Below are 110,312 nucleotides of genomic sequence, written 5' to 3' on the forward strand. Positions count from 1 at the left end.
GAGCTCGTGCTGAAGCATCCGGTCGGGCATTCAGATATCAGGACCATCGTCAGCACGATCGGCGGTCCCTTGCTGTTCCTGGTCGGCACCATCCTGTTCAAGCACGCGATCCGCGGCTTCCTCCAGCTCTCGCACGGGATCGGCATCATCGCGCTCGCGGCGCTGTCGTGGTTTGCCGCCGAGCTGTCCCCGCTATGGCTGTCGGTCGCCGCGACGGTGATCATGATCGTTGTTGCGGTGTGGGAGTCGGTCTCGCTGGGATCGACGCCGGAAGAAGCCGAGGAGCATCAGAGCACGGACCGCGGTAGCGCCTGACTTGAACGCCTCGTCCTTCGAGACGACCGCTCCGCGGTCTCCTCAGGATGAGGCTAATCAGCGCCGGTGCCCGTCGAAACTGCTGCCACGGATACCGTCCTCATCCTGAGGAGCCCGCCTAAGGCGGGCGTCTCGAAGGATGCGCCGCAGGAAACGGAGGAATTTCTACTCCGCCGCCTCCAGCGCGTGCACCGAGAACATCTTCGCGGCATCGGTCCAGCTCTCACGCACACGCCAGCCCGCGCCCTGCGCCAGCGCGGCAAAACGCTCGAGGCTGTATTTGTAGCTGTTCTCGGTGTGGATGCTCTCGCCCGCGCGGAACGAAAAGCTGGTGCCGAGCAGGCGCACGGTCTGGCTCTTCTTGCTGATCAGGTGCATCTCGATGCGGTGCCGCTCGCGATTGTAGATCGCGCGATGGGTGAAGGCGGAGAGGTCGAAATTGCCGCCGAGCTCGCGGTTGATCCGCACCAGCACATTGAGGTTGAAGCGCGCGGTGACGCCGGCGGCATCGTTATAGGCGTCGTGGAGCAGACGCTCCTCCTTCTCGAGGTCGGCGCCGATGATCATCTGCGCACCCCCGCCCAGGATGGCGCGCGCGCTCTTCAGGAAGGCCTGCGCTTCATGCGGCTCGAAATTGCCGATCGTCGAGCCCGGGAAGAACCCGACCTTGGGCATCGTCGCCACCGCCTTGGGCAGCTCAAACGGCGTGGTGAAGTCGGCTGCCACCGGGTAGATGCCGAGTGACGAAAAATCCCGCTTCAGGCCGTTTGCCTGCGCCGTCAGGAAGTCGCCGGAGATGTCGACGGGCACATAGGCCGCGAACTTGCAGTGATTGAGCAGCAGGCGGACCTTTGTGGTCGCGCCCGCGCCGAATTCGACGAGGGCCGCGTGCTCCGGAATGAGCTTTGCGATCTCGCTGCCGCGCTCCTTCAGGATCGCAAGCTCCGTGCGCGTCGGGTAATATTCCGGCAGCCGTGTGATCGCTTCGAACAGTTCAGATCCGGCCGCATCGTAGAAATATTTCGGCGACAGCTTTTTAGGCTGCTGCGAGAGGTCCTCGATGGCCTCGCGGGCAAAGGCGGTGGTCTGCTCGTCGGGAAGATGGGCTTCGGCCAAAGCGCTAGCGTGCACATTCATGATACTCTCCTGAACGCGCTGTCCGGCGCGCATTTGTCGTCGGATGAGACTTTTACTCGTAGTCGGCGAGCCGCAGTCCCGTGAATTGCCAGCGGTGGTGCGGATAAAAGAAGTTGCGATAGGTAATACGGCTGTGCCCCTCCGGGGTTGCAAGCGAAGAGCCGCGCAGCACCAGCTGGTTGACCATGAACTTGCCGTTGTATTCGCCGAGCGCGCCTTCGATGGCGCGATAGCCGGGGTAAGGCGAGTAGGACGATCGCGTCCACTGCCAGACGATGCCGAAGGCATCGTTGAACTGGCCCGCGCGGGCCGCGACCTCCCACTCCATCTCGGTCGGCAGATGTTTTCCGGCCCAGCGCGCAAAGGCGTCAGCCTCGTAATAGCTGACGTGGCAGACGGGCGCGTCAGGCTCGACCGGCTTGAGGCCGGCCAGCGTCATCACATGCCATTGGCCGTCGATCTCGCGCCAATGGCCGGGGGCGTCCCAGCCCTCGTTGTTGACGGCTGCAAAACCGTCCATCAGCCACAGCGTTGCGGTCCGGTAGCCGCCGTCGCGCATGAAGGCGAGCCATTCGCCATTGGTGACGAGATTGCGTGCGAGCTTGACCGGGCCGACGAGGGCGCGATGCGCCGGCTTCTCGTTGTCGAAATGAAAACTGTCATCCACGTGACCGACGGTGTGGATGCCTTCGTTCAGCGTCAGCCAATCCTCACTGGCCGGCGTCGCGGCCGGGAAGCGCCAGTCCGGATCATAGGCCGGCGGGATCGGGTTCTGCGCGAAAGCGTGCAGGATGTCAGTGACCATCAATTCCTGATGCTGCTGCTCGTGATTGAGGCCGACCTCGACCAGCGGCGCGATCTCGCGAAGCTTGTCCTCGCCGGCGTCGCGGAAGAATTTCACGACGGCAGCGTCGACGTATTTTCGATAGGCGCCGACCTGATCGGCGCTCGGGCGGGTGATGTCGCCGCGGTGATTGCGGGAATGGCGCGGACCGGCGCTGACGTAATAGGAATTGAACAGGAAAGCGAAGTCAGGGTGAAAGGGCTGGTAGCCCGCACAGTGCTCGCCGAGCACGAACTGCTCCCAGAACCAGGTGGTGTGCGCCCGGTGCCATTTCGTCGGGCTCGCGTCCGGCATGGACTGGATCTGCTGGTCCTCCGGCGACAGCGGCGCGGCCCTGCGCTCGGTCTCGTCGCGGACGGTGAGAAACGCGTCCTCCAGCCTCTGGGCAAGGCCGCCCAAATCGGCCGACGGTGACGGGGCGGGGGCCGTAGCGGAGGCTTGTTTCGTCACGTTTTTCTCCAGACAGGACAAGAGAACGTTGTTGGCGTTGCCGGGTTCCAAAACGCCGGGTTCGTCCTAGATAGGGGCTCCGTGACGGTATGAAAGTCCTCCCTGGCGATGATATTCGTGGCATCATGCAATGGGCCGGTGGTGCCGAGAGCGGTCCCTCAGGGGCCGCTCGCCGCCATTTTACTTTGGATGCACAACGGTTTGGGCTACATATATACCCAGGTATCGGGTTAGATCGGTGGAGCCAGCCCGAAGCGATTGGAGTGGGCTCCGCCCCATAAGGACACGGATATGAGCATCGAGGAATTCATCGCCAACGAAGTGAAGTCGAACGACGTGGTTCTGTTCATGAAGGGCACACCGCAATTTCCGCAATGCGGGTTCTCCGGCCAGGTCGTCCAGATTCTCGACCACATCGGCGTCGGCTATAAGGGCCTCAACGTTCTCGAATCCGCCGAACTGCGCAACGGCATCAAGGACTATTCGAACTGGCCGACCATTCCGCAGCTCTATGTGAAGGGCGAGTTCGTCGGCGGCTGCGACATTGTCCGCGAGATGTTCCAGGCTGGTGAATTGCAGCAGCTCTTCTCCGAAAAGGGCGTCGCTGTCGCGGCCTGATACATGACCCAGCTGACGCGCCGGATCGGCGGCGCGGAGCTCAAGGTCATCGTTGCTGACATCACCACGCTGAGCGTTGACGCCATCGTCAACGCGGCCAACACGTCGCTCCTGGGTGGGGGCGGCGTGGATGGCGCGATCCATCGGGCGGCCGGGCCCGAGCTTCTCGCCGAGTGCCGGAAGCTCGGAGGATGCCCGACCGGCGATGCCAAGATCACCAAGGGCTACCTTCTCCCTGCGCGCCATGTGATCCATGCGGTCGGCCCGGTCTGGCACGGGGGCACTCGCGGCGAGGCAGAGGCGCTGGGCTCCTGTTATCGCCGTGCGCTCGAGCTCTGTGAGGCCAATCAGCTGACGTCCGTGGCGTTCTCCGCGATTTCGACCGGGGTTTACGGCTTTCCGGCCGACCAGGCCGCGAAGATTGCGGTCCATGCGACCATTGAAGCCCTGCAGGCCGCGCCGCTGGTCGTCGACGTCATATTTTGTTGTTTCTCGGAAAAGAGCGCGGCTCTGCACGCGGACGTTTTGGCGCGGTATGGCGGCCCTTGTGCCTGATGACGCGGTCGGTACACTCCGCCGGGCCATGTTCCGGGGAGGGGATATGATTTCACAGTCTGGACTGCGCGCGCTGGTCTGCGCCGCGCTTGTATCGTTGGGTACGATGTCGTTCGCGCGGGCGGAGGGCACCTACGAGATTCCGGCCGGCGCGCATTTCAACCAGGACAAGCTCGCCAAAGTCACCGAGTTCTTCAAGAACGAGGTCGCGACCGGCAAGATCGCCGGCGCAAATGTGCTCATCAAGCAACATGGCAAGCCGGTCTACCACGAAGTCTTCGGCGTGCAGGACGCGGTCAGCAAGGCGCCGATCACCGACAAGACGATCTTCCGCCTGTTCTCGATGAGCAAGGCGATCACGTCCGTCGTCGCAGTGAAGTTGATCGAGGAAGGTACGATCAAGCTCGACGATCCCGTCTCGAAATACATTCCGTCCTTTGCCAATGTGAAAGTCGGCGTCGAGAAGAAAGCCGAGGACGGCACCAAGTCGCTCGAGCTCGTGCCGCCGAACCGGCCGATGACGGTGCACGATTTGATGACGCACACCTCGGGCGTCACCTACGGCTTCTACGGCGACAGCCTGGTCCGCAAGGCCTATCGCGAAGCCAACATCTATGCCGGCGATTTCGACCTCGCCGAGTTCGCCGAGCGCATCGCAAAACTTCCGCTGCACAACCAGCCGGGCGCGCTGTGGCAATACGGCCATTCCACCGACATCCTGGCGCGGGTCATGGAAGTCGCGGCCGGCAAGCCGCTCATCGAGATCGAGCGGGAGAAGCTGCTCGACCCCCTCGGCATGGTCGACACCGGCTTCTTCGTCACCGATCCCGAGAAGCAGAAGCTGCTGGCGCAGCCGGTGCCGAACGACAGTGATTTCCGGGTCGGGCGGATCAATGATCCGACGGTCGTCAAGAAGATCCAGTTCGCCAGCGGCGGTATGGTTACGACCATGGCGGATTATGAGCGCTTTACTCAGATGTTGCTCAACGGCGGCAGCCTCGACGGCAAGACCATTCTCAAACCCGAGACGTTCAAGCTGATGACCACCGACCAGATCGGCCCCAAGTCGGGCGTCGATCGCGATTATTTCTACTTCCCCGGCGATGGCTTCGGCTTCGGTCTCGGACTTGCGGTCCGCACCGATCCCGGCAACGCAAAACCGCCGCCGCCCGGCGATCTCGGCGAATTGAAATGGGACGGCGCCTCCGGCTGCTATTTCGTGATCGATCCCAAGCAGGACATGTTCTTCGTGCTGCTGGAGCAGACCCCGACCGAGCGCCAGCGTGTGCAGCGGACATTGAAGCAGCTGGTCTATGAAGCGATGGAGAATTGACATGTTCGGGCGCCGCGCATTGATCGCGGCGCTCGTTCTTCTCGCCGGCGGCATCGTTGCGAAGGCGGGTTCCGAGAGACCTGCGGTCCGGACGCTCTCGCCCGCGGGGCTGGCGAAGGTTTCCGACTACATCCGCAACGAGGTCGCCACCGGCAAGATCCCCGGCGCCATCCTGCTGCTTCAGCAGCACGGCAAGCCGGTCTATTATCAGAATTTCGGCGTCCGCGACTTCGCGACCGAACTCTCGATGAGCGCGGACACGATCTTCCGCCTCTACTCGATGTCGAAGCCGGTCACCTCAGTCATGGCGATGATGCTGGTTGAGGAGGGCAAGCTGTCGCTCGACGATCCCGTCTCGAAATACATTCCGGCCTTCGCCGGCATGAAGGTCGGCATCGAGAAGAAGGCCGAGGACGGCAAAGTCGCCCTGGCGATGGAGCCGCTGGAGCGACCCATCACAATCACGGATCTGCTGCGCCACACCTCAGGGCTGCCTTACGGCTATTACGGCGGCGGTATGGTGCGCGAGCTCTACGCGGACGCCAATCTCTTCAACAGCAATCTGACCAACGCCGAATTCGCCGCCAAGGTCGCCACGCTGCCGCTGGTCGAGCAGCCCGGCACGGTGTGGGACTATGGCTATTCCACCGACGTGCTCGGCCGCGTCGTCGAAATCATTGCCGGAAAGTCGCTGCTGCAGTTCGAGAAGGAGCGGCTGCTCGATCCGCTCGGCATGACCGAGACGGCTTTCTTCGTCGCAGATCCCGCCAAATTCCCGCGCATCGCCGAGCCGATGCCGGGGGATCGCAACATCAATCCGACGACGCAGGTCCGCGACATCAGGCGGCCCGCGACCTGGGAATCGGGCGGTGGCGGCATGGTCGGCACGGTAGGCGACTACGCCCGCTTCGCCCAGATGCTGCTCAACGGCGGCACTTATGAGGGCCGACGCTATCTCAAGCCGGAGACCATCGCGCTGATGGCCTCGGATCATATCGGGCCGGAGACGAAGATCGCGCGCGACCAGAACTATTATCCGGGTGGATCTTCCGGCTTTGGTCTCGGCTTCGCCGTGCGCACCTCGGTGCCCCCTGGGACGGCGTGGCCGCTCGGCGAATATCGCTGGGACGGCGTCGGCGGCACGTTCTTCTTCATCGATCCCGAGGACGACCTGTTCGGGATCTTCATGGTGCAGACCCCGACGCAGCGCGGCCGGATTCAGCTGGCGCTGAAGACGCTGATCTACCAGGCGATGGGGCGGTGAACCGCCGTTGTTTTGCTGTCGGATAAGAGCAGTAGCCCGGATGAGCGCAGCGACATCCGGGGTCTCTGCGAGTGAAGTCCCGGGTATCGCTTCGCTCACCCGGGCTACAGGACTGCTCGGCTTACACCCCGCGCACGATCTCGCGGATATATCCGATCGTCTCCTCGATCTGACTCGCATTGACGTCGAGATGGGTGCAGGCGCGGATGCGGCCGTCCATCATCGCAAGCGTCACGCCGCGCTGGCGCAATGCCGCGACCATCTTGTCGCCGGGAATGCCGGCACCATCGGGCTTGAAGAACACCAGGTTGGTTTCGGGCTCCTGCACCTCGACGCCTGCGATCTGCGACAACCCGCGGGCGAGAGCGCGCGCATTGGCGTGATCGTCGGCAAGCCGCTCGACGTGATGGTCGAGCGCGTAGATGCAGGCCGCGGCACAGATTCCGGCCTGTCGCATCGAGCCGCCGAGCCGCTGCTTCCACTGCCAGACCGCATCGATGAAGGCGCGCGAGCCCGCCAGCACGCCGCCGATCGGCGCGCCCAAGCCTTTCGAGAAGTCGATCCAGGCCGAATCCCAGCCCGCGGTCATGTCGCGCGGCGAGATGCCGCTCGCGACAGTGGCGTTGAGCAGGCGCGCGCCGTCCATGTGGGTGACGAGGCCATGTTGTTTCGCGATCGCGACGATCTCGTCGAGCGCGGCCTTCTTCCAGATCGTGCCGCCGCCGATATTGGCGGTCTGCTCGACGCTGACCACGATCTGCGGCGGTTGGTAGCGGGTGCGCGGATGCAGCGCTTTGCGGAACGTCTCCGGCGTGAACTGGCCGTCGGGTCCCTTCAATTGCGTGACCTGGAAGCCGCCGATCGCGGCATGCGCCCCGCCTTCGCGCGCGATGATGTGCGCGCTTTCATGCGCGAGGATCTCGTCGCCGGGGCGGCAATGCACCAGCGTCGCGGTGACGTTGCACATCGTGCCTGACGGCATGTACACCGCGGCTTCCTTGCCGAGCAGCTCGGCGACGCGCGCGCACAGGGCGTTCACGGTCGGATCGTCGCCGACCTGCTCGTCGCCGACCTCCGCCCGCGCCATCGCCTCGCGCATCGCAGGTGTCGGCTTGGTCTGTGTGTCCGAGAGCAAATTGATGCGCACCGGCGGCGCCTTGGGATCGATCGGGGAAGGGGTGTAGAGCATGGCTGGTCTCGTCATTTCACCTAGTCGAATCGTTGCGACGTATTGCGTGCGTTTCTCAAGGACCTGAACTAGCCACGAGAACGTTGAGTGACGCGCTGCCGCGCGGCGAGAAGGATTTCGTCTGGCGTGTCGGCCGTAAAGATATTGCAATCAGGCAGAGCGAGCAGCCCCTGATATCGGCAGATCTGCTCGTCGCGGGAGAGGGCCTCCCATGCTCGAAGCGCCGCTTTAGTCGGCGCTGCCGAAGGCAGAGTGTTGGCGAACTGGTCGGCCGTGCGAGACATCGAAGGCATGCTATCAAACAAAAAGGCCCCGGAGAACCGGGGCCTTTGAGCGATTGATCTGCCGACTATCAGCGCGAATAGAATTCGACGACCAGATGCGGCTCCATCTGCACCGGGAACGGCACGTCGGAGAGGTGCGGGATGCGAATGTATTTCGCGGTCATCTTGCCATGGTCGACTTCGAGATAGTCGGGGGTGTCACGCTCGGAGAGCTGGCTGGCTTCGAGGACGTGCGCGAGCTGTTTCGAGGATTCCTTGACCTCGATCACGTCGCCGAGCTTGACCAGATAGCTCGAGATGTTGACCTTGCGGCCGTTCACCTTGACGTGGCCGTGATTGATGAACTGGCGCGCGGCGAAGATCGTCGAGACGAACTTGGCGCGGTACACGACCGCGTCGAGACGGCGCTCGAGCAGGCCGATCAGGTTCTCGCCGGTATCACCCTTGAGGCGGCTGGCTTCGACATAGATGCTGTGGAACTGACGCTCGGAGATGTTGGCGTAGTAACCCTTCAGCTTCTGCTTGGCGCGCAGCTGCACGCCGAAGTCGGAGAGCTTGCCCTTGCGGCGCTGGCCGTGCTGGCCGGGGCCGTATTCGCGGCGGTTCACGGGGCTCTTCGGGCGGCCCCAGATGTTCTGGCCCATACGGCGATCGAGTTTGTACTTCGCCTCACTGCGCTTAGTCATCGCGTCCTCTTCAGGTACTTGGTTTGAGGAAACGCGCCCTCCTGTGTGACGGGCTAGCCCGGCACTGACAGGTCCGATCCCCAAAGCTTAAGGGACAGGACCACGGGTCGCGAAACGCTTCGCGGGCCGAAATCGGCCCGCGAGCAAGCGGCTTTTAGGGGGATTTGGGGCTCGCTGTCAATGCGAATGGCCTGGAATCACGTTCCGACCGCCCGGATCGGCTTTGACCCGGCCGCCCGCAATTCGGCAGCGATTTCAGTGTTCAGGACCTGTTCCAGCCGCGTCAGGACCCGGGCGATGGGGGCGGCGTCGGTGACCCGGTGATCCCAACGAATCACGACATGGATGGTCTGGTCAGGCCCGACCACCCCATAGCTGACGATGAAGGGTCCGGGCGTGATGGGGTGAAGCTCGCCACCGCCATAGGCGGCCACCGAGCTCACCGCGAAGCTGCCGAACCAGTTGCCGCGCTGCCGGCCGAAATTCAGTCCTATCGCCCAGGACAGCCGCCGCAGCGGCAGCGGCAGGCGGGTCGCCCGCATGATCTTGCAGAACATGGGAATTTCGTCGATCGGGGCGGTCTTGGCGTGCCGGATCTCGGCATCGACCGCAGCCAGCGTCATGGCCTCGGGAGTGACGATTCGCTGCGGGATCACGCATTCCTCGCCGCCCTCGACCCGGGCAATGGCCACCGACGCCACGCTCTTCGGCAGTTCGTAAAGCGACGGCCAGGGCCATTTGGCATAGACGGTACGCAGGACCGGCTCGTCCCTGGCGACCAGGGCAAAAGCCTTGACGAACATAGCGGCCCAGCCGGCTGGCGCCATCGCGCCCGTGCGGGCCTCCAGCAGAGGGCCGATATCAAGCGAACGGGACAGGGACACGAAGGGCACGCCCATCGAGGCGTGCATGAGGTCGACAATCAGGCGACGCGGCAGCGAAATGGTCTTGGGCGTCCCGCGCATCGCTCTTTGGTTTCCCCTGATTAAAGTTTGTGCAGCGAGCGGGCTTCCCGCTCGCCGCCTGCTCTAGCACGAACCAACCCGCGTGGGGCCGGTCGGTTCGCCGCATCAGGGTGCCGGCGAGGCCAGCGGCTTGGTCTTATCGACGATGTAAACCCCAAGCACTTTCATAGCCTTATCGCCGTGGGCTTTGGCGTCATGCACGACGCCTGCCGGGATCTGGTAGGAATCGCCAGCTTTCAGCGTCTTTTCCGGCTGCCCGTCGATAAGGAGATTGAGTTCGCCTTCGAGCACGTAACCGGTCTCGATGCCCGGATGGGTATGGCGACCGGCCGCGCCGCCCGCCGGGACCTCCGCGATGGCCGTGATGGTGTTGTAGCCATCCGGAAATTCGACCTTCTGGAGCGGGGTGCGTTTGATGCCGGGCTGCTGGGCGAAGGCCGCAACAGCGAGGCCGGTAAAAGCGAGAGCGAGCAAAGTCTTTTTGAACATGGTTTTTTCCTCCCTGGAACGACTGAGCCTAGCAGCGCAGCAGTTCCCGGCAAGGTGGCAATCGGCTTTGCCGTCAGCGCTTGATCCCCTCGAACGCCGCCATGATGCCGCGCTGGAATAGCGACCAGTCGAAGCCGAGCGCGATCGCGCGGTAGCCGCGGTCGACCAAGGCGTTGGCCTGGTCTGCGGTGCGCGCCACGCCGCCGATCGGCACGCCGCTTCTGAGGATGCCGGCCTCGGCCCGCGCCACCAGCTCCAGCAATTCCGGATCGTCCATCTGGCCGCGCTTGTTGATGGAGGTGGCGAGATCGCCGGGGCCGATCACGGCGACGTCGATGCCGGGCGTGGCCATGATCTCGTCGATGCGGTTGACGGCGTCGACGTGCTCGATGGTGATCATGCAGATCATCTCGTCGTCGGCACTGGCCATGTAGTCCGGCATCGACTGGCCCCAGCGGAATGGCGCATGGAACGGACCCCAGAGCCGATCGCCGCGTGGCGGATAGCGCACGCTGCGCACCGCTTTCTCGGCTTCAGTGCGATTGGTAATCATCGGGAAATTGATGCCGAAGGCGCCGATGTCCATCGGTGCCTTCGCAAGCCATGGCTCGTTCGCCGCGATCCGCACCAGCGGTGTGCACGGTGTGCCGGTGGTGGCCGCGATCATCGCATGTGCTTCGGTCAGTCCGATCGGCCCATGCTCGAGATCGACGATGATCCAGTCGAGTGAGCGCGCCATGATCTGCACGGTCTGCACGCTCGGGATCGTCGCGATCGCGCCGAAGGCGGGACGACCCTCGCGCCAGAGCTGGCGGAGACGGTTGAGCGCAGTTGCGGGGACCGACATGTTTTGGCCTGCGAAGGGATGACGACGGAGCCTAGCAGCGCGTCGCCGAGGCGCAAGGTCAGGCTGGAATGCGGCCGCCGAAGAACGGCGTCAGCACGGCCGAAAGGCCATGCACGCGATTCGAGGTGAAGATCATCTCGGCGCCGGATTGCGCGATGCCACCGGTGTGCGGGCCGAGCAGATCCGAGACGCGGCGGGCGATCGCGGGCGCCGGATCGATCCAGTCGACCGGCCAGGGGGCGAGCTGTTTCAGCCGGTCGAGCAGCAGCGGGTAATGGGTGCAGGCGAGCACCACCGTGTCGGTGCGTGCGCCTGCGTCCCCGGCATCGCCGACGAAGCACGGGGCGAGCTCGGCGAGGATGGCGCCGTCGCTGACGGGAGAGCCGCTGAGCTCTGCTTCGGCCAGCGCGGCCAGCTCCGGCGAGCCGACCAGCGTCACCTCGCAGCCTTGTGCGAAATCGCGGATCAGTGCCTTGGTGTATTCGCGCTTCACCGTGCCCTTCGTGCCGAGCACCGACACCCGCCGGCTTCTCGACTGCGCGCAGGCCGGCTTGATCGCCGGCACCGTGCCGACGAAGGGCAAGGAATAAGCGGCGCGTAAGTGCGATAGGACCAGGGTAGACGCCGTGTTGCAGGCGATGACGACGAGGTCAGGATCGTGCGTGCCGATCAGTTCCCCCATCAACGGCACCACGCGGGCGATGATCGCGTCCTCGCTGTGGTGGCCATAGGGGAAGAAGGCGTCGTCCGCGACGTAGACGTAATGCGCGTCGGAGCGCGCGGCCACGACCTCACGCAGGACCGTGAGCCCGCCAAGGCCGGAATCGAACACCAGAATCGTCGGAGAATTGGTCACGTGATCACTCTAGCCGGACATGGTTACCATTCGGTTTTTGGGGCGGTTTTGCGGCAGGGGCGCTGAGGGCTAACCTGGAACGATTCAATTTCGCGATTGCCGCATGGTCCCGGTATCAGCTGCCGTACTGCGGTGCGGATAGGGACAGGCCCGCAAAACTCCGGAGAGCCGACATGATCAGAAATACCAGTAACGGCTGGGGCAGCATTTCCCGATGGCTGCACTGGAGTCTGGCGCTGACCATCATCGGCATGATTGGCTTCGGGTGGTGGATGAACCACGTCCCGGCGCGTCCCGACCGCTTCTTCTACCGCTCGATCCACGCCGATATCGGCTATGTGATCCTGCTGCTCACGGTGCTGCGGCTGGTCTGGCGCCTCGTCAACCCGACGCCCGCCATGCCGGCCGAGACCTCGCGCTGGCAGAAGGTCGCGGCCCATGTCAGTCACGGCGCGCTCTACCTCGCCGTCATCGTCGTCACCATACTCGGTTGGGCGCATTCCGGTGCGCACGCACCTGATTATTCGGACTTCTTCGGCCTGTTTCACGTGCCGCAATTCACCGCTCCCGACCGCGCGGCGGCGGGCGCCTATGAGGACCGCCACATCCTCTTTGCCTATGTGCTGCTCGCCTTGATCGCGGTTCACGTGATCGCCGCCCTGTGGCACCATTTCATCCGCCGCGACCGCGTGGTCGCGCGGATGGTGACGGACGAGGCGGCGTAGGGCGGTCTCTCCACATCGTCATTGCGAGCGCAGCGAAGCAATCCAGAGTGCCTCCGCGGAAAGATTCTGGATTGCTTCGCTGCGCTCGCAATGACGGAGTATGATGCAGCATCGCGACAAGCACATGCCGGCGCAATCGCCGAAATCATCTGTCCAGGAGGCCTCATGCTCACCGTCCATCATCTCGGCAAGTCGCAGTCCGAGCGAATCGTCTGGCTGTGCGAGGAGCTGGGGATTCCCTACGAGTTGAAGCGCTATGCGCGCGATCCCGTCACCATGCTGGCTCCGGCCGAGTACAAGGCACTGCATCCGGCTGGCACGGCGCCTGTGATCACCGACGGCGAGCTGGTGCTGGCGGAATCCGGCGCCGTCGTCGACTACATCGTTGCAAAATATGGCGACGGCCGACTCGTGCTCGGTCCCACTGACCCCGCCTTCGCGCAGTTTTTGTATTGGCTTCATTTCGCCAATGGCACCCTGCAACCCGGCATGGGACGCATGATGATCCTGAGCCGGCTGGATCTCGCCAAGGACAATCCGACCCTGCTCGCGATGAAGGGGCGTCTCGATCGGGCCTATGATCTTCTCGACGCAAGGCTTCGCGAGGCCGAGTACCTTGCGGGCAGTGCCTTCACGACCGCCGACATCATGACGGTGTTCTCACTCACCACCATGCGCTACTTCCAGCCCTATGACCTCCAGCGCTGTCCGAACCTGGTCGAATATCTCGGCCGCATCAGCGCGCGGGCGGGCTATCGGCGCGCAATGGAGAAGGGCGATCCGGGCATGGTGTTGCTCTTGAACTGAGCGGCCGCCCAATCGATCACGCGATCCTGTTCGTGGTGGCCGCCCGCTCCGTCGCCAGCTGATTCTGCAACCGATCGATGTTTTGCAGCAGGCGCTGGCTGGTCAGTACCAGGAAGTAATAGCCGAACTGCGGATCCTGGAAGTAGATCTCGAGCAACCGGTCATAGGTAATCGTCAGCACCTGCCCGTCTTCGATGCACTCGATCGTTCCGGTGCGCCGGTTGCCCGGCGTGAGGAAGCCGAGCTCGCCCATCAGCGCGCCCGGCATGATCTCGATATTGATCTCCTTGACCAGGAACTTGCCGGTGACTGTGAGGAGCATCTCCTTGGCTGGATCGCCGAGTTTGAACAGCGTGTCGCCGCGGCGATATTTGCGTTCGGTCATGAACGGCTTGAGCCATTCGATCGACATGTCGCCTTCGGCCGCATGGCGCGCCTTCTTGACGAGTTTGAGCATCTGCCGCAGGCGCAAGGCGTTGATCGGTAGCAGCAGGAGATAGAGCAGGAAGGTCGAGACGTTGGCGGAGAGCGCGCCGAACACGGCGAAGAGCGCGCAGCCGACCATGTTGGCGACGCGCAGCGGCACCATCGTTCGCATCAGGAGGGTGGCGACGAAGAAGCCGGCGCCGACCGCGGCGAACATATTGGCCAGCGTGATGTTCTGGACGAAGATCTCCAGCATCCGATTGAAGATCGAGTCATAGGTCACGTTGTTCGGATCGAGGCCCATCTGGACCAGGATCTTCGCGATCCTGAGATTATCCGTTGCCGCCTCGAGAATGCGATCGAGGATCGACGAAATGTCTGCGCTGCCGGACGGCATGGTACTATCCCCGTGTAAGGCCTTCAGTCACGGTCGTATTCTCGACACCTATAGCCGAAATCGAACGACGACCGCTTGAATGAAGCTTTGGGCCGCCGTGCCGCAAGAGGCAAATTTTAGCCTGATCGGGCGTTTCGGCAATTGCCTGTTTGGCGGTGCGTATGGCCGTGGCGCGCCCGCGATTCGGGTACCACCGGGTCCGAGCCTCGGCGTGGTGGACCTCGGCGTCCGGCCGGGCGGGGCGGGACCAGGCGTGCGTGGGGGCGATCCCCGCCTTAGGGCTTGGCGGGCGGCACGACCTGTTGCTCGACCAGGCCGAGATGCCCCGGCAGCGAACCGGCGCGCAGCAGCATGGCGACGCTGTTTGCTTCCTCCAGGGTGAAATTGCCGGAGATCTGGCCCGAGCCGCCGGTGATGGGCTCGCGGATCACGGGAGCGGAGATCACCTTGCCGTCGAGCACGATGGCGAAGGGCTTTGCGATATTCTCCTCGGTGATGTGGGCAAAGCGCCGCGTGCCGCGGCCGTTGAAGCGGAACGAGGCGATCGGCTCTTTCGTGGCGCTCGCAAACCCCGGGCCCGCATAGCTGATGTCGTCGCCGTCGAGCACGCTGTCCTTGGCGACCAGATAAAGGGTCTTGTCCTTGAAGCCGGGCAGGACTTCCGTGCCTGTCGGCGGCGTGCCGGATTGCGCCTGCTCCGCCGGCATCGAGAGGTCGATCAGGCGGAAGCCGACCTTGACCCTTCGGGCGAAGACCGCGGTGACGCGCTCGGGCTCCATCACACCGGGCAGGAAGATTCGGATGCGGTCGGAGCCATCGGGCTGGACGCTGGCGAGCTGGACGCCGGCCTCCTTCAGACGCTGCTCGATCATGGCGATGGCATCTTCGACGAGTTCGTGCAACCGCGCGGCGGATGCCGCATTGGTCGGCGCGAGCCTGACCAGTCCGTCGCCGCCGTCGGTCACGGCGAGTGCATGCGACGGCAATCCTTCCGCTGCCGACGCGAGCTTGCGTGCGAGTTGCTCGCGGCCCTTGACGTCGGCAATCTTCAACTCGACGCCGCCGTCGCGGATCGCAAGACCGGAGAAGGCGATCTTGCCCTCGCGCAGGGTCTTGTAGACGTCGTCGCGCAAATCCGTGACGACGCTCTCGCGCAGGCCATCGGTGTCCACCTTGTAGACGATGCGAGACCCGCCGAGCTTCTCCATCTTGTCGCCGATGAAGGCCGAGATCTTGGCGCGCATCTTGTCGAGCTGGCCGTCCTCGGCGAGTGCCGCGCGGGGCAGGGCGATCACCGAAGTCAACATCCCCGTTGTGACGGCGAACGCGATGAACAGCCGGGTGGCGCAATCCCGCGGGGGCGTAGTCATGATCACCTCAAGTCTTGCGGCAGGGCGCTGGCAAGGGCGCTGCAATGTGAGTCCGATGCCAGTTCTTGGTCCCCGGATCGGGCGCGCAGGTTCAAAGGCCTGTGCCAGAGCCCATTGTCGCGGACGTTAGATCATGGACGAACGCCAAATCATCCATCATTCTGCCCATGCTCGGCCGGCCAATCGGTCGAGGCCCCGCCAGCCCCAAAAGTCAAAAGACAGGGCGCGGGGACATGCATCTGAGGGAGGACGGAATTCCATGGCGGGCATCCACGCGCTCGATCGGCTCATCGGCAGCGACTATCCGGACCTGGCGACGGACGCCGAAGTTCGGGCCTTCGAGCAGGTCGCTTACGCCGATCGCGTCGCGGCCGAGAGCACTTACGACGCCATCAGGCTCGGGGCGACCCGCAACCCCGACGGACCGGCGATCCAGTTCCTGCAAAATGCCGATCCCGCCGACACGCCGGTCGTGGTCACGTACCGCGACTTCATCGCGCGCGTCACGCAGGCCGCCAACATGTTTCACGCGCTTGGCGTGGAGAAGAGCGACGTCGTCAGCTTCATGCTGCCGCTGCTGCCGGACGCCTTCGTAACGCTGTTCGGCGCGGAGGCCGCCGGTATCGCCAATCCCGTCAACCCCCTGCTGGAGCCGCACCAGATCGCGGAGATTCTGGAAGCGGCGAACACAAAAGTCCTGGTGGCGCTCGGGCCGATGCCGGGCACAGACATCTGGCAGAAAGTCGAGCAGATCAGGCCGCAACTCAAGCATCTCAAGGCGATCGTACAGGTGTTCGGTGGCGGTGACCCGGGGGAAGGGAGTCTTTGCCTTCAGCGACCTGATCAAGCAGCAGCCTTCGGACCGCCTTATCAGCGGACGCAAGATTTTAGGCAGCGACATCGCCGCCTATTTCCACACCGGCGGCACCACCGGCACGCCAAAGCTGGTGCGGCACACGCATGTCAACCAAGTCTATCAGGCCTGGGCGCTCAATCTGCTGCTGAAGTCGAAGCCGGGCGCCAACATGCTGTTCGGCATGCCGCTGTTTCACGTCGGGGGCTCGTTGACGCAGGTGCTGACGACGCTGTCGGCCGGCGGCTCGCTGGTCGTGCTGTCGCCGAGCGGATGGCGCAATCCGAATGCGGTCAAGAACATCTGGCAACTGGTCGAGCGCTTCAAGCCGGAGGCGCTGTCGAGCGTCCCGACGGTGCTCGCCGCAACGCTCGCGGTGCCGCCTGGCAATACCGACATCTCCAGCCTGAAATATGCAGCTGGTGGCGGCTCGGCGATCCCGGTCGCGGTGGGGTCTGCGATCCAGGACAAGCTCAAGCTACCGGTCGTCGAGGTCTACGGCATGACCGAGACCTCGAGCGTGCACACGCTGGCCTATCGGTCGCGGCCGATCCGGCTCGGTTCGGTCGGCCTTCCCATGCCTTACGCGCGGGTCCGCATCGTCCAGCTCGATGCCGAGGGCAAGCTGATCCGCGACTGCGCGCCGGACGAGATCGGCGTCGTCATCATGGCCGGTCCAGGCGTGTTCGGCGGCTATCTCAACAACGAGCACAACAAGGGTGCCTTCGTCGATGAGGTCTGGGTCAATTCCGGCGATCTTGGCCGGCTCGATGCCGACGGCTATCTCTGGATCACCGGCCGCGCCAAGGATCTCGTGATCCGCGGCGGCCACAACATCGATCCGGCGCCGATCGAGGAGATCATGTTCCGCCATCCCGCCGTCGGCTTCGCCGCGGTGGTCGGCCAGCCCGACGCCTATGCCGGCGAACTGCCGGTGGGCTACGTGCAGCTGAAGCCGGGCGCGACCGTCGAGCCGGGCGAACTCGAGACATGGGTGCGCGAGCGCACGCCGGAGCGCGCGGCTATCCCGGTGCAGGTCATCCCGATCGATCCGATGCCGGTGACGGGCGTCGGCAAAGTGTTCAAGCCGCAGCTGCGCTGGGACGCAGCCCAGCGCGTGTTCACGAAGGTGCTGACACCGCTCACTGAGCGCGGCATCGACTGCAAGGTCAGGGTCGGCGCTCACGGCAGCCACGGTTCGATCGCCACCGTGACGCTGGCGGGGCTGCCGGCGGATCAGCGCGAGGGGGTTGCGAGCGAGGTGCACGCACTGCTTGCACCGTTCGTGATGCGCCACGAGGTGGTGCAAACGTAACGGACTTAACGGGGGGCTTTGGCGTAAGCTCGAAAGCAGGGCGACGCTTCGCCGCATTAGTCATACCCCCGATAGAGCCCCCTATGTGACAAATATCACATAGGAAGAATTGGCAATTGAGCGATGGTCCGAATAGTCTCGTGGAATTGCATCCGGGGGGACGCAAGTGATTCCGTTTCGGATATTTGCTTTGTTGATTTTGGCCATTGGCCTCGCCTGCGGACCGGCCCATGCGGACCGGCGGGTGGCGCTTGTCATCGGCAATTCCGCCTACAAGAGCGCGCCCAAGCTCGGCAACCCCGTCAACGATGCCACTCTGGTCGGCGGCATGTTCAAGAAGGCGGGATTTGATTCCGTCGACGTCAGGCTGGATCTCAGTGCGAGCGAGATGCGGCGCATGTTGCGTGAGTTCGCCGGCAGGACGCGCGATGCGGACATGGCGGTGATCTATTACGCCGGCCACGGCATCGAGCTGGAAGGCACCAACTATCTCATTCCGATCGACGCGACGCTGGAGACCGATGGCGACGTGCTCGACGAAACCATCCCGGTCGAGCGCGCGCTGTTCGCGGTCGAGCCGGCCAAGCAACTGCGCCTGATCATCCTGGACGCGTGCCGTGACAATCCGTTTTCCAAGACCATGAAGCGGACGCTGGCCTCGCGCGCGATCGGACGCGGGCTTGCCAAGGTCGAGCCGACCAGCCCGAACACCATGATTGCTTTCGCCGCGAAGGCCGGTTCGACCGCGTCTGACGGCGATTCCAAGAACAGCCCGTTCGCCGTCGCTTTGGTCGAGCACTTGCCGAAGCCGGGCCTCGATTTGCGCAAGGCGTTCGGCTTCGTGCGCGACGACGTGCTCAAGAGCACCGGCTACAAGCAGGAGCCCTATGTCTACGGCTCGCTCGGCGGCGACGATGTGCCGCTGGTCGCGACCAAGCCGGCAGCGACCGGTCCGCAGGCCAATCCGCAGGATTCTATTCGCAGGGATTACGAGCTCGCGCTGCAGCTTGCCACGCGCGACGGTTGGGAAGCATTTCTGGCGCAATATCCCGAGGGGTTCTATGCGAATCTCGCCAAGGGCCAATTGAACAAGATCGGCGCCGAGGAGACGCGCGCGTCGGCCGAGCAAAAAGCGAATGCGGCCGAGCAGCAGAAGGCAAGGCTCATTGCCGAACGTGCCCAGAAGGCCGAGCAGGACAAGGCGGCTGCGGCGGCCAAAGCCGCCGAAGAGGCGCGGACCGCGGCGGAGAAACAGAAGCAGATCGAGCAGGCGAGAGCGGACGCGGCCGAGCAGCAGCGCAAGCTGGCCGAAGCTGCCGCGGCAAAAGCACAGGCCGAGAAGCAGGCGGCGGAGAAGGCCAAGGCCGAGCTTGCCGCCAGGCAGGCCGCCGAGAAGGCGGAGCAGGCCGCAAAGCCTGTGGCCGATCGGCAGATGCCTGAGGCCGAGCAAAAAGTTGCAGCCCTTGCGCCAGCGCCGGCATCCACATTGTCGGCGGCCGATCTGACAAAATCCGTGCAGAGTGAATTGCGCCGCGTCGGCTGTCTGTCCGCCACCGCGGACGGCGACTGGAGCGCCGCCTCGCAGCGCTCGCTGATACTGTTCAACAAATATGCCGGCACCCAGTTCGACGCCAAGCTCGCCAGCGTCGACGCGCTCGATGCGCTGAAAGCGAAGCCAGGCCGGGTTTGTCCGCTGGTTTGCAATTTCGGCTCCAAGGCCGACGGCGACCAATGCGTGAAGATTACATGCCGCGCCGGCTATCGCGTCGGTGACGATAACGAGTGCGAGAAGATTCAGGAGAAGAAGCCAGCGCCTACCGCCCGCGACGAGCCGAGAAGGCGCGACCAAGACCGGAAGGACGCAGAATCTGCGGCACCGAAATCGCAAGCGTCCGGGCAGATGATCTGCAACAACGCAGGATGCAGGCCGATTGCTAAGGGATGTCGGCTCGCGTTGGTTCCCCATCCCAGCAACGCCAGCGTCAAGATCACCGGTGAGGTGTGTAACTGATGGCGATGCCTGCCCTCCGAGATTGCGCCCTCGGGCTCAAAGTTCTTGTTCTGATTGTTCTGGCGAGCTGCAGCCCGGCCCTCGCCGACAAGCGCGTTGCGCTCGTCATCGGCAATTCTGCCTACAAGAACGCGCCGCGGCTCGCGAACCCGGTGAACGACGCCGGGCTGGTCGGCGGCATGTTCAGGAATGCGGGCTTCGATACGGTCGAGATCAGGCTGGACCTCAATGCCAGCGAAATGCGGCGATCGCTACGCGAGTTCGCGGCCAGGACGCGCGATGCCGACATGGCGGTGATCTACTATGCGGGCCACGGCATCGAGCTGGACGGCAACAACTACCTCGTTCCAACCGATGCCATGCTGGAAACCGACGGCGACGTCCTCGACGAGACCGTCGCGCTGGATCGCGCGCTCTATGCGGTCGAACCGGCCAAACAACTCCGTCTCGTCATCCTCGATGCCTGTCGTGACAATCCTTTTGCCAAGACGATGAAGCGCACCCTGGCCTCGCGCGCGATTGGTGGCGGACTTGCCAAGGTCGAGCCAACCAGTCCGAACACGATGATCGCGTTTGCGGCCAAGGCGGGATCGACGGCGTCGGATGGCGACTCCCGCAATAGCCCGTTCGCGGTCGCGTTGACCGATCATCTGCCGAAGCCCGGGCTCGATTTGCGCAAGGCGTTCGGGTTTGTCCGTGACGACGTCTTGAAGAAAACCGGCAACAAGCAGGAGCCGTATGTCTATGGCTCTCTGGGTGGCAGCGATGTGCCGCTGGTGCCGGCAAGGCCGGCCGCCGCAGCCGGTCCGCAGGCAAATCCGCAGGATGGTGTGCGCAAAGACTACGAGCTTGCCCTTCAGGCCGGCCTGCGCGAGGCCTGGGAAGCATTCCTCCAGACCTATCCGGACGGCTTTTACGCCAACCTCGCCCGCGTGCAGTTGAAGAAGATTGCCGCCGAGGAGGATCGCACGGCGGCGACGGAGAAGGCGCGTCTGGCCGAACAGGAGAAGGCGAGGCTCGCGACCGAACGAGCCCAGAAGGCCGAGCAGGAGAAAGCGGCCGCTGCTGCGAAAGCCGCGGAAGAGGCGCGGATCGCGGCCGAGAAAGCCAAGCAGGTCGAGCAGGCCAAGGCGGAGGCGGCCGAACGAGATCGCAAGGCGGCGGAAGCTGCCGCGGCCAAGTCGCTCGCAGAGAAGCGGGCGATGGAGAAGGCAGCAGCTGAGGCGGCAGCGAAGCAGGCAGCGGACAAGCAGGCGGCTGATGCCGAAAGCAGGAAGGTCGCGGCGCTGTCGCCGCCGTCAAGCTCCCCGCCGTCCGGCGATCTCACGAAGTCTGTTCAGAACGAACTGCGCCGCGTCGGCTGTCTGTCGGCCGCCGCCGACGGCGACTGGAACGCCGCAACGCAGCGCTCGCTGACGCTGTTCAACAAATATGCTGGCACCCAGTTCGACGCGAAGCTTGCGAGTGTCGACGCGCTCGATGCGCTGAAGGCAAAGCCGGGACGGGTCTGCCCGCTCGTATGCAATTTCGGCTTCAAAGCCGACGGCGATCAATGCGCGAAGATCACCTGCCGGGCCGGCTATCATGTCGGCGACGACAATGAATGCGAGAAGGTACCGGAGAAGAAGCCGGTGGCGACGCGCGAGGATTCGAAGCGGCGGGACACGGATCGGAAAGAAGCGGAATCTGCTGCCCCAAAGTCGCAAGCCTCAGGACAGATAATTTGCACGAGTGCTGGATGCAGGCCGGTTGCGAAAGGGTGTCGCATTGTGCGAGATCCAAGGCCGGGTAGCGCGGGCATGTCACAAGCGGAAGTGTGCAATTAGTCGTGCATCGCTGAGCACTGCATCCTCGTCTCGAGCTCTTGCAAATTGCTCGAGTGCTTGGACCATCCGGCGCATTCAATGCGCGCCGGGAAGGTGAGCATGCACTGATGCCCTCGGCGCTCATCAGGGGCGTGAACTTCTCAGCTTGCATGCCTTGCCGCGAGCGAGCATCATCCTCCAAAAAGGGGGAAACCGATGCCACAACTCTCTCGCCGCAGCCACCTTCAGCAAATGTCGGCCGTGCTCGGATCCGCCGCGCTGCCTGGGTGGTCGAGGTCCGCATCGGCTTCGGAGGCAGACATTCCCCCCGAGGGCATCGGCAAGGGCATCAAGCACATCTCCTATAGCGACATCGGCGGACGCCCCGACAGTGTGCAGGTGATGTTCAACCGGCAGCACGTCTATGTCGGACACATGTTCAGCGACGGCGTGACGATCCTGGACGCATCCGATCCGCGTGCGCTGAAGCCGGTCAATTTCTTCACCGCAGGGCAATACACCCGCACCCATCATTTACAGGTGGCGGAAGATTTGCTGCTGCTTGCGAACGGCGCCAACATCGTCGCGATACAGTCCTACGACAACATGCGCGGTTATTTCGAGAACACGCTGGTCGACAGCATCACCAAGGCCAAGAAATTCCGCTGCGGCCTCTCGATCCACGACATATCAAAACCGAACGAGATGCGCGAGATCGTGTTCCTTGAAATGCCCGGCTTCGGCATCAACCGTCTGTGGTGGCCGGGCGGCCGCTATGCCTATGTGTCGGCGCATCTCGACGGCTTCACCGACCACATCCTCTGCGTGGTCGATCTCAAGACCATCACCAAGCCTGAGATCGTCGCGAAATGGTGGCTGCCGGGCATGAACCGTGCGGCCGGCGAGCCGGCGACGCCGAAGGGCAAGCGCTTTGCGCTCCATCACATGATCACGGCGGGTGATCGCGGCTATGCTGCGTGGCGCGATGGCGGCTTCACCATTCATGACATCAGCGATCCCATGAATCCGAAGCTGCTGTCCCACATCAACTGGTCGCCGCCCTTCGCGGGCGGAACGCATACGCCGCTGCCGCTGCCCAAGCGACAGCTTGCGATCGTCGCGGACGAAGCCAATGCTGATCAATGCGCCAAGGGCCTGTTCCATACATTCGTTCTTGACGTGCGCGCGCCTGGAAACCCGGTGCCGATCGCGACGCTGCCGACCCCGCGCGACCGCGATTTCTGCACGAACGGCACGTTCGGTCCGCATAATCTGCACGAGAACCGCCCGGGCTCGTTCCAGAGCGAGGAGACGATCTTCGCGACCTACAACAATGCCGGCGTCAGGGTGTTCGACATCAGGGACGCCTTCGCACCGAAGGAGATCGCGTATTGGGTGCCGCCGACACCGAAAAAGCTCATCGACCCGCGCCCGAACGTCGCGCTCGCGGCCAAGACCTGTGATGCGTATGTCCGGCCGGACGGGCTGATGTTCGTCTCCGACTGGAACGCCGGCATGCACGTGCTGCAATATCAGGGATGAGCGTGCAGGTTGTAGGGTGGGCAAAAGCGCGAAGCGCCGTGCCCACCATTCGCAGAGGAGAAGGCTCTGGTGGGCACGCTTTCGCTTTGCCCACCCTACGAGACCTGCGCTAACCCGCGGGCATCCGCGTCTCCACCAGGCGCGCCCAATAGGATGCGCCGTGGCCGAGAATGTTGTCGTTGAAGACGTAGGCCGGGTGGTGGCACTCGTTGCCGTCGCCCATGCCGACCAGAATCATCGCGCCGGGGCGCGCTTCCAGCATGAAGGAAAAGTCTTCGGCGCCCATCATCGGAATGAACTTGTCGTTGACGCGCTCGGCACCCACGATGTCGCGGGCGACGTCGGCGGCAAGGCGCGCCTCGCGCGCATGGTTCATCGTCACCGGATACATGCGCGTGTATTTGGTCTCGGCCGAGCCGCCATAGGCGCGCGCGACGCTGTCGGCGACTTCGCCGATGCGGCGCTCGACCAGATCGCGCACCTCAGGGTCGAGCGTGCGCACGGTGCCGCCGAGCTCGGCGATCTCCGGAATAATGTTGAAGGCCGTGCCGGAGTGAAATTGCGTGATCGAGATGACGGCGGACTTCAGCGGATCGACATTGCGCGCGACGATCGATTGCAGCGCGTTGACGATCTGGGCGCCGATCAGCACGCTGTCGATGGACTTGTGCGGACCCGCGCCGGCGTGGCCGCCCTTGCCGTGGACCGTGATCTGGATGTTGTCGGAGGAGGCGAGCATCGCGCCGGGCGTGGTCGCGAAATGTCCTTCGGGCAGGCCCGGCATGTTGTGCATGCCGTAGACTTCCTGGATGTTCCAGCGTGTCATCAGCCCGTCCTCGACCATCGCCTTGCCACCGCCGCCGCCTTCTTCCGCGGGCTGGAAGATCACCACGGCCGTGCCGTCGAAGTTGCGCGTCTCGGCGAGATATTTGGCGGCGCCGAGCAGCATGGCGGTGTGGCCGTCATGGCCGCAGGCGTGCATCTTGCCGGGGACCTTGGAGGCATAGGGCACGCCCGACGTCTCCATGATCGGCAGCGCGTCCATGTCGGCGCGCAGGCCAATGGTCTTGCCGGAGGCGGATTTGCGGCCGCGGATCACGCCGACGACGCCGGTGCGGCCGATGCCCGCCACCACCTCGTCGCAACCGAACTCGCGCAAGCGATCGGCGACGATGCCGGCAGTGCGGTGGACGTCGTATTGCAGTTCCGGGTTCTCGTGGAAGTCATGGCGCCAGGCGGCCATTTCGTCGGAGAGGGCGGCAACGCGGTTGACGATGGGCATGAGGAAGGTCCGCCTTGATTTGTAGCCCGGATGAGCGAAGCGAAATCCGGGATCTTTGTGGGAGAAGTCCCGGGTGTCGCTGCGCTCACCCGGGCCACCAATGACGCTCAGCTCTCGCCGAACACGCGCTTGAAGATCGTGTCGACGTGCTTGAAGTGATAGCCGAGGTCGAACTGCTCCTCGATCTCGGCGTCGGTGAGATACTTCTTCACGTCAGCGTCCTTCTTCAGGAGTTGGAGGAAGTCGCCTTCGCCGCGCCAGACCGGCATGGCGTTGCGCTGCACGAGCTTGTAGGCGTCTTCGCGGCTTGCGCCCTTCTGGGTGAGCGCCAGCAGAACGCGCTGCGAATGCACGAGGCCGCCGAGGCGGTCGAGGTTCTTCTGCATGTTGGCGGGGTACACGAGCAGCTTGTCGATCAGGCCGGCGAGGCGCACCAGCGCGAAGTCGAGCGTCACGGTCGCGTCGGGGCCCATCATGCGCTCGGCAGAGGAGTGAGAGATGTCGCGCTCGTGCCAGAGCACGACGTTCTCCAGCGCCGGCGTCACATAGGCGCGCACCATGCGCGACAGCCCGGTGAGGTTTTCCGAGAGCACCGGATTGCGCTTGTGCGGCATCGCGGACGAACCCTTTTGCCCTTCGGAGAAGAACTCCTCGGCTTCGAGCACTTCGGTGCGTTGCATGTGGCGGATCTCCACCGCGAAACGCTCGACCGAGGACGCGATCACGCCGAGCGTCGAGAAATACATCGCGTGGCGGTCGCGGGGGATCACCTGCGTCGAGATCGGCTCGGGTACGAGGCCCATGGCCTTGGCAACATGCTGTTCGACGCGCGGGTCGATCTGGGCAAAAGTGCCGACCGCGCCGGAGATGGCGCAGGTCGCGACTTCCTTCCGCGCCGCGATCAGGCGCTCCCTGGCGCGCGAGAATTCCGCATAGGCATAGGCGAGCTTGAGGCCGAAGGTCACGGGCTCGGCGTGGATGCCGTGGCTGCGGCCGATGGTCGGCGTCATCTTGTGCTCGAGGGCGCGCTTCTTCAGCGCCGCCAGCACCTTGTCGAGGTCGGCGAGCAGCAGGTCGGCGGCGCGGGTGAGCTGGACGTTGAGGCAGGTGTCGAGCACGTCGGAAGAGGTCATGCCCTGATGCACGAAGCGCGCTTCGGGGCCGACGATCTCGGCGAGGTGGGTGAGGAAGGCGATGACGTCGTGCTTGGTCTCGCGCTCGATCTCGTCGATGCGGGCGACGTCGAAAGTGGCGTCCTTGGCCTTGGCCCAGACCGTCTTGGCGGCCTCCTTGGGAATCGTGCCGAGCTCGGCAAGGGCGTCCGCCGCATGCGCCTCGATCTCGAACCAGATCTTGAACCGGGTCTGCGGCTCCCAGATCGAGGCCATTTCCGGGCGAGTATAGCGGGGGATCATTGGACTGCTCCAGGAAGGTGGGCGGGCGACCCAAAGGGCGACACCGGCCAGAATGTTTTTTACGCCGTGATCTAGCAGAGCGGGGAGGGCGAAACAAACGGCGCCGGCAAGGTAGCGGGGGATGATTGGGCTGGGCGAGGTTCATCGCCCCGGACGTGGCGGGCGACGGGCCAGCCCGGCGCCCCGGAGCTGCAGAAATTAACTGTCAATCACGAACCATTGACTGACAGATATTGAAATCTGTCAGCGAGACGTGTATATCCGTTCTCGGACGCTCCAATTGGGCGTCTGGCGGCATCCCGAGAGCCCGACGTCCCAAGCAAATGGGGGATTGAGGGCTGCAATTGAACAACGGGGACCGCCAATTGATTGGAGACTTACGACAATGACGACCGAAATCATCAATTTGACCGGGACGATTGGGCACTGGCTCAATTTACTGGTGGCGCGCCAAATCGCGGCGCAGGCTGCAAAACTGCCTCATTAGGGCGAGAGCTTTCCGAAACGACCGGCACGGGCGCTTCGGAAGCAGCTCCGTCGCCGGGTAACTGAGCCCTCAACGGGAACATGGTGCTGGCATGAACGAAGCCGTTATCTTGACGCCGGAGCGGATCCTCGAAGTCACCGAGGACGTACTGCGGCGCTACGGGCTCGCCAAAGCCACCGTGGTCGACGTGGCTCGTGCGCTCGATGTGAGCCACGGCAGCGTCTACCGCCATTTCCCGAGCAAGGCCTCACTGCGCGAGGCCGTCGCCAAACGCTGGCTGGACCGCATCGACGCGCCCTTACGCCAGCTTGCCGAAGAGCAGGGCCCGGCCCCTGACAGGCTCGACCGCTGGCTGCGCACCCTGTTCGCCGCCAAGCGTTCGCGCGTGCTCGACGACCCCGAGATGTTCGAGACCTATCTGACTCTGGCGCGCGAGGCCTGTGCAGCCGTCAAGTGTCACAAGGACACCATGATCGACCAGATCGCGGCGATCCTGACCGACGGCGTGAAGCAGGGCGTGTTCGAGGTGGGCGACGTCAAGGCCACCGCACGCGCCATCTTCGATGCGACCGTCCGCTTCCACCATCCGGCCCACGCCGACGAGTGGAAGGACGCCGATCTTTCGGCGCGTGTCGATGCGACGCTGGCGCTGGTATTGCGCGGGCTGAAGGCGGCGTGAGGTTGCGGAGCCAACGCGTATCGCAGCTTGGCGCTTGATCCGCTCCTGCTCATGCCTTTGGCAGGATGACGGGCTTGGCCTCGACGATTCTCTCGTGACCACCATCCCATCATCCTGCTTGGCTGTGAGCCGTCAGATGACGAAGTCCGTTGGATGCAGGGCCGCCGTGTGCACGCCGTCCAACGTGATCGTATCGTTGGCGGTGAGGTGGATCACGGCATCGCCGGCGCTATTGTCGCCGATGAGGCTGGAGACGGCTGCCCAGTCTGCGAAGCCGTAGTCATGCAGGTTGATCAGGTCATGTTCGGTGGTGGTGCTGCCGACAGCCTGGTTGCCTTGATTGAAGTCGTTGATGATGTCCTGGCCGGAGCCCGTGTTGAAGACGAACGTGTCGTTGTTGGGCCCGCCCCACAGGAGATCATTGCCGGCGCCACCGTTGAGGGTATCCGTGCCTCCGGTGATCGAGCCGGGTGAGGAAGGAGCGTAGCTCATCGCATCGCCCGCCAGGCGATCGGGGCTCGATCCGCCGGTGAGGATGTCGTTCCCGCCGTGAGCATTGCCCGACATTGTGGGAGCGTCGCCGGTCAACGTCGTGCTGAAAGCAGCTCGCTCGCCATCGACGACGGCGGTGAGGATATCGTTCCCGCCCTGAGCATTGTCGGACATGGACGTTCCCGAATCCCCCGACAGGCTTCCTCCCCCGAGCTGGGCGTCGCTGCTTGCCGCAAAGGTCAAGATGTCGTTTCCGCCAACCGCATTGTCGGTCATGGCGCCAATGGCATCGCCGCTGAGTGCGTCGCCGCCGCCATTTATCCCATAATCCGTCGCGCTCAGCGTATCATTTCCGCCGTGCGCATTGCCGCTCATGGCACCACCAGCGTCCCCGCTGAGCGACCCGAACGATCTCCAACCGGTCGACGCCGTCAGTGTGTCATTTCCGCCTCCCGCGTTGCCCGACATGTCGCCTTGGACATCGCCATAGAGATAAACATTGGTGTAGAGCGAGTTGTGGGCATCGACATTGAGGGTGTCGTTACCGCCCTGGCTGTTGTCCGCCATGGATTGGGCATCGCCAACGGCAACGGCACTATCCCAGCCGCCATCCACGCTCACCAGGAGACTGTCGTTTCCTCCGTGAGAATTGCCATGCATGGCCACCAGGTCTTCCCCAACGAGCGTCACGTTCGAGTTGAGACTCGATATGGCTGCCGTCAGCGCATCGTTTCCGCCCCAGTCATCGGTTGCCAACCCGGGATCTCCGAGCACGGTCATGGATTGACCGAAGTCCGGCAGGGTGACTGCGATGGTGTCGTTTGGCAGTTGGTGCATGTCGCTTCACTCCGATTTCATTTCAGTCGCGGGGCCTGAAAGCAGCGGAGCTCTTTGCGAGACGCGCTGTGGCCGCGCTTGACGTCGAATCTGCTCGGAGTTGATGGCGGAGATTTGCTTTGGGTTGGATTTCATTGCGACCAAAGGAACTTCGGCGCGGGGTGGCGGAACTCGGCGGACGCTAGAAATTCGTCAGCCCGCAAGCCGCTGCGAGCCGCACGAGCTGCGCATCCGTACGCGCGCCGGTCTTCGTCTTGATCAGATAGTGATAGTTCTGCACCGTCTTGACGCTCACGCTGGTATTGCGCGGGCTGAAGGCGTAGGCCAACTTCCTTCACGCGTTCCGAAGCCGTCACACCTGACGTGACCTGTCGCGGTTCTATCTCAGACCTTATGGGCAACGCCATTGCCGAGCGAGCGCGGATGATGGGTCTTTTTTCGCGCGCGTAGGGCGGCGTTGGCCGATGGCACGACCGACGGGCTTTCCGGATAGGTATTGACTTCGATTTCGACCACGTCCTTTGACCGCTTTCGAAGGCGGTAGAACGCAAGTTCCTGTTCGAGAATGGGGCAGTGGAATTGGATCGTCGCTGTGTCTGGCAGACGGCAGAGTTCATCGATGAGCTCGCCGACAGTGATGATCGGGGGATGATGGATGGCTTCGCGGATAGCCTTACTCATGGCGCAACTCCCTCACTCCGCTACTAACCACGGCGCGACGGCGTCAGTTCCAATTCTATCCGGCCACACGTGATCTAAAGGTGCGAGCCGCGCGCCAGCGCCCTAAAGCGCGGGTGCCAACCGCGAGCTGCGCAACCGCAATATGCCGAACGGGTCTTCGCGCCCCGCGAGTTTGCGATAGGTCGCAAGGTCGTCAAGCGTCGGACCTTCCCCGCGTCTGACATTCACGCCCGCAACCGTTGCAACCGGAATCGACGTGCCGAGGCCTGCGTAGAGATAGTTGTCGCCGAACGCCGTCTTGAGCGCGGCAAAAGTCGGCTCACCGGTGCAATGTCCCGGGGCTACGCTGTCGACCTTGAACCTGTCCTTCAGGGCGGTAACGACTTTCGCGATAGCTTCGTCAGGTGCGACGACCAGATGAAATCCTCCCGCGATGAGATGAATCCTGGGATTGATACCCGCCGCCGCTTCGACGATGCGCTCGATCCCGGGGTGCGAGCAACCGACCAGAAGGACCAAGCCGTCGGCCGTGTTGACGGCCAAGGACAGCTCCTTGAGTTCTCTCGTCCCCGGTGCGTCGGAAATCAGCGAGATAAGCGTGATACCGGGAGCGATCTCGGTGGTCTGATCGATCAGTTCGAAGTTCGCGTGGGCCCATGCCGTGCCGAACTTCATCGTCGCGGGCGGCTTGCCTGAATAGTACCGCATCTCCGGCGGCAAGGCCTCGTCTTTGCGGTAGAAGCTGGACGGCAAGGACGAGCCGTAGATGCCAAATCCCTCCTTTGGCGCGTAGATCTTGACGGTTGGATTGATGCTCAGGAGGTAGGACAAGCCCGCCATGTGATCGGAGTGGCGGTGCGAAAGAACGACAAAGTCGAGGTCCGAGAGATCAACTCCCTTGGCCTTCACGTTCGCCGCGAATATTTCGGGATCGTTACCCGTATCGAACAGGATGCGTTTTCCCGCGATTTCGACAAGGGCGGAGAAACCCCAGTCCTTTGTCATCGCGTCATTGGTGCCGAAGGCGTCATAGAGAATGGTGATCTGGTCTTTCGCCTCAGCTGCCGCGCTTTCCGTAAGCCCGGTCGCGAAAACGCTGGAGGCGATCAGTGCTGCAAGAAGGCTGTCCCTGATGTTCATGGAAGCGTCTCCTGTTGTCGTGCAAGACATACAACGGGAACGAGGGCGGCTTCGAGAGCCGTCCAAATTGGCTCCAGTCGAAAGATCGGAGCCGGACACACATCCACTGGCCGCTTGATGCTGGATGCCGTGCCTGTGGTGGAGCGTAGCACAATCTAAGAGAGACTTGGAGACCTTCGTTGGGGGTGGCCAGTCGGGGACCAGATATTCTGGTCGCAGCGAACGGCACGCCGTCACCCTCTAGATCTTCGTCAGTCCGCAATTCGCCGCCAATCGTACGAGCTGCGCATCCGTGCGCGCGCCGGTCTTGGTCTTGATCAGATAGTGATAGTTCTGCACCGTCTTGACGCTGAGATTGAGATTCGTTGCGATCTGTTCGGTCGTGGCGCCGCCGGCGAATTGGCGCAGAATCTCGATCTCGCGTTCTCCCAGTTGATCCAGCGCAGAGCCCGCCGACAGGCTGTCCTCGGCCAGGATGTGCGCGATGTCGTCGCTCATGGCGCGTTCGCCGCGCGCCACGCTGCGGATCGCGGACACGACCGCGGACGGCTCGCTACTTTTGGTGACGAAGCCGCTGGCGCCGGCACTGAAGGCTGCCTTCACCAGCACGGCCTCGTTGTGCATGGTGAAAACGAGGATCCGCGCCCGCAGGCTCCGCGCGCGGATGTTGCGGATGGCTTCCAGCCCGCTCGCGCCGGGCATGGAGATATCCAGCAAGACCACATCGGGATCGCGCGCCTTGAAGGCGCTGTAGGCATCCGCGGCGTTGTCGGCTTCCGCCACGACATGCAGATCGCCCTGGCTCTCCAGCACGCGCCGATAGCCCTGCCGCACGATCGGATGGTCGTCGACCAACAGCACGGAGATGCCTGTTGCCATAATCTCGTTCATCCCGGCCTCACGCGGCGAGCGGGATGGTGGCGGCGATGCTGAGTCCGCCTCGGGCGGGCAGGATCGAGAATGATCCGCCGGCCGCTGCGACGCGCTCGCGGATGCCCGTGAGGCCAAAGCCGGCCGACTGCTTGACGCGTGCTGCGTCGCCGCCGCCATCGTCATCGACACGGATCAGCAATGCATCGTCGTCGCCCGTGCGCCGCTCGACGTGCAGAGAAATCTCGCGTGCCGTGCCGTGGCGCAACGCGTTGGTCAGGCATTCCTGCGCGACGCGATAGGCGGTGGTCGCGGCCGGGCCGCTGATGTCGGTGAGGTCGCCCCTGAGATCGAGCTGAATCGTCGGCCGCACCGAGCTCTGCGAGCGCCAGCTATCCACCAAATTCACGAGGCTCGCTTCCAACCCAAGCTCGGCGGGCAGGGGATTGCGCAGGCGCTTCAGCGCGTCGCGCAGCGAGGCCATCAGATGATGCGTGGCCTGTGAGATCATCCGCGCGTCCTGCACGATGTCGTTGCGCTTGTCTGCCTTCGTGCTCGCCGTCTCGATGGTGTTGGCGAAGGCGAGGATGGCCGAGAGATTTTGTCCGAACTCGTCGTGCAACTCGCGGGCGAGCGCGCGGCGTTCGTCGTCGCGGATCTCGATCAGGCGCCGCGTCAGCGCCGCGCGCTGTTCGGTCGCCTCCTCCAGCCGGCCGCCGAGCTCGCCGACAGCGCCGCCGATCATCGCCAGCTCCATCGAGCGGAAGCGCGGCAGTTTCGTGCGATACTGGCCGCGCGCCATGCGCTGCAGGGCGGTCACGATCGTGCGCGCCGGCGCCAGCGCATGCGCAATCGCGAGCGACGCCAGCAGCGCGATCGCCGCCGCCATCAAAAGCGCGACGTCGATCACGTTGAGGACGTATTCCCAGGCGAGCGAGATGGCGGCCGCTTCATCCGGCGTCGCGACCACCGTTCCGGCGGTCGCCGCGCGGGGACTGACCGGCCGTATCACTTCGGCATGGCTGCCGAGGAAGGTCGGCACAATCGAGGCGAACCAGCGCGGCGGCGTCTTGCCGAGCCCCTCGCTCTGGCCGCAGAGCGGCTTTTCGAATGCGATGGCCGGTTGGAACTCGACGCAGACGCCGGGTGAGATCAGCTTCATCGTCTCCAGCGTGCGCCACTCCGGAACCGGCAGAAGCTGCTCGCGCGTTCTGCTGCTACGCAACAGGAATTCGTGCCAATACAGAGCCTGAAGCGCCTGGGCGACCCGCTGCGCCGAGGCCGCAGTCGCCCGGTCGACGCTGCGATAGGCGTCGAATGTGGCCCAGATGGTCGCCGCGCCAAGGCAGAGCACGACGATGAGAAACAGACGGGCGATAAGCTGAAGCACAAGGCGCATGCGATCACCCCAAAGTTTGGTAAGGTCAGCCTAACAACGCCGCCGCGCCTTGCCAATTGCGAGGCACGGCAAGTTGGCAGCTCGGGCAAATTTCCCAAGCCGGATTGGGCATGGCTCTTTGGACCGGGCGCGGCGGCTTTGATCTAATGGGCGGAATTCACGGCCAGGAGCGGTGCAGCATGAGTTCGATGACGATTGGGCCGATCGCGGGGCCTGCTGCCGACCCATCCGAGCGTAGCGCGCTCCTGTTCTGGATGATCTTCACCGGGCTTTCGATCTTCGCCGTCGTGCTGCTGTGGCGGTTCGGCCTGATCCGTCTGATGCTGACCTCGGACCGGACCTACATTTCCAGCGTGATCGCGCTGCTCTATGTCGTCACTTGTGGTCACTGCTTCCTGCGTACGCGGGCCATCGCCCGTGAGGGCGCGGCGGCCCGGCGCTGCCGCGCGGTGCTTGCGGCGCCCGAGGGCGGCAGGGCGCTGGACGCCGGCGCAGCGGCGCTACCACGCGGACTGGTGCGGGACCACATCGAGAGCCTCGTGACCAAGGCCGCGGCGCAGGACTACCGCCCGGTCGACCAGACGCTGTTGCTGCGAACGCTCGCCGACCGGCTGCGCGGCTCCAACGGCTTCGGGGCCTTCGTCTCGGATACGCTGATGAAGCTCGGCCTGCTCGGCACCATCGTCGGCTTCATCATCATGCTGGCGCCGATCGCGGGGCTGGATGCCGCCGACAAGGTCGCGATGCGATCCTCAATGGGACTAATGAGCGACGGCATGGCGGTCGCGATGTACACGACTCTGGCGGGCCTGGTCGGTTCGATCCTGGTCCGCATCCAGTATTACATGCTGGATGCCGCGACCCAGAAGGTGTTCTCGGATGCGGTGGTGCTGACCGAGACCTATGTGACGCCGGTGCTGGAGCGCAAGGGTTTTGGAATCGCGCCATGATGGATGATTTCGGTCTCTATCCGCGCGAGGAGCCGTTCGACCCGCTGGGCGTGATGCTGTTCAAGGCGCTCCAGGTGATCGCTTTCCTGTTCTTCCTCGCGCTGCTCGCGGTCTCGCCGGACGCCAAGGACGGCAAGATCGATTCCAAGGCCGAGTTCATGATCACGCTGGACTGGCCGGACAGCCACCCCGACGATCTCGACCTGTTCGTGCAGGATCCCGCCGGCAACATCGCCTGGTATCGCCACCGCGAGGCCGGCTTCCTCACGCTCGATCGCGACGACCGGGGCGGAGCCAACGACTTCATCGTCGTCAACGGCAAGAAGATTGCCTCGCCGATTCGCGAGGAGATCGTCACGGTGCGCGGCATCATTGCCGGCGAATACACCGTCAATGTCTCACATTTCGTCGCGACGACCGGCGAACCCGTCACGGCCAATGTGAAGGTGCAAAAACTCAATCCGACGGCGCAGGTGATCTTCGATAACAAGTTCACGGTCGATCACACCGGCGACGAGAAGACCGCGGTGCGGTTCCGGCTCGATGCCGAAGGCAAGGTCGTCAATGTGGACCAGCGGCCGAAATCGCTGCTGGAGACGTTCCGCAGCGGCTGGCGCAACGGCGCCGATCTCGACCCGAACACCGGTGTGAGCAAGAACGCTGTGAGAGTGCGCCGTGACTAGCTTGCAGACGGTCATCCTCACGCTATCGATAGCCTACGCCGTCATCGGCGCGCTGCTGCTGGTCGTGCTCGTCTATGCGCGGCTGCACTGGTCGTTCAAGGCGGTCGCGGTGGTCGTGACCAGCGCCTTCTATGTCGTCAGCTTCACGGAAATGCGCGGGCTGCTCGGCTGGGCCAGCGCCGACCGGCTGCCGGTCTCCTTCAAGCTGCTGAAGGCCCGCATCGTCGAGCCGCATTCGCTCGAGGGCGATCCCGGCTCGATCTATCTCTGGGTCGAGCAGCTCGACGAGGACAATCGGCCGAGCGGCATCCCGCGCGCCTTTCGTGTGCCCTACAATGACAGGCTGGCCGACAAGACCCACGCGGCGGAGAACGAGATCGCGCTGGGACATCCGCAAGGCGGCCGGGCCGCCGATTTCGGCGGCGGCGATGGCAGCCTGATCGACATGGTCAGAGAGTATGTGACGCCCAAGACCATCATGGAGACGAGCGGCGGCGATTCCTCGACCGGCGAATTCGCGGCACCCCCGGTCGGCGCGCAAGGCGCCGTGTTCACCCCGATTCCGCCGCCCCGGATGCCGCCGAAGGACGAGCAATAGGCTCTTCACCATCGCGACAGGGCAGCGCTGGCAAACCGCGCGCCGCTGGCGCATGTTCTTGACCTCCCTCAATTTGGCCTTATCGGCTCCCAATAAGGTTCGAGGGGTGGAGGGTGCGTGCTTCTCGCTGTCTTCTCGGATATTCACGGCAACCGGCAGGCGTTCGAGGCGTGCCTGAAGGTCGCGCGGGCGCGTGGCGCCGAGCGCTTTATCTTGCTTGGCGACTTCGTCGGCTATGGCGCCGATCCGGAATGGGTGGTGGATACCGCGATGGAGCTGGTTGCCCAGGGCGCCGTCGCCGTGCGCGGCAATCATGACCAGGCGGTGAATTCCTCCGCCGAGACCATGAATGCCGAGGCGCAAATCGCGATCGAATGGACGCGCGGCCGGCTCGACACCGCGCAGCGGCGGTTCCTGGCGGAATTGCCGATGCTGGTGGAGGACGGCGATCGTCTGTTCGTGCATTCGGAAGCCTCCAGCCCCCGAAGCTGGCACTATGTCCGATCGACCGCCGACGCCGCCAAAAGCCTGATCGCGACGCCGGCTCATGTCACCTTCTGCGGCCACATCCACCGCCCGGCGATCTATTCGATGTCGGTGACGGCGAAGATGTCGGGACTCGTGCCCAAGACCGACGTCTCCGTACCGCTGCTGCGCGGGCGGCAATGGCTTGCTGTGCTCGGCTCGGTCGGCCAGCCGCGCGATAGCGATCCATCCGCGGCTTTCGCGCTGTTCGACACGGTCTCGTGCCAGATCACCTATTGCCGCGCGCCCTACGACGTCGAGACGGCCGCGAACCGGATCCGTGAGAACGGCCTGCCGCATTGGCTCGCCGACCGGCTGTCGCAGGGGCGCTAGAGGCCGATGCCGAAACCCCTCGTCAAATCAGGCGCAGCGATCGACGGCTACACGATCGGCGAATGCGTCCATGCCGGCGGAATGGCGACGCTGTGGACCGTCACCCGTCCCGGCCTCGACGTGCCGCTGCTGATGAAAATTCCGCGGGTGTCGGAGGGCGAGGACCCTGCCGCGATCGTCTCCTTCGAGATGGAGATGATGATCCTGCCGCGGCTGGCCGGGCCGCACGTGCCCTCATGTTTCGGCACCGGCGATTTCGCCCACCAGGCCTATGTCGTGATCGAGCGCATCTCCGGGACCACGCTTTACAAGCGGTTGCCCGACCTGCCGCTGCCGTATGACGAGGCGCGGCAGCTCGTCGCCAGGATCGCGACGGGGCTCGCGGATTTGCACCGGCAGAACGTGATCCATCACGACATCAAGCCGAGCAGCATCATGTTCCGCGAGAGCGGCGAGGCGGTGCTGATCGACTATGGCCTGTCGCATCACAACCATCTGCCGGACCTGTTGCAGGAGGAATTCCGCCTTCCTTACGGCACCGCGCCCTATATGGCGCCGGAACGGCTGTCGGGGGTGCGCGACGATCCGCGCAGCGATCTGTTCTCGCTGGGCGTGCTGCTCTATTTCTTCACGACCGGCGAGCGGCCGTTCGGCGAGGGCGAGACGCTGCGTGCGATGCGGCGCCGGCTATGGCGCGATCCGCACCCGCCGCGCTCGCTTCGCGCCGACTATCCGCCCTGGCTCCAGGAGGTGGCGCTGCGGTGCCTCGAGATCGAGCCGGTGCGGCGCTATCCGACGGCGTCGCAGCTCGCCTTCGATCTGACCCATCCGGACCAAATCAGGCTCACGATGCGCTCGGAGCGAATGAAGCGCGATCCGCTCAGCGTCGCATGGCGCCGCCGGTTCAACCAGGGGGGCATGGCGCCCCGCGCGAAATCGGATGTCGCAGCCCAAATCGCATCGAGCCCGATCGTTGCGGTCGCGCTCGATACGGCGGATGGCGAGCCGGAGTTGAACGAGGCTCTGCGCATGACGACGGAACGCATTCTCGCCACGCTGCCGTCGGCGCGGCTCGCATGTCTCAACGTGCTGAAGCTCAACCGCATCGCGATCGACAGGACGCTGGATGAGCAGGGCTCCAACAAGCATATCGACCGGTTGGTGGCGCTCAGGCACTGGGCCACTCCGCTCAAGCTGGATGAGAGCCGGCTGTCGGCTCACGTACTGGAAGCCGTCGATCCCGCGGCGGCCATCCTGGAGTTTTGCGAGGTCAACCACGTCGACCACGTCATCATCGGCGCGCGGCAGGGCTCGTTCCGGCGCACGCTGCTCGGCAGCGTCTCGGCCAAGGTGGCCTCGGAAGCGGCCTGCACCGTCACCGTGGTCCGGCCGCCGCGAATGGCTGCGGATGCGGGCGAGGAGGTCGGATAGGGCCGCGCTCTGGATCGTGGAGGTTCAGGCCGCGTGAGCGGTGTGGACGGAGCGCTTACGACGGATCGGCCAGGAGAATTGCGGGCCGGGCTCGCCGTGATCCGCGCTGCCGCCGAAGAACTGGATGATCTCGCGGCAGGGCTCGCAGTTGAACAGATTACGCGACGCGGATGCCTTGGTCATTTCCTTCAGGCAGTTCGGGCAATGCGGCTTCATGAGCTTGGTCCAGAAAAGAATTCATTGCCGGCGCGGTGACCGGAGCGGGTGATCCAGGCCCGTCTCGGGCCCGGTGTCGTCGCGCATCTCGCCTTCGGTGCGTTCGAGCCGACCGAAGAAAAAATCGAGGTCAGGATGCGGGCGCCGCGGGATGCGGCACCGGCGCTTCGGCTGACGCTTCACGAACTCGATCTGCATGGGGTCAGGCCCGATACCAGTCGCGACGAGCGATGCGGGTCGAGCGAGCCGAGACCTTCACCGGTCCGGCCGATGGACCAAACACAACAAACGCACAAAAACCAAGCCACAACGCCACGCCAGTCCAAACCAGGGTCGTCGTCATGATGTGCTCCCGCGAAAACAGGCAAGAATCACTAGCGGTGATTTGCGCGAATCAGGGAAGCCCGGAGGAGTACGGATCAAGGTTGCAAATTTAGGCATTGCGCGCCGCAGCACCCGTAGAAGCCGCACGTCTGCGGAGCCGAGCGGGCCCTCAGATCGCCTCGCCGCGTGCAGCCGCGGCGGCGTTGCGGATCGCGGCGATGTTGGTCTTGTAGGCGTCCTGCGTGCCGCCCCTGAACACGGACGTGCCGGCGACGAAGGCGTTGGCCCCGGCCGCGGCCAGGGGACCTGCGACGTCGGCGCCGACGCCGCCATCGACCTCGATGTCGATCGGGCGGCCCGCTGTCATTGCGCGGATGTCGCGGATCTTGCCGATCGCGGAGGGGATGAAGGCCTGGCCGCCGAAGCCGGGATTGACCGACATCACCAGCACGAGGTCGACCAGGTCCAGGACGTATTCGAGTGCGCTGATCGGCGTGCCCGGATTGAGCGAAACGCCGGCCTTCTTGCCGAGTGCGCGGATCGCCTGAAGCGAGCGGTGCAGATGAGGACCGGCCTCGGCATGCACGGTGATGTGGTCGCAGCCGGCTTTCGCGAAGGCCTCGAGATAGGGGTCGCAGGGCGAGATCATCAGATGCGCGTCGAAGATCTTCTTGGTGTGCGGACGCATCGCCTTGATGACGTCGGGGCCATACGAGATGTTGGGAACGAAGTGCCCGTCCATGACGTCGAGATGGATCCAGTCGGCTCCGGCGGCGTCCACGGCGCGCACCTCCTCGCCGAGCCTGGAGAAATCCGAAGCCAGGATCGAGGGCGCGATTGCCAGGGGGCGGGGAGCGAAGGCTTGGGTCATGGCGGTTTCCCGTGGCGGCCGTGAAAGATGGACTCGCCTAACATGGGCCTCTCAGCCGGGCAATGCAGGGGCGGCGTGCTTCCTGTGGGCGGAAATTTCTGCCGCGCCCGGCATGAATTGCCGGTGTTCCCGGCCGTGCAAAGTGCGGTGAAAGCGGATTTCATTGAGCTTTTTGCGCTGGCACGGCGCTTGCTGACTTCACCTGAACAGAACATTGGCCGCGGCATGCCGCATCGGTTGGAGTTGTGCAATGTTGTTCGCTCTTGGGGCCGTATCGAGCGCGCTCGACGCGATCCAGTCGCTGACAAATTCGAAATCGTCCTCGTCGACGCAGAAGACGGGGTCCTCGCAAAAGCCTGCGACCAATCCGTTCGCGATCGACAGCGGCAGCAACAGCACGACCGGCGCGACCTCGTCGGTCAATGCGGGCAAAACCCCGCAGATCTCGCCGGAGACGATGAACGCGCTGTTCGTCGCGCAGAGCCAATCCTCGGACAGCACCGGCAGCGCCGCCAGCTCGACCTCGTCGAGTTCGACGTCCTCGTCCTCGACGCGCCGCGACGCCGCCCTGAAGGATCTGTTCTCGCAGATCGATGGGGACGGCGACGGCAAGATCACCAAATCGGAATTCGAGAATGCGCTCGGTGCCGGCGGCACCAACCTCGCGCAGGCCGACGACGTTTTCTCGAAGCTGGATTCGAACACGGACGGCAGCGTCAGCCTCGATGAGATGTCGAAGGCGCTGAAGAGCGGCCATCGCGGCCACCATCACGCGCAAGGTGCGGGCGATGCGTCCGGCAGCGGCTCGGATTCCTCCTCGCAGGCCAAGGGCGGCTCGACCTCGACCTCGACGACCGGCGCCGACGGATCGACCACCACCACCGTCACCTACGCCGACGGCTTCAAGATGTCGACGACGGTCCCGGGCGCCTCCAGCTCTCGTAATTCGGCGTACGATCTGTTCGCGCAGTTGATGCAGCGGCAGGGCGGGCAGGGACAAGGCGCCTCAGCGACTGCAGGTTCATCGATGTCGATGAGCGTGTAACCCTGCTCACGGCTAGCCCGCATATTCGTGAGTGATGTCACGGTAGACATACCGATCGCGGATCTCTTGATTGAAGAAGGTACCTTTGAGCGCGCGGCCTTGAATGCGGCGGCGACCTCGGGCGGGAGGTCCTCGTAGACATAGAGGCGTCCGCTGACGAAAGTCACTTTCAGTTCGCGCGTCGCGGGCGCATAGCGGACAAACCGGATCACGGAAGACGGCATGGCGGTGCGCCTCGTTCCCTCGGGGTAACGCCGTTTCCGCCATTTCGTTTCTAGCCGAACCGATCCTTCCACGCCGGCAGTGCGCCGGCAAACGGCAGGGCCGTCGCATTATAGACGCCGCGAGCGATCGCGCGTGCGACCACGTTGGCGGCGACGGTTCCGAGCTCGGTGAGGCCAACCAGCGGCTCGATCGGCTTCTCGCCCGTTGCGGCGGCGAACAGCACGTCGCCATCGGTTGGAGCATGCACCGGATAAATCGCACGGGCGAACCCGGTATGCGCGATCATCGCAAGCCGCTTGGCCTGGGCCTTGGTCAGCATGGCATCGGTAACGACGAGGCCGATCGTGGTGTTCTCACGCGCGCTCGCGGCGGGTCCGCCCTTGATGCGCATCGCCAGCATGTCCGGCGTGAACGCGGACGGCAGACCGCGCCCGCCGAACTCGCCGTTCTCCTCGAACGGCGCAGCCCAGAACCAAGGCCCTTCGCCAACGGTTGTGCTGCCGACCGCGTTGACGACCATGATCGCTGCGACCTTGATACCATTGGCCAGGACCGCGGAGGCCGACCCCAGTCCGCCCTTGAAGGTTGCGGTGGTGGCTCCAAGGCCGGCGCCGACGCTGCCCAGTGCGAAATCGTCGCTGGCGGCCAACGCTGCGGCGTAGCCGAGATCGCGATAGGGCGCGAAGCGTCCCCAGGCCTTGTCGCCACCGTTGAGCAGGTCGAAAACGATCGCGCCCGGCACGATCGGAATCACCGCCTCGCGAATCCGCAAGCCGCGGCCTTGTTCGGCGAGCCAGGCCTGGATGCCGCCGCCGGCGTCGATTCCAAAGGCGGAGCCGCCGGACAGCGCAATCGCGTCAACGCGATCGACGGTGCTGGCGAGGTCGAGCAACGCGTCTTCGCGCGTGCCGGGTCCGCCGCCGCGAACATCGATGGCCGCAACCGCTGGGGCGTCGAAGATGATCGCGGTCGTGCCAGTGGCGATTTTCGCATCCTCGGCATGGCCGACGCGGACGCCGGCGATATCGGTGAGAAGGTTTTTCAAGGCGGCTCCGCAGGCTGAAAGGCGTTCGCTTCAGCGATATCGCAGGGATGCCGCAGGCTCAACCCGCGAGCGCGGTCCGCAGCATCTTGGCGAGTTCGGACTTGCGGTAGGGCTTCGCCAGCAGCAGCACGCCGGAATCGAGCCGCCCGTGATGGACGATAGCGTTCTCGGTGTAGCCCGAGGTGAACAGCGTCTTCAAATCGGGGCGGCGGCGAGCCGCCTCGTCGGCGAGCTGGCGGCCGTTCATGTTGCCGGGCATGATGACGTCCGTGAACAGCAGGTCGATGTTCTTGTCGGCGTCGATGATGACGAGGGCCTCGGCCGCGTTGGCGGCTTCGAGGGCGGTATAGCCGAGGCTCTTGATCTGAGTCACGACATATTGCCGTACCAGCGCGTCGTCCTCGACGATCAGGATCTTTTCGCGGCCGCCGGTGACGGGTGCGTTCTGGAGCGCCTCGAAATCGGTCTCCTGCACGCCGCTCGAGCGCGGCAGGTAGATCTTCACGCTCGTGCCGTGGCCTTCCTCGCTGTAGATCTTGATGTGTCCGCCGGACTGCTTGACGAAGCCGAACACCATGCTGAGCCCGAGGCCGGTGCCCTTGCCGACCTCCTTCGTGGTGAAGAAGGGATCGAACACCCGGTCCATCAACTCCGGCGGGATTCCGGAGCCGGTATCGCTGACGGCGATCATGACGTAATTGCCGGCCACCACGTCGGGATTCATGCTGGCATAGCCGTCGTCGAGGAAGATGTTGCGGGTCTCCAGCACCAGCGTGCCGCCGTCGGGCATGGCATCGCGCGCGTTCAGCGCGAGATTGAGGATCGCGGTGGAAAGCTGGCCGGGGTCGATCAGTGCCGGCCACGCATCCTCGGTGAGCTGCGGCATGATGGTGATCTGCTCGCCGAGCGTGGGATGCAGCAGCTTTGCGGCCTCGAGCGTCAATGCGTTGACGTCGATTTCGCGCGGCTGGAGCGGCTGCTTGCGGGCGAAGGCGAGCAGATGCTTGGTCAGTTGCGCGCCGCGCTCGGCGGCGTCGTCGATCAGCTTGGTGATGGCGGCGAGTTCGGGACGGTCAGCGACGGCGTCCGCCAAAATGCCGATGGTGCCGGTGATGACGGTCAGCACATTGTTGAAGTCGTGCGCGACACCGCCGGTCAGTTGACCGATGGAATCCATCTTCTGGACGTGCCTGAACTGCGCCTCGGCTGCCTGCTTCTCGGTGAGGTCGCGGCCGATGAAGAAATGGCGCTTGACCGGCTCGGACCAGGTGCCCATCCAGTTCAGCGTGACCTCGTGACCGTCGTAATGGTAGTAGCGTGCCTCGAAGCTGCGCTTGACCGCGCCACGCCGCGCCGCGCGCATCTCGTCGCGCGTCTTCTGGAGGTCATCGGGATGAATGAACTCGGTGGCGCTGTGCCCGATCATGTCTTCCGGATTCAAGCCGAGAATGGTCTTCACGCTCGGGCTGACCTGGATGAAATTGCCAAAACCGTCGGTGACCAGGATCAGGTCCTGTGAGGTCTCGAAGATCCGCTCCCGCTCCTCGACCTCGCGGCGCAGTTTTTCTCGTGCCTGCTTCTCTTCCGTGATGTCGTGGGCGATCTTGGAGGCGCCGATGATCTCTCCGCTGGCTGTTTTGAGCGGAGAAACATTGAGGACGACATCGACGCGCCGGCCGTCCTTGCGGATGCGGACCGTCTCGTGCTGGGCGATCGTTTCGTTGCCGCCGACCCGGTTCAGGATACCCCTGACCTCGGCCTTGCGGTCCTCCGGCACGATGATGTCGATGGGCTGCCCGATGGCCTCCGCGGCGGCATAGCCGAACAGATGTTCGGCGGCCTTGTTCCAGCCCGTGATGACGCCGTCGAGCGTCTTCGTGATGATGGCATCATTGGCGGATTCGACGACGGCGCCGTACAGGGCAAGGCGCTTGCCGTAGTAGTCGCGATCCAATGCCGACTGCTGGCGCAGCCTGCCGACGAGGCCCAGCGTGTGCGCCTGGAGGCGGACATTTTCGATCAGGAGCACCGCAAGCACGAAGGTCGCCGCGCAAAGGCCGTAGACACGACCGGCGTAGAAGCCGAGATCGAAGCGCGCGACGTTGACGATCGCCGACAGCGCGATGTCGAACAGCCATGCGCACATCACCACCATGAGCCATACATCGATGACCGAATGCGGACGGCGGAACCACAGCGAGACCAGCGCGGCGAAGCTCAAGGACCAGACAAAGGACACCACGCCGATCATGATTTGCGTGTAACGGCCATCGCGCAGCAGGACCGGAAGCAGGTCGTGCTGGGCAGTGACGGCCCAGGTCAAGACGATCATGACCGCGACGACGCCGACCACGCTGGCGTAGATCGCCTTGCTTGCCGAGCCCGCGATCCTGGCGCCGCCCTCGGCCTCCTTCAGCCAGGCATAGGCCAGCACACAGAGTGGGAAGCCGCCGTGCCAGATCATGTAGAGCCAGACCGTGGTCTGCTGGTTGGCCCCCAGCAACCCGGTCGGCGAAAAGAGTCCGGGGAAGGTGAGGGCGTGGACCACGGCCGCGGCGGCGGTGAACAGATAGCCGGCCGCGAGCACGAGCAGCGCGCGGGTCCTGAGCACCGCAAACTGCGACAACAGCAGGACCGCCGTCACGATGTCCGCGACGACGAGAGCGGATTGATAGCTCGCGACGAAGGCTGGCACAGGCAGCAGCGGGATACCTGCGAAGGGCACGGCCATTGCGAACAGGATCGAGGAGACGCCCACGATCGTCAATGCTGCGGTGCGGTCTTTAGGGGTGGCCGGCAGCGTCGAAAGGAATGTGTTCCGATCGGTCGGTGCGGACACGTGCAGCTCTCGCAGATCGGTCTTGAGCATTTTTGCCAATCTCATTTGGCTTAATCAGTTTCCGTCCATGGTAGCGGGTTCTGGGCACGCATCATGACAAAACCCACCGCGACTCAACCGAAGGTTACAGCTTACTTAATTTTGGGGGGAACGCGCACAGGGGATCGGGTAAGATGCGCTTTACTGGACGGTGCTATAATGCTCTCCCGTTGCTACGGGTTCCAGGTTTGAATCAGGCATTTTGATTTCGCGATCCGGGAGTTGTTCCTATGCCCCGCGTTCTCATCATCGACGACCAGAAGGACGTCCGGGCGATGGTCGCGATCGTGCTGCGCGTCAACCGTTACGACGTCGTTGAGGCCGATAGCGGCGCAGCCGGGGTAAAAGCCTTCACCGAGGCCCGCTTCGATGCGGCAATCGTGGACATTTTCCTCGGCGATACCAGCGGCGTCGAGGTCATCGCGACCCTGCGCGAGCTTGCACCGACCCTCCCGGTCGTTGCCGTGTCGGGGATGACGGCGCTGGATTTCATGGAACAATCGCCTCACCTTGCCAACGTGGTCTGCCTGCAAAAGCCGTTTCGGCCGAACGATCTTCTTCAAGCGCTAAGGAAGGCCCAAGTCGCGGCGGACGGCGCGCTGCCCGCAGCCGTCTGATCCTGACGCAGGAAGAAACGCCCCGGGGCAAGCCGGGGCGCGATGATGATTTGATGAGGCCTTCAGGCCCCGGCAACCGTGCTTAGGTGCCGTTGCCGCTGATCGCGGCGTAGCCGCCCTTGGCGTCCCATTTGTAGACGACGTAGTCGAGCTGCTTGATGTCGCCCTTGGCGTCATACTCGATCGGCCCGATCACGGTGTCCCACTTGCCGGCCTTGATGGCCGCCATGACCTTCTTGGCATCTGTGGTGCCGGCCTTCTTGGCCGCCTGCGACCAGACCTGCATCGCCGCATAGGTGTAGAGCGTGTAGCCCTCGGGATCGATGTTCTTGGCCTTAAAGGCCTCGACGATCTTCTTCGCGGTCGGCTTGTTGCGCGGATCGGGGCCGAAGGTGAACAGCGTGCCTTCGCCGGCCGGGCCGGTGATGGAGGCGTATTCCTTGTCGGCGAGCGCGTCGCCGGCCATCAGCACGGTCTTGAGGCCCTGGTCGCGCATCTGGCGCAAGATTAGGCCGCTCTCCTGATGGTAGCCCCCGACATAGACGAGATCGATGTTGTCGCGCTTCAGTCGCGAGACGATCGCGTTGAAGTCCTTGTCGCCCTTATTGTAGGACTCGTACATCTTCTCGGTGACGCCCGCCTTGTTGAGCGCCTTCTTGGTCTCGTCCGCAAGACCCTTGCCGTAGGTGGTCTTGTCGTTGAGGATGGCGATGTTCTTGCCCTTGTAGTTCTTGGCGATGTACTGGGCGGCGACCAGGCCCTGCTGGTCGTCGCGGCCGCAGACGCGCGCCACGTTCCACAGTCCGCTATCGGTGAACTTCGGATTGGTGGAGGCGGGAGTAATCTGGAGCACGTTGCCGTCGGCATAGGCTTCCGACGCCGGGATCGACGACGACGAGCAATAATGCCCGGCCACGAACGGGATTTTCGCGCCGGCGATCTTCTCGGCGATCGAGCGCGCCTGCTTCGGATCGCAGGCGTCGTCCTCGACGGACAGCGCGAGCTTCTTGCCATTGAGACCGCCGGCGGCGTTGATGTCGGCTACGGCCATCTCGGCGCCGTTCTTCATCTGGCGGCCGAAAGCGGACTCGCCGCCGGTCATCGGACCTGCGACTGCGACGGTGACATCCTGCGCGAATGCTGCGCTCGACAGCGCGATCGATGCGCCGAATGCCAGACCGATGAGCTTCAGTGATTTCATGAGATACCTCGAGGGTGGTCGCCTGTGGAAGTTACCGGGCATACCCGGTTCAAACCGGCGCCATTCTTGAATGAATTCGAGGAGAAGTCACCGGCAAAATACGGGCATGGGCAGAGATATCTCGCCACATTCGGCAGCACGGGTTCGCCTTGGGCGGCCTCAACCGTGCCGGCCGCCTTCCAGGTAGGCGGCGCGAATCTCGGGGCGCTGCAACAACTCGGCGCCGGTCCCGGCCAGCGTGATCAGGCCATTGACCATGACATAGCCGCGATGGGCGAGCTTGAGCGCATGGTTGGCGTTCTGCTCGACGATCAGCACGGTCAGGCCATCCTGCCGGTTCAGGGTGCGGATCGCATCGAAAATCTGGCGCGCGATCAGCGGCGCCAGACCGAGCGAGGGCTCGTCGAGCAGGAGCAGGCGAGGACGGCTCATCAAGGCGCGGCCGATGGCCAGCATCTGCTGCTCGCCGCCGGACAGGGTTCCGCCACGCTGGCCGTAGCGTTCCTTCAGCCGCGGAAACAGCGTGAACACGCGTTGTAGCGTCGCCTCGCGTTCCGCGTCGGTGCATTCGGTGGCGTCCGCCCCCATCTGGAGATTTTCCGCCACGCTCATGCGCGGGAAGATGCGGCGGCCTTCCGGCGATTGCGCGATGCGCAAATGCGCGATCTCGTGGGTGGGCACTTCGGTGATGTCACGGCCTTCGTACAGGATCTGGCCGGCGCGGGCGCGCGGCTTGCCGAAGATCGTCATCATTAGTGTCGATTTGCCGGCACCATTGGCGCCGATCAGCGCCACGATCTCGCCGGCATTGATATCGAGGTCGACGCCTTTCAGCGCCTCGATCTTGCCGTAGGAGGCGCGAAGGCCGTGGACCGCGAGCAGGGCAGTGGGCGATGTCACGACCCGCTCTCCATCACGGCCACCGCCTCTTCCTCATCGGTGCCGAGATAAGCGGCGATCACCTTTGGATCGTCGCGAACCTCGCGCGGGGAGCCTTCAGAGATCTTCACACCGTGGTCCATCACCACGATGTGGTCGGAGATCTCCATCACCACAGACATGTCGTGCTCGATCAGCAGGATCGAGGTGCCGAGCTCGTTGCGGATCGACAGCAGCAGTTCGCTCAGGGCGGCACTCTCGCGCGCATTGAGGCCGGCGGCGGGTTCGTCCAGGCACAAGAGCGCGGGTTCGGTGCACATCGCGCGTGCGATCTCGAGCCGTCGCTGGTCGCCATAGGCAAAATTACCGGCGGCATCGTCGGCGCGGTCGAGCAAATTGACCCGCTTGAGCCAGTCGGTGGCGAGATCGATCGCGCGTTTCTCGGCGCCGCGGTAGACGGGCGCGCCAATGAGCCCGAGCAAGGTGAAGCCGGAGGCGCGCATCAGCGCGTTGTGCTGCGCCACCATCAGGTTTTCCAGCGCGGTCATGCCGGGAAACAGGCGGATATTCTGGAAGGTGCGGGCGACCTTGGCCTGCTTGGCGATGCGGAAATCGTTCAGCCGTTCCAGCGCGATCACCTTGCCGTCGTCATGGCTGAGGCGGATGGCGCCGCCGCTCGGCTTGTAGAACCCGGTGATGCAGTTGAAGACCGTCGTCTTACCGGCACCGTTGGGTCCGATCAGCGCGGTGATCTTGTTCCGCTCTGCAGCAAACGACAGGTCCTGGACTGCGACGATGCCGCCGAAGCGCATGGTGAGCCGGTCGACCTCGAGAATCTGGTCGCGGCTCATCCGTGCCCCTCCTTGACGAGGTCGGATGAGATCGCGTGGGCCTTGGTCAGGTACACGGTCGGCGCGCGATGGCCGATCAGGCCGCGCGGCCGCCAGATCATGATCAGCACCATGGCCATGCCGAACACCAGCATGCGGTAGCTCTCGAGGCTGCGGAACAGCTCGAAGCCCCCGATCATGGCGAGCGCGGAGAGCGCCACGCCAAGCTGCGAGCCCATGCCGCCGAGCACGACGATGGCGAGCACCAGCGCCGATTCCTGGAAGGTGAAGGATTCCGGGCTGATGAAGCCCTGGCGGGTCGCGAAGAACGCGCCGGCAAAGCCGCCGAACATCGCACCGGTCGCGAATGCCGTGAGCTTGGTGGTCGTGGTGTTGATGCCGAGCGCACGGCAGGCGACCTCGTCCTCGCGCAGGGCTTCCCAGGCGCGGCCGATCGGCAGGCGGCGCAGCCGGATCGTCACCCAGTTGGTGAGCAGCGCGAGCGCCAGGATCAGGTAGAACAGGAAGACGATGCGGTGGGTCGGCGAATATTCGATGCCGAGCCTGGCGGCGAGCCCGTTGTCGCTGTTGTCGAGGGGGATACCGAAGAAGGAGGGGCGGGGAATGCTGGAGACGCCGTTGGGCCCGCCTGTCAGATCCTGCCAATTGATGATGACGAGGCGGATGATCTCGCCGAAGGCGAGCGTCACGATGGCGAGATAGTCGCCGCGCAGGCGCAGCACGGGGAAGCCGAGCAGCACGCCCCAGAATGCGGCGAGGACGCCCGCTAGCGGCAGGCAGATCCAGAATGACCAGCCGAAATTGGTCGCGAGCAGCGCGTAAGAATAGGCGCCGACCGCATAGAAGGCGACGTAGCCGAGATCGAGCAGGCCGGCCAGCCCGACCACGACGTTCAGCCCCCAGCCAAGCATCACATAGGTGAGCACGAGGATGGCGAGATCGAGGATGTAGCGCTGGTCATAGAAGATCACGGGCACCAGCAGCGTGAAGATCAGGAGCGCCGGTGCGAGATAGCGGCCGAGGAACGACATTCCGCTCTGCACCGCCGGCGGCACCAGCTTCTCGGCGCCCGTTGGACCGATCCATTGCTTGAGCAGCTCGAGCACGATCGAACCGCCGAATACCGCGGCAACGAGGGAGGCGACATCGCCGAAGCGCGTCCAATAGGTGAGCTGGCCGTCGGAACCAGCTTCGGTGCGGACGCCGACCATCAGCGAGAACAGCACCAGCGCGATCAGCGCGTTGACGCAGGCGGTCTTCAGGAGAGCGGGGATGCCCGATGCAGTTTTGGCCGTATTGATCGAGGGAGTTTTCACGCGCGACCGTCAGACTTTTTCGACTTCGGGGCGGCCGAGCAGGCCGGTCGGCATGAAGATCAGCACGACGATCAGGATCGAGAACGCGGCGACGTCCTTGTATTCGACCGAGAAATAGGCCGACCAGAACGTCTCGATCAGCCCGATCGCCAGCCCCCCGAGCATGGCGCCGGGCAGCGAGCCGATGCCGCCGAGCACGGCCGCGGTGAACGCCTTGATGCCGGCGACGAAGCCCATGAAGAAATCGACCAGGCCGTAATAGAGCAGGTACATCAGGCCGGCCACTGCGGCGAGCGCAGCGCCGATCACGAAGGTCATGGAGATGGTGCGGTCGACGTTGACGCCGAGCAGCGCCGCCATGGTCTGGTCCTGCTCGCAGGCGCGCATGTCGCGCCCGAGCCGGGTGCGCGACACCAGCCAGGTGAAGATCGCCAGCAGCACGATGGTGGTGATGACCACCACGATCTGGATGTTGGAGAGCTGGATGATGAAGCCATCGGCGCTCTCGTGCAGCGTGTAGCCGCCGGTGATCACTGGCGGCACTGGCTTCACCCGCGCGCCTTGCGCCACCTGCGAATAGTTGGTCAGCACGAACGACATGCCGATCGCCGACAGCATCGGCGCGAGGCGGAAGGAGTGGCGCAGCGGACGGTAGGCGATGCGCTCGATGGTCCAGCCATACAGGGCGGTGACCGCCATCGAGACCAGGATCACGATCAAGAGGATCACCGGGACCGCAGTCAGGCCGGTCGAGACCAGGAGCAGGAAGGTGATCAGCGCGATGAAGCCGCCGATCATGAAGACATCGCCATGGGCGAAGTTGATCATGCCGACGATGCCGTAGACCATCGTGTAGCCGATCGCGATCAGCCCGTAGATCGAGCCGAGCACGAGGCCGTTGATGAGCTGCTGGGCGAAATAATCCATAGGCTGCCGTACCCAAATCTGACGCGGCTCAAAGGGAGCTCTTCGAGAGAGAGTGCTGGTTTCTTCTCGGGCCCCGGCAGCCCTTAAGCATTCTCGTTTTGTAACAGGAGGGAACTGGCGGCTGCAACCGGCCCCGCCTCCGCATCAAGGCTTTTACAGAGATCATTTGGCGCTCTGGTTCCCCCCGCATGGGCGGAACCGGTTCCCCCGGTGCCCCAATTGGAAGCCTGTGGGTGCCAGTTAAGGTAAACAAAGGGTTTAAATTGCCGCCACAGTCTGATGCGAGTTAGCTCCCGGCAAAGCCTTCCATCGAAGGCGCGGACCAAACGAAGCGGGAAGCGGCATGTTAGGAAACTGGCGGATCGGTTCGGTCAACGGCGCACTTCTGGCGGCCTATTTCATCCCGGCCTGGACCCTCGTCGCCTTCAACATCATGGTGGCGCCGGTGCACGGCCTCTATGAGCGGCCGAGCGTCGCAGTGGCGCTTTTCCTCAGCGACCATCTCCAGATGGCGGGGATGGACACGGTGCGCGCCGCCTGGCTGCTGGCACTGGGGCGACTGACGGTGGTGGCGTTCTTTGCGATCTACCTTGCGCTGCTCTGCATTCCCCGCATCCGCAAGAACGGGGGTAGCGACGAAGCGCTCGGCATTGCGCTCGCGATCGGCAGCCTGATCTCGTTTGCGAGCATGATCATGGCTTCGAAGGTCGGCGAGATGGCCGCGCTGCGGCTGCACGCCACCGAGCTCCTGCTCTTGCTCGGTGCCGCCATCGTAGTGGTGATCGAACGGCCCGAGGCGGCGCCCAAGATCGTTCAGAAGACGGTAGAGGCCACTCCGCCGCTAGGTCTTGAGCAGGCCGAGCTCCTGCACAATCGCTGAGGCTTCCTTGACGGCGTGGTTCGCCGCCGGCACGCCGCAATAGATCGCCTGCTGCAGCAGGATTTCCTTGATGTCGTCGGGCGTGAAGCCGCCCTCGGCGAGGGCCGCGCGCACATGCAGGCGGAATTCGTCCCATTGGCCAAGCGCAACCATGGTGCCGATAACCAGCACCCGCCGCGTGCGCTCGTCGAAATGCGGCCGCGTCCAGGTCTCGCCCCAGGCGTAGCGGGTGATCATGTCCTGGAAATCGGTGTTGAATGCATTGCGACCCGCGATCGACTTGTCGACCCAGGCATTGCCCAGCACTTTTCGGCGCACTTTCATGCCGGCATCGCGGCGTTTCTGGTCGTCCATTCTCTATCCTCCTCTCCGTCATTGCGAGGTAGCGAAGCAATCCAGTCTGTCACCGCGGAGGGATTTCTGGATTGCTTCGCTGCGCTCGCAATGACGGTTGTGACTAACGTTGCGTCAAAAAGCCCACCACCGCGTCGGTGAACGCGTGCGGCTGCTCGACATTGGAAATGTGGGCGGCGTCGATGATGGTCATGCTCGCGCCGGGAATGCTTGAGCGGATCAATTCACCCGCCGAAATCGGCGTCGCCATGTCGTGGCGGCCGGCGATCACCAGTGTCGGGCTCTTGATCTTCGGCAGCAGCGCGCGCTGGTCGAGCGTCGACAGCGCCTCGCAGCAGGCGAGATAGCCTTCGACCGGCGAGGCCAGCAGCATCGCCTTCATCCTGGCGGTGATGTCGGGCGCGCGCTCGCGGAAATCCTGGGTGAGCCAGCCGGCGATAACGGCATCGGCGACGGAAGCGATGCCGCCCTTCTTCACGGCGTCGATGCGCTCGAGCCATTTGGTTGGCTCGGCATAGTAGCAGGAGGTGTTGGCGAGGATGAGCTTGCCGAAGCGCTCCGGCGCGTTCGCGCCCAGCCATTGCCCGACCATGCCGCCCATCGACAGGCCGCACCAGTGCACTTTCTCGATATTGAGGTCGTCGAGGATGGCCAGCACGTCGCGGCCGAAGCGCTCCATCGTATAGGGGCCAGGCGGAACGTTGGACTTGCCGTGGCCGCGGCGGTCGTAGCGGATGACGCGGAATATCTGCGTCAGTGCCTTCATCTGCGGCTCCCACATCTGCAGCGTGCAGCCGAGCGAGTTTGACAGCATCAGCGTCGGCCCGCCGTCGCGGCCCTCGACGGAGACGTTGATCAGGCAACCGTCGGCATCGATCATGGGCATGCGGGCGTCTCCGTTTATTTGCGCTCAGGACTGTTTTATTCGCGTTCGAGGCTGTCGAGCAGACGGTCGATCAGGGCTTGGGAAGCGCCTTGATAGGCCATCGGCTCGAACAACGCCGCAATTTTTTCCGGCGAAAGATGCGCAGTGACCTGCGAATCGGCTGCGAGCACCTCGCGCAGATGCTTCTTCTCGACGACCGCGCGCTTGCTCGCGGCTTCGACGAGATGATGCGCATCGCTCTTGCCGATCGTCTCGGCCAGCGCGAAGGTGACCGCTTCCGCCATGATCAGGCCGTGGGTCGCATCGAGATTGCTGCGCATGCGCGCCGCATCGACATCGAGTCCTTCCGCGATGTCGACTATGGCTGCGAGGGCACCGGAGGTGACCAGCATCAATTGCGGCAGCGTCGGCCATTCCGCGTGCCACGGGCCAGCGCTGCGCTCATGGTCCTGCACCTGGGCCGCGAAAATCGTCGCGGCGAGCTGCGGCGCCATGGTTGCGCAGCCGAGCGCACTTGCGGCCGCGACCGGGTTGCGCTTGTGCGGCATGGTCGAGGAGCCGCCGCGGCCTTCCCCTGCCGGCTCGAACGCCTCGGCAACGTCGGTCTGCATCAGCAGCGAGACGTCGCGCGCGATCTTGCCGCAGCTTCCGGCGAGAATCGCAAAGCTCGACGCGGCTTCCGCGATGCGGTCGCGATGGGTGTGCCAGGGCGCTTCGGGCAGCGGCAGGTTCAGCTCCTGCGCCAGCCGTTCGGAAACGACGAGCCCCTTGTCGCCAAGGGCTGCAAGCGTGCCGGCCGCGCCGCCGAATTGCAGTGCGAGGCCCTCGCGGGAGAGCCGCCTGAGGCGGCAGCGGGCGCGGGCGAGGCTTGCGGCATATTCGGCGGCCTTCAGGCCGAACGGCATCGGCAGGGCGTGCTGGAGCCAGGTTCGCGCCACCATTGCCGTGTTGCGGTGGGCCCGCGCCAGTGCGGCAAAGCCCTTGATGGCGCGGCTGAGATCGGCGTCCAATGCATCGATGCCGGCGCGAAGCGTGAGCATGGTCGCGGTGTCGATGACGTCCTGGCTGGTCGCGCCCCAATGCACGTAGCGGGCGGCCTCTGCGTCGGCCCTGCCGACATTGGCGGTCAGAATCTTGACCAGGGGGATCGCGAGATTGCCGGATCGAGTGGCGGCCTCGGCCAGCGCGGCCATGTCAAAGACATCGGCCTTGCACGCGGTTTCGATCGGGCCCACCGCGGACGCGGGAATCACACCCGTGGCCGCCTCGGCTCGGGCCAGTGCTGCCTCGAAATCGAGCATGTTCTGGAGGGTCGACCGGTCGTCGCAGACCGCGCGCATGGCCACGCTCGACAGCATCGGCGCGAGCAGGGGGGAGAGGGATGTGCTCATATTGTGCGGGACCTAACCACCATGGCCCGCCTGTGCCAATCCCAAACCGGCGGCGCAAGCTTTTTGCAGTTGCGAATATGCATTGCACGTGACCGAGGCCACCCTTTCTTTTGCCGCCTCCGTGCGGTACTTGAGCTGCCTTATAGTTTAGTTGCGCGATCCATCCCGGGAGGCACCCAATGGCCATGACGATGAACGGCGAAGTCCAGCTTGCGGCGCCGCGCGAGGCCGTGTGGGCCAAGCTCAACGATGCCGAGGTGCTAAAGGCCTGCATCCCCGGCTGCGAGGAGCTGGAGAAGACCGAGGATGGCGGCTTTCGTGCGACGGCGAAAATGAAGGTCGGCCCGGTGTCGGCGCGCTTCAAGGGCAAGGTCACGCTGTCCGATCTCGATCCGCCGAACGGCTACAAGATCTCCGGCGAAGGCGAGGGCGGGGTGGCTGGGTTCGCCAAGGGAGGCGCCGTGGTCAAGCTTGCGGAGAAGGACGGCGGTACGCTTTTGTCCTACGAGGTCGAGGCGCAGATCGGCGGCAAGTTGGCGCAGCTCGGCCAGCGCCTGATCAACGGCGCCGCCAAGAAACTGGCCGACGAATTTTTCGCGAACTTCGCCAAGGCGGTACAGGGCTGAGGGCCGATACCTCAAGCATTGCGCCTTCCGGCATATCGCGTTTTGTCATGGCGCCTTGCATTCCCGGTGATGTTGCCCCGGGGCATAATGGCCCATATGATGGGTCGGAATAATTATAAGAACCGCTTCGACGGGACCCGTCGGGGCGCTGATAGAGAGTGCTTATGGCAAAAATCTCCCTCATCGTGAACGGCAATCCTGTCACGGCCAACGTCGATCCCCGCACCCTGCTGGTGCAGTTCCTGCGCGAGAATCTGCGGCTCACCGGCACCCATGTCGGCTGCGACACCTCGCAGTGCGGCGCCTGCGTCGTGCATCTGGACGGCAAGGCCGTGAAGTCCTGCACCACGCTCGCCGTGATGGCCGATGGCCACGAGGTCAAGACGATCGAGGGGTTGGCCGCCGACGGCGCGCCGCTGCATCCGATGCAGGAGGCCTTCCGCGAACACCATGGACTGCAGTGCGGCTTCTGCACGCCCGGCATGATCATGACCGCGATCGACATCGTCCATCGCAAGGGCAGCGAGCTCGACGACCACACCATCCGCGAGGAGCTGGAAGGCAATCTCTGCCGCTGCACCGGCTACCAGAACATCGTCACCTCGATCTCCGCCGGCGCCAAGGCGATGGCGAAATCCGATCTCGCGTAAATCGCGCGCGCACTCTGCGATCAGGACATTCAGATGTACGACTTCAAATACCATCGCCCCGGGACCGTTCGGCAGGCCGCCAACCTCCTGGTGAAGAACGAAGACGCCAAGGTGATCGCCGGCGGCCACACGCTGATTCCCGTCATGAAGCAGCGCCTCGCCAGCCCGCCGCATCTGGTCGACCTCTCCCATATCGATGGGCTCAACACGATCGAGATGAAGGGCCGCGCGCTCGTGATCGGTGCCACCGCCAGGCATGCCGAGGTCGCAACCTCGGCTATCGTCGGCGAGGCGATCCCGGCGCTCGCGAACCTTGCCGGCCAGATCGGCGATCCCGCCGTGCGCCACAAGGGCACGATCGGCGGCTCGCTCGCCAACAACGATCCGACTGCCGACTATCCGGCTGCCGTGTTGGCGCTGGGCGCCACCATCGTCACCAACAAGCGCCGCCTCAAGGCAGAGGAGTATTTCCAAGGCCTGTTCACGACGGCGCTCGAAGCCGACGAGATCATCACCAAGGTGATGTTCCCGCTGCCGAAGAAGGCGGCCTATATCAAGTTCCGCAACCAGGCCTCGCGTTACGCGCTGGTCGGCGTGTTCGTGGCGCGGCGTCCCTCCGACGTGCGCGTCGCGGTCACCGGCGCCGGCTCCGAAGGCGTGTTCCGTGTCACCGCGTTCGAGGAAGCCCTGAAAAAGCGCTTCGCCGCAAAAGCGCTTGACGGCATCGAGGTGCCGGCGGACGGCCTCAACAGCGACATCCATGGCAGCGCCGAATACCGCGCGCACCTCATCGGCGTGCTGACGCGGCGTGCCCTCGACGCCGCCAACGCCAAGGAGTGAGTGATCCTCACGCCTCGGCCCAAACTTGTCCCGGTGAGGGCGTAGCGAGACTGGCTTTTTCATGACCTCAGTGGCCAACACGTCCGGTGCCTTGCCGGCATCGGTCGATTCGATGCTCGAACTCCTGACGTCGCGCGGCTATCTCGCCGAGCGATCGCTGGCCACGGTGACCTATCTGTCGCTGCGCATGGGTCGGCCGCTGTTTCTGGAAGGCGAGGCCGGCGTCGGCAAGACCGAGATCGCAAAAGTGCTGTCGGCGGCACTGGGGCGGAAGCTGATCCGCCTGCAGTGTTACGAAGGCCTCGACGTCTCCTCGGCGGTCTACGAGTGGAATAGCGCCGCGCAGATGATCGCGATCCGGATGGCGGAAGCCGCCGGCGACACCGATCGCGATCAATTGTCGTCCGACATCTTCGCCGATCGCTACATGATCAAGCGACCGCTGCTCCAGGCGCTGGAGCCCGACGTCGCCGGGCCGCCGGTCCTTCTGATCGACGAGCTCGACCGCGCCGACGAGGCGTTCGAGGCGTATCTGCTCGAAATCCTCAGCGACTTCCAGGTGACGATTCCCGAATTCGGCACCGTGAAGGCGCCGAGCCCGCCGATTGTCATCATCACCTCCAACCGCACCCGCGAGATCCACGACGCGCTGAAGCGGCGCTGTCTCTATCACTGGGTCGATTATCCCGACGCGGATCGCGAGCTCGCGATCGTCAAGTCGCGCGTGCCGGGCATCTCCGCAAAATTGTCGCAGCAGGTCGTGCGCTTCGTCCAGGCACTACGCAATCAGGATTTCTACAAGTCGCCGGGCGTCGCCGAGACCATCGACTGGGCCACCGCACTGTCGGAGCTCGACGCCCGCTCGCTGACCCCGCAAGTGGTCGGCGACACGCTGGGCGCGCTGCTCAAATACCAGGATGACATCACGCGGATGCAGGGCGACACCTTGCAGAAGGTGCTGAAGGAAGCGACGAGCGACTAACTTGTCATTCCGGGTGCGACGAAGTCGCGAGCCCGGAATCCATTGTGCGGCGGGGATTATGGATAAATGGATTCCGGGTTCACGCTTCGCGTGCCCCGGAATGAAGGCAGAGACAGCAGACCATGGCCATCAATCACCTGGCGCCTGAGCAAACCGAGCAATTCGCCGACAACGTCGTGGGCTTCGCCCGCGCGCTGCGTTCGGCCGGCATGCCGGTTGGGCCGGGTGCGGTCATCGATGCCATGAGCGCGCTTGAGGTGATCGACATCGGCAAACGCGCCGACGTCTTCACCACGCTTGAGGCGATTTTCGTCAAGCGCCACGAGCATGCGCTGATCTTCAAGCAAGCCTTCAACCTGTTCTTCCGCGCCTCGGAAGAGTGGAAGCACATGCTGGATTCGGTGCCGTTGCCGGAGCAGGCCAAGAAGAAGCCGCAGGCAGGCTCGCGTCGTGTGCAGGAGGCGATGTCGCAGCCGCGCATGACGGAGACGCCGCAGCACCAGGAGCAGGATTTGCGCCTGTCGGTCTCCGACAAGGAAATCCTTCAGAAAAAGGATTTTGCGCAGATGAGCGCGGCCGAGATCACCGAAGCGCTCCGCGCCGTCGAGCGGATGCGGTTGCCGCAGGCCGAGCTTCTGACGCGTCGGCACCGGCCCGATCCCCGCGGCCTGCGCCTCGATCTCCGCCGCACACTGCGCGCCTCGTTGCGCACCGGCGGCGACATCATCGACATCCATCGCCTCGGGCGGATCGAGAAACCGGCCCCGATCGTCGCGCTGCTCGACATCTCGGGTTCTATGAGCGAGTACACCCGCCTGTTCCTGCATTTCCTGCATGCCATAGGGGACGCGCGAAAACGTGTCTCGGTGTTCCTGTTCGGCACTCGCCTCACCAACGTGACCCGGGCGCTGCGCCAGCGCGACCCTGACGAGGCGCTGGCGAGCTGCTCGGCCTCCGTCGAGGACTGGGCCGGCGGCACGCGGATCTCGGCGTCCCTGCACAATTTCAACAAATTGTGGGCGCGGCGCGTGCTGAGCCAGGGCGCCATCGTGCTGCTGATCTCCGACGGGCTCGAGCGGGAGGCCGATTCCAAGCTGGCCTTCGAGATGGACCGGCTGCACCGCTCCTGCCGGCGGCTGATCTGGCTCAACCCGCTGCTGCGGTTCGGCGGCTTCGAGGCCAAGGCGCAGGGCATCAAAATGATGCTCCCGCACGTTGACGAATTCCGTCCGGTACATAATTTGAGCTCGATCCAGGAGCTGATCATCACGCTCTCCGGGCCGCTGCCGCCGCATCACCGCAGCCTGATCCGCTCCGCAGCCTGAGAGGTAGCCATGCTCGATCGCGACGAGGATATTCTGAAGGCGGCGGAGGACTGGCAGAAGGCCGGCCGTGGCGTCGCGCTCGCCACCGTGGTGGAGACCTGGGGCTCGGCACCGCGTCCGGCGGGCTCGAGCCTCGTCATCAATGACGAGGGCACGTTCCTGGGGTCCGTCTCCGGCGGCTGCGTCGAGGGCGCCGTGGTCACCGAGGCCATGGACGTGATCCAGAGCGGCAAGCCCAGGATGCTGGAGTTTGGCGTTGCCGACGAGACTGCCTGGAATGTCGGGCTGTCCTGCGGCGGCACCATCCGCGTCTTCGTCGAGAAGGTCGGCTAGCCGTGAAGCTCGCAATCCTGCACGAACTCAATGCCGAGCGCGCCGCGCGCCGGCCGGTGATCCTGGTGACCGACACCGAGAGCGGCGAGCAACGCCTGGTGAAGGCCGAGGACTTCAGTAAGGATCCCCTGCGCGCCGAGCTCGACAAGCAGCTTCGCATGGGCAAGAGCGCCAGTGTCGAAGCCGGCGGCAAGAAGCTCTTCCTCAACGTCTATGCCCCGACCGCCAAGCTCGTCATCGTCGGCGCCGTCCATATCAGCCAGGCCCTGGCACCGCTGGCGCGCTCGCTCGGCTACGACGTCACCGTGGTCGATCCGCGCACGGCCTTTGCGAGCCCCGAGCGCTTCCCCGACGTTCCACTGGTCGCGGAATGGCCCGACACGGCGCTGCCGCCGCTCAACGTCGATGCCTACACGGCCTTCGTCGCGGTGACGCACGATCCCAAGATCGACGACCCCGCGCTGCTGCACGCCTTCGAGCGCAACTGCTTCTATATCGGCGCACTCGGCTCGCGGAAGACGCATGCCAAGCGCGGCGACCGGCTGCGGGCGCAGGGCGCCAAGGAGGCTGACATCGCGCGCATCCGCGCGCCCATCGGGCTTGCGATCGGCGCGGTCTCGCCATCCGAGATCGCGGTGTCGATCATGGCCGAGATCACGGCGGTGCTTCGCCTGCCGCCCAAGGAAAAAGAAGAAGCCGCATGAAGTTCGGCCCAGCGAGCCCCAGGGATGCGATCGGCGGGGTGACCGTCCACACCCTGCGCCAGGGACCGCTGGTGCTGAAGAAGGGCACGACGATCGGGCCCACCGAGGTCGAGGCGCTGGAGCGCGCCGGCATCAAGGACGTCGTGGTGGTGCGGATGGAGGAGGGCGATGTCTCCGAGGACATCGCGGCTGCCAGCATCGCGCTCGCCGTCGGTGGCGACGGCATTCATGTCGAGCGGGCCTTCACCGGTCGCGCCAATCTGTTCGCCGCGCGCCCGGGCGTGCTGGTGATCGATCGCGCCGCGGTGGACCGCATCAACAATATCGACGAAGCCATTACCTTTGCCACGCTCTCGGCCTTCAAGCCGGTGGTCGAGGGCGAGATGGTCGGCACCGTCAAGATCATCCCGTTCGGCGTCGAAGGAAACTTGCGTGATGCCGCGGTAAAGGCCGCGGGTCGCGACGTTCTGAAGATCGCGCCTTACGTCATCAAGCGTGTCGGCGTGGTCTCGACGCTGCTGCCCGGCCTGTCCTCCAAGGTGATCGACAAGACGTTGCGCGTCACCGCCGAGCGGCTGGCGCCGGCCGGCGCCGGCATCATCGCCGAGCGGCGGGTCCCGCATGAGGAGCAGGCGCTTTCGGCTGCGATCAAGGAATTACTGGGACTTGGCGCCGAGCTCGTGATCGTGTTCGGGGCATCTGCGATCGCCGACCGCCGCGACGTGATCCCTGCGGCCGTGACCGAAATCGGCGGCGAGATCGAGCATTTCGGCATGCCGGTCGATCCCGGCAATCTGCTGCTGATTGCCCGGGCCGGCACCGTGCCGGTGCTGGGCGCGCCCGGCTGCGCGCGCTCGCCGGTCGAGAACGGGTTCGATTGGGTACTGATGCGGCTGCTGGCCGGCATCAAGGTGACGCGGTCCGAGCTGATGGGCATGGGCGTCGGTGGCCTCCTCATGGAGATCGTCACGCGCCCGCAGCCGCGCGCAAAACCGGAGATCGAGGGCAACAACCACGTCGCGGTCATCGTGCTCGCAGCGGGCCGTTCGACCCGGATGGGTGGGCCGAACAAGCTACTGGCCGAGCTCGACGGCAAGAAGCTGGTGCGGATTGCGACCGAGCAGGCGCTGGCCTCGAAAGCATCGGAGGTCATCGTCGTCACCGGCCATCAGACCGAGCTGATCGAGCAAGCCTTGCAAGGTCTGAAGGTGCGTATCGTCAAGAATCCGGATTTCGCCGGCGGCATCGCAAGCTCGGTCAAGGCGGGCATCGCGGCCGTTCCCGAAGCTTGCGACGGCGCTGTGGTCTGCCTCGGCGACATGCCGCTGATCGATGCCGGTCTGATCGACCGTCTCATCGACGCGTTCGCACCCGACCGCGGCAATCTCATCGTCGTGCCCGTCAGCGAGGGCCGCCGCGGCAATCCCGTGCTGTGGTCGCGCCGCTTCTTCAAGGAGTTGATGACGCTCGACGGCGATGTCGGCGCGCGTCACCTGATCGCGAAGCACACCGAGGCGGTCGCCGAAGTGCCGGTCGACGGCGAGAGCGCCTTTCTCGACATCGACACGCCGCAGGCATTGGAAGCGGCACGGCGGGGCTGACGCTGCCGTAGAGTGGGCAAAGGCGCACAGCGCCGATGTCCGCGGCTCGCCTACTTCTTGGTGTTCGATAGCTTCTCGACCCCGGCCTTCAGCTCGACACCGCTCTTCGTCAACAGGGTCTTGTCGCCGTTGTTGAACGTAAACGTGTCGGCGCCCGCGCTGATGCCGTTCCACGCGACGGCTTCTGCGAGGGACAGATACCACAATCCCTGGAATCCTGATGAATTGTTCAATTGCCCGGTCCAGACGGTGGTCGATCCGCAGCCAAGGAAGTTCACCGAGAAACTGATCGCGGTGCCTGTGTTGCCGTAGGCCAGCCAACCCGTTACGCCTTGCGGCTTGCCCTCGTCGCAGCTGTTTGCGGCGTTGTTGGTGTAGGTCCCCGTGATGGCGCCCGTGGTCGTGTTGACGTTGGTGATGGCCAGGGTCGAGCCATACTGGTTGGTCCAGGTCCAGTTCACCGACTGCGCATATGCGGGCAAGGGTCCGACGAGACAGGCCGACGCGAGCATTCCGAACAGCATTGCATTGATGTGGCGCATGGTCGCTTCCTCCGGCTCTCTGCTTGGAGCTTCACGACCTTAAATAACGCGATTGAAAAACACAACTATAAAGTGCATATTCATACCGCTATTCCGGCGCGGCTTTTCAACCACGCGTTCACCAAGTGGAAACGACCGAAGGTTAGAGTCGCCTTCACCTGCCTTGGGGGGAGGGGTTTTTCCATGGCTTCGAACGTCGTCGCGCGCCGTTGCGCGATGTTTTTCTTTGCGCTGTCCGTGTGCGTCGCGGGCGCTCGCCATATCACGGATGCGCACGCCGCCGGAGCATTTGCGGTCGGCAAGTGCGGCGCCTATGGCCAGGCCTTTGATTATGGCGCCGAGCACGATGCGCGTGCGGCGGCGCAGAAGCAGTGCAAGGGCGATTGCACGACCGTGACGATGAAGCGCGCCTGCGCCGCGATGTCGGTCGACCTTTCCAATCCCTGCGGCGCCTATGGCTATGCCGTCAAGCCGAAGATCTCGGCCACGCTCAATGCCGCCACGCGCGAATGCTACAAATACGGCGGCAAGGAATGCGTGATCCGCGCCTGGGCCTGCGACGCGAAGGGTTGATTCCTGTTGCCGTCATTCCGATGTTGCGTAGCATCGAGTCCGGAATGACAGTCGAGGAGTTGCATGCAGTTCGATACCAAGATCGCCGTCGTGATCCGCACCGATCTTCAGGCCTGGCAGAAGCTCAACGTCGCGGCCTTCCTTACCAGCGGCATTGCCGCGGCCTTTCCGGAATGCATCGGCGAGCCCTATGAGGACGCGTCGGGTACGAAATATCACGCGCTGATCGGACAGCCGATTCTGATCTATGTTGCCGACGGTTCCGCATTGACGCGCGCGCTCGATCGGGCGCTGACGCGCAGCGTCAAGCCGGCGGTCTATACCGAGGACATGTTCAAGACCACGCACGATGCTGCCAACCGCGAAGCGGTGAGGGCGGTGGCGCGGGCCGATCTCAACCTCGTCGGTCTCGCCGTGCGCGCCGAGCGCAAGGTGATCGACAAGATCGTCGATGGGCTGAAGTTTCATAGTTGAGGTGAGTCGGAAGATCACCGGCCGTGCGGCTTGCTCCACCTCTCCCGCTTGCGGGAGAGGTCGCGCCGAAGGCGCGGGTGAGGGCTCTCTCCTCTGGGCGATTGTCCCGTTGCGGAGACACCCTCTCCCCAACCCTCTCCCGCAGGCGGGAGAGGGAGCGCACCTTCCTGGTGGCAACAATCTGCTTGATCAGTCGCCTTATCCCGGGGGCATGCCTGCGAACTTCGGCAGGTCGGGATCGAGGCGATCCCAGGCATGTCCGCGCGCGGCATAAGTCACCACTTGCGGCTCGTAGCGGGCGGGTTCGTCGAGACTTGCGGCGCGGATGGTGAAGATGTCGGGCATGGCCGCGAAGGTCAGGTAAACAGGCAAGCCGCACTGGGCGCAGAATCCGCGTGTCTTCAAATTGCCGCTGTCGCCGACCATGTCCCAATGCTTCGCCTCGCCCGTCATCGTGACGCCGGCGCGCGCGAAGGTCATGTACGAGCCGTGGCCGCTGCCGCTTTCGCGCTGGCAGTCCCGGCATTGACAGTGATTGCTGAACAGGGGCTCACTCGTGATCGAATAGCGGATCGCACCGCAGGCGCAGCCGCCGGTAAAGGGCTTGGTCATTGCGATAACTCCTTACTTCTCTTCGCCGCTGATCTCGTCGAGCTGGCGGACGACCTTCTTCCAGCCGCCGCTCATGCCCGTGTAGGCGGATTCGTTCCTGGGTATGACGAAGCCGGCATGGACCAGACGGATCCGCGTGCCGGCCTCGACCGGGGTGAGGGACCACGTCACGACAGTGTCGAGCGGCGCACCGTAGCCGGTGTTGCGCTCATTCCCGCCCTTCCAGGCGTAGACGAGGCGCCGGTTCGGCATGACTTCAAGGACGCGGCAATGGATGACGCCATCCCAGGCGCCGCCCGGCGTGGTCTGATAGGTGAAGGTGTTGCCTTCGACAGCCTCGAAACCGCTCGGCGGCATCAGCCAGCGCGCGATCAGTTGGGCGCTGGTCAGCGCCTTCCAGATCGTCTCCGGCGCGTGAGGGAGCACCTCGTCGATGACGATGTCCTTTGTTTCGGCTTTCAATTCGGCAGCACTCACGGATCGATCTCCTTCAAGAGGTCACGCAGGTTCTGGAAGCGCTCGCGCCAGAACACGCCGTAATGGTCCATCCAGGAGACCAGCGGTTCGAGTCCTTGCGGCGCGGCACGGTAATAGACGTTGCGGCCCTCGGCACGCTCGGCGACGAGGCCGGCCTGCTTGAGGGACTTCAAATGTTGCGAGATCGCGCCTTGCGTCACGCCGCTTCCCCGCGTGAGCTCGGCGACGCTGATCTCCTTGCTCTCGAACACGCGCTCGAACACGGCGCGGCGGGTCGGATCGGCAAGGGCGCGCATCACGGTGGTCATGGGATTTGGGGCGGCTTCAATCATGAGTGTTAGATTAGTGCATGCTAATGAATTAGTCAAGACTAATTTGTTGGTCAGATTGGGTCTGCCGTGTTGTCTTGACTATGACTGACCGGTCAGTCATATCGTGTAGATGGCCAGAAAGCCCACCAAAGCCGCCACGCCGCCCGCAGTTCGCGCCAACGCAAAGGACTCTGCGCACGCTGGCAACGATGCGGTGCCCGCGTCGAGCCGCGCCACGCGTGCGGCGGAACGGCGTGCGGCGATCGTGGACGCCGCGATGGAGGAATTCATCGCGCGCGGCTTTGCCGCCACGCGGCTCGACGACATCGCCAAGCGCGCGGGTGTCGCCAAGGGCACCATCTACCTGCACTTCAAGGACAAGGAATCGATGTTCGAGGAGCTGGTGCGGACGGTGATCGTGCCTGTCGTAACGCGGTTGACGGCATTGCCGCCGCCGGCGGGCTCGGTGCGCGATCTCGTCGAGACATTTGCCAGCAACTTCCTGAAGGAGGTCATCGGCACGCGGCGCGGCGATCTCGTGCGTCTGATCGTGGCCGAGGGGCCGCGGTTTCCCTCCGTGGCCGATTTCTACTACCGCGAGGTGGTTTCTCGCGGCATCGCCGCCATGCGCGCCCTGATCGAGCTCGGCATCGCCCGCGGCGAGATCCGCCAGAAGAACCTGGCGCATTACCCGCAGATCCTGGTCGCCCCCGCGATGATCGCGGTGATCTGGCAGAGCCTGTTTGCACGGCACGCGCCGCTCGACGCGCAGGACATGCTGCGCGTCCACCTCGATTTGATTTTTGGCGAACGGAGCACGACATGAGGTCGTCCCAAAATATCCCTCACCTCATCCTGAGAAGCGCGGCACGCGCGTCTCGAAGGATGAAGGCCCGGCTTTGGCCCTTCGCCCTTCGAGACGCCGCTTCGCGGCTCCTCAGGGTGAGGGATCGACGACCGTGGCTGCCGCCAAGCGCGATCCAGTTTTTGCCGCGCCTCTGTTCGATCGCGGTTCTGGTCCTCGCGACCGGGCTTGCCGGGTGCAAGGACAAGCGTGAGCCCGGCTTCCAGGGCTGGGTCGAGGCCGACATGATCTTCGTCAGTCCGGACGAGGCGGGCCGCGTGATCAAGCTCAACGTCCGCGAGGGCGACGAGGTCAAGGTCGGCGATCACCTCTATTCCGTCGACGACGATCTCCAGCTTGCCGATCTCAACCAGAACAAGGCGACACTTGCCAACGCGCAGCAGACCTATGACCGCGCGGCCTCGCTGAGCAAAACCGGCTCGGGCACGCAAGCCAATCTCGACTCGGCCGTCTCCGCCCTGCGCGTTGCTGAGGCGCGGGTGGCGACCTCGGAGACGCGGATGGCGCGGCGCAAGGGCTTTGCGCCCGTGGCCGGCACCATCCAGCAGATCTATTTTCGCGAGGGCGAGATGGTGGCGGCGCAGCGGCCGGTGCTCTCGATCATGCCGCCCGGCAACATGAAGCTGCGCTTCTTCGTGCCGGAGACCGAGCTGCCGAAGCTTGCGATCGGCGATACCGTGCGGATCGCGTGCGACAATTGCGCCGCCGATCTCACCGCAAAGATCTATTTCATCGCGACTTCGGCCGAATACACACCGCCTGTCATTTACAGCCTCGAGGAGCGCAACAAGCTCGTCTATCTGATCCAGGCGCGGCCGTCGCGCCCCGATGCGCTGCGTGTCGGACAACCCATCGACGTCCATCTCAATCCAAAGACTCCGGTGGCGGACAAGCGATGAACGGCGGCAACGGCATCGCGATCGACGTCAAGGGCCTGACCAAGTCGTTCAGCGGCCGCGAGGTCGTGCACGATTTGTCGATGCAGGTTAAGCGGGGGTCGATCTACGGCTTCCTCGGCCCGAACGGCTCGGGCAAAACGACGACCATCCGCATCCTCTGCGGCCTGCTCACGCCCGACAGCGGCGAGGGCACCTGCCTCGGCTACGACATCAGGCGCGATGCCGAAAGGATCAAGCGCCAGGTCGGCTACATGACCCAGCGGTTCAGCCTCTATCAGGATCTCTCTGTCCGCGAAAACCTCGAATTCGTCGCGCGGCTGTACGGCCTTCGCGATGCACGCGGCGCCGCGCGCGACATGATCAAGCGGATCGGGCTCTCGGGGCGCGAGGAACAGCTCGCCGGCGAACTCTCCGGCGGCTGGAAGCAGCGGCTGGCGCTAGGTGCCTGCACATTGCCCAGTCCGAAGCTGCTGCTGCTTGACGAGCCGACCGCCGGCGTCGATCCAAAAGCGCGGCGCGATTTCTGGAACGAGATTCATGCACTCGCGGCCGACGGTCTCACCGTGCTGGTCTCGACCCACTACATGGACGAGGCCGAGCGCTGTCACGAGATCGCTTATATCGCCTATGGCCATCTGCTCGTGCACGGCACCGTGGACGAGGTGATCGCGAAATCCGCGCTGACGACCTACACCGTGACGGGCGAGGACCTGAACGAGCTCACGGCTGCGCTCACCGGCAAGCCGGGAATCGACATGGTGGCGCCGTTCGGCACGTCGCTGCACGTCTCCGGCCGCGACGTCGCCGCGCTCGAAGCCAGCATCGCGCCGTGGCGCGAAAAAAGCGGACTGCACTGGCACAAATCATCGCCGTCACTGGAAGACGTGTTCATCGAATTGATGAGTCGTTCCAAGGACAATTTCCAATGAGCGCGGTCGATCGTCACGAACCCCAGCACGCGATCCGGGAGCGCTTCGGCTTCTGGAGGCGCTCCTATGCGATGCTGATCAAGGAGTTCATCCAGCTCAAGCGGGACCGTGTGTCATTTGCGATGATCGTGATGCTGCCGGTGATGCAGCTGCTCTTGTTCGGCTACGCCATCAACACCACGCCGCACAATCTGCCGAGCGCGGTGCTGCTTCAGGAGGATTCCGATCTCGCACGCTCGATCCTGAAGGCGCTGGAGAACACCGCCTATTTCCGCTTCCTCTATGAAGTCCACGACGTCGAGGATTTCGATAATCTCCTGAAATCCGGCAAGGTTCTGTTCGGCGTCGAGATCCCGCGCGGCTTCGAGCGGGCGGTGCGGCGCGGCGATAAGCCGGCGCTGCTGGTCGCGGCCGACGCCACCGATCCAGTGGCGGCGAGCGCGGCGATCGGCTCGCTCGGCATGGTCGTGCAGACCGCGCTCAAGCACGATCTCTACATCGGAGATCCCCCGGAGATGCCGTTCGAGATCCGCGCGCACGCCCGCTACAACCCCGCCGCCGCGTCGAGCCTCAACATCGTGCCGGGCTTGGTCGGTACCATCCTCACCATGACCATGCTGATCTTCACCGCGCTTTCGGTCACGCGGGAAGTCGAGCGCGGTACCATGGAGGCTCTGCTGTCGATGCCGATCAGGCCGGTCGAGGTGATGTTCGGCAAGATCATTCCCTACGTGCTGGTCGGGTTCGTGCAGGCGTTCCTCATCATCGGCATCGGCGTCGGCCTGTTCGGCGTGCCCGTGCTCGGCAATCTGTTCCTGCTGGCGCTGCTTTCGACGCTGTTCATCACGACCAATCTGGCGATCGGGTATACGATCTCGACGCTGGTGCAGAACCAGCTCCAGGCGATGCAGATGTCGATGATGTTCTTCCTGCCGAGCATCTTGCTGTCCGGCTTCATGTTCCCGTTTGCCGGGATGCCGGCCTGGGCGCAATATGTCGGTGAGTGCCTGCCGCTGACGCATTATTTGCGCATCGTCCGCGCCATCATGCTGAAGGGCGCGAGCATGCAAAATTTGCGTTTCGACGCGTTGGCGCTGGCGGTGCTGATGCTGCTCGCCATGACCATCGCCGTGACGCGCTTCCGCCGCACGCTGGATTGAGGCAAGATGCCCCTGGAATCAAGGGGGCGGAATGATCAGCTTTGCGAGCAGGAAGGCCCGGCAGCATGCCGTGATGTCCGAAGACTTCGAGCGCGAGCTGACGCGGGAGGTGCTGCGGACCGAGCTGTTGCGGGTGAGGGCGTTGATCATCACGGGCTGCGTCATGATCCTGTTTCTCACCGCAACCTATCTGATCGACCCCGCCATCGTGAACCGGGTCTGGCGCGGGACGGAGGGCCTGGTCCGCGAATACGGTCTCTTGGCAGGCTTCGTCCTCTTCGAAGTCTGGGTCCACAGCCAGATCAGGCGATACCTCAAGCTCGATCGCGACCTTCCGGTGATAAGGCGCTATATCGGCGCAACAATCGAAACGTCGCTGCCAACGATCATCCTGATCCTGCAGATTCACAGCATGGGCGCGAGCCAGGCGCTCGGGTTCGTGCTGCCACTGGCCTATTTCATCTTCATCATTCTTTCGACGCTGCGGCTTGATTTCTGGCTGTCCACCTTCACGGGATTTGTGGCCGCAGCTGAACTCCTGGCTGTCGCGCTGTATTACAACTCGGTCAGCGAGTCCGGTGAACCCCTGATCTACTTTCACGCGGTCCGCAGCACCATCATCCTGATTTGCGGCGTGCTGGCGGGCGCCGTCGGCGCGCGATTGCGGCGGCAGTTTGCGGCGAGCATTGCGGCAGCCACTGCGCGCGACCGGGTGACCAACCTGTTCGGCCAGCACGTCTCGCCGCAGGTTGTGGAGCGGCTGATGACGGAGGGGACGGGTGCCGCCGGCGACCTCCGCCGAGTCGCCGTGATGTTCGTCGACTTCCGCGGCTTCACCGCCGGCGCGCAGTCGCGTACTCCCCAGGAGGTGGTCGACCGGCTCGACGGCGCCTTCGCCGTGCTGGTCGACATTCTCGACCGCGAGGGGGGCATCGTGAACAAGTTTCTGGGCGATGGCTTTCTCGCCCTGTTCGGTGCGCCGCTCGAGGCCTCCGACGCCGCGCATCGCGCAGTCGCCGCGGGCCGCGAGATGCTGACCGCGATGGAGCGCATCAACGCGCAGACGAGCTGGCCACTCAAGATCGGCATCGGCATCCATTTCGGCGAGGTCGTCGCCGGCAATATCGGCTCGCCCCGGCGCAAGGAGTACACTGTGATCGGCGACACCGTGAACTTCGCCTCACGGCTAGAGGCGCTCAACAAGGAGTTCGGCTCGCAGCTCCTGATCTCCGCGTCTGTCCGCGACGCGCTGGGCGCCGACGGCGACGATGCGGTCTCGCTCGGCGAGGTCGAGGTGCGCGGCTACGAGCAGAAGGTGGCGGTGTTTCAACTGGGGTGAGGGCCGCCTCCTGCGCCTTCACTTGTGAGTCGCGTTTCGTTGAAGCGGCTCGCGTTTCGTTGAAGGCGCGTGATGAAATATCCTTGGTAGCTTTTGGGTCTTGCACGGTGGAAGCCGAAAATCTCAGCTTCCCTTTGTCACCCGGAGAAAGCCAATGACTCGATCGATCCTTGTTGCAGCCGCCCTGATCGCCGCTGCTGTCACCCAAAGCCAGGCCGCATCGGCGCGGGACAGCGTGCCGCGCCGCGCCGCAACTCACGTGGCGACCGACTGCGTCAGGGCTCCCGCAGCAGGCGCGTATGCCTCTGCGCCTTACACGCAGCCGCCTTGCCTCCCCAATACGGCGTCCGCGTACTAACTCGCTGCAGAGACGAAGCCGGGCCGGTGAAGTCCGCCAGCCCGGCGTTGCGAACGCTGATGGCGGACTCCGCGGGATCTCGCGCTGGAGGTAGCCGAGTAGATTCGGCGCCGTATCGCAACGGCGCGGCCGGCGAAGATTTTGCGAAGACGGCCTACCCGCTGCTGCGCAACGCGTACGGCCTTGATCGACTGCTCTGGGGCAGCGACTGGCCGCACACGCAGTTCGAGAAGGCGCAAAGCTACGCGAAGAACCTGCGATTTATCGATGGGCTGATCGTCGATCAGAGTGAACGCGCGCAAGTGCTAGCATCGCCACGTTCGCTCTGCCGCTTTTGATCCGTCTTCCGCGATTGCTCCGATTGCACTCTATTTTGGGGCATGACGGGCGATGTCGCCGGCTTGTAGAGTGCCGGCGATGCAGCCGACCGCGGCTGCGCTTGCGTGAAGAGGAAGCGAAAGATGCAGCGCCGCTACATCACCGTCGACGTGTTCACCGACCGCGCCTTCGGCGGCAACCAGCTCGCCGTGGTGCTCGATGCCGGCGGGCTCTCCACACAGCAGATGCAGGCGATCGCGACCGAGTTCAACTATTCCGAGACCACCTTCGTGCTGCCGCCGCGCGACAAGGCCAATGACGCCGAGGTGCGCATCTTCACGCCGGTCAGCGAGCTTCCCTTTGCCGGCCATCCCAATATCGGCACTTCCTTCGTGCTGGCGAGCCTCGCGAAGGAGCCGAAGCCGCGCCTCTTGTTCGAGGAGAAGGCCGGACTCGTGCCGGTCGACATTTTTCGGGAGCAGGGAAGGGTCATCAGCACCGAACTCACCGCGCCGCAGCCGCTGTCGCGATTGGCGCAGGTTTCCGCCGCTGACGTTGCGGCCTGCATCTCCTTGACCGCTGATGACATCAGGATCGATCACCACGCGCCGCAAGTCGTCGGCGTCGGAACGCCGTTCCTGGTGGCGGAGGTGCATTCGCGCGATGCGCTGAAGCGGGCCAGGCCCGACGCGGCCGCGTTCGGCAGGGTCTTGCCGCGCGACGACGCCCGTTCGGTGTGGTTCTATACACGCGATGTGCCCACAGCGGAGGCGCCGTGCGAGCGGCAGGCGCGCATGTTCATGCGCGGCGCCAGCGGCCTCACCGAGGATCCCGCCACCGGCAGCGCCACGGTCGCAGCCGCAGCGCTGTTCGCCGAGCTTGATGCCACGCGCGATGGCGAATTGAAGCTCACCGTCGGGCAGGGTTTTGATATGGGTCGGCCGAGCCTCTTGCTGACGCGCGTGCGCAAGCAGGACGGCAAGATCGTTTCAGCCCATGTCGGCGGGCAATGCGTGCAGATGATGGAAGGGACGTTCCGATTGGTGGGGGAGGGGTAGCTCTCTATTCCATCGTCATGCCCGGGCTTGTCCCGCCCGCGCGGCCGAAGCCGCTTCAGCGAGGCGAAGGCCCGGGCGGGACAAGCCCGGCCATGACGGAGAGAGTCGTTCAGACCTGCCGCCCCGCCAGGTTCTTCACCGTTACGCCATCGCGATCCTCGATGATTTCCGCGATCATCTGGCGGTGGCAATGGGTGTGGTCGCGCTCGTAGCAGAGCAGGCAGACGGGACCTGCTTTCTTCACCAGGGCCGAGAGTTCGTCCATCTGCTCCCGCGCCTCCGGCGTTTTCAGGTGCTTTGAGAAAATCTTCTCCAGAACATCGTATTGCCCGCTGCGGGCGGCGAGACGGCCTTCCTTGGGCGTTCCGAGCGCGGCGAGGTGGACATAGGCGATGCCGCGTTCATCAAGGCCCGCGGACAACTGCTTCTTGGAAAAGCCGGGCCGGCGCGATGACGTCACCGCGCGCACGTCGACGACGAGCTTGACGCCGGATTGCTCCAACTCGTCGAGCACTGCCTTGGGCGGCGTCTGCTCATAGCCGATGGTGAAGAGCTTTTTGGCCTTTGCCATGAGACACCTTTAGGGAAACACCTCAACTCACCCGCGCGATCAGTTCCATCGCGCCGGCCGGTGCGCGAACCTTGCCCTCGTGGATGACATAGGCGAACACGTCGCGCGGCTCCTTCTTCGGCTTGGCCTTGTCGACCTTCGGCAGGTCGTCGGGTTCGCTTCCCTCGGCCCAGTCCTGAAAGCGCTTGGCCCAGGCATCGAGCTGCTTCGGCGGATAGCAGGTCTTGATCTCGTCATTGCCCTTCTGCAGCCGGGCATAGACGAAATCGCCGGCGACGTCGGCGATCGCTGGATATTTGCCGTGCTCGGCGAAGACGACGGGCGTCTCGAAGTCGCGGATCAGCGCGACGAAGTCCGGCGTGCAGAAACTGTCGTGACGGACCTCGACGACGTGGCGCAGCGCGCGTCCGTCGAGCTTGCGCGGCAACAGCTCGAGGAACTTGCCGAAATCGGCCCCGTCGAATTTTTTGGTCGGCGCGAACTGCCACAGCACCGGCCCAAGATGATCGCCGAGTTCCAGCACGCCGGAATCATAGAAACGTTTGATGGAATCGCCGGCCTCGGCCAGCACACGCCGGTTGGTGGCGAAGCGCGGCCCCTTGACCGAGAACACGAAACCATCGGGCACCTCGCTCGCCCATTTGCGAAAGCTCTCCGGTTTCTGCGAGCCGTAATAGGTGCCGTTGATCTCGATCGAGGTCAGCTTCGAGGCGGCGTAGGACAGCTCCTTGGCTTGCGTGAGCTTCTCCGGATAGAACACCCCACGCCATGGTTCGAAGGTCCAGCCGCCGATGCCGATGAAGATGTTGCCGGATTTTTTAGACGCGGTTTTTGCTTTGGCCACGGGAGGATCTCGGATGCGGGAGGAGGGCCTCCATCCTAATCAAACCAGTTGTGATTGGCCAGTTGCGACGTCCCGTCTAAGCTCGCGACGGGATCTGCGAAAAAAGGAGAACAAGATGCGGATGCTGGTGGTGGGAGCGGCGCTCGTCATGATGACATCTGCTGCCATGATACCTTCAGTCATGGCCGACGATGACGATGCCAAGGGTGCGCAGAAGCTCGCCATGCAGGGCCGCGACGATTATTGGCATTGCCTGGCGCGGGAATATTCGCGCGACGGCAATCAGGGCCTGTCGGAACAGGACTTTGGCCACTCCGTCGCCGGAGCCTGTCCGTCAGAGCGACAATACTACCGGGTGGCACTGCTCGATTATCTCACCACGCAATATCCGGGTATCGATGCCGGCGCCCATCTCGCGACCGCGAACAGAGCGGTGGAGGCGGCGCAGAAGGACATCGTGACGGCCTTCGTCAAGCACAAGCCGCCGCAGAAATAGCCCATCGACCCGTGCGTCCGGCAAGCCCTTCCGGCAGCGCGCTCATCCATGGTATCACTGGGCGCATCTGGAACAGGGATGGGTTTCCATGTCGTCTGAGTCGGTGGGGGGCATTTTGGGCGCGATCGTCGCGGCGATCGTGCTTGCGGTCGCCGTCGTCTTCGGGCCGATCGGCCAGTACGGCAAGCCGCCCAAGCCTGCGAAGGCCGATCCGGCCGCCATTACGGCGCCGGCGGCCCCTGCCGCGCCCGTGCCGCGAGGGCCGGTGATCAAGGAAGTCCCCAACCAGTAAGGGCATGAAAAAGGGCTCTTTCGCTCCTTGCAAAGCGGCTTTGTCGTTCCTATTTAGCTTCTAACGGCGACGTTGAGCGAAAAACTCCGGCGCTGGAACGGCCTTGGAATAGCACAGGCTGCGCCGGATGTACGCGCCGCCCGCCGTTCCGGGGTCGTTGGCATTTTTGGGCCGCTTTTGGCCGTTCCCCAGAGAAACCCCGGCTTGCCAGCGCAAGTTCTTGGCAGCACAAGTTCTTGGCAGCACCGGACGCGGCGGATATACGCTGCCGTCATGAATCAAGCGATCAGACCGGGCTCCGATACCCCACAGGCGGCTTCGCCGGCGCCGGAATTGTCGGTCGTCGTCCCGACCTTCAACGAGCGCGACAATGTCACGGTGCTGTACCGGCGGCTGGAGGCCGTGCTGGCCGGCATCGCCTGGGAGGTCGTGTTCGTCGACGATAATTCGCCTGATGGCACCTGGGATGTCGTGCGCGCGCTGGCACAGCGCGACAGCCGCGTGCGCTGTGTCCGCCGTATTGGCCGCCGCGGCCTGTCGGGGGCCTGCATCGAGGGCATCCTGGCTTCCAGCGCGCCCTATGCGGCCGTGATCGACGCCGATCTTCAGCACGACGAGACGCAACTGCCGAAGATGCTGTCGCTGCTCGCGAGCGGGCAGGCCGAACTCGTGGTCGGCAGCCGCTACATCGAGGGCTACAAGAGCGAAGGCTTCAACAAGCAGCGCGCCGGCGCCAGCGCGCTGGCAACGGAACTCGCCAGGAAAGCGCTGCGGGTCGAGATCGCCGATCCCATGAGCGGCTTCTTCATGGTTCGCCGCGACCGCTTCGAGCAGCTGGCGCCGAAACTTTCCGTGCACGGCTTCAAGATCCTGCTCGACCTCGTCGCAAGCGCCAACGGCACCTTGCGCGCCATCGAAATTCCCTACACGTTCGGCGAGCGCCAGCACGGCGAAAGCAAGCTCGATTCCATGGTCGCGCTGGATTTTCTCGGCCTGGTGCTGGCGAAGTTCACCAACGATGCTGTCTCGTTGCGCTTCCTGCTGTTCGCGATGGTCGGCGGCATCGGCCTCGTGGTGCATCTCACGACCCTGTTCATATCACTCGAGCTGTTCAAGGAGCCGTTCGCGGAAGCACAGGCCTCCGGCGCCATCGTCGCGATGACCAGCAATTTCGTTCTCAACAACTTCCTCACCTATCGCGACCAGCGGCTGAAGGGCTTTGCGTTGCTGCGCGGTCTGATCGCGTTCTACATCGTGTGCAGCGTCGGCCTGCTCGCCAATGTCGGCGTCGCCTTCTCGGTCTACGACCAGGAGCCGATCTGGTGGCTTGCGGGTGCGGCCGGGGCGCTGATGGGCGTGGTGTGGAACTACGCGATGTCCGGACTGTTCGTCTGGCGCAAGAAATAGCTCACGATGGGCGGGGCTGACGCGCGGATCGTCCGCAATACGGCGCTGGTGATCCTTGCGCTGGTCGGCTTGCGGCTCGTCGCGGCCGCCGTCACGCCGATCACCTTCGACGAAGCCTATTACTGGATGTGGTCGCAGAACCTCGCCGGGGGATATTACGACCACCCGCCGATGGTTGCCTACGTCATCCGCGCCGGCACCCTCATCGCCGGCGACACCGAACTCGGCGTCCGCCTGGTCTCGATCCTGCTCGCGCTGCCGATGAGTTACGCGATCTATCGCTCCGCTGCGATCCTGTTCGGCGGTGCGCGGGTGGCGGCGACCAGCGCCATCCTGCTCAACGTGACGCTGCTGGCCTCGGTCGGCACGCTGATCGTCACGCCCGATGCGCCGCTTCTGGTTGCCTCCAGCTTCGTGCTGTTCTTTCTCGCCAAGGTGCTGGAGAGCGGCCGCGGCGTCTGGTGGCTCGCGGTCGGCGCAGCCGTCGGCGCGGCGCTACTGTCGAAATACACCGCGATGTTCTTCGGGCTGGCGATCCTGATCTGGATCGCGGCCGTGCCGAAACTGCGGCACTGGTTTCTCTCGCCCTGGCCGTATCTCGGCGGTTTCGTTGCGCTCGCGCTGTTCTCGCCGGTGATCCTCTGGAATGCCGATCATCAATGGGTCTCGTTCGCAAAGCAGCTCGGGCGCGCCAGGATCGAGGATTTTCGTCCGGTCTTCATCGCCGAGCTGATTCCGACCCAGATCGCGTTCGCGACCCCGCTGGTGTTCATCCTCGGCGCGATGGGGCTGCACGCGCTGACCTGGCGCCGGGCCGGCGCGCTGGCCTCGCGCGTGCTGATCGAGACGATGTTCTGGACCATCGTCGCCTATTTCGTCTGGCATTCGCTGCATGCCCGCGTCGAGGCAAACTGGTTCGCGCCGGTCTATCCGCCTTTCGTCGTCGCCGCGGCCGCCGCCGCCAATCTCGTGCAGTGGAAGCCGCGCCAGCGGCGCCTCGCGGATTTCTGCCTGCGCTGGGCCGCACCCACCGGCATCGTGATGTTTGCCGCGTTGATCCTGCAGGCCAATACCGGCTGGCTGTCCGGCTATCGCCGCGATGCGACCGTGCGCAGCGTCGGCGTCGGCTGGCGCGAGCTCGCTGCCGAAATCGAAGCGGTGCGCGCCCGCAATGGTGCGACCTGCGTGCTTGCGCCGGACTACGGCACGACGGGCTGGCTCGCCTTCTATCTGCCGCGCGGCAGCTGCGTGGCGCAGCAGAACCAGCGCATCCGCTGGGCCAACATGCCCGAGCCCGATCCAAAGCTGCTTGCGGGCAAGCTGATCTATGTCGACGAGCTGCGCTCTGACGGCCATCCCGCCGTCCACGACCTCTTTGCGAAGGTGACGCAGGTCGCGCAATTGCAGCGCAAGCGCGGCCCGCTCGTGATCGAGACCTACGGCATCGATCTGCTCGAAGGCGCCAAGGGCGACGTGCTGGACCGCTCGCCGCCGCCGGAAGCGCGGTAGCTCTTCGTCGGAACGACGACGAGGGTTCAGTCGATCATCTCGGCCTTGGTCGTGGCCTGATTTGGCCTGTCCTGGTCGCGCCAGAACCAGACGGTCACGACGCCGGAGCGGCCGCGGACTTGCGTGAGCAGGGGGCCCGACAGAATGCCGTCAGGAGCGCCCTGGAAGTCGGCCGCATCCAGCAGCGTATCGCTGAGTGCGAGCCGCGCGCCGTTCTGGGCAGCGACCTCCATCAACCGGCTCGCGACGTTGACGGTGTCGCCTGTCGCCGTGATGTGCTGATGACTTTCGCCGAGGCGGGAGGCGACGATCGGGCCGAAATGCGCGCCGATCTTGAAGCCGAGCTGATCCCGCATCGCAGGCGGCAACGATGCGATCCAGCGTTCGACGCCACGGTGCAGGTCGATTGCGCATTTCAGCGCGCGTGCGGCGTCGTCGGGCATCGCGCCGGGCAGGCCGAACAGGATCATGGCGCCGTCGCCGAGAAAGCCGCTGATCATGCCGCCGCAATCGACCGCGGTCCTCTCGATCAGCGCGTGAAACGCCTTCAGAATATCCTGGAGTTCGCCCGGATCGATCCGCTCGCTCAGCGCCGTGAAGCCGGAGAGATCGATGAAGACCATTGCTGCGTCCTGCCGAACGGGTTTCGACAGGAAATTCGGATCGCGCGCCAACCACTCCTGCACCGCCGGGGCCTGGAATTGCGCGAGCGACCGGCTCTTGGCTGCGAAATATTGCGTGCGGCGGCCTCCCGCCCACAATTGCACGCCGGCAAAGACCGCAACCGGCGGCACTGCTGCGGCGAGCGTGGTCGCGGCGTTCAGCCAGACGCCGTGCGTGAACGCGAACAGATTGAAGCCGGCCCAGGCGATCATCACCGCGGCCGCAGCGACGATGCCGAGCGCGCTGCGCCGCCAGGCGAGCAGGCCCACCAGCAGCATCGGCAACAGGATCGCGATGAGTGCGTCGGCGATGTGGACCTTGCGGTCGCGCACGATGCTGTCGCCGGCGACGAGATGGGTGATCGCCGTGGACACCACTTCGACGCCGGGCATCAGGGAATCGAACGGCGTCGGGTAGAAATCCCCGCCGCCGGCGACCGAGGCGCCGATCACGACGATCCGGTTCTCGATCGCCGCGCGATTGAGCGTGCCGTCGAAGATACTCTGTGCGCTGACGGTGCGGATGGTCCGGCGCGGGCCGTAATAGGTGATCGGCAGCGCGAAATCGGTATCGGTCGGCACCGCGCGGTCGCCGAGCATCAGATGGTCCGGCGCGATCGTCAGCGACCTGTCGAGCGCGCGCGCCGCAACCCGCAACGGGAATGACAGCTCGACCTTGTCGCTCGTCCGGAACAGCATCGGCACCGAGAGCGGCGAGCCCGATTGTCCGGTCGCAACATTGACGACGCCGACCTCGGCATGATCGGCGAACGCCGGTAGAGGCAGCAGGAAGCGCTCGGCCTGCGGCAGGGCGGCGAGGGGGCCTTGGCCGCTGGTCTCCACGGTCTCACTGGCGGACGGGAAGATCGCCGCGGCGGCAAGAACCATGGGACCGGTAGCCAGCGTATTTGCCAGCGTAGCGTCGCCGATCGCAGCGCTGCGGTCGACCAGCAGCAGGTCGATCGCGACGACCTTCGGCTTGAACTGCACGATGGTGTCGACGATTCGGGCGAGATCGGCACGCGGCAGCGGATAGCTGCCGCCGCGCTTCACGACGGTGTCGTCGATCGCGACGATGGTGACGAGATCGGGCGGAACCCTCACGCCACGGACCTGCGTCCGCCAATCCGTCAGCGTCGCCTCGAGGCGATCGAGAAAGCGCAGATGACCGTTGGCATGGCCGGCATAGATGCTCACGCCCCACAGCGCGGTGAGGACGAGTGCCACGAGGATCTGAACGCGTCGGCTACTCATGTGGTCGTGTTGCAATTCTCTCTATCGTCCAAATGCTGTTGGCGAGCCCCGGTGACCCGAACTTATCGGCCTAGTCTATTGACCTAGTCTTGTCATCAACGCGTCGACGCGCGGCTGACCCCATGTCTTCACCGTCAACGGGCCTGTCGCTTCCACGTCGACGCCTTCGCCGCGGCCTAGTACCACGCCGCGCCCGCCGCTCCTGCGGCTCACGCCGACACGACCGTCAGCCACGAAGACGGAGGTCTTGGCCTCTGCGACATCGACCGCCCATTTCGTGCCGCGCACCGCGGCGATCGCTTGCGGCGTCAGCACCTTGAAGGGATTGCCGCCGGGCTTCCTGGGCACCTCGACCAGCAGCGCTTTGCTGCTCAACTCCACCGAGTCTATATGTCCGTCGCGGTTGGCGTCCTTAAGTTCAAATCTGGCGCCGTTTTCCGCAACGATGGTGATGCCGTTGTCGCAGCGCCAGGTCTGCGTGCCGGCAGCGGATGGCGATGCCGTGCAGCCAACATTGGCAGCAGGCTGGGCAATCGCATGTCCGGTCAACAGAAGCGACCCCGCCAGAGCGAAAAACCCCGCGCGCGCGAACTCTCTCATGCCAGCCTCCGTTTGCGTGCTCGGCACAGTTCAAGGCGATGTTGATACGGTACCGTATCACACGCAGAGGCTGCTGAAAAGTGCCGACATCGCAGCTATTTTCTCGGCACGGGCTTTGCCAGACCGGCTCGATCAACTTTCGGTCAGGGCGCCGTGCCGTGCGAGGGCCCTGTGCGATGCGTAAGCGGCGTGCCACGAGAGGTGGAAGCGGGCTATTGCACACCAGCCTCGCGCAATGATTCCCCGTTAACGTCCGGGTATTGAAGACCACGAAAACGACTTGGTTGGTGCGTCTAGAGAGGCGGCCAAAGACGTTCGCCGACCGCAGCGATCCGGCCGAGAATTATAGTTAACAGACGCGCCTAAGTCCGTAGTCCTGCGGGCTTTTTCCCAAAATGGGACGACCCGAACGGGTTGCCCCACATCCGCCCGAACTTAATCCGCATTTAACTAAAAGTGGCCTTAATGACGCTCCGACCCTCTGCGAGATGCTGTTCCCGGATCGTGACCAGCGGCGCTTCGAAGGGGGACTGAGTGACACCGTTCTGGACGCAAGGCGAATGAGTACGAGTATCGCTGCGCAAGGCATCGCGGCACGAAAGTCCAAAGGATTCTCGAGCACTTCTTATCGGAAGCCTTCCCGGAAAATGACCACGCAAAACGTGCTTGGCGCCGCCGCGATCGGCTGCGTCGTGCTTGGCGCCGGCTGGACCATCTACAGCAACATCTTTGCCGCCAGCGTCTATCCGACGGTCGGCAGCAGCGGCTACGACGAGCCCGTGATCAAGCGCGCGCCCAGGGTCGCGCTGCGCGAGGCCGGTGAGGCCGTCAAGGAAGCCTTTGCGCTCTTGCCCGACCGGTTGCAGGTGGCAGCGCCGATCTCACGCGAGATGTTCAACGATCGCTTTGCCGCGGCTGCGACCCAAGGCGTGACATCGAATGCGGCGAGCGCCGCGCCCGCAGCCAAGATCGCGGAAGCCAAGGACGCGCCGAAGCCGAGCGTGATCGCGAGGGTCGCGGAGGTCCTGAAGCCAAGTCCCGCCAAGATCGCTGACGCTGCGAAGTCCAAGCGCGGCGCCGACGCGCCGGTGCAGCTTGCCTCGGCAGATCCGGCCGAGATCGTGCCGGCGCCTGAGGCGAAGCCAAAATCGATCGCCGATCGCGCCAAGGCTGCAGTGATGTCGATCACCGGGCCGCGTCAGTCGATGGTGGAAAAGCTTTGGGGCAAGCGTGAGCCCTCCGGCGGACTGCTCGCCTATGCCTCGGCCGACGCCAGCGTGACCGCATCCATCGCGCCGAAGGAGCAGAATCCCATGCTCGGCGGTTCGGCGCCCTACGACCGCTCCACCGCGGTTTACGACATCAGCGCGAAGACGGTGTATCTGCCTGACGGCACCAAGCTCGAGGCACATTCCGGCCTCGGCTCCAATCTCGACGATCCCCGTTCCTCGCGCATCCGCATGCGTGGCGTGACGCCGCCGCACATCTACGACCTGAAGCCGCGCGAAGCGCTGTTCCACGGCGTTCCGGCGCTGCGCCTGACCCCGATTGGCGGTGAGAGCGCGATCTACGGCCGCGACGGCCTGCTCGCGCACACCTTCATGCTCGGGCCGAATGGCGATTCCAACGGCTGCGTGTCCTTCAAGGATTATTACGCGTTCCTAGACGCCTACCGCAACAAGGGCATCCGCAAACTCGCGGTGCTGGCGCGGGTGGAGTGAGGCGCAATGCGCCTCACCGCTTTTTGCACGATCAGCGCTTGACGAAGACCAGGCCGCAGGCGCGCGCCTCGTTGCGCTTGCCGGTGCCTCGGGTGCGATCGAACTGCGCATCGACCGTAAAGGCGTAGGGCGAGCCGGGCGCGAGATTGTTGAGGGTATAGGTGCTCGCCCCCGTCGTTCCGCGCGCGCTCAAAGTGGTCTTGCCGTCCGCGGGGATCTGGCCATCGATCTCCAGGCGATTGACGGCGCCCTGGCTCTGAGCGTCAGCGTGAAACACGCCGTTCGCAACCGTGGCAGACAGAGCTCGGGTGAAGCCCTGCGCCTTGCCGGTAGGCGGGCAGTTCAACGTCACGTCCCAATTGCCGTCGAAGTCCTTCGCGGTACGGGCGTTGCCGGTTGCCGGCGCGAGCGCCACCTTCTGCTTCAGGCCCTCGATCCGAGCTTTGGCGAGCGTGGCGAAGATGCAATTCGGAAATCTCGCGAGGTGATCCTCGAAAGCACCGAGCGTGCCGATGCCGTCCGCGGCCTTCCAGTGCGCTTCTGCTGCCGCGCAAGGGTCAGCCCGGGGTGCGGCTTGCGGCGCCGCCGGGGCCACCGTGACCGACACCGGTCCGTTCAGGTAGAACTTGCCGATGATCGACAGCGACAGTTCCGGCAACTGGGTCTTGCCGCTGGAATCGTAGACGTCGCTGCTGATGTCGCGAAAGACTTCGCCGATCTCCTGCGGCTCCTTGATGTGCTTCAGGAACGCCGTCGTGTAGGGGCTGTTGCGGCCGCTGCCATCGGCCGCGGTCTGCCCGGACTGGGTTGAGAACGACACGATCGTGCCGCGCGGTGCTTCGACTTTCGACAGGCCTCGACCGATCGAGGCGCCGCGCGTCAGGCCGGCGGAGCGTTTCAAGCTTTCGGCCAGCGGATTGTCGCGGCAGGAATCCAGGATGAGGATGCGCAGGTTCTTGGCCTGCTGCAGGTCGTTCACGATATCGTCGACCCGCACGAAGCGCTTCAGGTCGGCTTCGTCGCTCAGCACGGCGTCGACAGGCATCAGATAGTTCACGCCGTTGTACTGCATCGCATGGCCGCTGTAATAGAACATGGCGACGTCGGCTTTGCTCGCGGCGCGCGCGAAGCGGATGGTGAGGTCCTGCATGTCGGCCTGGCGCAGGTCGATGCCCTGGAGCACCTCGAAGCCGCTGCGCTTGAGCGAAGCGGCGACGTCTTCGGCATCGTGAGCCGGATTGGGAAGCTGCGCCGTACTGGCATAGGCGCCGTTGCCGATCACCAGCGCGACCCGCGTTTCCGCCGATGCAGGCTCGGGGCATAGCCACCACGCGAAGAGGGCGACGCAAAGTTTGGCGAGGCAAAAACTGGAAAGAGCACGCATGAATGCCTTCCAAGGAAATGTCGAAAAATATCCCTCCAGATTAGCGCATGCCGCGCCGACATCAATGCCCTGCCAGAGAAAACGCTCGGATTTCGCGGCCGTGACATCCTGTCACGCCGGGCTCGCCGCCATCGTCTTGCGCACAGCCATTTCCGTGGCAATCGCGTCCCGCACGACCGGCCGCGCCTGCATGCGCGCGAGATAGGCCGACAACGATGGCCAATGCGCGATGTCGACGCCCGCGGGGCGGAGCAGCAGCAAAGCCCAGGTGAGGTGGGCATCTGCCACGGTGAAGCTGTTGCCGACGAGGAATTCGCGGTCCGCCAGATGCGTGGCAGGGATCGATAAGCTCTGCGCTATCCTTGCACGCGGCTTGGCGAGCGAGGCGTCGTCCTTGTACCAGAAGGTCGGAAACAGGAACGCCTTGTGGATCTCGGCCGCCACGAAGCTGAGCCATTCCTGGAGCCGATAGCGATCGGGATCTCCGAACGCGGGTGCAAGCCCCGCCTGCGGCTTCAGATCGGCGATGTATTGCAGCACCGCGGCGCATTCGGTCAGCCGGTCGCCGTTTTCCAGCACCAGGACCGGCACCGCGCCCTTCGGCGAAACTCCGTGAAAGTCGCTGCCGTCGTCCACGACCTGCTTGGTCTGGAGATGGACCGGATGATAGCGGGCATCGAGGCTCGCTTCCATCAGCGCGATGCGGCTCGCAAGCGAGCAGGCCATCGGGGAGAAATAGAGTTGCAGCATCGCCCACGCTCCTTCAGGTCAGCGCCTCGGTTTGCGCGATGATCGCAAACCGGTCCGACAATTCGGCCAGGGCGACCTCGTGAATGGTCTTCGCGGAGAGCGCTCCGCCGCGGCCGTCGGGAAGGTCGCGTGTCGCACAGGCATCGGCTGCGATCGTCGTGCGCAGGCCGAGCTCGAGCGCGGCGCGGGCCGTCGAGCTGACGCACATATGGGTCATGAAACCGGCCAGCACGATGTTCGTGCGTCCGGTTGCGGCCAGCCGGACCTGCAGGTCGGTGCCGGCAAAAGCGTTCGGCAGCGCCTTTTCGATCACGGCTTCGCTGGCGAGCGGCGCCACGTTCTTGACGATCGCGCCGCGCGCGGCCTCGCGGTCGAACAGGCTGCCGGCACGTCCCTTGTGCGCGATATGGAAGATCGCAGCGCCGCTCGCCCTCGCGCGGGCGAGCAGGCGCGCGGCGGCGGCGATCGCGGGCTCCGCATCCGGCAAGGCAAGCGGGCCGGCGCAATATTCGTTCTGGATGTCGATCAGGACGAGGCAGGAATCGGCGAGCCCGGGCGGAGTGAGATCGGCGCCGGACAATTCAAGCAGGGTTTTAGGGGCGGTCATGCGGGTCGGGCCTTCCTGGGGAATATCGGATGGTGCGACACTAGCGCGGTGGCGGCCTGCCAATGTGCAGGACTATTGCAGCATGTGGCTGCAAATTTGCAGGATTCGGTCGTGCCTGCTAGGTTCATCGCCATGAACTGGGACGATCTGCGCATCATCGCCGCGGTGAGGGACGAAGGCACCTATGCCGGCGCCAGCGCGCGGCTGCGCATCGACGAGACCACTGTCGGACGCAGACTCGCACGCATCCAGCGCGATCTCGGGGTACCGCTGTTCGATGCGGTGGACGGTCAGCGCCGGCCGACGCGGAGTTGCGAGGCGGTGCTGGCGCATGTCGAGGCGATGGCCGCACATGCCGCCGAGATCGGTCGCGTCGGCGAGAGTCTGGCAGGCCCGGTGGGACGCCTGCGTATCGCCTCCACCAACACGGTCGCCGAGGAGGTTCTATCGCCGCGCGCGAGCGACTTCCTGCGCACCAATCCCGGCCTGACGTTGCAATTCCTCACCTCGAGCGAGAACGTCAAGTTCTCGCGCTGGGAAGCCGATCTCGCCATCCGGCTGCGCAAGCCCGACAAGGGCGACTTCGCGATCTCCAGGCTCGGTGACGTCAAGCTCTATTATTTCGAGCCTGTTACGACGGAGGGCGAGCCGATGCTGTGCGCCTATCCCGACGAGCTCGGTGCCATTCCCGAGATGCAATTCCTGCGCGCGAAGAAAGCCCGCGCGCGCTGCGTCACCGACAACGTTCGGGTCATCCGTAACCTGATCCGCGCGCATCAGGCTGCGGGTGTGTTGCCGGAGCATGTCTGCGCGGATTTGCTCGGTGACCGCCGTTTGCGCGCCACACTGCTGCCCGGGCGTCGCGACGTCTGGCTGCTGGTGCAGAACCATCTCAAGCGCGACCCGGCGACGCGGCTCACCATCGAATGGATCCGCCGCTGCTTCAGCGATCTCGCGCGCGGTTGACTGCGGCGTGAACGCGATCCGTGCGCGGCGCGACCAAGTTATGGGATTGCGCGCGCGCAAAGGTTGCGTAATCTCGCAACGACGACGGGCTTGATCAGGGCAGGCGCATGACCACTCTTGAGGAAACCATCCAGCCGCAGGCCAAAGTGCGGGAATGGAAGGCGATCGTCATCCTGATCCTCCTGATCCCGGTGCTGTGGTCGCCGCCGTTCCTGTTTCGCATCTTCCTGTTCCAGCCATTCAACATCCCGTCCGGCTCGATGACGCCGACGCTGGTCGTCGGCGACTACGTCTTTGCTGCGAAATATGCCTATGGCTATGGCCGTTATTCGTTTCCCTTCGCGCCGTCCTGGATCTCCGGGCGTTTTCGGGCCACCGAGCCCGAGTATGGCGACGTCGTCGTGTTCCGGACGCCAAAGGACACCTCGGTCGACTATGTCAAGCGCGTGATCGGGCTGCCCGGTGATCGCATCCAGATGCGGCAGGGCCAGCTCGTCCTCAACGACCGCCCGGTGACGCGCGTCGCTCTGAAGCAGGTATTCGCCGGCTCCAGCTGCGGCGTGGACGCCGCTGCGAAGGCCAAGCGCTGGCGCGAGACGCTGCCGAACGGCGCCTCCTACGTCACGCAGGACTGCGTCGACAACGGCTACTACGACAACACCGACGTCTACACCGTGCCGCCAGGCCATTTTTTCGTGCTCGGCGACAATCGCGACAACTCGAGCGACAGCCGCGTGATGTCGTCGATCGGATTCGTGCCGATGGACAATCTGGTCGGCAAGGTGACGCGGATATTCTGGTCGCTCGACCAAGAGGGCGAGCCGCACATGGAGCGACTGGGGAAGGTGTGGTGAGGCCGCTCCGCCATTCCCGGGGCAGTGCGCGGCGCCTGCATGAATTGAGTTCGTAGCCTGGATGGAGCGCAGCGTAATCCAGGAGACTGCTCGCGCCGGATACGGTGCCCCGGATTGCGCTCCGCCCCTTCCAGGCTACGGACTATGATCGCGGGGCGCGTGAAGCGATCCTCCAAAAACAAAACCCCGGCATCGCTGCCGGGGTTTCGCATTTTGTCGTTTGCCGGAATGGCTGGATCAGAAATCCATGCCGCCCATGCCGCCGCCCGGGGGCATCGCCGGACCGGCGCCGCCCTTCTTGGGCAGCTCGGCGACCATGGCTTCCGTGGTGATCAAGAGAGCCGCAACCGAGGCTGCGTTCTGGATCGCGGTACGGACCACCTTGGTCGGGTCGATGATGCCCTTCTTGACGAGGTCGACATATTCGCCGGTCTGGGAGTCGAAGCCATAGGCGTACGACTTGTTCTCGAGGACCTTGCCGACGATCACGGAGCCGTCTTCACCGGCGTTGATCGCGATCTGGCGAGCGGGCGCGGAGAGCGCCTTGCGGACGATCTCGACGCCGGTCTTCTGGTCGTCGTTCTTGGTGCGCAGGCCCTTGAGCTGCTCGGAGGCACGGAGCAGGGCGACGCCGCCGCCCGGGACGATACCTTCTTCCACAGCCGCGCGGGTCGCATGCATCGCGTCATCAACGCGATCCTTGCGCTCCTTCACCTCGACCTCAGTCGCGCCGCCGACGCGGATCACCGCGACGCCGCCAGCGAGCTTGGCAAGACGCTCCTGGAGCTTCTCACGGTCGTAGTCCGAGGTGGTTTCCTCGATCTGCGCCTTGATCTGAGCCACGCGCGCCTCGATGTCGGCCTTCTTGCCGGCGCCGTTGACGATCGTGGTGTTCTCCTTGTCGATCATCACCTTCTTGGCGCGACCGAGCATGTTGAGCGTGACGTTCTCGAGCTTGATGCCGAGATCTTCCGAGATCGCCTGGCCGCCGGTCAGGATCGCGATGTCCTGCAGCATGGCCTTGCGGCGATCGCCGAAGCCCGGAGCCTTGACGGCCGCAACCTTCAGGCCGCCACGGAGACGGTTCACGACCAGGGTCGCAAGCGCTTCGCCTTCGACGTCCTCGGCGACGATGACCAGCGGCTTGCCGGTCTGCACCACGGCCTCGAGCAGCGGCAGCAGCTCGTTCAGCGAGGAGAGCTTCTTCTCGTTGATGAGGATGTAGGCGTCGTCCATCTCAACGCGCATCTTGTCGGCGTTGGTGACGAAGTAGGGCGAGATGTAGCCGCGGTCGAACTGCATGCCCTCGACGACGTCGAGCTCGGTCTCGAGCGACTTGGCTTCCTCGACGGTGATGACACCCTCGTTGCCGACCTTCTTCATGGCGTCGGCGAGGAACTTGCCGATCTCCGCGTCACCGTTGGCCGAGATGGTGCCGACCTGGGCGATCTCGTCGTTCGAGGTAACCTTCTTGGAGTTCTTGACGAGGTCCGCAACGACGGCTTCGACCGCGAGGTCGATACCGCGCTTCAGGTCCATCGGGTTCATGCCGGCGGCAACCGACTTGGCGCCTTCGCGCACGATCGCCTGGGCCAGCACGGTGGCGGTGGTGGTGCCGTCGCCGGCCGCGTCAGCGGACTTCGAAGCGACTTCGCGCACCATCTGCGCGCCCATGTTCTCGAACTTGTCCTCGAGCTCGATCTCCTTGGCGACGGTGACGCCGTCCTTGGTGATGCGGGGAGCGCCGAACGACTTGTCGAGCACGACGTTGCGGCCCTTCGGACCGAGCGTGACCTTCACCGCATTGGCGAGAATGTCGACGCCGCGAAGCATCTTGTCGCGCGCATCAACGGAGAATTTAACTTCTTTTGCTGCCATCTGGATTTTTTCCTTAGGTGTTTAGCTGGATAAGAGAGGGGCTCTTAGGCCGCCTTCTTCTTGGAAGCGGGGACGTCGAGGACGCCCATGATGTCGCTTTCCTTCATGATCAGCAGATCGATGTTGTCGATCTTGACCTCAGTGCCGGACCACTTGCCGAACAGCACGCGGTCGCCGACCTTCAGGTCGATCGGGATCAGCTTGCCTGCTTCGTCGCGGCCACCCGGGCCCACGGCGACGATCTCGCCCTGCGAGGGCTTTTCCTTGGCCGTGTCGGGAATGATGATGCCGCCAGCGGTCTTCTCTTCTGCGTCGATGCGCTTGACCACGACGCGGTCGTGAAGCGGACGGAATTTCATGCAGTTCTCCTAAGCTTTTGCACGAGTTGGGAATTTTGGGTTGTTAGCAGTCTGCGCCCGCGAGTGCTAGCACAGGCACAGCTCAGATAAGGCAGGATTTTGGCGGGAGCAAGGGCTTGTAGCAGAAAAATAGCACTCGGAAGCGCCGCCTGCCAAAATCTCTTTCCATCGTTAATCGTGCTCGGCGCCCGTATTAGCAGGGAGCCACATCTGCTGCTAACGCATTGAATTTCAACAGCTTGTTAAACTTTTGGGCTTGAGATGGATTGTCAGTTTGCGTCACATTTGACTCATGTGAGCGCATCTCCACCGGGTGGCTCGTAGGGCGCTTACCGGAAAGCCATCCCTTGAATATGCGCTCCTGCAAAGGAGGTTGGCATGGTCTCGCGAGTTGGGGTTGTTTCCGACGACTTCCGGAAACAGGTGCTGGGTTACGGGCTGACGACGGCCGAAATTCTCTACCGGATGCCGGATCATCGCTCGCTGCTCCAGACCTATGTCTGGCAGAACTACGACATGTTTCCGAAATTTCCCGCGCTGACGGATTTCCTGGCGTTCTGGCAGAAGAAGCTCGACGGGCCGCTATTCTCGGTCACCGTCGCGCATTCCAAGCTGATCAAGCCGGCCGAGCTGCGCGCGGTGGACGGCGTGTTCCGGCTGCATTGAAGGCGAGCGCGGTACTGCAGGGGGGCGGCGTCAGCGTAACCCACCATGCTTCAACGGTTGCGGAAAGAAGTGGTGGGTTACGTGAGCGCTGACCTACTCTACGATTTCGCATTCTGTGCTAGCCTCTCCCCATAACAACAGGGGAGACCGCCCATGGCCAAGAAAGCAAAATCGCGTAGCGCATCGCAGGCGGCGGTAAAGAAGCGAAGCGGGGCCAAACCTGCCGCACGATCCTCGGCGCGCAAGACGGTGAAGGCGAAAGCTCGCGCGACACCGGCAAAGTCATCCGTCAAGAAACCGGCGCGTCCCAAGCAGCGCATCGCCATCAGCCATCACCGCGAGGAAGACTTCAAGGCCGACGGCCTGCGCACCTACGCGAAGTATCGCGATCTCGGCATCGCCGCCGCGAGCCACGGCCTCGCGCAAGCGCACGTGATCCGGCTGCAAGGCCCCTGCAATCCGGACGAGGTGTCGAAGCTGCACTTCCACGACGTCGAATTCCAGATGGTCTACGTGCTCAAGGGCTGGGTGAAGACCTATATGGACGGAGAGGGCGAGACGCTGATGAAAGAAGGCAGCGCCTGGACCCAGCCGCCGAAGATCAAGCACATGATCCTCGACTATTCGGACGACGTCGAACTGCTGGAGGTGATCCTGCCGGCGGAGTTCAGGACGGTGGAGTTGAAGGCGTAGGCGAAGCGCAGATCAGCCGCCGTCGTTGCAATAGCGTTTCCACATCGCGCGATAGGCATCGTCCACCGCTTGCGCGTATGAGACGGGGTTGCCGGCGGCGGCAGCCTTGATTTGTCCGGGCAGTTCGCCGCGCAACTTATCGAGCTCGCCGATCTGCGACCCACGGCTCGCTGCGATTTCGACATACGCCTCATCGCTATCCGCGACCCAGTCCGGCAGGCCCAGCGCGGCAAGGATGGAGGCGGCGGCACGGCTCGGCAGGCTATGACCGAGCTTCGCCACCACCGGCACGCCCATCTGCAAGGCTTCCCAAGTGCTGACGCCGCCATTCTGCGGGAATGGGTCGAGACCAATATCGACCCGATTGAACGTTGCCAGATGTTCCTCGCGCGACGTGGCTCCGAGCAGATCGACGCGTTCGGCCGGCAATCGGCAAGCGGCAAACCGCGCCAGCAGGTTGTCGCGGACCAGCTGAGCGTCCAGCGCGGTATCCTTGATCAGCAGTCGCGAACCCGGCACCTGCTCGAGAATCCTGGACCAGACTTCCACTGCCTCGTTCGAAATCTTGCTGATGCGGTTGAAGACACCGAACGTGACGAAGCCGTTCGCAATCGCCGGCGTCGGCGCCCGCGCGATCCCCGCCGGCAGCGGCGCCAGCGTCACAAAACATGGCAGGTCAACGATGGTCTCCGCAAACAGATGCCGAACCGCGACAGGAATCGCGACCGGATCCGAGAATAGATAATCGATTGTTGGCAGCCCGGTGCCGGTACCGTGGCCCCAGCCATGCACCTGAACAGGTGCCGGCTTGCGCGCAAACACACCGAGGCGGTTTCCGCTGGTATGGCCGGACAGATCGATCAGGATATCGACGCCATCGGTGCGGATCTGAGCGGCGAGGCGATCGTCGGACCATTGCGAGGCGTCGCGCCAGCGATCGGCGATCCCCTGAAATTCGCGGGTCGTCGCATCCGCTTTCGCTGAACACGCGTAGCACACGATCTCGAACTGTGCCCGATCATGGTGCTGCAAGACCGGCTTGAAAACGAACGCCGCCGAATGTGCGTGAAAATCCGACGAGACATAACCCAGCACCAGACGGCGATCCGGATCGCGGCTGTTATCATGCGGTCCCGCCGCTGCTGAGGCGATCTTCGCACCGATCTGCTCCCACCATACATGTCGCGCTTGCTGATGCTGCGCAACGCTGGCGTCGGCCACAAAATCGAGGGTGAATATCTTGCTGGAGATCGTGCTCTGATCAGGCTCAATGTCGAGAGCTCTGTCGAAACTGGCGAGGGCTTCGTCAACCCGGCCAAGTGCCGCGAGACATTGGCCGAGCAGGCTGTGGGCCTGAGAGAAGCCGGGATCGGTCGCGAGAGCCATCTCGCAATCGGCCAATGCTTCGGCAACTTGCCGGGTCAGGAGCAAGATGCTGGCCCGCCGGAGCCACCCATTCGCGTCATCGGGTGCCAGGGCGATTGCTCGATTGCAATCCGCCATGGCTTCGTCAAATCGCTGAAGGTCCCGCAATGCAACGGCGCGGGTCGACAGCGCCGAGGCATAGTCAGGCTTGATCGATAGCGCGCGGTTTAAGCTTGCGATAGCCTCGTCATAGGCGCGCAGACGGCAGAGCGCCCAACCCCGGCCGTTATGGGCTTCGGAAAGTTTTCCGTCGATTGCGAGCGCCTTGTCGTAGCTCTCGAGCGCTTCCTGGTAAAGTTCAAGGGCAGCGCTCGCGTTACCGAGATTGGACAGGGCTAAGGCGTAGTTGGGTCGCAAGGCGAGGGCCTTTCGATAGCTCTCGCGGGCCTCATTGTGACGTTTTAGCCCGTTGAGCGCCACGCCCAGACTCATATGAGCTTCGGCAGATCGGGGATCCACGGCAACCGCTCGGCTCAGCAGAACTTGCGCTTGCTGATAGTTTTTGGCTTCAGACTCCAAGACGCCCAGCAAATGAAGCGCGATGAATTGGTTGGGCGCGAGCTCCAGGAGTTCGCGATAGGCCGCCTTGGCCTCGCGGAGAAGTCCCGCTTTGTGCAGCTGGAGGGCGCGCGCGAGCAACGGCGTCACCTCGGCTTTTTGCCGTTTCTGAAGCCGGGCATTTTGAAATGCCCGCTGGCCTGCGCTGTTGCTCATGAATCAATTCCACCCGAATCTCCTGAAGAGATTAACATGGAAGGATTGTCCGGATTGCGCTGCGCTCTATCCGGGCGACGAGGGCACCAGCCTCACACAAGCTTCAAATCAGCACGCACACTACCGCTCTCAGCGTTCCCGACACGATCGACTTCAGCCCGAGCGCGCTGATTCCTCGCTGCGGATCGACCCCTACCGCTCGAGATAGCCCAATTCCGCGCTCATGACCTTGCGAGCGTATTCGCTGAAGGCATCGATCAACCGGGCGCGCGCGGCATAAGGCGGATAGAGCAATGCGATCGTAACGGGGACGGCCGGGTTGAAGGGGCGCGTGACCAGAGCCGCGCCAGAGCTTTCGTCATGCGCGGCAATCGGGTTGATAATGCTGATGCCGAGGCCCGCCGCGACCAGGGCACAGACCGATGCGCCCAGATCGGTCTCCGCAACAATGCGGCGCGCGACGCCCGCCTGCGCGAAGATCGTATCGATGCGATCGTAGAGTGGGCTCCCCGTGGCGAAGGAAATGAACGCCTCGTCGGCGAAATCGGCAGGACGCAACGTCTTCTTCTGCGCAAGACGATGCGCCTTCGGCATGATCGCGACGCAACGGGTCTTGAGCACCGGCTCGACATGCACCCCCGCAACCTCGCCGTAGAGCATTGCGAGCCCGGTGTCGCAAAGCCCGGAACTGACCCAGTCATGCACGGCGCTCGCGGTGCCGGATCGGATCGAGATCATCACATGCGGATAGTCCACCTTGAAGCGTGCCGCGATGCGCGTCAGCAGGCCGCCGGCCAGGCGCGGCATCGCCGCAACGCTTAACCGACCCATACCGAACGAGCGGATGCTGGCTGCGCTGGCCTCCAGTCCCGCCAAGCCGATGAAAGTCTTCTCGACCTCCTGGAAAAAGCGCGATCCGTCCACCGTCGGGCGGAGGCGGCCGCCACTGCGGTCGAACAGCGGGAATTGTGTGATCGCTTCCAGCTGTCCGATCAGGCGGCTGATCTGGGGTTGCGAGGTATGCATGCGCTGAGCCGCCTGCGTCATCGATCCCGTCACGAAGACCGCCCGAAAAGCCTCCACATGCTTCAGGCCCATGCGTCTGGTGGCCATATCAGATCCGTATAGGAGAGTATGAAACTGGAATTTCATCAGATCGGGCTTTTCGACGATAGTCCAGAGCATGAAGCCGTTCGTACGGAGCTGTTCTGTGGTTGCTCACCCGCCGTGGAGGGCGTCACCGACATTCGCGACAAGAGGGGACATATGAAAGCGACAATGATCAAGGCACTGGCCGCGGCGACTGTCGCTGGTGTTCTTCTTTCCAGCGAGGCCATGGCCCAGGGTGCGAGCAGGCTCGACAAGATCCGTGAGAGCGGCTCGATCACATTGGGGTACCCCGAGACCTCGGTGCCCTTCGCCTATCTCGACGGTAACCAGAAGCCGATCGGTTACACCGTGGAAATCTGTGAACAGGTGGTGCAGGCGATCAAGACGGCCCTCAAGCTCCCCAAGCTCGAGATTCGCTATAACCCCATAACCTCGGCGACACGTATTCAGCTGCTCGCCAACGGTACGATCGACCTCGAATGCGGCAACACGACCAACAATGTCGAGCGGCATAAACTCGTTGCGTTTGCTCCCACCACCTTCGTTGCGCAGGTCGTCCTCGTCGCGCGCAAGGATGGCGGCGTCGATGTCAACGACCCCGCTTCGTTTCGCGGCAAGGCCATTGCCGCCCAAGCCGGCGGCCAGACTTTCAAGGTGATTACGCTGATCAATGCCAAGGACAATCTCGGCATCACGGTGGTGCCGGCCAAGGACACCGCCGAGACCTTCTTGTTGGTGTCGACGGGCCGGGTGGCCGGGACCGCCAACGATGACGGTCTCGCCTTCGCCACGGTCGCCTCGTCCAGAACGCCCGACGAATTCCTGATCGGTAGCAAGAGTCTCGAGACGGCGCCCTATGGTATCGTCCAACCCAAGGATGATCCCGCTTTCAAGAAGATGGTCGACGATGCCGTGATCGATCTGATGAAGAGCGGGCAGGTTGCGGCGCTCTACGACAAATATTTCAATTCACCGATTCCACCGCATGGCCTCAACCTGAAATTCCCGATGAGCGCCGCCCTCAAGCGGGCGTTGGCCAACCCGACGGATTCCGGCGACCCGGCAGTCTACGAATGACGCGACAAGCGCTCTAGAGGTCTCGCAATGGCACATCAACACGACACGAGTCCGGCGGGCGCCGCGTTACCACCCATCGACCTGCGTAGCGATACCGTCACCAAGCCGACCGAGGCGATGTATGCCCGCATGGTCTCGGCGCCGCTCGGCGATGACGGGCTCGACGGTGACCCCACGGTGCAGGAGCTGGAGGCCGTCGCAGCTGCGGCGTTGGGTAAGGACGCCGGCCTGTTTGTGCCGAGCTGCACCATGGCCAATCTGCTGGCGACGCTGGCGCAGTCGCAGCGCAGCGAACAGATCGTGCTGGAATCGAATGCCCATATGTACACCTCGGAACGAGGGGCAGCGACGTTTACGGGGCAGTTCTACCTCGCAATTGCCGGCACCGCCGGCGCAATGGACCTGAATTTGCTGGAGGACGCCCTGCAGGGCGAAGGGCTCAAGCTCGGAACCGCGCTTGTCGCAATGGAAACCTCGCACAACAACGCGAGCGGCGCCGTGCTGCCGCTGGATCATATGCAGGCCGTGCACGCCATGGCCTCGGCCCGCGGTGTCCCGGTGCATCTCGACGGCGCGCGGCTGTTCAACGCCGCCGTCGCCCTTGAAACAGCGCCGGCCGAAATTGCGAGACATTGCGACACGGTGTCTCTGTGTCTGTCGAAGGGCCTGAGCGCACCCGCCGGTGCCGTGCTCGCCGGGCCGCGCGCGGTGATCGACAGCAGCCGCAGGTTTCGCCGCATGCTGGGGGGCACGCAGCGCCAGACCGGCGTCCTCGCCGCGGCCGGCCTGGAGGCGGTTCAGGTCATGGGGACGCGTCTGGCGGAGGATCACCGGCGTGCGCGAGCCCTGAGTGATGCGTTGAATGGGATGCATCCAAAGATCAGCGCGACAATTCCGCAGACGAATATCGTGCAGGTTGATGTCTCTCTCTCCGGGCGCGACAGCGCCGTGTGGTCGGGGGCTCTCGAAAAGGCGGGCCTGCGGGCAAGGCCTTGGGGCAAGCATCGCTTGCGTTGTGTGACCCATCGCCATATCGATGATGCGGATATTGACCGCGCGGTCATGGCATTTCGCACCGTAGCTGCGGCTTTGGTTTAGCATCCGCCGACGTGAACCGGATCTCTTGTAGCCCGGATGGACCGAAGCGAAATCCGGGGCCGCTGCTTGCGACCGATAGACTTTCGCGGATTGCGCTGCGCTCCATCCGGGCTACGAGATCGTGACTACGTAAGCACCCCCACCACCGCCCCCATCAAACACGTCGTCAGCGTCCCCGACACGATCGACTTCAGCCCCAGCGCGTTGATTTCCTCGCGCCGGTCCGGCGCCATCACGCCGAGACCGCCGATCATGATGCCGAGGCTGGCGAAATTGGCGAAGCCGCACATCGCATACAGCATGATCAGGCGCGAGCGCGGATCGAGCGTGCCGGGCGGCAGCTTCGAGAAGTCGACATAGGCGATCAGCTCGTTCAGCACGGTTTTCGTGCCCATCAGGCTGCCGGCGGTGATCGCCTGGTCCCACGGCAATCCCATCAGCCAGCACACCGGCGCCATCACGAGGCCGAGCAGGCGCTGCAACGAGATCGCGGCGCCGCCGATATCCGGCAGCAGGCCGAGGATCGCATTGACGAGGTAGACCAGTGCCACCAGCACCAGCAGCATGGCGACGATGTTGATCAGCAGCTCGATCCCCGCGCCGGTCCCTTTCACGATCGCATCCATCGTGCCGGAGACTTCCATGTCGGGATCTTCCAGTGCGCCGCCGGTGCGCTTGTCGGATGTCTCGGGCACCATGATCAGGCTGACCAGGATCGCGGCCGGCGCACCCAGCACCGAGGCGATGACGAAATGCGCGGCTGCATCGGGAATGAGGGGAGCAAGGAGCGTCGCATACAGCACCAGCACCGTGCCGGCGATGCCGGCCATGCCGCCGGTCATTACAAGGAACAACTCGCTGCGGGTCATCTGCGCGAGATAAGGTCGCACGAACAGCGGCGCCTCGACCATGCCGAGAAAGATGTTGGCGGCGGTCGAGAGCCCGACCGCGCCGCCGACGCCGAGCGTCCGCTCGAGCAGCCAGGCCATGCCGCGCACCACCGGCGGCAGCACGCGCCAATAGAACAAGAGCGTCGTCAGCACGCTCATGACCAGCACGATCGGCAGCGCCTGGAACGCCAGGACGAAATCGGCACCCGGTGCTTTCAGGTCGAAGGGCAGGGGACCGCCGCCGACATAGCCGAACACGAAGGAGGAGCCGGCGCGCGAGGCCGCCGAGATCGCGCCCACGGCGTCGTTGATGGTACCGAAGGCGCGCGCGACGACGGGCACCTTCAGGAGAACGATCGCGGTGACGAAGGTGGCGACGAGGCCGATCGCCGCCTGGCGCAGCGAGGCCGCGCGGCGATTCTCGCTCAGGACCAAGGCGATCAACAGCAATGCGAAAATGCCGAGTGCCGATTGCAGCCGCAGCATGATGTCCCCAAACCCCCGATGATTATGGTCACCCCTGCGTTGCAAACGCAATGCCGGGAGACTGTCGGAGCGTCCCGCTGTTGACAAGCAGGTCCGCGTCAGCCACCCGGAGCACGTCGCCATCAGGAGCCGGATAGTCCGAACGTGACCGAAGAGGCGATGCCAAGCCAGCCAATATCGGGAAACCCGCCGGTCAGCGCCCGCGCGCTCCTCTCCCATCGCGCCTTCCTGTTCTTTCTGCTCTCGCGCAGCTTGTCGCGTTTCTCCAGCCAGATCGCGGCGGTCGCGATCGGCTGGCAGATTTACGATCTCACGGGCTCGGCCTTCGATCTCGGCATGGTCGGCCTCGTGCAATTCCTGCCCACCGCGCTGCTGGTGTTCGTCGCCGGCCATGCCGCCGACCGCTACGAGCGCAAGCGCGTGGTCCAGCTCTGCCAGCTCGTGGAAGCCGCGACCGCGCTCTATCTCGGCGTCATCACCTATCTCGGCTTGGTCAGCGAACTTCAGATTTTCGTGGCAACCTTCGTGCTCGGCATTGCCGGAGCCTTCGAAAGTCCGACCACTGCCGCGCTGCTGCCGGCGATCGCGCCGCAGGGCTCGCTCCAGCGCGCCACCGCCGTCTCCAGCGGTGCGGCGCAGGTCGCGACCATTACAGGGCCGGCGCTCGGCGGTTTTGCCTACGCGGTTGCGCCGCATCTCGCCTACGCGGTGATGGTGCTGTTCTGGATCTTCGGGATGATCCTGACCGGCTTCATCCGGCCGCGCCCGCAGGCGATCGCCAAGGATATGGCGGGAGCCGACGATATCTTCGCCGGCGTCCGCTTCATCCGCAGCAATCCGGCGATCCTCGGCACCATCTCGCTCGATCTGTTCGCGGTGCTGTTCGGCGGCGTCACCGCGCTGTTGCCGATCTATGCCCGAGATATCCTCCAGACCGGTCCGATGGGGCTCGGGATCCTGCGCGCCGCGCCCGCGGTCGGCGCGCTGCTGATGACCATGGTGCTGGCCCGACACGCCATTTCGCGGCATGTGGGCCTGCGCATGTTTCAGGCCGTGATCGTGTTCGGCGTCGCAACGATCGTGTTCGCACTGTCGTCCTGGATGTGGCTGTCGGTGCTCGCGCTCGCCGTTCTCGGCGCGGCCGATACGATCAGCGTCGTGATCCGCTTCTCGCTCGTGCAGCTCGCGACCCCCGACGAGATGCGCGGCCGGGTCGGTGCGGTGAACTTCCTCTTCATCAACGCCTCGAACCAGCTCGGCCAGTTCGAGAGCGGGGTTGCCGCCGCACTGTTCGGCGCCATGCCAGCTGCCGTGCTGGGCGGCGTCTGCACGGTCGCGGTGGCGCTGTTGTGGATGAAGCTGTTTCCGAGCCTGCGGCAGGTGGAGAGTTTGGAGTAGGGGAAGGCCTCGTGTCCCGGACGCGGTGCGGCACGAAGTGACGCGCCGCAGAGCCGGGACCCAGAACGCCAAGAACGAGGTCGCGGATGCGTGGGCCCCGGCTCAGCAGCGCGTCATTGCATGCCGCGCTGCGTCCGGGGCACGAGAGCGGCGTTCAACCCCGTCCCACGAACGGCATCTTGGTTGCCATGACGGTCATGGTCAGCACGTTGGCATCGAGCGGCAGGCCGGCCATGTAGGCGACGGCATCGCCGACCGCTTTCGCGTCCATGCGCGGCTCCTGCTTCGACGTGCCGTCGGGCTGCAGCACGCCGGGACCGTTGACCATGCGATCGGTCATGGGCGTTGCGGCATTGCCGATGTCAACCTGGCCGACTGCGATGTCGTACATGCGGCCGTCGAGGTTGGACGCCTTGGTGAGGCCGGTGATGGCGTGCTTGGTCGAGGTATAGGCCGCCGAGAACGGCCGCGGCGCATGCGCCGAGATCGAGCCGTTGTTGATGATGCGGCCGCCGCGCGGGCTCTGGTCCTTCATGATGCGGAAGGCGTGCTGGGTGCACAGGAACGGGCCTGTGAGGTTGGTGTTCACCACCGCCTGCCACTGCTCGAGGCTGAGATCCTCGAAATTCACCGGGGGTGCGCCCATGCCGGCATTGTTGAAGAGCACGTCGAGCCGGCCATAGGTGGCTTTCACCTTGTCGAACAGCGCGGCGATCGAGTCAGGCTTGGTCATGTCGGCGGTGACGCAGAGGCTTTTTCCCGCGGGACCGAGCTTGGCCGTCTCCTCGAGCATGTCGGGCCGGCGCCCGACCAGCACCACGGTGAAACCTGTGTTCATCAGCGCTAGTGACGCCGCGCGCCCGACTCCGGTGCCGGCGCCCGTCACCACTGCGATTTTTTTCGCTTCACTCATCGTTTCCTGCCTTTTCTCTTGAGCTGTCAGGTTTTGGAGTCTTTTTCGTTCTTGTAGGGCGGCCGCGGAATGTTCTGATGTGCGGCGCGCAAGGCCGCCGACCAGCGCGAGCGCAAATCGTGGAAATAGGGCTCCCCCGCCTCGATGCGGTGGTTGAGATCGGCCTCGCAGGCGTCGGCGCGCACCACCAGCACGTCGATCGGCAGGCCGACGCCGAGATTCGAGCGCATGGTCGAATCCATCGAGATCAGCCCGGTCTTCAGCGCCTCGTAGAGCTCGACGTCGTAATGCATGGCGCGGTCGAGCACCGGCTTGCCGTATTTGTGCTCGCCGATCTGCAAATAGGGTGTGTCGGTGGTGCATTCGATGAAATTGCCGGCGGTGTAGACCATGAACAGGCGCATGCGCGCGCCGCTGATCTGGCCGCCGAACAGGAAGGAGACGTCGAACGACACGTCCTCGGACCTCAGCGCCGGGCCCTCGGTCGCGTGCACGGCCCGGATCGCCCGGCCAATGCGCTGGGCGGCCTGGAACATGGTCGGCGCGTTCATCAGCGTCTCGATCTCACCCGTGTTGGGGTCTTCGAGGCCCTCGGTCAGCGTCGAGAGCACCGATTGGCTGACGGCGAGGTTGCCGGCGCTGGCAATCGCCATGATGCGGTCGCCGGGCTTGGAGAAGATGTGGAGCTTGCGGAAGGTCGAGACGTTGTCGAGGCCCGCATTGGTGCGGGTGTCGGCGATCATCACCAGACCGTCCCGAACCAGAATTCCGCAACAATAGGTCATTTCCAGTCCCCGAACGCGTTTGCGCGGAATTACTAGCCAATTTCAAGGGCCGCTCCAACCCCCGATTGCCGCGGGGCGGCAGGGTGGAAACCGACTGTGGGTGAGGGGCGCGCGCGGCGCGGCTCAGCTCTGCCGCTGGGACTGCGATTGCGACTGGCCGCCGCGGCCGGCCTGCTCGACCTTGACCGCCACCGACAGCGTCTCCGCGCCGCCGCCATAGCGGGTGCCGCGCACGGGCGCTGCGCCGAGATAATCGAGCCCGATCGCGACGCGGACATGGGCGTCGGTGGCGCAGATGCTGTTGGCCGGATCGAAGCCGACCCAGCCGAGACCGTCGACATAGGCCTCCGCCCAGGCATGGCCCGCGTCCTGATGCACCGTGCCGTCGGAGCGCAGGAAGTGGCCGGATACGAAGCGCGCCGGCACGCCCCCGCTGCGGGCGCAGGCGATGAAGATGTGCGCGTAGTCCTGGCAGACGCCGCGCTTGAGCGTGAACGCTTCCGCCGCCGACGTGCCGCTGTTGGTGGGGTCCTCGTCGAACGTCATGTGATCGCTGATTTGCGTCATCAGCGTGTGCAGGAAGCCGAGCGTGTCGCTCTCGGCCTCGCTGCGCAGCTGGCGCGCGACCGCATTCATCGCCGGATTGACCGCGGTGAGGTCGGTGGCGCGCAAGAACATGCCGGCCGGAAAGCGCTCGTCGGCGCCGCGAAGAACGCCGCCGGTGTCGTGGGTCTCGATCAGGCCCTCGGCGGTGATCTTGATGTCGCCGACGGGTCCGCAGGACAGCACATGGGTGACGTTGCCGAACGCGTCCTCGTGGGTGTCGAGCTTGGTGTCGGTCGACACGTCGATCTGCCACTCCGCCACATATTGCCCGTCATGGCTGCCGGGCGTCATGCGCAGGATCTGGATCACGCTCGTAGCCTGCGGCTCGTAGCGATAGGTCGTGGTGTGCAGGATTCGCAGGCGCATGGTGGACCGTGATTTCTAAATGGTCATTCCGGGGCGATGCGTCAGCATCGAACCCGGAATCTCGAGATTCCGGGGCGATGCGTCAGCATCGAACCCGGAATCTCGAGATTCCGGGTCTGGTCCTACGGACCGTCCCGGAATGACAGAAGGTCAGATCAAATACTGCTTCGTGATGATTTCGCCCAGCCTGGAATTGTCCGAGATGAATTCCTGAATGAATTCATGCACGCCATGCTGGAAAATGTCGTTCATATTGCTGTGTTCCAGCCGGTTGCGGATGCCGCGGGCATGGCGCTGGGCCGGGCCCTGGCGGCCATAGGCGACCCCGATCTGATCGAGATTGCGCACGAGGTTGCCGTAGCAGCTCGCCAGTGAACGCGGCAGCGTGTCGTTGAGGATCAGGAGGTCCGCGATTAGCCAGGGTTTCAGCGTCTCGCGATAGACCCAGTGGTAGGCCGTCAGCGCCGAAACCGAGCGCAGGATCGAGGTCCATTGGTAGAAATCGAGCGGGCCGCCGACGTGCTCCTCCTCGGGCAGCAGCACATGGTATTTCACGTCGAGAATGCGCGCGGTGTTGTCGGCGCGTTCGAGATGCAGGCCCATCCGCGAAAACCAGTACGCGTCGTTGCGCAACATGGTCCGGTAGGCCGAGCCGTCGAAACGCAGCGAGGTCTCCTGCACGAAGCGCAGGAACTTTGCGAGATCCTCGCGCGTGGAGGTCCCTCTGCTCCAGACCTCCTGCAGTTCGATCCAGGCCGAGTTGATGGTGTCCCACATCTCGCTCGTCAGCGCTGTGCGAACCGAGCGCGAATTCAGCCGCGCCGCTTCGATGCAGTTCCTGATCGAGGACGGATTGTCCGCGGAGAACGAGAGATAGTCGACGACGTTGTGCTCGTTGGCTTCTTCATACTGCTGATAGAAGCTCGCGGCGACGCCGGCGGTCAAAAGCGCCGAGTCCCATTCGTTGGTCTTGCCGATATAGGCGGCGGGAAGCGCGGTGACGCGCAGCGTCGCATCGATGGTGCGCGCGAGATACTCGGCCCGTTCGACGTAACGGGCGAGCCAATAGAGGTTTTCGGCGGTACGCGACAGCATCTCTCTACTCGTCCAGGATCCAGGTATCTTTGGTGCCGCCGCCCTGGCTCGAATTCACCACCAGGGAGCCTTCCTTCAGGGCAACGCGTGTCAACCCGCCGGGCACGATCGTGGTGCTCTTGCTGCCGGTGAGCACGAACGGTCGCAGGTCCACGTGGCGCGGCGCAAGGCCGGATGCCGTGCAGGTCGGGCAGGTCGAGAGCGCCAGCGTCGGCTGCGCGATGAAGCCTTCGGGCTCGCGCTTGAGCTTTTCGCGGAAGGCTTCAATCGTCGCCTTGGTCGCGGCAGGTCCGATCAGCATGCCGTAGCCGCCGGAGCCGTGCACCTCCTTCACGACGAGTTCGTTCAAATTGTCCAGCACATAGGCGAGATCCTTCGGCTCGCGGCAGCGCCAGGTCTGCACGTTCTTCAGAATCGGCTCCTCGCCGAGATAGAATTTCACGATCTCCGGCATGTAGGAGTAGATCGCCTTGTCGTCGGCGATGCCGGTGCCGACGGCGTTGGCGAGCGTGATGTTGCCGGCCGCGTAGGCCGACATCAGCCCGGGCACGCCGAGCGCCGAGTCGGGGCGGAATGTGAGGGGGTCGAGGTAGTCGTCGTCGACGCGGCGGTAGATCACGTCAACACGCTTCACCCCTTCCGTCGTGCGCATGAACACTTCGTTGTTCTTGACGATGAGGTCGCGGCCCTCGACGAGTTCGATGCCGAGCTTGTCGGCGAGGAAGGAGTGCTCGTAATAGGCCGAGTTGTAGACGCCCGGCGTGAGGAGCGCGACGGTCGGCTCGCCGGAGGCGCTTTGCGGCGCCACCGAGCGCAAGGCGGACAGCAGCTCGTCCGGATAGCGTTCGACCGGCGCCACCCTGTGACGGGCGAACAGATCCGGAAACAGCCGCATCATGATCTCGCGGTTTTCCAGCATGTAGGACACGCCCGAAGGCGTGCGCGCATTGTCCTCCAGCACGATGAAGTCCTCGGCATCGACCCTGATGATATCGATGCCGGCGATGTGCACGTAGACGTCGTGCGGCACCTGCTGGCCATTCATCTCGGGACGGAACACCGGGTTCTGGAAGATCAGATCGGCGGGCACGATCTCGGCGCGCAGGATATCGCGGCCGTGATAGATGTCGCGCAGGAACATGTTGAGCGCGCGCACGCGCTGCTTCAGGCCCTTCTCCAGCAGCGACCATTCCTTGCCGGACATGATCCGCGGGATCACGTCGAAGGGGATCAGGCGCTCCGTGGATTCGGAGTCCCCGTAGACCGCGAAGGTAATGCCGATGCGGCGGAAGAGGAGCTCGGCCTCCTGGCGCCGATATTCGAGCGCCTCGGGAGGCGTCTCCTTGAGCCAGCGCGCCAGCTCCTGATAGGCGGGGCGAAGGTCCCCACCGGGAATGTTCATTTCATCAAACGCGACTGCCATAGATCCCGACTTGTCTCCGCAAGGCGTTGCGCCATTCGACAGGCCGCCAGGCCTTGGTGAAGACCGCAACGTCCTGGCCATGCGGCAAGAGTGCATGACTTTCATGCGGTAGCAAGGGTCGGGCCAGCGCGATAAGCATGAGGAGAGGACATTTGCCGGGGATGACCGGCGGCTTGCCTGAAAAAATGGCTGAGGACTGCTTATTTCGGCAGCAAAACCGCGTGACTTCAACGCGTTACCTCGGCAAAGTCGGGCCGACAGGTGAGGGACTTGAGGTATGAGCGAGATCGTCACGGCGGGTATTCTGGTCATTGGGGACGAAATCCTGTCCGGCCGGACCAAGGACAAGAACATCGGCTTCATCGCCGAATACCTGACCAATATCGGCATCGACCTGAAGGAGGTCCGGGTCGTCTCCGACGACGAGCCCGACATCATTGCCGCGTTGGATGCACTGCGGCATCGCTACACCTATGTCTTCACCACAGGTGGCATCGGGCCGACCCATGACGACATCACCGCCGACAGCGTCGCCAAGGCGTTCGGCGTCGGCATCGACCATCACCCGGAGGTGGTCGCCCGTTTCCGCGAGCGCTGGAGCGAGCAGGACCTCAACGAGGCCCGCCTGCGCATGGCCCGCATCCCTGATGGAGCCGAGTTGATCCAGAGCGCGACCATCCTCGCCCCCGGCTTTAAGATCGGCAATGTCATCGTGATGGCGGGCGTGCCCTCGATCATGCAGGCGATGATGGACATTGTCTCGCCCAAGCTGAAATCGGGCGTGCGCATGCTCTCCGAATCGGTCCGCGCCAATGCGCGGGAAGGCGACATCGGCGGCCCGCTGCGGGCGATTGCCGCCGAACATCCCGACACCATCATCGGCAGCTATCCCTTCACGGATGAAGAGCAGAAGCCCAACACCAATCTGGTGGTGCGCTCGCGCGATGCGGACAAGTTGGCGGCGGCGATGGCCGCGGTGAAGGCAATGCTGGCGGGATTGAATATCACCCGCTAACAACCAAGCTGCCGGCAGACGAAGGAGACGACAATGGCTGGTGAAGCACCGGAACTAAGTCCGCAAGAACGGGCGGGCCGCCCCTTTCCGGTCTCGTGGGACCAGTTCCACCGGGATTGCCGGGCGCTGACCTGGCGGCTCAACGAGGTTGGTCCGTTTCATGCGGTGATCGCGATCACCCGGGGCGGGCTTGTGCCAGCTGCGATCGTGGCCCGCGAGCTCGGCGTGCGCGTGATCGATACGGTCTGCATCGCCAGCTACGACCACGACAAACAGGGCGACCTCAAAGTGCTGAAGGGCATTTCCGAAGACGTGATGAAGCTCGGCGGCGGCACCGGCAAGGGGCTCCTGATCGTCGACGACCTCGTCGATACCGGCAAGACCGGCAAGCTGGTGCGCGCGATGCTGCCCGATGCGCATTTCGCCACCGTCTACGCCAAGCCGAAGGGACGTCCGCTGGTCGATACCTTCATCACCGAAGTCTCGCAGGACACATGGATATTCTTCCCCTGGGACACCGCGCTGTCCTACCACCCGCCGCTTCGCGACGGGGCGGCGTGAGTATCACCGTCATTGCGAGCGCAGCGAAGCAATCCAGAAATGTGTCCGCGGAAATAGTCTGGATTGCTTCGTCGCTTCGCTCCTCGCAATGACGGGCAGAAGCGACCATGCCCCTGCAAAACCGCGTCACGCCGACCGGCGAGATCATTGCCACGCCACATCGCGGCCTATTCACCGGCAACCGCGGCATCATCCATGATCCCGGGACGAAGACGCTGCTGAAGAAGCGCTGGTCGTCGCCCGCCTGGATCACCTGCCTGTGTGAATTCCGCGGCTGGCGGCGGCCGGTGATGGCGCGGCGGAGTTGGACCGAGCTGTTCTTCCTCGACGAGGCCACCGCCTTTGCCGCAGGCCACCGTCCCTGCTTCTTCTGCCGCCGTGACGATGCGAAGCGCTTTCGGGTTGCATGGGAGACGGGCAATGGTGCAAGCGGCATCAGCGCCAAGGCGATGGATGCCGTACTGCATCGGGAACGGCTCGATCGCGGCAAGAAACGGCTGCATGCGCTGCCGATGCCGGTCGCGGAATTGCCGAACGGCGCGATGGTGCAACAGGGCGATGACTGCTTCCTCATCGCGCAGGGCAGGGCGTTGCTGTGGTCATTCGCGGGCTACGCCGCGTATCCGAGCGCCCTCGATCATCCGATGCTGTTGACGCCGCCTTCCACACTCCGCGCGATCAACTCCGGATATCAGCCTGTGCTGCATCCGACCGCGCGCCGCTAGCGCAGCGGATTGCCGTCTTCATCCACTGTCGTGCGCGCATCGCGCAGCGCCCATTCGCGGATCACTTGACGGCACCGGATCAGTTCGACTTCGCTGGCGGCGTTCGCCTCCCTCGATGCTCGCTCCACCATCGCCTTGCAGGTGAGGAGCACCGAGCGATCCTCACCGCGCGCCGGCAGTGCGATCGCCGCAAGCGTCGCAACAACGAAAGCGGATCGGACCACCGCCTTAACCCAGCTTCTCGCGTGCCAACGCAGCACCGGCCCCAAGCGCCATCAGCTTGGCTTCGGCGATCTCGCGCCGCATCGGCGCCATGCCGCAATTGGTGGTGGCGATGATGTTGCTCTTGGGCACGAATTTCGACACCGCGTCGATCACCTGCACGACGTCATCGGCCGTCTCCACCGTGTCGCTGGCGACGTCGATCACGCCGGCCTGCACGATCTTGGTCTTGAGCAGGGCAAGCAGGTCGAGCGGCACCTTCGAGTTGCGGCATTCGATCGCGACCTGCTGGATCGGGCTGGCGTCGATCGCGGGAAAGATCTGCTCGTACTGCCGCCATTGCGCGCCGAGCGTTTCCTTCCAGTCGGTGTTGGCCTTGATGCCGTAGCCGTAGCAGATGTGCACGGCGGTGGCGCAGGTCAGGCCCTGCGCGGCGTGCTCCAGCGCCTTGATTCCCCAATCGTTGACCTCGTCCATGTAGACGTTGAAGGCGGGCTCGTCGAATTGCACGAGATCGACGCCGTCGGCCTGGAGCGCCTTGGCTTCCTCGTTCAGGAGTTCGGCGAACGCAAAGGCCATCTTGACGCGATCGCCATAGTAGCGATCGGCAATGGTGTCGATGATGGTCATCGGGCCGGGCAGGGTGAACTTGAGCTTCTTCTTTGTATGCGTCCGCGCGACCCGCGCCTCGTCGGCGTGGACGCGGCTCTTCAGCCGGAGCGGGGCGACGACCTGCGGCACCATCGCCTTGTAGCGATCCTTGCGGATGCCCATCTCGACCTTGTGGGCGAAGTCGATGCCCTCGATCTTCTCCAGGAAACCGTGGACGAAATGTTGCCGGGCCTGCTCGCCCTCGGTGACGATGTCGATCCCGGCATCCTCCTGGACCTTGACGGCAAGCATCGTCGCATCGCGCTTGGCGCGGACGAGCTCTTCGCCTTGCGACTTCCAGGGCGCCCAGAGCATGTTGGGTTCGGCGAGCCATTCCGGCTTCGGCAAGGAGCCGGCGATCGTGGTTGGAAACAGCATGGCGGCCCTCTCGGCGAGTTGTGATTGCGCCCCTTCCTGCCATGTCTTAACGTCGAGGTACAGAACAACAAAAGTCGCCTTGAAACCGGCGGCGCCGGATCGGAAACGCCATGATCGAATTCTTCTTCGACTGTTCCAGCCCTTGGACCTATCTCGCCTTCCACAACATCCAGCCGCTGGCCAGGGAGGTTGGCGCGGAGATCATCTGGCGGCCGATCCTGGTGGGCGGCATCTTCAATACGGTCAACCCAAGTGTCTATGCGCAACGTGAGACACCGGTGCCGCTGAAGGCGCGCTACATGAAAAAGGACCTTGCGGACTGGTCGCGCTCGGCCGGCCTGGCGATCAAGATGCCGCCGACGGTATTCCCGGTGAACAGCGTCAAAGCGATGCGCGGCTGCATCTGGCTCGGCAAAGACATGGTGCCGTTTGCGACGGCCGTGTTCGAGGCCTATTGGGGCGAGGACAAGGACATCTCGCAGGACGCAGTGCTCGCCGAGATCTGCAGGAAGGTCGGCGTCGATGAGCAGAAATTCTTCGCGGGCATTTCCGGGCAGGGAATCAAGGATCAGCTCAAGGCCAACACCGAAGAAGTCGTCGCCCGCGGCGGCTTTGGCTCGCCGACGATCTTCGTCGGCAAGACCGACATGTATTTCGGCAACGACCGCCTACCGTTGATCCGCGAGGCACTGCTGCGCGGCAAGGCGAGCGCGGCCTGATGGTGCGGGCTGTCGTTTGCCGCGCGCTCGGCGCGCCCGAAAAATTGCAGCTTGAAGAGTTTCCGTCGCGCGCCCTGAAGCCGGGCGAAGTGCGCGTCGCGATCCGTGCGGCTGGGTTGAATTTTCCAGACGTGCTGATGGCGGCCGGCGAGTACCAGCTCAAGCCGGAGCTGCCGTTTACGCCGGGAATGGAGGCGGCCGGCGACGTGACCGAGGTCGGCGCAGAGGCGAGCGGCGTCGCCGTCGGCGACAAGGTCATCGTCAAGATGCGGCACGGCGCCTTCGCCGATGAAGCAGTGGTGATGCCGTCGCAGCTCACGCCGATGCCATCGACGTTCGACTATGCGGAAGCCGCGACCTATCTCGCCGGGCACGGCACCGCCTATCACGCGCTGATCGACCGCGGCCGGGTTGCGCCGGGCGAGGTGCTGCTGGTGCACGGCGCCGGCGGGGGCGTGGGCCTTGCTGCCGTCGAGATCGGCAAGATGCTGGGCGCGACCGTGATTGCGACGGCCTCCAGCGACGAAAAGCTTGCGATCGCCAAGGCGCGGGGCGCCGATCATCTCGTGCGCTACGACCGCGAGCCGTTTCGTGATGCCGTCAAACGTATCACCGACGGTCGAGGTGCCGACGTCGTGTTCGATCCCGTCGGCGGCGAAGTGTTCGAGAATTCGATGCGTTGCATCGCTTGGGGCGCACGGCTGCTGGTGATCGGCTTCACCGGCGGCATCGGCTCGGCGAAAACCAATCTCTTGCTGATCAAAGGCGCCAGCGTGCTCGGCGTGCGAGCGGGCGAAGCGGTACGCAAAAATCCCGCGCTCGGTGAGGTCAGGCTGAAGGCGCTGCTCCAATGGGCCGAGGAGGGCAAGCTGCGGCCCAACGTCTCGCACCGCCTGCCGCTGGAGGAGGTTGCGAAGGCGATGCGGTTGCTGATCGACCGCAAGGCGATCGGGCGCGTGGCGTTGGTGATGGAGTGACAGTGCCGTAGGGTGGGCAAAGGCGCGTGAGCGCCGTGCCCACCATTTATCGGCAACCGTGACAAGAATGGTGGGCACGCTTCGCTTTGCCCACCCTACGATGCCCTACTTGTATTCCCGCTCTGTCCACCACGGGAAATAATCCGGCATGTCGCTCGATACCTTGTTCTTGAACTGCGCAGGGCGCTTTTCCAGGAACGACACCACGCCTTCCTTCACATCGTCCGAGCGGCCGCGGGCGTAGATGCCACGGCTGTCGACCTTGTGGGCCTCCATCGGATCGTCGGCGCCCATCATGCGCCACATCATCTGGCGGATCAGCGCCACTGACACGGGCGCCGTCTTCGCCGCGAATTCCTTGGCGAGCGCGCGGGCGGTCGGCAGCAGATCATCAGGGGCTACGACCTTGCTGACGAGGCGACCGGCGAGGGCTTCCTGCGCCGGGAAGACGCGGCCCGAATAGCACCATTCCAGCGCCTGCGAGATGCCGACGATGCGCGGCAGGAACCAGCTCGAGGCAGCTTCCGGCACGATGCCGCGCTGGGAGAACACGAAGCCGAACCGCGCGGCATCGGACGCGATGCGGATGTCCATCGCGAGCTGCATGGTGACGCCGATGCCGACCGCCGGGCCGTTGACCGCGGCAATCACCGGCTTCAGGCATTTGAAGATGCGCAGTGTCACCTGGCCGCCGCCGTCGCGCACCTGGGAATCACTGTAGTCGACCTTGCCGTCGGCGAAGCGTTTTACGGGCCCGCGCCGTGCGTCGCGATCAAAGGTGTCGGCACCAGATGAAAGGTCTGCGCCCGCGCAAAAACCGCGGCCGGCGCCTGTGACGATGATGGCGCGGACGTCGTCGTCCTTGTCGGCGGCGTCGAACGCGTCGATCAGTTCGGCTTGCATCTGCGCGTTGAAGGCGTTGAGCTTGTCGGGCCGGTTCAGCGTGATGGTGAGGATCTGCTCGGCGACCTCGTATTTGATCGTCTCATACGCCATGGTGGTTTCCTTCCCTGTCCTGAATTCTGTCTCGAAGAGACGTCATGCATGGCTGCCAGCGTCCGTCTTGCGCGGACTGGGCGTGTGGTGGCCAAGCTCTACTTCGCCGGCGGGCTGGGCCAGGGCTTCTGCGGCCCGCGCAGGCTCTCGAACGCCTTGGCCATGCCGAGTACGCCGATATCGTCGAAGCGGCGGCCGACGATCTGCACGCCGATGGGAAAACCCTTGGCGTCGAAGCCGCCGTTGATGGAGATCGCCGGATTTTCCGACATATTCCACGGAACGGTATAGGCGATATGCTCGAAAGGCTTCATGGGATCGTTGGTCGGCGAGGCCCACTCCGCCGGATAGTTCACGTTCGGCGCGGTCGGCGAGATCACATAGTCGAGTTCGCAGAACAGCTTCGATGCCGCGGCGCGGATTGCCATAGTCTGGTTGAAGCCACGGATAACGTCGACACCCGAGAGCTTCGCGCCAGACTCGCCCCACTTGAAAATGTAGGGCAGCACCTTTGCCTGTTCGGCGGGCGTCAGCTTCGACAGATCATCCCACATCCGTGCGCGCCAAAAGTTGTCGAGGCCGTCGAGCATCTCGCGCGTGAGGATGCCGTCGACCTCGGTGACGACGGCGCCTGCGGATTCGAACGCTTTCGCCGCCTTCACCGCGACCTCGCGCACCGGTTTCTCCAGCGCCAGGCCAACGCCAGGATCGAGCATCAGTCCGATGCGGAGTTTGCGTGGGGATTTCTCCGGCCCCTTCCAGTTGAGGGGCTCCGCGGGCAGGCTCGTGCCGTCGCGCCGGTCGGGTTTTGCGATCGCGCTCATCATCAGCGCGCAATCGTCGACGGTGCGGGTCATAGGACCGGCGACGCGGCCGACATAGGCGGGATCGATCGGCACGCGTCCAAAGCTCGGCTTCAGTCCGACGAGGCCGCACCAGCCCGCGGGCAGGCGGACCGAGCCGCCGATATCGGTCCCGAGATGCAGCGGGCCATAGCCGGCTGCCGCAGCTGCGCCCGCGCCAGCGCTGGAGCCGCCGGGATTTTTGGAGAGGTCCCAGGGATTACGCGCGAGCGCATGGAAAGAGGACAGCCCCGAGGACAGCATGCCGTAATCGGGCATCGTGGTCTTGGCGAAGATGATCGCACCGGCCTCGCGCAGGCGCGCGGCCGGTGGTGCGTCCTTCTCGGCCGGCACCAGCTTGACGCTGGCGGCGCCCAGCGGCACCGGCACGCCCTTGGTCGCGATGTTGTCCTTCACCGTCACGGGCACACCGTCGAGCGCGCCGGACGGCTCGCCCCCCGACCAGCGCGCGGTCGAGGCCTTCGCGGCCTCGCGCGCGCCGTCGGGATCGAATGCATAAAGCGCGTTGAGGTGCGGCTCCCAAGCTGCGACGTGCGCGAGCACGTCTTCCAGCACCTCGCTCGGCGAGAACTGCTTGGCGCGATAGCCCGCGATTAGATCGACCGCGGAGAGATCGTGCAGCGAGGTGACGTCCTCTTCGACGCTCTTTTTATGCATGGGCACCCACCGGCATCCGGGTCTCGATGATCCGGGCGAACATGCTGGCACCGATCGGCAGGATCTTGTCGTCGAGCACGAAGCCGGGATTGTGCACGGGCACCGAGCCGTCGTGGCCGACCCAGAAATAGGCGCCGGGAATGGTTTGCAGCATGTCGGCAAAATCTTCGCTGCCCATCTTCGGCTGGGCGCGGGTGATCACGTTGGCGGGGTCGACGATGGTGCGCGCGACGTCTTCGACCACCTTGGACTGCTCGACCTGGTTGACCAGCACATCGAAGGTGTCGCGGATGTTGACGTCGATCACGCACTGATAGGCGCTCGCGATGCCGGCGCAGATCGTGCGAATGCGTTCGCTGATCAGGGTGCGGACTTCTTTCGAGAAAGTGCGGATGGTGCCGCAAAGATGCGCTTCGCCGGGGATGACGTTGTACGCCGAGCCGGCGTGGATCTGCGTGATCGAGACGACTGCGGCCTGCAGCGGCTCGACGTTGCGGCTGACGATGGTCTGGATCGCCTGCGCCAGCGTGGTCGCGATGATCACAGCGTCCTTGGAGCGTTCGGGCATCGCGCCGTGCGCGCCGTAGCCGGTGATGCGGAGGTCGAAGAAGTCGGCGCTGGCCATCGCAGGGCCGGGCAGGATCGCGATCTCGCCGTGGTTGAGGTCCGGCGCATTGTGCAGGCCGTAGAGCTCGTCGCAGGGAAACTTCTCGAACAGCCCGTCCTTGATCATCGCGCGGGCGCCGCCGAGGCCTTCCTCGGCCGGCTGGAAGATCAGGTGTACGGTACCGTCGAAGTTCTTGGTCTCGGCGAGGTAGCGCGCGGTGCCGAGCAGCATGGTGGTGTGGCCGTCATGGCCACAGCCGTGGAAGCGGCCCGGGATTTTCGAACTCCATTTCAGATTGGTGTTCTCCTCCATTGGCAGCGCGTCCATGTCGGCGCGAAGCCCGATGCGCTTGCCGCTCGACCCCTTGCCCTTGATGACGCCGATCACGCCGGTGCCGCCGAGACCGCGATGCACCTCGATGCCCCAGCTCTTCAGCTTGTCGGCGACGATGCCGGAGGTGCGCACTTCCTCGAAGCCGATTTCCGGATGGGCGTGGAGGTCGCGCCTGATAGCGGTGAGTTCGTCGGCATAGCCGTCGATGCGGTCGATCGTGGGCATGTGTTCTGTCCAGTTAGCGTGAGGAGGGAGTGAAAACCGGGCCGTTCGGCTTGATGCGGATGCCCGGCCGCAGGCGTGTCCATGGCAGCGTGGCTGTGTCGGCCGGCATCGCGCCGGGGGCAGCGCAGATCATCAGCTTTTCCGCGATCGGCTCGAAATCCGCACGGAAGTGCACCGAGCTCTTGTTGACCAAAATCTTCTCTTCGGTCGGCTCGATGCCGACATAGCGGTACATGGCCTGATCGGCGAGCTGCGCCTTGTGCGAGGAGACGACGATTCGGACGTCGCCGATGCGAAGGCAGGCGGACGGGCCCATCTCCATCTCGCGGCCGCCATAGTAGGGCCCGGGCGCGATGAAGCGGCCGTCGGAGAGCTTTTCAACGACGAAGGTCTCACGATAGGGCTCGTCGCCGGGAATGCCGGACTTGCCGCCGAGCGACAGCGTCACGGTAGCGCCGACGCCGGCTGCATGCGCGGCCTTGGCCGATGCCGGATCGTAGATCGCACCGGTCGCGGCGCTGGCCTTGTTGCGGACCAGCGCTCGTAGCATTCCGGTGGTGTCGGAATCGCCGCCGGCGCCGGGATTGTCCTGGGTGTCGGCGATGATGATCGGCTTGCTCGCGCCCTTCGAGAGTTCCATCGCGTGGCGCACGCCGTCATCGGGTGACCAGATCTTGCCGTCGAAATCGTCCTCGTGGCTTTCGATCAGCTTCACGA

General features: G+C 64.2%; 111 protein-coding genes and 3 pseudogenes (2 of these 114 cut by a window edge). 54 read left to right on the forward strand and 60 right to left on the reverse strand.

The window, feature by feature from the left end; all coding sequences use genetic code 11:
* Positions 1–315: the final stretch of a low temperature requirement protein A gene (locus ABIB91_RS00580; RefSeq protein WP_354159303.1), read on the forward strand. Its footprint begins 903 nt before the window's first position; 315 of the gene's 1,218 nt are visible here — the last part of the coding sequence; the start codon falls outside the window, past its left edge; it ends in the stop codon at positions 313–315.
* 165 nt (positions 316–480) lie between these two features.
* Here the strand turns inward: ABIB91_RS00580 and egtD are convergent, their stop codons facing one another.
* Positions 481–1,452: an L-histidine N(alpha)-methyltransferase gene (gene egtD / locus ABIB91_RS00585; RefSeq protein WP_354159128.1), complete on the reverse strand. Its 972-nt coding sequence runs from the start codon at positions 1,450–1,452 to the stop codon at positions 481–483.
* Between the two features lie 52 nt (positions 1,453–1,504).
* Complete coding sequence (egtB, locus tag ABIB91_RS00590; protein ID WP_354159126.1) at positions 1,505–2,797, reverse strand: ergothioneine biosynthesis protein EgtB; 1,293 nt, start codon at positions 2,795–2,797, stop codon at positions 1,505–1,507.
* Positions 2,798–3,037: 240 nt separating this feature from the next.
* Here egtB and grxD point away from each other — a divergent pair, with 240 nt between their 5' ends.
* The 4 genes from grxD to ABIB91_RS00610 are packed head-to-tail and all read left to right on the forward strand — an operon-like array spanning position 3,038 to position 6,516.
* On the forward strand, positions 3,038–3,364 hold the full coding sequence (grxD, locus tag ABIB91_RS00595; protein ID WP_007602294.1) for a Grx4 family monothiol glutaredoxin: 327 nt from the start codon (positions 3,038–3,040) through the stop codon (positions 3,362–3,364).
* A 3-nt stretch (positions 3,365–3,367) separates the two neighbouring features.
* Positions 3,368–3,919 carry an O-acetyl-ADP-ribose deacetylase gene (locus ABIB91_RS00600; protein WP_354159124.1) on the forward strand — a complete coding sequence of 184 codons (552 nt, stop codon included), beginning with the start codon at positions 3,368–3,370 and terminating at the stop codon, positions 3,917–3,919.
* 46 nt (positions 3,920–3,965) lie between these two features.
* Positions 3,966–5,252 (forward strand): serine hydrolase domain-containing protein, encoded by a 1,287-nt coding sequence (locus tag ABIB91_RS00605; protein ID WP_354159122.1) that lies wholly within the window; start codon positions 3,966–3,968, stop codon positions 5,250–5,252.
* A 1-nt stretch (position 5,253) separates the two neighbouring features.
* The gene (locus tag ABIB91_RS00610) at positions 5,254–6,516 is read left to right on the forward strand and encodes a serine hydrolase domain-containing protein (protein WP_354159120.1); all 1,263 of its coding nucleotides are present in this window, start codon (positions 5,254–5,256) and stop codon (positions 6,514–6,516) included.
* A gap of 121 nt (positions 6,517–6,637) precedes the next feature.
* On the opposite strand, the gene ABIB91_RS00615 is transcribed toward ABIB91_RS00610, so the two are convergent.
* From ABIB91_RS00615 to murI, 6 genes are all read right to left on the reverse strand, one after another.
* Entirely contained in the window at positions 6,638–7,705 is a 1,068-nt protein-coding gene (locus ABIB91_RS00615; protein WP_354159118.1) for a threonine aldolase family protein, read from the reverse strand.
* A 352-nt stretch (positions 7,706–8,057) separates the two neighbouring features.
* On the reverse strand, positions 8,058–8,675 hold the full coding sequence (gene rpsD / locus ABIB91_RS00620; RefSeq protein WP_007602315.1) for a 30S ribosomal protein S4: 618 nt from the start codon (positions 8,673–8,675) through the stop codon (positions 8,058–8,060).
* Positions 8,676–8,872: 197 nt separating this feature from the next.
* Positions 8,873–9,640: an acyltransferase gene (locus ABIB91_RS00625; protein WP_354159115.1), complete on the reverse strand. Its 768-nt coding sequence runs from the start codon at positions 9,638–9,640 to the stop codon at positions 8,873–8,875.
* A gap of 105 nt (positions 9,641–9,745) precedes the next feature.
* A complete protein-coding gene (locus ABIB91_RS00630; protein ID WP_219684978.1) occupies positions 9,746–10,129 on the reverse strand; it encodes a cupin domain-containing protein in 384 nt (127 codons plus the stop codon).
* 73 nt (positions 10,130–10,202) lie between these two features.
* On the reverse strand, positions 10,203–10,976 hold the full coding sequence (locus ABIB91_RS00635) for an HpcH/HpaI aldolase family protein (RefSeq protein WP_354159113.1): 774 nt from the start codon (positions 10,974–10,976) through the stop codon (positions 10,203–10,205).
* Between the two features lie 58 nt (positions 10,977–11,034).
* Entirely contained in the window at positions 11,035–11,832 is a 798-nt protein-coding gene (gene murI, locus ABIB91_RS00640; protein WP_354159111.1) for a glutamate racemase, read from the reverse strand.
* A 173-nt stretch (positions 11,833–12,005) separates the two neighbouring features.
* On the opposite strand from murI, the gene ABIB91_RS00645 reads away from it, so the two are divergent.
* Together ABIB91_RS00645 and ABIB91_RS00650 are read left to right on the forward strand one after the other, a co-directional pair.
* A complete protein-coding gene (locus tag ABIB91_RS00645; protein WP_354159109.1) occupies positions 12,006–12,557 on the forward strand; it encodes a cytochrome b in 552 nt (183 codons plus the stop codon).
* Between the two features lie 165 nt (positions 12,558–12,722).
* A complete protein-coding gene (locus tag ABIB91_RS00650; RefSeq protein WP_354159107.1) occupies positions 12,723–13,364 on the forward strand; it encodes a glutathione S-transferase family protein in 642 nt (213 codons plus the stop codon).
* Between the two features lie 16 nt (positions 13,365–13,380).
* On the opposite strand, the gene ABIB91_RS00655 is transcribed toward ABIB91_RS00650, so the two are convergent.
* Positions 13,381–14,187: a Crp/Fnr family transcriptional regulator gene (locus ABIB91_RS00655; RefSeq protein WP_219684973.1), complete on the reverse strand. Its 807-nt coding sequence runs from the start codon at positions 14,185–14,187 to the stop codon at positions 13,381–13,383.
* Positions 14,188–14,462: 275 nt separating this feature from the next.
* Entirely contained in the window at positions 14,463–15,557 is a 1,095-nt protein-coding gene (locus tag ABIB91_RS00660) for a SecDF P1 head subdomain-containing protein (protein ID WP_354159105.1), read from the reverse strand.
* 259 nt (positions 15,558–15,816) lie between these two features.
* Between ABIB91_RS00660 and ABIB91_RS00665 the strand changes: the two are divergent.
* The 4 genes and pseudogenes from ABIB91_RS00665 to ABIB91_RS00680 all read left to right on the forward strand — a co-directional run bounded on the left by ABIB91_RS00665 (position 15,817) and on the right by ABIB91_RS00680 (position 23,083).
* Positions 15,817–17,725 (forward strand): annotated as a pseudogene (locus tag ABIB91_RS00665) (acyl-CoA synthetase).
* Positions 17,726–17,891: 166 nt separating this feature from the next.
* The gene (locus ABIB91_RS00670; RefSeq protein ID WP_502916930.1) at positions 17,892–19,736 is read left to right on the forward strand and encodes a caspase family protein; all 1,845 of its coding nucleotides are present in this window, start codon (positions 17,892–17,894) and stop codon (positions 19,734–19,736) included.
* A 5-nt stretch (positions 19,737–19,741) separates the two neighbouring features.
* Positions 19,742–21,562: a caspase family protein gene (locus ABIB91_RS00675; protein ID WP_354159301.1), complete on the forward strand. Its 1,821-nt coding sequence runs from the start codon at positions 19,742–19,744 to the stop codon at positions 21,560–21,562.
* 195 nt (positions 21,563–21,757) lie between these two features.
* Entirely contained in the window at positions 21,758–23,083 is a 1,326-nt protein-coding gene (locus ABIB91_RS00680; protein WP_354159101.1) for an LVIVD repeat-containing protein, read from the forward strand.
* Between the two features lie 109 nt (positions 23,084–23,192).
* Here ABIB91_RS00680 and ABIB91_RS00685 read toward each other — a convergent pair whose 3' ends face one another.
* Positions 23,193–24,365, reverse strand: coding sequence for a M20 aminoacylase family protein (locus ABIB91_RS00685; protein ID WP_354159099.1), 1,173 nt, complete (start codon positions 24,363–24,365; stop codon positions 23,193–23,195).
* Positions 24,366–24,472: 107 nt separating this feature from the next.
* On the reverse strand, positions 24,473–25,780 hold the full coding sequence (gene purB, locus ABIB91_RS00690; protein ID WP_007602341.1) for an adenylosuccinate lyase: 1,308 nt from the start codon (positions 25,778–25,780) through the stop codon (positions 24,473–24,475).
* 578 nt (positions 25,781–26,358) lie between these two features.
* On the opposite strand from purB, the gene ABIB91_RS00695 reads away from it, so the two are divergent.
* Positions 26,359–26,946: a TetR/AcrR family transcriptional regulator gene (locus ABIB91_RS00695; RefSeq protein ID WP_354159096.1), complete on the forward strand. Its 588-nt coding sequence runs from the start codon at positions 26,359–26,361 to the stop codon at positions 26,944–26,946.
* 132 nt (positions 26,947–27,078) lie between these two features.
* On the opposite strand, the gene ABIB91_RS00700 is transcribed toward ABIB91_RS00695, so the two are convergent.
* The 6 genes and pseudogenes from ABIB91_RS00700 to ABIB91_RS00725 form a co-directional block, all read right to left on the reverse strand.
* A complete protein-coding gene (locus ABIB91_RS00700; protein WP_354159094.1) occupies positions 27,079–28,275 on the reverse strand; it encodes a calcium-binding protein in 1,197 nt (398 codons plus the stop codon).
* Between the two features lie 181 nt (positions 28,276–28,456).
* A pseudogene (locus ABIB91_RS00705) lies at positions 28,457–28,573 on the reverse strand (DNA-binding response regulator); the annotation flags it as partial.
* Positions 28,574–28,659: 86 nt separating this feature from the next.
* On the reverse strand, positions 28,660–28,956 hold the full coding sequence (locus ABIB91_RS00710; protein WP_007602351.1) for a hypothetical protein: 297 nt from the start codon (positions 28,954–28,956) through the stop codon (positions 28,660–28,662).
* A 102-nt stretch (positions 28,957–29,058) separates the two neighbouring features.
* The gene (locus ABIB91_RS00715) at positions 29,059–30,096 is read right to left on the reverse strand and encodes an MBL fold metallo-hydrolase (protein WP_354159092.1); all 1,038 of its coding nucleotides are present in this window, start codon (positions 30,094–30,096) and stop codon (positions 29,059–29,061) included.
* A 240-nt stretch (positions 30,097–30,336) separates the two neighbouring features.
* Positions 30,337–30,987, reverse strand: a complete 651-nt coding sequence (locus ABIB91_RS00720) for a response regulator (RefSeq protein ID WP_354159090.1) — start codon at positions 30,985–30,987, stop codon at positions 30,337–30,339.
* A gap of 7 nt (positions 30,988–30,994) precedes the next feature.
* Positions 30,995–32,365, reverse strand: coding sequence for a sensor histidine kinase (locus ABIB91_RS00725; RefSeq protein WP_354159089.1), 1,371 nt, complete (start codon positions 32,363–32,365; stop codon positions 30,995–30,997).
* Positions 32,366–32,544: 179 nt separating this feature from the next.
* Here ABIB91_RS00725 and ABIB91_RS00730 point away from each other — a divergent pair, with 179 nt between their 5' ends.
* The 5 genes from ABIB91_RS00730 to ABIB91_RS00750 all read left to right on the forward strand — a co-directional run bounded on the left by ABIB91_RS00730 (position 32,545) and on the right by ABIB91_RS00750 (position 36,885).
* Positions 32,545–33,315 carry a MotA/TolQ/ExbB proton channel family protein gene (locus ABIB91_RS00730; RefSeq protein WP_354159087.1) on the forward strand — a complete coding sequence of 257 codons (771 nt, stop codon included), beginning with the start codon at positions 32,545–32,547 and terminating at the stop codon, positions 33,313–33,315.
* A complete protein-coding gene (locus tag ABIB91_RS00735) occupies positions 33,312–33,998 on the forward strand; it encodes a DUF2135 domain-containing protein (protein WP_354159085.1) in 687 nt (228 codons plus the stop codon). Before ABIB91_RS00730 ends, ABIB91_RS00735 begins: the two co-directional genes overlap by 4 nt.
* Positions 33,991–34,596 carry a hypothetical protein gene (locus ABIB91_RS00740; RefSeq protein WP_354159083.1) on the forward strand — a complete coding sequence of 202 codons (606 nt, stop codon included), beginning with the start codon at positions 33,991–33,993 and terminating at the stop codon, positions 34,594–34,596. Before ABIB91_RS00735 ends, ABIB91_RS00740 begins: the two co-directional genes overlap by 8 nt.
* Before the next feature lie 117 nt (positions 34,597–34,713).
* On the forward strand, positions 34,714–35,454 hold the full coding sequence (locus ABIB91_RS00745) for a metallophosphoesterase family protein (RefSeq protein WP_354128090.1): 741 nt from the start codon (positions 34,714–34,716) through the stop codon (positions 35,452–35,454).
* 6 nt (positions 35,455–35,460) lie between these two features.
* The gene (locus tag ABIB91_RS00750) at positions 35,461–36,885 is read left to right on the forward strand and encodes a protein kinase domain-containing protein (RefSeq protein WP_354159081.1); all 1,425 of its coding nucleotides are present in this window, start codon (positions 35,461–35,463) and stop codon (positions 36,883–36,885) included.
* Between the two features lie 24 nt (positions 36,886–36,909).
* On the opposite strand, the gene ABIB91_RS00755 is transcribed toward ABIB91_RS00750, so the two are convergent.
* The 4 genes from ABIB91_RS00755 to rpe all read right to left on the reverse strand — a co-directional run bounded on the left by ABIB91_RS00755 (position 36,910) and on the right by rpe (position 38,296).
* Positions 36,910–37,101 (reverse strand): hypothetical protein, encoded by a 192-nt coding sequence (locus ABIB91_RS00755; RefSeq protein WP_007602380.1) that lies wholly within the window; start codon positions 37,099–37,101, stop codon positions 36,910–36,912.
* A gap of 21 nt (positions 37,102–37,122) precedes the next feature.
* Positions 37,123–37,299, reverse strand: a complete 177-nt coding sequence (locus ABIB91_RS00760; RefSeq protein WP_354159078.1) for a hypothetical protein — start codon at positions 37,297–37,299, stop codon at positions 37,123–37,125.
* Positions 37,300–37,303: 4 nt separating this feature from the next.
* Positions 37,304–37,444, reverse strand: coding sequence for a hypothetical protein (locus ABIB91_RS00765; RefSeq protein ID WP_007602382.1), 141 nt, complete (start codon positions 37,442–37,444; stop codon positions 37,304–37,306).
* Positions 37,445–37,594: 150 nt separating this feature from the next.
* Positions 37,595–38,296 (reverse strand): ribulose-phosphate 3-epimerase, encoded by a 702-nt coding sequence (gene rpe / locus ABIB91_RS00770; RefSeq protein WP_007602383.1) that lies wholly within the window; start codon positions 38,294–38,296, stop codon positions 37,595–37,597.
* 250 nt (positions 38,297–38,546) lie between these two features.
* On the opposite strand from rpe, the gene ABIB91_RS00775 reads away from it, so the two are divergent.
* Positions 38,547–39,341 (forward strand): EF-hand domain-containing protein, encoded by a 795-nt coding sequence (locus ABIB91_RS00775; RefSeq protein ID WP_354159076.1) that lies wholly within the window; start codon positions 38,547–38,549, stop codon positions 39,339–39,341.
* Between the two features lie 143 nt (positions 39,342–39,484).
* On the opposite strand, the pseudogene ABIB91_RS41680 reads toward ABIB91_RS00775, so the two are convergent.
* From ABIB91_RS41680 to ABIB91_RS00790, 3 genes and pseudogenes are all read right to left on the reverse strand, one after another.
* Positions 39,485–39,565 (reverse strand): annotated as a pseudogene (locus tag ABIB91_RS41680) (KTSC domain-containing protein); the annotation flags it as partial.
* Positions 39,566–39,615: 50 nt separating this feature from the next.
* Positions 39,616–40,611 (reverse strand): P1 family peptidase, encoded by a 996-nt coding sequence (locus tag ABIB91_RS00785; RefSeq protein ID WP_354159075.1) that lies wholly within the window; start codon positions 40,609–40,611, stop codon positions 39,616–39,618.
* 58 nt (positions 40,612–40,669) lie between these two features.
* Complete coding sequence (locus tag ABIB91_RS00790) at positions 40,670–43,480, reverse strand: PAS domain S-box protein (protein WP_354159073.1); 2,811 nt, start codon at positions 43,478–43,480, stop codon at positions 40,670–40,672.
* A gap of 239 nt (positions 43,481–43,719) precedes the next feature.
* Here ABIB91_RS00790 and ABIB91_RS00795 point away from each other — a divergent pair, with 239 nt between their 5' ends.
* Positions 43,720–44,106 carry a response regulator gene (locus ABIB91_RS00795; RefSeq protein WP_354159071.1) on the forward strand — a complete coding sequence of 129 codons (387 nt, stop codon included), beginning with the start codon at positions 43,720–43,722 and terminating at the stop codon, positions 44,104–44,106.
* 82 nt (positions 44,107–44,188) lie between these two features.
* Here ABIB91_RS00795 and ABIB91_RS00800 read toward each other — a convergent pair whose 3' ends face one another.
* The 5 genes from ABIB91_RS00800 to ABIB91_RS00820 form a co-directional block, all read right to left on the reverse strand.
* On the reverse strand, positions 44,189–45,307 hold the full coding sequence (locus ABIB91_RS00800) for a branched-chain amino acid ABC transporter substrate-binding protein (RefSeq protein WP_007602405.1): 1,119 nt from the start codon (positions 45,305–45,307) through the stop codon (positions 44,189–44,191).
* A 159-nt stretch (positions 45,308–45,466) separates the two neighbouring features.
* Positions 45,467–46,207 (reverse strand): ABC transporter ATP-binding protein, encoded by a 741-nt coding sequence (locus ABIB91_RS00805; protein ID WP_354159069.1) that lies wholly within the window; start codon positions 46,205–46,207, stop codon positions 45,467–45,469.
* The gene (locus ABIB91_RS00810; protein ID WP_007602409.1) at positions 46,204–47,037 is read right to left on the reverse strand and encodes an ABC transporter ATP-binding protein; all 834 of its coding nucleotides are present in this window, start codon (positions 47,035–47,037) and stop codon (positions 46,204–46,206) included. Before ABIB91_RS00810 ends, ABIB91_RS00805 begins: the two co-directional genes overlap by 4 nt.
* On the reverse strand, positions 47,034–48,338 hold the full coding sequence (gene livM / locus ABIB91_RS00815; RefSeq protein ID WP_502916943.1) for a high-affinity branched-chain amino acid ABC transporter permease LivM: 1,305 nt from the start codon (positions 48,336–48,338) through the stop codon (positions 47,034–47,036). Before livM ends, ABIB91_RS00810 begins: the two co-directional genes overlap by 4 nt.
* Before the next feature lie 24 nt (positions 48,339–48,362).
* The gene (locus ABIB91_RS00820; protein ID WP_354159066.1) at positions 48,363–49,280 is read right to left on the reverse strand and encodes an ABC transporter permease subunit; all 918 of its coding nucleotides are present in this window, start codon (positions 49,278–49,280) and stop codon (positions 48,363–48,365) included.
* Positions 49,281–49,623: 343 nt separating this feature from the next.
* Between ABIB91_RS00820 and ABIB91_RS00825 the strand changes: the two genes are divergently transcribed.
* On the forward strand, positions 49,624–50,160 hold the full coding sequence (locus ABIB91_RS00825) for a hypothetical protein (RefSeq protein ID WP_354159064.1): 537 nt from the start codon (positions 49,624–49,626) through the stop codon (positions 50,158–50,160).
* On the opposite strand, the gene ABIB91_RS00830 is transcribed toward ABIB91_RS00825, so the two are convergent.
* The 3 genes from ABIB91_RS00830 to ABIB91_RS00840 all read right to left on the reverse strand — a co-directional run bounded on the left by ABIB91_RS00830 (position 50,122) and on the right by ABIB91_RS00840 (position 52,791).
* Positions 50,122–50,514, reverse strand: a complete 393-nt coding sequence (locus tag ABIB91_RS00830; RefSeq protein WP_354159062.1) for a carboxymuconolactone decarboxylase family protein — start codon at positions 50,512–50,514, stop codon at positions 50,122–50,124. The genes ABIB91_RS00825 and ABIB91_RS00830 overlap by 39 nt on opposite strands.
* Before the next feature lie 103 nt (positions 50,515–50,617).
* Entirely contained in the window at positions 50,618–51,400 is a 783-nt protein-coding gene (pcaD, locus tag ABIB91_RS00835) for a 3-oxoadipate enol-lactonase (RefSeq protein WP_007602415.1), read from the reverse strand.
* A gap of 35 nt (positions 51,401–51,435) precedes the next feature.
* Positions 51,436–52,791, reverse strand: a complete 1,356-nt coding sequence (locus ABIB91_RS00840; protein ID WP_354159060.1) for a 3-carboxy-cis,cis-muconate cycloisomerase — start codon at positions 52,789–52,791, stop codon at positions 51,436–51,438.
* A gap of 179 nt (positions 52,792–52,970) precedes the next feature.
* On the opposite strand from ABIB91_RS00840, the gene ABIB91_RS00845 reads away from it, so the two are divergent.
* The 8 genes from ABIB91_RS00845 (at position 52,971) to ABIB91_RS00880 (ending at position 59,852) form a co-directional block, all read left to right on the forward strand.
* Complete coding sequence (locus tag ABIB91_RS00845; protein WP_007602417.1) at positions 52,971–53,417, forward strand: SRPBCC family protein; 447 nt, start codon at positions 52,971–52,973, stop codon at positions 53,415–53,417.
* A 164-nt stretch (positions 53,418–53,581) separates the two neighbouring features.
* A complete protein-coding gene (locus ABIB91_RS00850; protein WP_354159058.1) occupies positions 53,582–54,067 on the forward strand; it encodes a (2Fe-2S)-binding protein in 486 nt (161 codons plus the stop codon).
* A 33-nt stretch (positions 54,068–54,100) separates the two neighbouring features.
* Positions 54,101–54,907: an FAD binding domain-containing protein gene (locus ABIB91_RS00855; protein ID WP_007602419.1), complete on the forward strand. Its 807-nt coding sequence runs from the start codon at positions 54,101–54,103 to the stop codon at positions 54,905–54,907.
* Between the two features lie 61 nt (positions 54,908–54,968).
* Positions 54,969–55,889 carry an AAA family ATPase gene (locus ABIB91_RS00860; RefSeq protein WP_219684944.1) on the forward strand — a complete coding sequence of 307 codons (921 nt, stop codon included), beginning with the start codon at positions 54,969–54,971 and terminating at the stop codon, positions 55,887–55,889.
* A 122-nt stretch (positions 55,890–56,011) separates the two neighbouring features.
* On the forward strand, positions 56,012–57,214 hold the full coding sequence (locus tag ABIB91_RS00865; RefSeq protein WP_354159055.1) for a vWA domain-containing protein: 1,203 nt from the start codon (positions 56,012–56,014) through the stop codon (positions 57,212–57,214).
* 9 nt (positions 57,215–57,223) lie between these two features.
* On the forward strand, positions 57,224–57,547 hold the full coding sequence (locus ABIB91_RS00870; protein WP_007602422.1) for an XdhC family protein: 324 nt from the start codon (positions 57,224–57,226) through the stop codon (positions 57,545–57,547).
* 2 nt (positions 57,548–57,549) lie between these two features.
* Entirely contained in the window at positions 57,550–58,251 is a 702-nt protein-coding gene (locus ABIB91_RS00875; RefSeq protein WP_354159053.1) for an XdhC family protein, read from the forward strand.
* Positions 58,248–59,852: an NTP transferase domain-containing protein gene (locus ABIB91_RS00880; RefSeq protein ID WP_354159051.1), complete on the forward strand. Its 1,605-nt coding sequence runs from the start codon at positions 58,248–58,250 to the stop codon at positions 59,850–59,852. Before ABIB91_RS00875 ends, ABIB91_RS00880 begins: the two co-directional genes overlap by 4 nt.
* Positions 59,853–59,902: 50 nt before the next feature.
* Here ABIB91_RS00880 and ABIB91_RS00885 read toward each other — a convergent pair whose 3' ends face one another.
* Positions 59,903–60,394, reverse strand: a complete 492-nt coding sequence (locus ABIB91_RS00885; protein ID WP_354159049.1) for an avidin/streptavidin family protein — start codon at positions 60,392–60,394, stop codon at positions 59,903–59,905.
* A 183-nt stretch (positions 60,395–60,577) separates the two neighbouring features.
* Here ABIB91_RS00885 and ABIB91_RS00890 point away from each other — a divergent pair, with 183 nt between their 5' ends.
* Positions 60,578–60,967, forward strand: a complete 390-nt coding sequence (locus tag ABIB91_RS00890) for a DUF4189 domain-containing protein (protein WP_007602435.1) — start codon at positions 60,578–60,580, stop codon at positions 60,965–60,967.
* 63 nt (positions 60,968–61,030) lie between these two features.
* Positions 61,031–61,441, forward strand: coding sequence for a DUF2000 family protein (locus tag ABIB91_RS00895; RefSeq protein ID WP_354159047.1), 411 nt, complete (start codon positions 61,031–61,033; stop codon positions 61,439–61,441).
* A gap of 198 nt (positions 61,442–61,639) precedes the next feature.
* Here the strand turns inward: ABIB91_RS00895 and ABIB91_RS00900 are convergent, their stop codons facing one another.
* The 3 genes from ABIB91_RS00900 to ABIB91_RS00910 are packed head-to-tail and all read right to left on the reverse strand — an operon-like array spanning position 61,640 to position 62,862.
* Positions 61,640–62,053, reverse strand: coding sequence for a GFA family protein (locus ABIB91_RS00900; protein WP_354159045.1), 414 nt, complete (start codon positions 62,051–62,053; stop codon positions 61,640–61,642).
* A gap of 12 nt (positions 62,054–62,065) precedes the next feature.
* Entirely contained in the window at positions 62,066–62,530 is a 465-nt protein-coding gene (locus ABIB91_RS00905; protein WP_354159043.1) for an SRPBCC family protein, read from the reverse strand.
* Complete coding sequence (locus ABIB91_RS00910; RefSeq protein WP_007602444.1) at positions 62,527–62,862, reverse strand: ArsR/SmtB family transcription factor; 336 nt, start codon at positions 62,860–62,862, stop codon at positions 62,527–62,529. The genes ABIB91_RS00905 and ABIB91_RS00910 overlap by 4 nt, the downstream gene beginning before the upstream one ends.
* A 109-nt stretch (positions 62,863–62,971) precedes the next feature.
* Between ABIB91_RS00910 and ABIB91_RS00915 the strand changes: the two genes are divergently transcribed.
* The 7 genes from ABIB91_RS00915 (at position 62,972) to ABIB91_RS00945 (ending at position 69,767) form a co-directional block, all read left to right on the forward strand.
* The gene (locus tag ABIB91_RS00915; protein ID WP_354159041.1) at positions 62,972–63,667 is read left to right on the forward strand and encodes a TetR/AcrR family transcriptional regulator; all 696 of its coding nucleotides are present in this window, start codon (positions 62,972–62,974) and stop codon (positions 63,665–63,667) included.
* Positions 63,664–64,605: an HlyD family secretion protein gene (locus ABIB91_RS00920; RefSeq protein ID WP_354159039.1), complete on the forward strand. Its 942-nt coding sequence runs from the start codon at positions 63,664–63,666 to the stop codon at positions 64,603–64,605. The genes ABIB91_RS00915 and ABIB91_RS00920 overlap by 4 nt, the downstream gene beginning before the upstream one ends.
* Complete coding sequence (locus tag ABIB91_RS00925; protein WP_354159037.1) at positions 64,602–65,534, forward strand: ABC transporter ATP-binding protein; 933 nt, start codon at positions 64,602–64,604, stop codon at positions 65,532–65,534. The genes ABIB91_RS00920 and ABIB91_RS00925 overlap by 4 nt, the downstream gene beginning before the upstream one ends.
* Positions 65,531–66,694 carry an ABC transporter permease gene (locus ABIB91_RS00930; protein WP_007602451.1) on the forward strand — a complete coding sequence of 388 codons (1,164 nt, stop codon included), beginning with the start codon at positions 65,531–65,533 and terminating at the stop codon, positions 66,692–66,694. The genes ABIB91_RS00925 and ABIB91_RS00930 overlap by 4 nt, the downstream gene beginning before the upstream one ends.
* Before the next feature lie 31 nt (positions 66,695–66,725).
* On the forward strand, positions 66,726–68,033 hold the full coding sequence (locus tag ABIB91_RS00935) for an adenylate/guanylate cyclase domain-containing protein (RefSeq protein WP_354159035.1): 1,308 nt from the start codon (positions 66,726–66,728) through the stop codon (positions 68,031–68,033).
* Between the two features lie 384 nt (positions 68,034–68,417).
* On the forward strand, positions 68,418–68,729 hold the full coding sequence (locus ABIB91_RS00940) for an amidohydrolase family protein (RefSeq protein WP_245286040.1): 312 nt from the start codon (positions 68,418–68,420) through the stop codon (positions 68,727–68,729).
* Between the two features lie 123 nt (positions 68,730–68,852).
* A complete protein-coding gene (locus ABIB91_RS00945; RefSeq protein WP_354159033.1) occupies positions 68,853–69,767 on the forward strand; it encodes a PhzF family phenazine biosynthesis protein in 915 nt (304 codons plus the stop codon).
* 109 nt (positions 69,768–69,876) lie between these two features.
* Here the strand turns inward: ABIB91_RS00945 and ABIB91_RS00950 are convergent, their stop codons facing one another.
* Positions 69,877–70,338 (reverse strand): DUF488 domain-containing protein, encoded by a 462-nt coding sequence (locus ABIB91_RS00950; RefSeq protein WP_063995813.1) that lies wholly within the window; start codon positions 70,336–70,338, stop codon positions 69,877–69,879.
* A 22-nt stretch (positions 70,339–70,360) separates the two neighbouring features.
* A complete protein-coding gene (locus ABIB91_RS00955) occupies positions 70,361–71,182 on the reverse strand; it encodes a DUF72 domain-containing protein (protein ID WP_354159031.1) in 822 nt (273 codons plus the stop codon).
* Between the two features lie 115 nt (positions 71,183–71,297).
* Between ABIB91_RS00955 and ABIB91_RS00960 the strand changes: the two genes are divergently transcribed.
* The 4 genes from ABIB91_RS00960 (at position 71,298) to ABIB91_RS00975 (ending at position 74,886) form a co-directional block, all read left to right on the forward strand.
* Positions 71,298–71,678 carry a hypothetical protein gene (locus ABIB91_RS00960; protein WP_354159029.1) on the forward strand — a complete coding sequence of 127 codons (381 nt, stop codon included), beginning with the start codon at positions 71,298–71,300 and terminating at the stop codon, positions 71,676–71,678.
* A gap of 88 nt (positions 71,679–71,766) precedes the next feature.
* Positions 71,767–71,970: a hypothetical protein gene (locus ABIB91_RS00965; RefSeq protein WP_007602463.1), complete on the forward strand. Its 204-nt coding sequence runs from the start codon at positions 71,767–71,769 to the stop codon at positions 71,968–71,970.
* A 273-nt stretch (positions 71,971–72,243) separates the two neighbouring features.
* Positions 72,244–73,377 carry a glycosyltransferase family 2 protein gene (locus ABIB91_RS00970; RefSeq protein WP_007602465.1) on the forward strand — a complete coding sequence of 378 codons (1,134 nt, stop codon included), beginning with the start codon at positions 72,244–72,246 and terminating at the stop codon, positions 73,375–73,377.
* 6 nt (positions 73,378–73,383) lie between these two features.
* Complete coding sequence (locus ABIB91_RS00975; RefSeq protein WP_354159027.1) at positions 73,384–74,886, forward strand: glycosyltransferase family 39 protein; 1,503 nt, start codon at positions 73,384–73,386, stop codon at positions 74,884–74,886.
* Positions 74,887–74,912: 26 nt separating this feature from the next.
* Here the strand turns inward: ABIB91_RS00975 and ABIB91_RS00980 are convergent, their stop codons facing one another.
* Positions 74,913–76,802: a CHASE2 domain-containing protein gene (locus ABIB91_RS00980; protein WP_354159025.1), complete on the reverse strand. Its 1,890-nt coding sequence runs from the start codon at positions 76,800–76,802 to the stop codon at positions 74,913–74,915.
* Positions 76,803–76,877: 75 nt separating this feature from the next.
* Positions 76,878–77,402, reverse strand: coding sequence for a FecR domain-containing protein (locus ABIB91_RS00985; RefSeq protein ID WP_354159023.1), 525 nt, complete (start codon positions 77,400–77,402; stop codon positions 76,878–76,880).
* A gap of 647 nt (positions 77,403–78,049) precedes the next feature.
* Here ABIB91_RS00985 and ABIB91_RS00990 point away from each other — a divergent pair.
* On the forward strand, positions 78,050–79,123 hold the full coding sequence (locus tag ABIB91_RS00990; protein ID WP_219684951.1) for a DUF2778 domain-containing protein: 1,074 nt from the start codon (positions 78,050–78,052) through the stop codon (positions 79,121–79,123).
* A gap of 31 nt (positions 79,124–79,154) precedes the next feature.
* Here the strand turns inward: ABIB91_RS00990 and ABIB91_RS00995 are convergent, their stop codons facing one another.
* From ABIB91_RS00995 to ABIB91_RS01005, 3 genes are all read right to left on the reverse strand, one after another.
* On the reverse strand, positions 79,155–80,507 hold the full coding sequence (locus ABIB91_RS00995; RefSeq protein WP_354159020.1) for a caspase family protein: 1,353 nt from the start codon (positions 80,505–80,507) through the stop codon (positions 79,155–79,157).
* Positions 80,508–80,618: 111 nt separating this feature from the next.
* A complete protein-coding gene (locus ABIB91_RS01000) occupies positions 80,619–81,257 on the reverse strand; it encodes a glutathione binding-like protein (protein ID WP_354159018.1) in 639 nt (212 codons plus the stop codon).
* A 13-nt stretch (positions 81,258–81,270) separates the two neighbouring features.
* Positions 81,271–81,864, reverse strand: coding sequence for a cysteine hydrolase family protein (locus tag ABIB91_RS01005; RefSeq protein WP_354159016.1), 594 nt, complete (start codon positions 81,862–81,864; stop codon positions 81,271–81,273).
* A 132-nt stretch (positions 81,865–81,996) separates the two neighbouring features.
* Between ABIB91_RS01005 and ABIB91_RS01010 the strand changes: the two genes are divergently transcribed.
* Both ABIB91_RS01010 and lepB read left to right on the forward strand, forming a co-directional pair.
* A complete protein-coding gene (locus tag ABIB91_RS01010; RefSeq protein WP_035995675.1) occupies positions 81,997–82,830 on the forward strand; it encodes a LysR family transcriptional regulator in 834 nt (277 codons plus the stop codon).
* A gap of 107 nt (positions 82,831–82,937) precedes the next feature.
* Positions 82,938–83,684 (forward strand): signal peptidase I, encoded by a 747-nt coding sequence (gene lepB, locus ABIB91_RS01015; RefSeq protein ID WP_354159014.1) that lies wholly within the window; start codon positions 82,938–82,940, stop codon positions 83,682–83,684.
* Between the two features lie 237 nt (positions 83,685–83,921).
* On the opposite strand, the gene groL is transcribed toward lepB, so the two are convergent.
* Positions 83,922–85,562, reverse strand: coding sequence for a chaperonin GroEL (groL, locus tag ABIB91_RS01020; protein WP_007602475.1), 1,641 nt, complete (start codon positions 85,560–85,562; stop codon positions 83,922–83,924).
* A 44-nt stretch (positions 85,563–85,606) separates the two neighbouring features.
* Complete coding sequence (locus ABIB91_RS01025) at positions 85,607–85,921, reverse strand: co-chaperone GroES (protein ID WP_007602476.1); 315 nt, start codon at positions 85,919–85,921, stop codon at positions 85,607–85,609.
* A gap of 378 nt (positions 85,922–86,299) precedes the next feature.
* Here ABIB91_RS01025 and ABIB91_RS01030 point away from each other — a divergent pair, with 378 nt between their 5' ends.
* Entirely contained in the window at positions 86,300–86,587 is a 288-nt protein-coding gene (locus ABIB91_RS01030) for an usg protein (RefSeq protein WP_007602477.1), read from the forward strand.
* A 153-nt stretch (positions 86,588–86,740) separates the two neighbouring features.
* Positions 86,741–87,280, forward strand: coding sequence for a cupin domain-containing protein (locus tag ABIB91_RS01035; RefSeq protein ID WP_354159011.1), 540 nt, complete (start codon positions 86,741–86,743; stop codon positions 87,278–87,280).
* 12 nt (positions 87,281–87,292) lie between these two features.
* Here ABIB91_RS01035 and ABIB91_RS01040 read toward each other — a convergent pair whose 3' ends face one another.
* Together ABIB91_RS01040 and ABIB91_RS01045 are read right to left on the reverse strand one after the other, a co-directional pair.
* Positions 87,293–89,419: an O-linked N-acetylglucosamine transferase, SPINDLY family protein gene (locus tag ABIB91_RS01040; protein ID WP_354159010.1), complete on the reverse strand. Its 2,127-nt coding sequence runs from the start codon at positions 89,417–89,419 to the stop codon at positions 87,293–87,295.
* A 192-nt stretch (positions 89,420–89,611) separates the two neighbouring features.
* Positions 89,612–90,532 (reverse strand): LysR substrate-binding domain-containing protein, encoded by a 921-nt coding sequence (locus ABIB91_RS01045; RefSeq protein ID WP_354159008.1) that lies wholly within the window; start codon positions 90,530–90,532, stop codon positions 89,612–89,614.
* Between the two features lie 153 nt (positions 90,533–90,685).
* Here ABIB91_RS01045 and ABIB91_RS01050 point away from each other — a divergent pair, with 153 nt between their 5' ends.
* Positions 90,686–91,606: an amino acid ABC transporter substrate-binding protein gene (locus tag ABIB91_RS01050; RefSeq protein ID WP_354159006.1), complete on the forward strand. Its 921-nt coding sequence runs from the start codon at positions 90,686–90,688 to the stop codon at positions 91,604–91,606.
* Between the two features lie 27 nt (positions 91,607–91,633).
* Positions 91,634–92,704: a threonine aldolase family protein gene (locus ABIB91_RS01055; protein ID WP_354159004.1), complete on the forward strand. Its 1,071-nt coding sequence runs from the start codon at positions 91,634–91,636 to the stop codon at positions 92,702–92,704.
* A gap of 125 nt (positions 92,705–92,829) precedes the next feature.
* Here ABIB91_RS01055 and ABIB91_RS01060 read toward each other — a convergent pair whose 3' ends face one another.
* A complete protein-coding gene (locus ABIB91_RS01060) occupies positions 92,830–94,080 on the reverse strand; it encodes a NupC/NupG family nucleoside CNT transporter (RefSeq protein WP_354159002.1) in 1,251 nt (416 codons plus the stop codon).
* A gap of 159 nt (positions 94,081–94,239) precedes the next feature.
* Between ABIB91_RS01060 and ABIB91_RS01065 the strand changes: the two genes are divergently transcribed.
* On the forward strand, positions 94,240–95,478 hold the full coding sequence (locus tag ABIB91_RS01065) for an MFS transporter (protein WP_219685650.1): 1,239 nt from the start codon (positions 94,240–94,242) through the stop codon (positions 95,476–95,478).
* 154 nt (positions 95,479–95,632) lie between these two features.
* Here ABIB91_RS01065 and ABIB91_RS01070 read toward each other — a convergent pair whose 3' ends face one another.
* From ABIB91_RS01070 to ABIB91_RS01090, 5 genes are all read right to left on the reverse strand, one after another.
* The gene (locus ABIB91_RS01070) at positions 95,633–96,391 is read right to left on the reverse strand and encodes an SDR family oxidoreductase (protein ID WP_007602492.1); all 759 of its coding nucleotides are present in this window, start codon (positions 96,389–96,391) and stop codon (positions 95,633–95,635) included.
* Positions 96,392–96,417: 26 nt separating this feature from the next.
* A complete protein-coding gene (locus ABIB91_RS01075; protein WP_219685646.1) occupies positions 96,418–97,176 on the reverse strand; it encodes a proteasome-type protease in 759 nt (252 codons plus the stop codon).
* Positions 97,177–97,299: 123 nt separating this feature from the next.
* Positions 97,300–98,148, reverse strand: a complete 849-nt coding sequence (locus ABIB91_RS01080; RefSeq protein ID WP_007602496.1) for a transglutaminase family protein — start codon at positions 98,146–98,148, stop codon at positions 97,300–97,302.
* Positions 98,149–98,298: 150 nt separating this feature from the next.
* A complete protein-coding gene (locus ABIB91_RS01085) occupies positions 98,299–99,243 on the reverse strand; it encodes an alpha-E domain-containing protein (protein ID WP_007602499.1) in 945 nt (314 codons plus the stop codon).
* 4 nt (positions 99,244–99,247) lie between these two features.
* The gene (locus tag ABIB91_RS01090; protein WP_007602500.1) at positions 99,248–100,666 is read right to left on the reverse strand and encodes a circularly permuted type 2 ATP-grasp protein; all 1,419 of its coding nucleotides are present in this window, start codon (positions 100,664–100,666) and stop codon (positions 99,248–99,250) included.
* 277 nt (positions 100,667–100,943) lie between these two features.
* Here ABIB91_RS01090 and ABIB91_RS01095 point away from each other — a divergent pair, with 277 nt between their 5' ends.
* The 3 genes from ABIB91_RS01095 to ABIB91_RS01105 all read left to right on the forward strand — a co-directional run bounded on the left by ABIB91_RS01095 (position 100,944) and on the right by ABIB91_RS01105 (position 102,967).
* Positions 100,944–101,681 (forward strand): competence/damage-inducible protein A, encoded by a 738-nt coding sequence (locus ABIB91_RS01095; protein WP_007602502.1) that lies wholly within the window; start codon positions 100,944–100,946, stop codon positions 101,679–101,681.
* Between the two features lie 33 nt (positions 101,682–101,714).
* A complete protein-coding gene (gene gpt / locus ABIB91_RS01100) occupies positions 101,715–102,242 on the forward strand; it encodes a xanthine phosphoribosyltransferase (protein ID WP_354158998.1) in 528 nt (175 codons plus the stop codon).
* A 107-nt stretch (positions 102,243–102,349) separates the two neighbouring features.
* Positions 102,350–102,967, forward strand: coding sequence for a hypothetical protein (locus tag ABIB91_RS01105; RefSeq protein WP_354158996.1), 618 nt, complete (start codon positions 102,350–102,352; stop codon positions 102,965–102,967).
* Here ABIB91_RS01105 and ABIB91_RS01110 read toward each other — a convergent pair.
* Positions 102,964–103,227, reverse strand: a complete 264-nt coding sequence (locus tag ABIB91_RS01110; RefSeq protein ID WP_354236171.1) for a hypothetical protein — start codon at positions 103,225–103,227, stop codon at positions 102,964–102,966. The two genes, ABIB91_RS01105 and ABIB91_RS01110, sit on opposite strands and share 4 nt — an antisense overlap.
* Entirely contained in the window at positions 103,196–104,218 is a 1,023-nt protein-coding gene (locus ABIB91_RS01115) for a methionine synthase (RefSeq protein WP_354158992.1), read from the reverse strand. Before ABIB91_RS01115 ends, ABIB91_RS01110 begins: the two co-directional genes overlap by 32 nt.
* A 110-nt stretch (positions 104,219–104,328) precedes the next feature.
* On the opposite strand from ABIB91_RS01115, the gene ABIB91_RS01120 reads away from it, so the two are divergent.
* Together ABIB91_RS01120 and ABIB91_RS01125 are read left to right on the forward strand one after the other, a co-directional pair.
* The gene (locus ABIB91_RS01120; protein ID WP_354158990.1) at positions 104,329–104,937 is read left to right on the forward strand and encodes a 2-hydroxychromene-2-carboxylate isomerase; all 609 of its coding nucleotides are present in this window, start codon (positions 104,329–104,331) and stop codon (positions 104,935–104,937) included.
* Positions 104,937–105,914: an NADPH:quinone oxidoreductase family protein gene (locus ABIB91_RS01125; protein ID WP_354158988.1), complete on the forward strand. Its 978-nt coding sequence runs from the start codon at positions 104,937–104,939 to the stop codon at positions 105,912–105,914. Before ABIB91_RS01120 ends, ABIB91_RS01125 begins: the two co-directional genes overlap by 1 nt.
* Positions 105,915–106,019: 105 nt before the next feature.
* Here the strand turns inward: ABIB91_RS01125 and ABIB91_RS01130 are convergent, their stop codons facing one another.
* The 4 genes from ABIB91_RS01130 to ABIB91_RS01145 form a co-directional block, all read right to left on the reverse strand.
* Complete coding sequence (locus tag ABIB91_RS01130) at positions 106,020–106,910, reverse strand: crotonase/enoyl-CoA hydratase family protein (RefSeq protein ID WP_354158986.1); 891 nt, start codon at positions 106,908–106,910, stop codon at positions 106,020–106,022.
* 98 nt (positions 106,911–107,008) lie between these two features.
* Positions 107,009–108,430: an amidase gene (locus ABIB91_RS01135; RefSeq protein WP_354158984.1), complete on the reverse strand. Its 1,422-nt coding sequence runs from the start codon at positions 108,428–108,430 to the stop codon at positions 107,009–107,011.
* Entirely contained in the window at positions 108,423–109,595 is a 1,173-nt protein-coding gene (locus ABIB91_RS01140) for a M20 aminoacylase family protein (RefSeq protein WP_354158982.1), read from the reverse strand. Before ABIB91_RS01140 ends, ABIB91_RS01135 begins: the two co-directional genes overlap by 8 nt.
* Before the next feature lie 13 nt (positions 109,596–109,608).
* Positions 109,609–110,312 carry the 3' portion of a M81 family metallopeptidase gene (locus tag ABIB91_RS01145; protein WP_354158980.1) on the reverse strand. It continues 802 nt past the right edge of the window, so 704 of the gene's 1,506 nt are visible here — the last part of the coding sequence; the start codon falls outside the window, past its right edge; its stop codon occupies positions 109,609–109,611.

The organism is Bradyrhizobium sp. JR4.3, from assembly GCF_040547695.1.
GTDB classification, from domain to species: Bacteria; Pseudomonadota; Alphaproteobacteria; order Rhizobiales; family Xanthobacteraceae; genus Bradyrhizobium; species Bradyrhizobium canariense.

What these genes read in the sequence shown, in the direction of transcription:
- egtD (WP_354159128.1), bottom strand. Translation starts at nt 1,452, where the DNA reads ATGAATGTGCACGCTAGCGCTTTGGCCGAAGCCCATCTTCCCGACGAG.
- grxD (WP_007602294.1), top strand. Translation starts at nt 3,038, where the DNA reads ATGAGCATCGAGGAATTCATCGCCAACGAAGTGAAGTCGAACGACGTG.
- ABIB91_RS00600 (WP_354159124.1), top strand. Translation starts at nt 3,368, where the DNA reads ATGACCCAGCTGACGCGCCGGATCGGCGGCGCGGAGCTCAAGGTCATC.
- ABIB91_RS00605 (WP_354159122.1), top strand. Translation starts at nt 3,966, where the DNA reads ATGATTTCACAGTCTGGACTGCGCGCGCTGGTCTGCGCCGCGCTTGTA.
- ABIB91_RS00610 (WP_354159120.1), top strand. Translation starts at nt 5,254, where the DNA reads ATGTTCGGGCGCCGCGCATTGATCGCGGCGCTCGTTCTTCTCGCCGGC.
- ABIB91_RS00615 (WP_354159118.1), bottom strand. Translation starts at nt 7,705, where the DNA reads ATGCTCTACACCCCTTCCCCGATCGATCCCAAGGCGCCGCCGGTGCGC.
- rpsD (WP_007602315.1), bottom strand. Translation starts at nt 8,675, where the DNA reads ATGACTAAGCGCAGTGAGGCGAAGTACAAACTCGATCGCCGTATGGGC.
- ABIB91_RS00625 (WP_354159115.1), bottom strand. Translation starts at nt 9,640, where the DNA reads ATGCGCGGGACGCCCAAGACCATTTCGCTGCCGCGTCGCCTGATTGTC.
- ABIB91_RS00630 (WP_219684978.1), bottom strand. Translation starts at nt 10,129, where the DNA reads ATGTTCAAAAAGACTTTGCTCGCTCTCGCTTTTACCGGCCTCGCTGTT.
- ABIB91_RS00635 (WP_354159113.1), bottom strand. Translation starts at nt 10,976, where the DNA reads ATGTCGGTCCCCGCAACTGCGCTCAACCGTCTCCGCCAGCTCTGGCGC.
- ABIB91_RS00645 (WP_354159109.1), top strand. Translation starts at nt 12,006, where the DNA reads ATGATCAGAAATACCAGTAACGGCTGGGGCAGCATTTCCCGATGGCTG.
- ABIB91_RS00650 (WP_354159107.1), top strand. Translation starts at nt 12,723, where the DNA reads ATGCTCACCGTCCATCATCTCGGCAAGTCGCAGTCCGAGCGAATCGTC.
- ABIB91_RS00655 (WP_219684973.1), bottom strand. Translation starts at nt 14,187, where the DNA reads ATGCCGTCCGGCAGCGCAGACATTTCGTCGATCCTCGATCGCATTCTC.
- ABIB91_RS00660 (WP_354159105.1), bottom strand. Translation starts at nt 15,557, where the DNA reads ATGACTACGCCCCCGCGGGATTGCGCCACCCGGCTGTTCATCGCGTTC.
- ABIB91_RS00675 (WP_354159301.1), top strand. Translation starts at nt 19,742, where the DNA reads ATGCCTGCCCTCCGAGATTGCGCCCTCGGGCTCAAAGTTCTTGTTCTG.
- ABIB91_RS00680 (WP_354159101.1), top strand. Translation starts at nt 21,758, where the DNA reads ATGCCACAACTCTCTCGCCGCAGCCACCTTCAGCAAATGTCGGCCGTG.
- ABIB91_RS00685 (WP_354159099.1), bottom strand. Translation starts at nt 24,365, where the DNA reads ATGCCCATCGTCAACCGCGTTGCCGCCCTCTCCGACGAAATGGCCGCC.
- purB (WP_007602341.1), bottom strand. Translation starts at nt 25,780, where the DNA reads ATGATCCCCCGCTATACTCGCCCGGAAATGGCCTCGATCTGGGAGCCG.
- ABIB91_RS00695 (WP_354159096.1), top strand. Translation starts at nt 26,359, where the DNA reads ATGAACGAAGCCGTTATCTTGACGCCGGAGCGGATCCTCGAAGTCACC.
- ABIB91_RS00700 (WP_354159094.1), bottom strand. Translation starts at nt 28,275, where the DNA reads ATGCACCAACTGCCAAACGACACCATCGCAGTCACCCTGCCGGACTTC.
- ABIB91_RS00710 (WP_007602351.1), bottom strand. Translation starts at nt 28,956, where the DNA reads ATGAGTAAGGCTATCCGCGAAGCCATCCATCATCCCCCGATCATCACT.
- ABIB91_RS00715 (WP_354159092.1), bottom strand. Translation starts at nt 30,096, where the DNA reads ATGAACATCAGGGACAGCCTTCTTGCAGCACTGATCGCCTCCAGCGTT.
- ABIB91_RS00720 (WP_354159090.1), bottom strand. Translation starts at nt 30,987, where the DNA reads ATGAACGAGATTATGGCAACAGGCATCTCCGTGCTGTTGGTCGACGAC.
- ABIB91_RS00725 (WP_354159089.1), bottom strand. Translation starts at nt 32,365, where the DNA reads ATGCGCCTTGTGCTTCAGCTTATCGCCCGTCTGTTTCTCATCGTCGTG.
- ABIB91_RS00730 (WP_354159087.1), top strand. Translation starts at nt 32,545, where the DNA reads ATGAGTTCGATGACGATTGGGCCGATCGCGGGGCCTGCTGCCGACCCA.
- ABIB91_RS00735 (WP_354159085.1), top strand. Translation starts at nt 33,312, where the DNA reads ATGATGGATGATTTCGGTCTCTATCCGCGCGAGGAGCCGTTCGACCCG.
- ABIB91_RS00750 (WP_354159081.1), top strand. Translation starts at nt 35,461, where the DNA reads ATGCCGAAACCCCTCGTCAAATCAGGCGCAGCGATCGACGGCTACACG.
- ABIB91_RS00755 (WP_007602380.1), bottom strand. Translation starts at nt 37,101, where the DNA reads ATGAAGCCGCATTGCCCGAACTGCCTGAAGGAAATGACCAAGGCATCC.
- ABIB91_RS00760 (WP_354159078.1), bottom strand. Translation starts at nt 37,299, where the DNA reads ATGCAGATCGAGTTCGTGAAGCGTCAGCCGAAGCGCCGGTGCCGCATC.
- ABIB91_RS00765 (WP_007602382.1), bottom strand. Translation starts at nt 37,444, where the DNA reads ATGACGACGACCCTGGTTTGGACTGGCGTGGCGTTGTGGCTTGGTTTT.
- rpe (WP_007602383.1), bottom strand. Translation starts at nt 38,296, where the DNA reads ATGACCCAAGCCTTCGCTCCCCGCCCCCTGGCAATCGCGCCCTCGATC.
- ABIB91_RS00775 (WP_354159076.1), top strand. Translation starts at nt 38,547, where the DNA reads ATGTTGTTCGCTCTTGGGGCCGTATCGAGCGCGCTCGACGCGATCCAG.
- ABIB91_RS00790 (WP_354159073.1), bottom strand. Translation starts at nt 43,480, where the DNA reads ATGCTCAAGACCGATCTGCGAGAGCTGCACGTGTCCGCACCGACCGAT.
- ABIB91_RS00795 (WP_354159071.1), top strand. Translation starts at nt 43,720, where the DNA reads ATGCCCCGCGTTCTCATCATCGACGACCAGAAGGACGTCCGGGCGATG.
- ABIB91_RS00800 (WP_007602405.1), bottom strand. Translation starts at nt 45,307, where the DNA reads ATGAAATCACTGAAGCTCATCGGTCTGGCATTCGGCGCATCGATCGCG.
- ABIB91_RS00810 (WP_007602409.1), bottom strand. Translation starts at nt 47,037, where the DNA reads ATGAGCCGCGACCAGATTCTCGAGGTCGACCGGCTCACCATGCGCTTC.
- ABIB91_RS00820 (WP_354159066.1), bottom strand. Translation starts at nt 49,280, where the DNA reads ATGGATTATTTCGCCCAGCAGCTCATCAACGGCCTCGTGCTCGGCTCG.
- ABIB91_RS00825 (WP_354159064.1), top strand. Translation starts at nt 49,624, where the DNA reads ATGTTAGGAAACTGGCGGATCGGTTCGGTCAACGGCGCACTTCTGGCG.
- ABIB91_RS00830 (WP_354159062.1), bottom strand. Translation starts at nt 50,514, where the DNA reads ATGGACGACCAGAAACGCCGCGATGCCGGCATGAAAGTGCGCCGAAAA.
- pcaD (WP_007602415.1), bottom strand. Translation starts at nt 51,400, where the DNA reads ATGCCCATGATCGATGCCGACGGTTGCCTGATCAACGTCTCCGTCGAG.
- ABIB91_RS00840 (WP_354159060.1), bottom strand. Translation starts at nt 52,791, where the DNA reads ATGAGCACATCCCTCTCCCCCCTGCTCGCGCCGATGCTGTCGAGCGTG.
- ABIB91_RS00845 (WP_007602417.1), top strand. Translation starts at nt 52,971, where the DNA reads ATGGCCATGACGATGAACGGCGAAGTCCAGCTTGCGGCGCCGCGCGAG.
- ABIB91_RS00850 (WP_354159058.1), top strand. Translation starts at nt 53,582, where the DNA reads ATGGCAAAAATCTCCCTCATCGTGAACGGCAATCCTGTCACGGCCAAC.
- ABIB91_RS00855 (WP_007602419.1), top strand. Translation starts at nt 54,101, where the DNA reads ATGTACGACTTCAAATACCATCGCCCCGGGACCGTTCGGCAGGCCGCC.
- ABIB91_RS00860 (WP_219684944.1), top strand. Translation starts at nt 54,969, where the DNA reads ATGACCTCAGTGGCCAACACGTCCGGTGCCTTGCCGGCATCGGTCGAT.
- ABIB91_RS00865 (WP_354159055.1), top strand. Translation starts at nt 56,012, where the DNA reads ATGGCCATCAATCACCTGGCGCCTGAGCAAACCGAGCAATTCGCCGAC.
- ABIB91_RS00870 (WP_007602422.1), top strand. Translation starts at nt 57,224, where the DNA reads ATGCTCGATCGCGACGAGGATATTCTGAAGGCGGCGGAGGACTGGCAG.
- ABIB91_RS00880 (WP_354159051.1), top strand. Translation starts at nt 58,248, where the DNA reads ATGAAGTTCGGCCCAGCGAGCCCCAGGGATGCGATCGGCGGGGTGACC.
- ABIB91_RS00885 (WP_354159049.1), bottom strand. Translation starts at nt 60,394, where the DNA reads ATGCGCCACATCAATGCAATGCTGTTCGGAATGCTCGCGTCGGCCTGT.
- ABIB91_RS00890 (WP_007602435.1), top strand. Translation starts at nt 60,578, where the DNA reads ATGGCTTCGAACGTCGTCGCGCGCCGTTGCGCGATGTTTTTCTTTGCG.
- ABIB91_RS00895 (WP_354159047.1), top strand. Translation starts at nt 61,031, where the DNA reads ATGCAGTTCGATACCAAGATCGCCGTCGTGATCCGCACCGATCTTCAG.
- ABIB91_RS00900 (WP_354159045.1), bottom strand. Translation starts at nt 62,053, where the DNA reads ATGACCAAGCCCTTTACCGGCGGCTGCGCCTGCGGTGCGATCCGCTAT.
- ABIB91_RS00910 (WP_007602444.1), bottom strand. Translation starts at nt 62,862, where the DNA reads ATGATTGAAGCCGCCCCAAATCCCATGACCACCGTGATGCGCGCCCTT.
- ABIB91_RS00915 (WP_354159041.1), top strand. Translation starts at nt 62,972, where the DNA reads ATGGCCAGAAAGCCCACCAAAGCCGCCACGCCGCCCGCAGTTCGCGCC.
- ABIB91_RS00920 (WP_354159039.1), top strand. Translation starts at nt 63,664, where the DNA reads ATGAGGTCGTCCCAAAATATCCCTCACCTCATCCTGAGAAGCGCGGCA.
- ABIB91_RS00925 (WP_354159037.1), top strand. Translation starts at nt 64,602, where the DNA reads ATGAACGGCGGCAACGGCATCGCGATCGACGTCAAGGGCCTGACCAAG.
- ABIB91_RS00930 (WP_007602451.1), top strand. Translation starts at nt 65,531, where the DNA reads ATGAGCGCGGTCGATCGTCACGAACCCCAGCACGCGATCCGGGAGCGC.
- ABIB91_RS00935 (WP_354159035.1), top strand. Translation starts at nt 66,726, where the DNA reads ATGATCAGCTTTGCGAGCAGGAAGGCCCGGCAGCATGCCGTGATGTCC.
- ABIB91_RS00945 (WP_354159033.1), top strand. Translation starts at nt 68,853, where the DNA reads ATGCAGCGCCGCTACATCACCGTCGACGTGTTCACCGACCGCGCCTTC.
- ABIB91_RS00950 (WP_063995813.1), bottom strand. Translation starts at nt 70,338, where the DNA reads ATGGCAAAGGCCAAAAAGCTCTTCACCATCGGCTATGAGCAGACGCCG.
- ABIB91_RS00960 (WP_354159029.1), top strand. Translation starts at nt 71,298, where the DNA reads ATGCGGATGCTGGTGGTGGGAGCGGCGCTCGTCATGATGACATCTGCT.
- ABIB91_RS00965 (WP_007602463.1), top strand. Translation starts at nt 71,767, where the DNA reads ATGTCGTCTGAGTCGGTGGGGGGCATTTTGGGCGCGATCGTCGCGGCG.
- ABIB91_RS00970 (WP_007602465.1), top strand. Translation starts at nt 72,244, where the DNA reads ATGAATCAAGCGATCAGACCGGGCTCCGATACCCCACAGGCGGCTTCG.
- ABIB91_RS00975 (WP_354159027.1), top strand. Translation starts at nt 73,384, where the DNA reads ATGGGCGGGGCTGACGCGCGGATCGTCCGCAATACGGCGCTGGTGATC.
- ABIB91_RS00980 (WP_354159025.1), bottom strand. Translation starts at nt 76,802, where the DNA reads ATGAGTAGCCGACGCGTTCAGATCCTCGTGGCACTCGTCCTCACCGCG.
- ABIB91_RS00985 (WP_354159023.1), bottom strand. Translation starts at nt 77,402, where the DNA reads ATGAGAGAGTTCGCGCGCGCGGGGTTTTTCGCTCTGGCGGGGTCGCTT.
- ABIB91_RS00990 (WP_219684951.1), top strand. Translation starts at nt 78,050, where the DNA reads ATGACCACGCAAAACGTGCTTGGCGCCGCCGCGATCGGCTGCGTCGTG.
- ABIB91_RS00995 (WP_354159020.1), bottom strand. Translation starts at nt 80,507, where the DNA reads ATGCGTGCTCTTTCCAGTTTTTGCCTCGCCAAACTTTGCGTCGCCCTC.
- ABIB91_RS01000 (WP_354159018.1), bottom strand. Translation starts at nt 81,257, where the DNA reads ATGCTGCAACTCTATTTCTCCCCGATGGCCTGCTCGCTTGCGAGCCGC.
- ABIB91_RS01005 (WP_354159016.1), bottom strand. Translation starts at nt 81,864, where the DNA reads ATGACCGCCCCTAAAACCCTGCTTGAATTGTCCGGCGCCGATCTCACT.
- ABIB91_RS01010 (WP_035995675.1), top strand. Translation starts at nt 81,997, where the DNA reads ATGAACTGGGACGATCTGCGCATCATCGCCGCGGTGAGGGACGAAGGC.
- lepB (WP_354159014.1), top strand. Translation starts at nt 82,938, where the DNA reads ATGACCACTCTTGAGGAAACCATCCAGCCGCAGGCCAAAGTGCGGGAA.
- groL (WP_007602475.1), bottom strand. Translation starts at nt 85,562, where the DNA reads ATGGCAGCAAAAGAAGTTAAATTCTCCGTTGATGCGCGCGACAAGATG.
- ABIB91_RS01025 (WP_007602476.1), bottom strand. Translation starts at nt 85,921, where the DNA reads ATGAAATTCCGTCCGCTTCACGACCGCGTCGTGGTCAAGCGCATCGAC.
- ABIB91_RS01030 (WP_007602477.1), top strand. Translation starts at nt 86,300, where the DNA reads ATGGTCTCGCGAGTTGGGGTTGTTTCCGACGACTTCCGGAAACAGGTG.
- ABIB91_RS01035 (WP_354159011.1), top strand. Translation starts at nt 86,741, where the DNA reads ATGGCCAAGAAAGCAAAATCGCGTAGCGCATCGCAGGCGGCGGTAAAG.
- ABIB91_RS01040 (WP_354159010.1), bottom strand. Translation starts at nt 89,419, where the DNA reads ATGAGCAACAGCGCAGGCCAGCGGGCATTTCAAAATGCCCGGCTTCAG.
- ABIB91_RS01045 (WP_354159008.1), bottom strand. Translation starts at nt 90,532, where the DNA reads ATGGCCACCAGACGCATGGGCCTGAAGCATGTGGAGGCTTTTCGGGCG.
- ABIB91_RS01050 (WP_354159006.1), top strand. Translation starts at nt 90,686, where the DNA reads ATGAAAGCGACAATGATCAAGGCACTGGCCGCGGCGACTGTCGCTGGT.
- ABIB91_RS01055 (WP_354159004.1), top strand. Translation starts at nt 91,634, where the DNA reads ATGGCACATCAACACGACACGAGTCCGGCGGGCGCCGCGTTACCACCC.
- ABIB91_RS01060 (WP_354159002.1), bottom strand. Translation starts at nt 94,080, where the DNA reads ATGCTGCGGCTGCAATCGGCACTCGGCATTTTCGCATTGCTGTTGATC.
- ABIB91_RS01065 (WP_219685650.1), top strand. Translation starts at nt 94,240, where the DNA reads ATGCCAAGCCAGCCAATATCGGGAAACCCGCCGGTCAGCGCCCGCGCG.
- ABIB91_RS01070 (WP_007602492.1), bottom strand. Translation starts at nt 96,391, where the DNA reads ATGAGTGAAGCGAAAAAAATCGCAGTGGTGACGGGCGCCGGCACCGGA.
- ABIB91_RS01075 (WP_219685646.1), bottom strand. Translation starts at nt 97,176, where the DNA reads ATGACCTATTGTTGCGGAATTCTGGTTCGGGACGGTCTGGTGATGATC.
- ABIB91_RS01080 (WP_007602496.1), bottom strand. Translation starts at nt 98,148, where the DNA reads ATGCGCCTGCGAATCCTGCACACCACGACCTATCGCTACGAGCCGCAG.
- ABIB91_RS01085 (WP_007602499.1), bottom strand. Translation starts at nt 99,243, where the DNA reads ATGCTGTCGCGTACCGCCGAAAACCTCTATTGGCTCGCCCGTTACGTC.
- ABIB91_RS01090 (WP_007602500.1), bottom strand. Translation starts at nt 100,666, where the DNA reads ATGGCAGTCGCGTTTGATGAAATGAACATTCCCGGTGGGGACCTTCGC.
- ABIB91_RS01095 (WP_007602502.1), top strand. Translation starts at nt 100,944, where the DNA reads ATGAGCGAGATCGTCACGGCGGGTATTCTGGTCATTGGGGACGAAATC.
- gpt (WP_354158998.1), top strand. Translation starts at nt 101,715, where the DNA reads ATGGCTGGTGAAGCACCGGAACTAAGTCCGCAAGAACGGGCGGGCCGC.
- ABIB91_RS01105 (WP_354158996.1), top strand. Translation starts at nt 102,350, where the DNA reads ATGCCCCTGCAAAACCGCGTCACGCCGACCGGCGAGATCATTGCCACG.
- ABIB91_RS01115 (WP_354158992.1), bottom strand. Translation starts at nt 104,218, where the DNA reads ATGCTGTTTCCAACCACGATCGCCGGCTCCTTGCCGAAGCCGGAATGG.
- ABIB91_RS01120 (WP_354158990.1), top strand. Translation starts at nt 104,329, where the DNA reads ATGATCGAATTCTTCTTCGACTGTTCCAGCCCTTGGACCTATCTCGCC.
- ABIB91_RS01125 (WP_354158988.1), top strand. Translation starts at nt 104,937, where the DNA reads ATGGTGCGGGCTGTCGTTTGCCGCGCGCTCGGCGCGCCCGAAAAATTG.
- ABIB91_RS01130 (WP_354158986.1), bottom strand. Translation starts at nt 106,910, where the DNA reads ATGGCGTATGAGACGATCAAATACGAGGTCGCCGAGCAGATCCTCACC.
- ABIB91_RS01135 (WP_354158984.1), bottom strand. Translation starts at nt 108,430, where the DNA reads ATGCATAAAAAGAGCGTCGAAGAGGACGTCACCTCGCTGCACGATCTC.
- ABIB91_RS01140 (WP_354158982.1), bottom strand. Translation starts at nt 109,595, where the DNA reads ATGCCCACGATCGACCGCATCGACGGCTATGCCGACGAACTCACCGCT.